The following is a 113000-nucleotide window of genomic DNA, read 5'->3' on the forward strand; positions in this document are numbered from 1 at the left end:
CGTCGCCGTCACCGGGGTCGCGGTCTCGTTCACACCGATGCTGGCCTACCTCGGCGGCGCGGTGAACCCCAACACCTTCGAGATCGCCGCCGCCTACGCGCTCGTCGCCTGCTCGATCGCCTTCTACAGCCACGCCGCCGACGGGTCGGGCGAGAAGTGGCTGCGCCGAGCGATGGTCGCCGCGATGATCCTGGGCTCGACCCGGATCCTCGGTCCGGCATGGCTGGCCGTGTGGGCCGTGGCCCTGCTGATCATCTACGGCAGGCGCGCCGTCACCGACGTCTGGAAGGCTCGCTCCCGGCTCTGGCTGGCCCTGCCGGTCCTCGGCGTGCTCGCGAACATGGCGTGGTTGAGCCGGTCCGGAGCGAACAACATCCGCGAGCAGCCGCTGTTCGACCTCTCGTTCGCCGAACGGCTCGACCTCTCGGCCACGCAGATCAACCAGTCGTTGACCCAGATGATCGGTGCCTTCGGCTGGCTCGACACCGCTCTTCCGGCCAACCTCCTGATCTCCTACATGGCACTGCTCGTCGTCATCCTCGCACTCGGGTGGGCAGGCCTCCGTCCGCGCCAGATCGCGGCCGGAGGCGCCGTACTGCTGCTCTCCTGGCTGCTTCCGGTCCTCCTCCAGGCGTGGAAGTGGAATCTCCAGGGCCCCGTGTGGCAGGGCCGCTACATGCTGCCGACGATCGGCATGGCCCCGATCCTCCTGCTCTGCCTGGCGGCCCAGTCGCCGCTGTCCGATGCGCAGTGGAACACCCGCACGATCCACTGGACCCGCATCGGCGCACTGGCAGGTCTGGGCGTGCTCCACCTGTGGGCGTTCGCGACCTTGATGCAGCGCAACGTCCACGGAGTCGGGGCGCCGGGCGGCGAGCACCCGACGTTGCCTGCCTGGCAGCCCCCGCTGGGGCAGACGACGCTGACGTTGGCGCTCGTCGCCACGATGGCGGTCATCATCACCCTCATAGCCCGGCTGTCGTCGCAGGTGCCGAGTCCCGTGGCGGATCCACCGTCACTCCCCTCTCCGCAGTCGCCGTCCGACTGACGCCCGCGACCGCCGCAGGCGGTCCGTTGGTAGGGTTCGCGACCATGACCTCCGCCGAGGCCGCAGGGGCATCCCTGCCGCCCAACCGCTACAACGAGCACGCGTGGATCGTCGGTGATCCGGACATCGGCGAGGGCACCTGGATCGGGGCCTTCACCGTCATCGACGGGTCCGGCGGACTGGTGATCGGCCGCGGGTGCGACATCTCGTCCGGCGTCCACATCTACACCCACTCGTCCGCCAAGCGCTGCGTCAGCGGCCGCCGGTTCCCCGAGGTCGAGCGTCAGCCCGTGCGCATCGGCGACCGTGTGTTCATCGGAGCCGGCGCCATCATCAACATGGGTGTCGAGATCGGCGACGAGGCGGTCGTCGGTGCCGGCGCCGTCGTCACCTCCGACGTACCGGCGCGTGCCGTCGTCGCGGGCGTCCCGGCACGGGTCGTCGCGACCGTCGACCTCGGCGATCCGACCCAGCCGGCGTTCCCCCCGGCGTAGGTCAGGCGCAGGTCAGGCGGAGCGCAGCGCGAGCACCTGGTCGACCACCCGGTGCGCGGGAAGGATCGACGCCCGCTCCTCGTCCACGTCCACCTTGCCCGCCACGAGGTCGACGAAGTGGTTGAGCTGGCCGAGCAGGGGCTCGACCCCCGCGATGTCGGGGATCTCGATCTCGGTGAACTGGCGGAACCCGCTCTGCCCCTCGGCCTCGGAGACCGTCGCGTGACGGTAGCTGGTGAGGCCGCGACGCAACAGGTCGACCTCGATCATCCGGTCGAGCTCCTGGATCACCATGGTGCGCACCTTGGTCTGACCCATGCGGCTGGCGGACACCGAGGCGATCCCGCCCGAGGTGAAGCGGAGCGAGGCCTCGACGATGTCCTCGGCGCCCGGCACGGACTCCGGGTGGAACTGGCCGACCTCGACGTCGAACTTGTCCGGGTGGTCCCCACCGAAGACCTGCACGACGAGGTCGATGTCGTGGACGAGCAGGTCCCACGCGACACCGGTCTTGATCCGGGGCGCGTACGGCGAGTGCCGGGTCGCCCGCACGTAGAGCGGGTTCTCCACCATGCTCAGCGCGACCGTCACCGCAGGATTGAACCGCTCGAGCAGGCCGCACATGAGCGGCGTGCCGGCGGCGATCGAAGCATCGACGAGCTCCTGGGTCTGCGCCAGCGACGGACACAGCGGCTTCTCCACGAGCAGCGGGAGACCACGCGCGATGACCTCGCGCGCGAGGTCGAAGTGGTACTCGGTCGGCGCCGCGATCACAGCCGCGTCGACGTCGCCGATGCCGTCGAGCGAGGGCACCCAGGTCGAGCCGTGCTTCTCGGCGACAGCCCGCCCGGTCTCCTCGTGCGGGTCGACCACCACGGCGAGGTCGGTGCGCTCGCTGCTGGCGATGACGCGGGCGTGGTTGCGCCCCATCGAGCCGGAACCGATGAGGGCGACACGGAGCTGTGCGGACATGCGCGGGACCTAGCACTGGACGTCGGGACGCGGGAACTGTACCGGAGACACGGGGCAGCTCCGGGATCCACGGTTTGGGTCCCCCGTGAGGCAGGATGAGATGTCCGTCCGCCCGAACTGGAGAGTCCGATGTCCTCGCCCGACGCCACGTCGACCACCACGTCGACCACGTCGGCGACCACGTCGACAACCTCGACCACGGCGCCACCGCCCGCAGCCGCGCACACCCTGGCCGGCCGACTCTTCCACTGGGGCCGGATCGCCCTGGTCCTTGCCGTCGTGCTCGCCGCGTTCTGGACCGTCCAGTCCCACTGGTCCGAGGTCAGCGACACCATCAGCACGATGTCGTGGACGACCCTGCTCCCGGCATTCCTCTGCCTGCCCCTCGCGATCGCGTGCTCGACCCTGAGCTGGCAGTTCCTCGTCGACGAGATCGGTGAGCCGATCGGGGCCGCCCGCGGAGCGCAGATCTTCCTGGTCGGACAGCTCGGCAAGTACCTCCCCGGATCGGTGTGGGCCTACGTGCTCCAGATGGAGCTCGGCCGCCGGGCCGGACTCGCCCGCGCCCGCATCTTCACCGCGACCGTGTTCTCGCTCGCCGTCGCCGTCGTCGCCGCGCTGCTGACCGGCGCCCTGGTCATCCCGTCGCTCATCGACAACGACGACTCGCTGGCGCCCCTGCAGTGGCTGTACCTGCTCCTGCCCATCGGACTGGTCTGCCTGCACCCGAGAGTGCTCGACCGGCTCGTCGGGTTCGGGTTCAAGCTGCTGCGCCGCCCACAGCGCGACCACCCGGTCCGCGGACGCGCCATCGTCTTGTCGCTCGCGGCCGCGGTGGCGTCGTACTTCTTCTTCGGGCTCCACCTGTGGCTCCTGACCGACGGGGCAGGAGACGGCGCCGGCCTGCTCCTCACCTGCGTCGGAACGATGGCCGTCGCGATGATCTCCGGGCTGTTCTTCTTCATCCTGCCGTCCGGCGCAGGCGTGCGGGAGCTGGTGATCGTGACCGCGCTGGCGCCGTACGTCGGCACCGGCACCGCGATCGCACTGGCCGCCGTCTCCCGCGTCATGCTCACCGCGGCGGACATCGTGACCGCCGCGGGCGCGGCCGCGGTCGGGATCTACGAGCGGCGTCGGCACGGGCCGATCCACCACGATCCCGGCATCGAGGACGACGAGCGCTGAGGCGTCAGGCTCCCTGCGCCTGCGCGACCCGCTGGACGATCTCGTCGGCGATGGGCAGCGCCGACGTGGCGGCTGGCGACGGCGCGTTGACGACGTGGAGGCCCCGCGCGGTCTGGCGCAGCAGGAAGTCGTGGACGAAGGAGCCGTCCCGCATCACGGCCTGTGCCCGGATGCCGGCCTCGCGAGGCGTGAGGTCCTCGAGGCGCAGGTCGGGGCAGTACTTCTGGCACAGCTTGAGATAGCCACGCTTCGACACCGAGTTCCACATCTCCCGCGCGCCCGTGCGGACGTTGTTGCGCGCCACGTGCCAGATGCCCGGGAACCTCACGATGTCGGCGGCGTCGCGACGGTCGAACGAGAACTTGGGGTAGCCCTCGCGGGCGAGCCCGAGCACCGCGTTCGGCCCGACGTTGAGCCCGCCGTCGACGGTCGGGGTCAGGTGGACGCCGAGGAACGGCAGGTCCGGGTCGGGGATGGGGTAGATCAGGGTGCGCGCGAGGTCCGCACGTTCGGGCCGGACGTCGTAGTACTCGCCCCGGAAGGGAATCATCGCGAAGTCGACGTCGATGCCCGCCATGGCGGCGACCCGGTCGGCCTGGATGCCGGCGCAGTAGACGACGTAGTCGGCCACCACCTCACCGGCGGTCGTGGAGAGCACGACCTCCCTGCCCGTCTCGCGCACGCCCGTGAGCGCCGTCCGCGTCATCAGGGTGCCGCCGGCCTTCTCGACCAGGCCGGCGAGCGCCGTGTTGATCTGGCGGTAGTCGGTGATGCCGGTCGTGGTCAGGTGCAGGGCGCCCAGGCCCACGATGTGGGGCTCGCGCTCGCGCAGCTCGGCGGCGCTGAGGACCGCTGCGGAGATCTGGTTGACCTCGGCCCGCTCCGCGAGCGCCTGCATGCCGGCGAGCTCGGCCGGAGTCGTGGCGACCAGCAGCTTGCCGATCCGGTCCCACGGGACGCCGTGCTCCTCGGCGAAGCGCTCGGTCGCGGCGGCGCCGGCTCGGCACAGCTCGGCCTTGAGGCTTCCCGGCGCGTAGTAGATGCCGGAGTGGATGACGCCGGAGTTGTGGCCGGTCTGGTGGCGGCCGAAGCCGTCCTCCTTGTCCAGCAGCAGGACGCTGCGCCCCGGGAAGCGCTCGGTGAGCGCCCGTGCGGTCGCGGCGCCCACGATGCCGCCACCGACGACGACGTAGTCGAAGCGGTTCATGCCCGCCGGTCCCCGGCCCGCGACCCGCCGGTACGACGGGCCGCCGCGCGCCGCGCGCGCAGCGTCCGGGCCCAGGCCTTCTCCTCGCGCTCGTGGGCACGTCGGCGGGCATCGGCGGGAGTGAGTGGCTGCTCGGGGTAGTCGGGCGAGTAGGGATCGCGGTCCGGCCCGCCCCACCTGGACACGATGAAGTCACGTTCGTACTTGTGCACGCGTCGCTCGCGGGTGCGGGACTCGAAGTGGAAGAGCTCGCACTGGGCCATGTAGAGGATGCGGTAGCCGCGGGCGGTGATCTTGTAGCAGAAGTCGACGTCGTTGAAGTTCAGCGGAAGCTGCTCCGTCAGGCCGCCGACCTCGAAGTAGGTGTCTCGCCGGATGCCGGTACAGGCGCCGGTGACTCCGCTGACCTCGCGGTTGACGACGTTCATCCGCCCCCGTCCCGCCGTGTCGCCGGGGAACAGCCGGTAGGGGTGGTCCCAGTTCCGGTTGACCCAGGCCAGACCGGCGTGCTGGATGCTGGTGTCCTCGAAGTACAGCTTGGCGCCGGTCGCACCGACCCCGGGCTCCTCCAGCGGCGCCAGCAGCTCGCGTACCCAGCCGGGGTTGCGGACCTCGACGTCGTCGTTGAGCAGGATCAGGCGCTCGCCGGTGGAGGCGAGGACGCCGCGGTTCATCTTGCGGCTGTAGTTGAAGGGCTCGTCGAAGCGCACCAGGACGAGGTGGTCTCCCGCGACCTGCCGGAGCTCCTCGAGCACGCTCGCCGGGGTGCCGACGTCGTAGACGACGACGATCTCCATCCGGGGGTGGTAGGCGAACTCCAGGACGGAGCGGACCGCGTCGACGACCAGGACCCGACGCCGGCCCCAGACCTGTGCGGACGAACCGCGCGTCGGGATCACCACGCTCACCGTGCGCTCGGCGGGGAAGTCGCGGACGATGCGGACGTGGTTGGCCCCCACCGCGTGGGCGACACCCCGGATGCCGACACGGTCGAGGTGCTCCTGCACGACGCGGGCCCCGGTTGCGAGCGCCTCCGGCGATGTGTCGGGCCGCGGCCTCGCGATCCGCGACCGGTGCAGGATCTTGGGCAGGTGGACGATGCGCCGAGCCTGCTCGGTGACTCGGAGCACCAGGTCGTGGTCGCAGGAACTGCCGAGGTCGGTCCGCAGCCGACCGACCGAGCGCACCAGGTCGGTCCGCAGGACGGCGAGCTGGCCGCAGTAGTTCTGCGCCCGCAGCCGCTCGGGCGACCACACCGGCTTGATGATGTCGTCGTCGCCGTCCAGGGTGCGCCGGGTCTCGTCGGAGTAGAGGAAGTCGACGTCGTGGGCATTCCCGATCGCCCTGGCGTTGGCCGCCAGCGCGTTGGGCGTCAGCAGGCCGCCGGGGGCGAGGAAGGCGATGAACTCCCCTTGCGCCGCATCGAGGCCGTCGTTCGAGGCCTCGGCCACGTTGCCGCGCTCGGCCCGCGCCAGGACGCGGATGCGGCTGTCACGGCCGGCCTGCCGGCGCAGGGCGCTGCTGACCTCGGCACTCGTCGAGCCGTTGTCGACCAGGATCAGCTCCCAGTCCCCGAAGGTCTGCGCCAGCACCGCGTCGACCGTCTCGACGAGCGGGTCGATCAGCGGCTCGGTGAGCGGAACGACCAGGGTGAAGAGCGGAGCGTCAGCCGTCATCGACGAAGGCCGCCGAGGCCGGTGACGAAGCGACCGACCCGCCAGGTCCTCGACGAGCGCACGGCCGTGACCTCGGCGCGCGACTTCGCCGTCGCCGTACGAGCGTCGTCGAGCTTCTCGCGCGTGGCCTTGAGGCGACGACGCAGGTTCTTCAGCTCCCGCTCCTGGCGGGCGACGGTCGCCTCCAGTCCGAGCACGTGGTCGATGGCAGTGAGGTCGGCGTGGAGCGCGAGCACCTCGGCATCGTCGACGACGCGCCGCACACCGACCGAGTCCTCGACCTCGGCGAGCCGCCGACTCGTCGCGAGCAGCGCGCTCGTCTTCTCCGAGATCTCGATCAGGGCCGGGACCAGTCGCGACTCGTAGCGCTCGACGATGCTCCGCTTGCTGAGGTCGGCACGCTCGAACAGGACCGCCCACGGCGCCAGGAAGGTGACGTCCGCGTCGAGGCGCCGGTAGAAGCCACGCTCCGCGAACCAGGCCACCCACTCCTGGGTCGGGTGCACGTTGATGTGCGTCGCCTCGTAGAAGTCGGAGGGGCTCGAGCTGAACAGGATCGTGTCGGTCGCCGCGCAGATGTTGTCGATCGCCTTCTGGGCGTCGCCGGGCGACATGTGCTCGACGACCTCGACGCAGGTGATCAGGTCGTAGGGTCCGCCGAGCGGCTCGGTCGCCGACTGCACGGACAGCCGGTTCCGCACGTCCGGGTGCGAGGTCTCGACGGCGTGGTCCGAGATGTCGACGCCCCTGGCGTCGACGCCCTCCTGCGCCAGCGCCTGGACCAGGAGTCCCCGGGCACACCCGACGTCGAGGCTGGTCCGAGGCTCGACGAGGCCGACGATGCGCTGCGCAGCCCCGGTGAAGAACGCCCGCCACTCGTCGTCCTCCCACCGGTAGTCGTCGTTGCCACCGAGGTGCGCCCGGTAGTAACTGCTGCCGTAGTCAGACGAGCCGGTCGAGGGACTGGTGGCCTGATCGCTGTCGGAAGTCATGGGTGTCGATCCGTCTTCGTTCGGGTTGCGGGAACGCCTGGAACCCTACTTGATCGAGCCCCTGAACCCGGCGACCGCGGCAGCCCTACCTCCGCTGCCGCAGGGTGCCCCAATCGGCCTCGCGCACGTCGGTGTAGGCGTCGCGCGTGGGGCTTCCCCACCTCGCCCGCAGCGGGCCGCGAGCGACCTGGCCGACGGCATGGTCCTCGCCGAGCGGCGGGTTGTGGAGGCCCTCGGCCGCAGGGACGTAGAGGACCTCGTGCCCGGCGGCACGCACCTTCAGGCAGAGGTCGACGTCGTACAGGTGATCGTGCAGCGTCTCCGTCGCGCCACCGACGGCGAGGTAGGTCTCTCGGCGCACGGCCAGGCAGGCGCCGGCGACGGCGCTCACCTCGCGCGAGACCCACAGGTCGCCGAAACGACCCGGCGCATCGCCGGGGCGGAATCGATACACGCCCCCGAAGTGCCCATGTGCTCCTGCGACGCCGGCATGCGCGACGGTGCCGTCGCTGTGGAGCAGCTTGGCGCCGGTGATCCCGACCGTCGTGTCGTCCAGCGGAGCCACGAGGGTCTCCAGCCACGCGTCGCTGGTGAGCTCCACACGCTCGTCGAGCAGGACGATCCGGTCGCCCGTCGACGCCAGGACGCCGAAGTTGGTCCAACGGCTCCGATGCAGCGGCTCGCCGACCGGAACCAGGACCAGGCGGTCCCCCGCGACCTCGCCGAGCTGCGACGCGACGGACTCGCGCATCGCGGCGGCGTGCACGACGACGACCTCGACCTTCTCGTGCGCGGTGCGAGCCAGCGCGCTGCGCACGGCCTCGACCACGTGCACCCGGCGACGTCCACGGACCAGGCCGTCCGCACCCTCGGTCGTGATCACGATGCTGACCGACACGTCCTCCGAGAGCGGTCGCTCCACGCGGTACATGCCGGGCCAGATGGCCTCGACCGTCGCGGGGATGCCGAGCCGCTCCATCTGGTCGGCCACTGCTCGCCGGCCCGCCTCGACGGCGTACGGCTTCGCCTCCAACTCCCCCGCGGCGGAACCGGGGATGACCCGCCAGTGGTAGAGGATGTCGGGGATGTGGTGGATCGCTCGGGCCCGTTCGGTGACCCGGAGGATCAGGTCGTGGTCCTGCGACCCGTCGTAGCCCTGCCGGAATCCGCCGACCTCACGGACCAGGCTGGTGCGCAGGACGGAGAAGTGGCAACAGTAGTTCTGCGACCGCAGGCGCTCCGGCGACCAGTCGGGCTTCAGGAACTCGTCGTAGAACGTGACCCCGTCGGCCGTCTTGTCCTCGTCGGAGTAGACGTAGTCGATCGCGGAGTCCTCCCGCAGCACGTCGGCGTTGGCCTGCAATGCGTCAGGGACCAGGAGGTCGTCGTGGTCGAGGAGGGCGATGAACTCCCCTCGTGCCGCGGCGATCCCGTCGTTCGACGCCGCGACGATGTGACCGTTCGTCTCGCGCTCGATGACCCGGATCCGCGGGTCCATCGCGGCGTAGCGACGCAGCAGCGTGCGCACGCCCTCGTCGGGAGACAGATCGTCGACGAGGATGAACTCCCAGTCCTCGAAGGTCTGTGCGAGCACGGACCTGATCGTGTCCTCCAGCACGTCGAGCGGCGGCGCGTAGACCGGCGTGACGATGGAGAAGAGAGGTCGGCGGTCCACGTCAGAGTGCCACTGCTCGACAGGCGGACCAGCGATCGGTCGTCCGTGGCGAGATCCTGCGAGTGCGGCCGTTCGGCATGGGCCGACCATACTCGACCGCTCGTCGATCACCGGCCTCGACGTGCCTCGCGCTTCAGCGGGAGGTCGCGGTCCTCGGGACGTGGCAGATTGGGGTAGACCGGGGTGTAGCGATCGCGCCACGGGATGCCCCAGCGCCCGCGCAGGAACCGGGTGTCATCGGGGTCCGGGATCGCCTCACGGGTCTGGGACTCGAAGTGGAACAGCTCGCAATGGGCCAGGACGAGGATCCGGTAGCCGGCCGCGGAGAGCTTGTAGCCGAAGTCGACGTCGTTGAAGTCCTCGCGGAGCTGCTCGGTGTGCCCACCGACCTCGAAGTAGACCTCGCGGCGGATGCCGACGCAGGCGCCGGTCACCCCGCTGACCTCGCGGTCGACCACCGCCGTCTTGCCCCAGCCGCCCTGCACGTCCCCGGGCGACCTGCGATAGGCGTGGCGGTACCGGCCGTACGAGTAGGCCAGGCCGACATGCTGGATCGCGGTGCTCGAGTAGAGCAGGCGGGCACCGGTCATCCCGACGTCGGGCTGCTCGAGGGGGGCGAGGAGCTCCTCGAGCCACTGCTCGCTGCGGACCTCGACGTCGTCGTTGAGGATGAGCAGGCGATCACCGGTCGAGGCCAGCACGCCCAGGTTGACCTTCTTGCTGTAGTTGAACGGCTCGTCGAAGGGGACGAGGACGAGGCGCTCCCCCACGATGTCGTAGAGCTCGCCGAGGACCGCCTCAGGGGTGTCGGTGTCGTAGACGACGACGACCTCGAGGTTGGCGTGCTCGGTGGCGGCGAGCGCCGATCGCACCGCACGCGTGACCAGCGTCGTACGCCGCCCCCACAGCAGCGTGGCCGAGCCGCGGGTGGGGATGACGATGCTGACCCGGCGCTCCGGCGGCAGCACGCGCCGCGTGTGGTAGCGACCGGGGCCGACGAGCTCGACGGTGCCGTCGATCCCGACCCGCGACAGGTGGTCCTGGATCGCACGTCGTCCCGCGTCCAGTGCGTACGGCTTCGCCCCGCCGTCGCCGGCTGCCGAGCCGGCCAGCATGCGCCAGTGGTAGAGGACCTCCGGGATGTGGACGATGCGACGAGCCCGCTCGGTGACCCGGAGGACCAGGTCGTGGTCCTGGGCGCCCTCGAAGCCCTCCCGCAGGCCGCCCAGCTCGCGGACGAGGGAGGCTCGGAACACGGAGAGGTGGTTGCAGTAGTTCTGGCTGCGCAGCCGCTCCGGCGACCAGTCGGGCTTGTGGAAGGTGTCGGCGAACCGGCCGTCCTCGCGGATCCGGTCCTCGTCGGAGTAGAGGTAGTCGACGTCGTCGTGCTCGGCGACCTGGCGTGCGTTGGCAGCCAGGGCGTCGGGAGCGAGCAGGTCGTCGTGGTCGAGGAAGGCGATGAACGTGCCCGTGGCAGCGGCGATCCCGTCGTTCGACGCAGCGACGATGTGTCCGTTGGTGGCACGCTCGACCAGCTTGATCCGCGGGTCGCGGGCCGCCTGGGCACGCAGCGTCCGGCGTACCTCGGGGTCGGTGGACGCGTCGTCGACCAGGACCAGCTCCCAGTCGGCGTACGTCTGGGCGAGGACCGACTCGACGGCGGCGACGAGGACGTCGGGAGGCGGGTCGTGGACCGGGGTGACGACGGAGAAGAGGGGTGCCGCCGTCATCCCCGCAGCCTCGAGAGCGGGCCCACGAACGCGCGCCCGACCCGCCAGGTGCGCGAGGCGTGGAGCGCCGCGATCTCCTCGTCGCGTGCGCGGACGAGGGCCTGCAGCTCCTTGGTGCGCGCCCGCGCCTTCTTGAGGTCGTGCTCGAGGCGCGCCACGGCGGCCTCGAGACCGATCACGTTGTCGATCGCGACCAGCTCCGCGTAGCGGGAGAGCAGCTCCTCGTCGGCCGCGAACACGCGATCGCGCCAGGCTTCCGGCGACTGCTGGTCGGTCATCCTCGTCCTCACCAAAGGGTCGGCTGGGTGCGCGCAGAACAGTACCTCAGCCGCATTCGGCCACCTCGGTCACGAACGGCCACTAGGGTGTCGCCGGTGAGCGACCCCTACGGCCAGAACCCGCCGCCGAACCCGTACGGCCAGGGCCCCCAGGGCCAGAACCCCTACGGCCAGCCGACACCGCCCCCGCCGTACGCCGGCGCGTCGGGCGCCGGTGGCGGGTACGGCGCCCCGGGCGCCTTCCCCGGCGGGTCCGACCCGCTGCCGCCGAAGACGGACGGGATCTCGATCGCCGCGCTGGTGACCAGCCTGCTGTGCTGCCTCGCCCCGCTCGGGGTCATCCTCGGCTTCGTCGGCCTGTCCCGCACCAAGGGCGGGCAGCGCAAGGGCCGCGGGCTCGCCGTGGCGGGCATCGTGATCGGCCTGCTCATGTCGATCGGATCCGCGGTCGCGGGAGCCGCCCTGTTCATCTTCGCCGACTCGCTCGTCTCCCTGGACGACGCAACCGCCGGCCAGTGCGTCGACCTGACCAAGGACGACGGAACCGTCCTCATGCGCGAGAAGAAGTGCACCGAGAAGCACGACGCGGAGATCGTGGCCACGACGACGGTCACCGAGGACAACCTCGAGGCCATCAAGAGCAGCATGGGCACGTTCTGCGCGACCCTGGTGAGCAGCGAGGACGCCGAGAAGCTCAGCGGTGTCGAGGGGCTCGAGTACAACGCGATCATCGAGGACCCGAAGGACATCGAGGTGGGCCACCACATGGTCTGCTACGTCGAGAGCGACCACAAGCTGACCGAGCCGATCCTCTGACCTGATCGGCCTGCTCGGATGACGAATCCGTACGGCGGCGGCTATCCCGCCTACGAGCCGGGCTCGAACCCGTACGACAGCCCGTCGTACGGGACCCGGCCGTCGTACGACGGGCTGTCGATCGCCGCCTTCGTCTGCTCGCTCACCTGCTGCGCGGCGCCGATCGGGATCGGGCTCGGCATCGCGGGCATCGTGCGGACCCGCGAGGGCCGGCGCTCGGGACGGTGGGCGGCGGTGAGCGGGCTGGTCCTCGGCGTCCTCGTCGTGGTGCTCGGGATCGGGTTCGTCGTCTTCGCCGCCGTCATGGGCAGCCGCACGGTCTGGGAGGACGAGGCGCGCGTCGGCCAGTGCATCGACCTCGACTTCCTCGACGACCCGATCAAGGCGTCCTGCAGCGAGCCGCACGCGGGTGAGGTGATCTGGGCGGGTCGGTTCGACGCCGACCAGGCCGGCGCCTTCACAACGGTGTCGCGTGCTGCGTTCTGCCTGGCCCTCCCCCTCGACCCGGCTTACCGCTCGGCGATCGAGAGTGGCGAGTACGACGTGCGCGTCGAGACAGACGCGTTCGACGAGGACGATCCTGACAGTGGGGACGCCTTCTTCTGCTACATCGATCGCGGCGACGGCGAGAAGATCACCGGTCGGATCCGCGACGCGGGCGAGCAGGTCGGCGCGTGACGATCAGCGGGCGAGCGCCTCGCGCTCGACCGCACCCAGCCAGCGGAGCAGCACGCCGGCCCCGTCCGGGCCGGGTCGGCGGCGAGCTCCCACACGACGGGTCGAGGCGCGGCGATCCACCGCTCCTCGGTCACGACGACCGGGCTCGCCGTCACACCACGCTGAGCGGCAGCAGCTTCTGCCCCGTGGGGCCGACCTGGATCTCGGTGCCCATCTCCGGGCACACACCACAGTCGTAGCAGGGGGTCCAGCGGCAGTCCTCGACCTCGACGTCGGACTCGCCGGCACCGACCGCGAGGGCGTCCTCCCAGTCAGCCCACAGCCAGTCCTTGTCGAGACCGGAGTCGAGGTGGTCCCAGGGCAGGACCTCGTCGTACTCGCGCTCGCGGGTGGTGAACCAGTCGAGGTCGACGCCGGTGCCCGCGAGCGCGCGCTCGGCGGCGGCGGCCCAGCGCTCGAAGGAGAAGTGCTCGGACCAGCCGTCGAAGCGGCCGCCGTCGCGCCACACCTGCTCGATGATCCGGCCGACGCGGCGGTCGCCGCGGGACAGCAGGCCCTCGATGATGCCGGGCTGGCCGTCGTGGTAGCGGAAGCCGATCGCCTTGCCATAGCGCCGGTCCGCGCGCACGGTGTCGCGCAGCACCTGCAGGCGCCGGTCGGTGGTCTCGACGTCGAGCTGGGCGGCCCACTGGAACGGCGTGTGGGGCTTGGGCACGAAGCCGCCGATGGAGACGGTGCAGCGGATGTCGTTGCGGCCGGAGACCTCGCGGCCGGTCGCGATCACGCGCTTGGCGAGCTCGGCGATCTGCAGGACGTCCTCGTCGGTCTCGGTGGGCAGGCCGCACATGAAGTAGAGCTTCACCTGTCGCCAGCCGTGGGAGTACGCCGTCGCGACGGTGCGGATCAGGTCGTCCTCGGTGACCATCTTGTTGATCACCTTGCGCATTCGCTCACTGCCGCCCTCGGGCGCGAAGGTCAGGCCGGAGCGGCGGCCGTTGCGCGAGAACTCGTTGGCCAGCGTGATGTTGAACGCGTCGACGCGGGTCGAGGGCAGCGAGAGCGAGACGTTGGAGCCCTCGTAGCGGTCGGCGAGACCGGTGGCGACGTCGCCGATCTCGGTGTGGTCGGCCGAGCTCAGGGACAGGAGCCCGACCTCCTCGAAGCCGGTCTTCTTGATGCCGTTGTCGACCATCGCGCCGATGGTCTCGATCGAGCGCTCCCGAACCGGCCGGGTGATCATGCCGGCCTGGCAGAACCGGCAGCCGCGGGTGCAGCCGCGGAAGATCTCGACGGAGAACCGCTCGTGGACGGTCTCGGCGAGCGGCACCAGCGGGTTGCGCGGGTAGGGCCACTGGTCGAGGTCCATCAGGGTGTGCTTGCGGACCCGGTCGGGAGCCTCCGGGTGGTTGGGTACGACGGCCGCGATCGCCCCGCTGTCGTCGTACGACACGTCGTAGAACCGGGGCACGTAGACCGTGCCGGACACGGCGAGGCGGCGCAGCAGCTCCTGGCGGCCACCGGGGCGGCCCTCGCCCTTCCACTCGCGCACGACCTCGGAGATCTTGAGCACGACCTCCTCACCGTCGCCGAGGACGGCGGCGTCGACGAAGTCGGCGATCGGCTCGGGGTTGAACGCGGCGTGGCCACCGGCGACGACGACCGGGTGCGACTCGTCGCGGTCGGCGGCGTGCAGCGGGATGCCGGCAAGGTCGAGCGCGGTGAGCAGGTTGGTGTAGCCGAGCTCGGTGGAGAAGCTCACGCCGAACAGGTCGAACGCGCCGACGGGGCGGTGGTTGTCGACCGTGAACTGCGGGATCTGCTGCTCGCGCAGCACCTTCTCCATGTCGGGCCACACGGCGTAGGTGCGCTCGGCGAGGATCCACTCCCGCTCGTTGAGCACTTCGTAGAGGATCTGGACGCCCTGGTTGGGCAGGCCGACCTCGTAGGCGTCGGGGTACATGAGCACCCAGCGCACCTCGGCGGCGTCCCAGTCCTTCGAGACCATGTTGAGCTCGCCGCCGACGTACTGGATCGGCTTGGAGACCGAGAGCAGGTGGGGCTCCAGCCGGGGGAAGACGGACTCGACGGACATGCCCCCGATTCTACGAGGGCTCGGGAGTGCGCGCGGCATCGTCGCGGGCGGCAACACCGGCCCCCGTAGGATCGAGCACCATGAGCGCCTCCACCTCCGGACGACTCGGGTGGACGGTGTTCACGCCGCCTCTCGCGGCGATCGTGCTCGCCGTGAGCTGGGGCACGCACCCCGGCCCGCTCGCGGCCAGCCTGATCGGCGTCGCCCTCATCGGGGCGGTTCTCGCCGCGGTCCACCACGCCGAGGTCGTGGCACACAAGGTGGGTGAGCCGTTCGGCTCGCTGCTCCTGGCCGTCGCCGTGACGGTGATCGAGGTCGGCCTGATCGTGATGCTGATGGTCTCCGGCAGCGGCGACACCTCCACGCTGGCCCGCGACACGGTCTTCGCGGCGGTGATGATCACGGTCAACGGCATCGTCGGACTGGCGCTGGTGGTGGGCGCGGTCCGCCACCATCTCGCCGTCTTCAACCCGGAAGGCACCGGATCGGCTCTGGCGACGGTGATCACGCTCGCCGGCCTGACCCTGGTCGTGCCGACCTTCACCGTCAGCGAGTCCGGTCCGGTCCTCACCGGCACCCAGCTGACCTTCGCAGCGCTCGCCTCGCTCGTGCTCTACGGATCGTTCGTGTTCACCCAGACCGTCCGCCACCGCGACTTCTTCCTGCCCGGCACCACCTCCACCCCCGGCGGCTGGACGGCGCAGAACGACGCCGACGGCGACGACCACGCGGACCCTCCGACCGGTCGGGAGACGAAGGTCGCCCTGGTGCTGCTGATCGTCTCGCTGGTGACGGTCGTCGGCCTGGCGAAGGTCGAGTCCTACTCGATCGAGGATGCCGTCGACTGGTTGGGCTTCCCGCACGCCGTGGTCGGCGTGGTGATCGCGATGCTGGTGCTGCTGCCCGAGACGATCGCCGCGGTGCGCGCCGCCCGTCAGCAGCGCGTCCAGATCAGCCTGAACCTCGCCTACGGCTCGGCGATGGCCTCGATCGGCCTCACCATTCCAGCGATCGCGGTGGCATCGATCTGGCTCGACGGCGACCTCGCGCTCGGGCTCGACCCGCTCCAGCTCGTGCTGCTCGCACTGTCCTCGGTAGTCGGGATCCTGACCGTGGTGCCCGGGCGTGCCAAGCCGCTCAACGGCATCGTGCACCTGCTCCTCCTCGCGGCCTTCCTGCTGCTGACGGTGGCGCCGTGAGCCGCCGCCTGCCAGGGCGTGTCCTCGCCACCGCCACCGCGACCATGCTCGCGCTCGGCCTGGCCGCCTGCTCCGCCGACGAGCCGGCCGCCGACCCCGACCGGATCGTGCTCACCCCCGCCAAGGACGGGGGGTCCGGCGCCCAGCCGGTCGGCAACCCGGTCGGCGACGGCACCGCCGCCGAGGTCGAGGGCTACCGGATGACCGACGTCACGCTGCCCGGCGCCGACGGCACGGGCGACGTGTCCTTCCGGATCCTCGACCCGTCCGGCGCGCCGCTGACGGCCTACACCGAGGAGCAGACCAAGCTGCTCCACCTCTACGTCGTGCGCGACGACCTCGACCAGTTCCGCCACCTCCACCCCACCCTCGCCGACGACGGCACCTGGACCGCCCGCGTCGACCTCGGTACGCCGGGCAGGTGGCGTGTGGTCGCCGAGTTCATCCCGCAGGGCGCGGCGAACCCGATCGTCCTCGGTACGACGCTGCGCGTGGCTGGCGACTGGACGCCGGTCGACGTACCGCGGGGCAAGCCGGCCGAGACCGGCGACGACGGCGTCGTGCGGGCCCGGCTGCGGGCCGAGGGCGAGGTCGGGCCCAACGGACGGCTGCGGCTGCGGCTGACCGACGCCGACGGCGAGCCGGTGGCGCTGGGCAGCTACCTCGGCACCAGCGCGCACCTGACCGGCTTCGCGGTCGACTCGCGCGGGTTCGTCCACGTCCACCCCTACGGCGCCCCCGAGGTCACCGACGACGGGACCGTCCTCACCTTCCACACCGTCTTCACCCAGCCCGGCGACTACCGGCTGTTCCTGCAGGTGCGCGTCGACGGGCTGCTCCACCAGCTCGCGGTGACGGCACCGGTCAACGCCTTGAAGGAGAACTCGTGAACCCGCGCATCGCCGGCCCCGTCGCCGTACTGCTCGCCTCGTCGGTGCTCCTCGCCGGCTGCGGTGGCGACGACAAGCCCCAGAGGTCCGGCTCCACACCGAGCACGACCTCGTCCGCATCGTCGTCCTCGACGCCCACGCCCTCCGCGCAGGAGGGGACCGCCGAGGACGCGCGTCCCGTGGTCGAGGCGGTCGCCACGGCGCTGCGCACCGCCGGCAGCGTCCGGGTCGACGCCTCGCTCGCCGGCGGCCCGGCCCGCGAGCTGACCGTCGACACCACGCCGATCGCCGACGCGCTCGGGAAGGTCGCCCTCCCCCAGCAGCTGGTCCACGTCGGTGCCGAGCAGGTCGACGGCGTCGCGACCGAGCACTACCGGATCACCCTCGACCCACGGGCCGCGCTCGCCGGCATCACGCTGCCGGCGCAGGTCCAGGCCATGCTCCCCGACACCCTCGACGCCGACGTCTGGCTCGACGCCCAGGACCGGCCGGTCAAGGTCACCGCCGAGCCCGGGGTCGAGCTGAGGTTCAGCGACTGGGGCGTCAGCGCACCCTGAGGTCCAGGGTCGTCACCGGGCTGGTGAACGTGTCGACCCGGATGCTGACCTGCAGCTTCCAGGTACCGGTGTGCGGGAAGACGACGTCGGCGGAGTAGGTGCCGGCGCCGCTCGGCACGACCGGGATCGTGCCGAGGTCGACGCTCTCGGAGCGCAGCGCCACGGCCGGGGCGCCGGCCAGGTCGAGCGGGTCGCCGGCGAGGTTCTGCACCTGGACGATCAGCCTGCGCTGCAGGCCCGGGCCGGGGTCCAACACAGCGAGCACCTTGAGGTCGTCGCCGGCGACCCCGGTCACGACACCGGTGTCGGCGGTCCGCGCCTCGGCAGGCGCCTCACCGCCCGGCGGCTTCTGGGTGAGGAAACCGGTGACGCCGAGGACCGCGACCAGCAGGGCGGCCTCGGCCACGACGGTACGCCGGACCAGGCCGGTCGCGAGCCGGCGCTGGTCGTGCCCGCCGTCGCCCGCGACGCGCGGCACCAACCGGAACCGGTTGTAGGCCGCGATCGCCACGACCACCAGCACGAGGGCGACCTTCACCAGCAGCAGCCGGCCCCAGGTCTCCTCGACGAGCGGCGCCCAGGCACCGACGATGCGCCAGGCCATCAGCACGCCGGTGACGGCGAGCGCGGTCAGCAGCGCGGCCGCGACCGTCGAGAACCGGGTGATCAGGAGCGCCGCGTCCTTGGGCCGCCCGGCGATCGCGGGCAGGGCGAGCGCGAGGCCGACGAGCCCGCCGAGCCAGACCGCACCGGCGCTGAGGTGCAGCGCGTCGGTGACCACGAGCAGCATGCTGGGCTCGTAGGCGCGGGTGTGGCCGACGAGCGCGGGTGACCACACGGCCAGCGCGGTGACGAGGTCGACGACCAGCGACGAGCGCGCCTGCCCGGCCGCCCAGGCCGCGACGCCGAGGCCGGCGGCCTGGAGGGCGAGCACCTGCAGGTCGTCCTGCACCAGGCCGGGGTCGAACGAGCCCGGGTCGAGGACGCCGCCGAGGCCGGAGCCGAGCTGGTACGCCCCCGCCAGCGGTACGGCGAGCGCCGCCGCGAGCACCGCCACCAGTGCGCTGCCGCGGAGCACGCGCACCAGGCGTCGTCGTACGTCATCGGGCAGGCGGACACCGCGTGCGGTCCAGGCCAGGAAGAGCGCCAGCCCGCCGGCCAGGAGCAGTGCGGCGTAGTCGAGGCCGTGCACGATGCCCTGCACGGTCGGCACCGCGCCCGGGTCGGCCGGGCCGGTCTGGGGCGGGACGACCTTCGGGCTGGGTGCTCCGACGTGGAAGGTGAGCGAGCCGGCGATCGGGTGGCCGTCGGCGGAGACCACGCGCCAGGTGACGACGTAGGTCCCGTTGTCGAGCTCGCCCGGCAGCCGCCCGGTCACCTCGACGCCCTTGGCGGACGCCTCGACGTCGACCCGCTTGCCCGCGGCGTCGAAGGCGAGCAGGCCGTCGGGAACGAGCTGGACCGGCTCGTCGAAGGTGAAGCTCACCTCGCTCGGCGCCTCGGGCAGGACCGTCCCCTCGGCGGGGTCGGTGGAGACGAGGGTGGCGTGTGCCGACGCCGGCCCCGCGGTCCCGACCACCGTCAGGACGGCGACCAGGACCGCGAGCAGGTACGCCGGCACACGCCGCATCATCGGGCCCTCAGGCCTTCTTGCCGGAGCGGGCCAGGGCGAGGCCGCCGAGCGCGAGGCCGCCGATGCCGGCGACCAGGCCGCCGATGGCGAGGCCGTTGCCGTCGCCCTCGTCGTCCGCGGCGTCGGCCTTCGCGGTGGCGGTGTCGTCGGCCTTCTCGTCGGACTCCGCCGCGCCGCCGTGGTGGCCCTCGGCGCTGGCCTCGGTGACGGTCAGGGCAGGCGCCGGGTTCTCCAGCTCCTCCTCGTCCTGGCCCTCGGCCGGGGTCTCGTTCCAGGCGGTCTCGCCCTTCTCGCAGGTCTGCAGCACCGGGAAGGTGAGGGTCTCGCCCACCTTCTCGGGCAGCTGCAGGGACAGCGCGAGGGTGTCGCGGTAGCCGTCGGCCAGCGGGGTCTTCGCGGTGTAGACCACCTGGCTGACCCGCTCGGTGATCTCGTTGCCGTGGGCGTCCTTCAGCGGTTCGGCGAGCTTCTCGCTGACCTTCTCGACGGTCCAGTTCGGGTTGACGGTCGGCGTGACCTGCGGGACGTCCTCAGGCATCTGGATGGCCACCTTGGTCGTCGGCGACCCCTCACAGCCGTGGGGCATGCTGAAGGTGAGGACGGCGTACGAGCCGGCTGCGGTGGTGTCGGGCGACACGCTGACGTGGGCGCTCGCGGCGCCGGCGGTCAGGGCGACGATGCCGAGCGCCGCGGTGGCGCCGAGGGTGGGCAGGGTGAAGCGTCGGATCTGCATGGATGTCTCTCTCGGTTGACTCGGGTGTTCGGGGGCGCGGCGAACGGCCTGCCTCCCACTGAGTCAGGGAGTCAGGCGATCGCGAGAGAGCCCGCCGGCGGACCACGGGTCGGGGCGAGGGCACGGTGCTCGCGCGCGGTGCGGGTGCGTCGCGGTGCCGGTGGGCCGGTGCGGCGCATCGCAGGAGGAGGTACGACGCCCTGCTCGGTCCAGCCCAGCAGCACCTCCACGGCCCGGCGGCGCAGCACCCACATGACGCCGGTGACCACGGCCGCCAGCAGGTGGGCGCCCAGCATCACCGGGGTGAGCCCGAGGAAGGCCGACGCCGCGTGCTCGTGGCCGGGGTGCTGGGCGGGGACCAGGGCGACCAGCCACGCGTGGCCGAGCACCTGGGCCGCCAGGAGGCCCGGCAGGACCACCCGGACGCTGGCGCGCTCGCGCAGCACGACTGTGCTTGCGCCGTACACGAGGACGGCGAAGGCGGCCAGCCAGCCGACCGACGGGACCTCTCCCCCGGCCGCCAGGTGGGCCAGGACCAGCGCGGTCACGCTCTCGAGGCTGCCGAGCGTCGCCGAGAGACGCACGCGGGAGCGCGGCGCACGGCGGACGGTCAGCACGGCCCCATCCTGCCGGATGCGTGGTCGGGTACGTACGTCGCAACTACCGGATATGTCGTGAGATGGGCCGCACCACGACGAATTCGGTAGTTGCGACGTACTCCATCAGCCCCGGACGAGCACCCGCTGCTGGGCCGCGAGTCGCGACGCGGGCGCGGAGAGGGTGCGCAGGTGGATGTTCTGGAGCAGCCCGACGGCGAGCATCCCGGCGAACATGGACGAGCCGCCGTACGACACGAACGGCAGCGGGACGCCGGTGACGGGCATGATGCCGAGGCACATGCCGATGTTCTGGAAGGCCTGGAAGCCGAACCAGCAGGCGATGCCGGCCGCGGCGATGCGGCCGAAGACGTCGTCGGTGCGGGTGGCGATGCGCAGCGCGCGCCACAGCACGACGCCGAGCAGGGCCACGACCAGCGCGGCGCCGACCAGGCCGAGCTCCTCGCCGGCGACGGTGAACACGAAGTCGGTGTGCTGCTCGGGGACGAAGCCGGACTGGGTCTGCGAGCCGTGGAACAGCCCCTGCCCGAACAGGCCACCGTTGCCGACCGCGATCCGGGCCTGCTCGACGTTGTAGCCGGCCCCCTTCGGGTCGAGCGCGGGGTTGGTGAAGGCGAGGAACCGGTCGACCTGGTACTCCTTCAGCATCCCGCTCGACACCGCCGCGACCGCCGCCAGCACGCCGCCACCGGCGAGCAGCAGCAGCCAGCGCCGGTGGGCACCGGAGGCCGCGATCACGCCGAAGACGGTGGCGGTGAGCACGAGCATGGTGCCGAGGTCGGGCTGTGTCAGGATCAGCACGGCGGGTACGCCGGCGACCAGCAGCATGAGCAGCACGTCGGAGGTGCCGACGCGGTCGCGCCAGCGGCCCTCGCTGCGCTCGGCGACGACCAGCGCCATGCCGACCACGACGGCGAGCTTGGCCAGCTCGGAGGGCTGGAAGGACATCCCGCCGAGGATCAGCCACGAGCGGGAGCCGTTGATCGTCGAGCCCATCACGAGCACGAGCACCAGCCCGCCGATCGCGACGAGGTAGCCGATCGGCGCGAGGATCCGCACCCAGCGGTGGTCGGTGACCACCACCAACAGCATCAGACCGACCCCGATCACGACGTTGACGACCTGCTTGACCAGGAAGGCCCGGGTGTCGCCACCGGTGAGGTCGTCGCGCTCGAGGGTGGCCGACCAGATCAGCAGGCAGCCGAGCAGCGACAGGACGAGGACGGCGCCGAGCATGACCAGGTCGAGGTCGGCCCACTGCAGGCGCCCGACGCGCCGGGAGGCCGTCGTACGGCGGGTGCTGGCCTGGCCGCGGCCGGGGATCCGGTTGCTCACTGGTCGCCACCCTTCGCCCGCGCCGGCGGGAGGATCGAGCCGTCGTCGCCGAACGTCGGCAGCTGGGCCGGCGGCGTGACGCCGGGGATCGTGGCCTTGCCGGGGTCGACCTGGTCGCCGTCGACGCCGTACAGCGCCTCCCAGATCGCCCGGACGCCCGCACCGGTCGAGCCGGAGCCCGTGCCGCCCTGGCTCATCATCATCACGACCACGTAGTCCTTGGTGTAGGACGCGACCCAGCCCGTCGACTGCTTGCCGTAGACCTCCGCCGAGCCGGTCTTGGCGCGGATCCGGACCTTGTCGAGCGGGAAGCCCTGCAGCTTCCAGTTCATCGTGCCGCGCAGGGCGACGCCCTGCAGCGCCTCGTCGAGGTAGCTGAGCACTGAGGCCGGGATCTTGAGCTTGCGCTCCTTCTTCGGCTCGATCTCGCGGATCACCTTGCCCTCGGGCGAGACGATCGCCTTGCCGACCCGGGGCTCCCACAGCGTGCCGCCGTTGGAGATGGCGGCGTACCCGCGCGCCAGCTGCAGCGGCGTCACGATGGTGTCGCCCTGGCCGATCGCGAAGTTGGCGGCGTCGCTGATCTTGTACTTCCAGCCCTCGACGCAGAACTCGCGGGCGAACTTGTAGACGAAGTCGGAGGTCCCCTTCGGCCCAGTGTCCTGCGGCTTGTGGGCGATGCCGCAGTAGTAGCCCTTCATCGACTCGTAGTACTTGCGCTTCCACTTGCGGTCCGCGACCCGGCCCGAGGCCTCGCCCGGCAGGTCGACGCCGGTGCGCTCGCCGAAGCCGAACCTCTCGGCCTGCTCGACCAGCGGGTCCTTGGCCTTCGCGTCGTCGGGGTCGGAGCCGAGGGTCTGCCAGAAGTGCATGCCGACCTGGAAGAAGAAGGTGTTGCAGGAGACCTCGAGCGCGCGGGCGAAGGTGATCGGGCCGTACGCCGCCGACTCGTGGTTGTGGAAGGCGCGGTTGCCGATCTGCACGGCCGACGAGCACGGCAGCACCGTGGAGGGCGAGTAGCCGTGGGTCAGCGCACCGACGGTCATGAACGGCTTCCAGGTCGAGCCCGGCGCGAACTGTCCCTGGAAGGAGCGGGCGAGCAGCGGCGTGCCGGCCGCCTCGGAGTAGAGCCGCGCCAGCTGCTTGTCGGTGATCCCGCCGACCCACACCGAGGGGTCGTACGTCGGCTGGCTGGCCATCGCCACGATCCGGCCGGTCTTCGCCTCCATCACCACGGCGGCGCCGGAGTCGGCCTCGAAGTTGCGCTTGGTGACCGGGTCGCGGGTCTGGCGCTGGGTCGCGATCATGTTCGCGAGCTGCTCCTCGACCACGCTCTGCACCTTCGCGTCGATCGAGGTGACCAGGGTGTCGCCGGGCTGCGCCTCGAGGCCGGAGACGTCCTCGCGGACCCGGCCCTTGGAGTCGACGGCGACCTGGTCGTAGCCGGGCTGTCCGCGCAGCCACTCGTCGTACTCCTTCTCGACGCCGGCGCGCCCGACGACGGAGGCGCCGTTGACCGAGCTGTCACCGGAGTCCTCGGCGGACTCGAGCTCGTCCTTGGTGATCGGGCTGAGGTAGCCGAGCAGGTGGGCCGCGTTGATGCCGTACGGCGAGGGGTACTGCCGCACGCTCTGGCGGTCGACCACCACGCCCGGGAAGTCCTCGGGCTGCTCGAGGATCCGCAGCGCGGCGCCCTCCTTGACGTCCTGCGCGACCGGGACGGGCTGGTAGGGCGAGCCGTTCCAGCACTGGCCGGCGACCGCGCCGGTGTCGCCGCACAGCAGCAGCTTGGCGGCGATCTTCTCGACGGGGACCTCGATCGCGTCGGAGGTGCGGGCCAGCAGCTCGGTGCGGTCGGCCGCCGACATCTTGCCGATCAGGGTGCGGTCGATCGAGACCACCCAGATCAGCCGGTTGGTCACCAGCGGGCGGCCCATCGCGTCGACGATCAGGCCGCGCTGCGGCTGCACCACGATCTCGCGTACCGACTGCGAGGCGGCCTTGCCCTGGTAGCGCTCACCCGAGACGACCTGGAGGTAGTAGAGCCGCGCGCCGAGGGTGGCCAGCAGCGAGAAGACCAGTGTCTGGATGACGATCAGGCGCAGCCGGCTGCGGTGGGATGCGGCTGCGCTCACGTTCGCACCCGGATCCGCTGGGAGGGACGCGGCAGGCCGTCGCTCGTGGTGCGCTCGAGCAGCCACAACGTCGCGGGCACGACGACCAGCGCCGCCACCACGTCGAGCACCAGCGCGATCAGCGCCACGGGCAGCAGGTCGCCGATCGCCGCGCTGGAGTCGCGCAGCAGCAGTCCGGTGAGCGCGAAGACCGAGGTGCCGACGAACGACCCGCCCGCGGCGGCGGCCAGGGCGAGCGGCAGCGGCGGTCGTCGTACGCCCTCGCGGGCGAAGCGGCTGCCGGCACCGACATCGCCGGCGTTGTCGTGGACGAGCCGGCCCACGACGTACCCCACGACCATGAGAGCGAGCGCCCAACGGCCGGCGAGGTGGTCGGCGGGCGGCGCGATGTCGAGCAGGAGGCCGGCCCAGAAGCCGGTCAGGGTGGCGAAGCGGGTGTCGGTGGCGACGGCGGTCGCGACCACGACGAGCAGCACGACGTCGGGGACCACGCCGAGCCCGCCCACGTCCCAGGCGAAGTTGGGCAGCACCGTCACCTGCAGCAGCAGCGCGGCGAAGACGGCGACGAGGGTGGCGACCAGCCGGCCGCGGCGGTTCACTGCGTGCCTCCCTCGATCACGCGGCCCTTGGTGCCGTAGGGCACCACGACGCCGACCAGGTCGAGCGCGGTGAAGTCGACCGCCGGCGTGATGACGGCGCGGTACGACGTCTCCCGCAGCGACTCGTAGACCTTGCCGACCGTGCCGATCGGAACCCCGGCGACGTACGGCGAGCCGCCCTCGCTGCCCCAGGTCACGATCTGCTGGCCGACCTTCGGGACCACGTTGCGGTCGGCGAGCTCGAGCTCGAGCCGGTCGTCGGTGCCGAGCGTGCCGTGGCCGCGCACGAAGCCGAGCTCCTGGTTGTCGCCGATCCGGCCGCCGACCGACGACGTGTCGTCGACGATGAGCAGCACGGTGGCGGTGTGCGCGGTGACCGAGGTGATCCGGCCGACCAGGCCCGCTGCTGCGACCACGGTCATGTCGGGGCGCAGGCCCGCGTCGGACCCGGCGTCGAGGGTGATCGTGCTGGAGAACGACTGCGCGGCGCCGATCGCGATCACCCGGGCGGGCACGAGGGCGTATCCGATGTCACCGGACAGGGCGCGCAGCCCCTCGAGGTCGGCGAGGCGCTGGTCGTCGTACCCGGCCTTGCCGAGCTGGTTGCGCAGGTCGGCGTTCTCGGCCTCGAGCCGGCTGACGTCGTCGCGCAGCGAGCCGTTGGACCGGAGCGCGCCGGGCAGGTCGACGAGCGGGCGGACGACGGTGGACACGCCGGCCTGGACGGGGCCGACGACCTCGCCCACCACGCGGCGTACCGGGTCGACCGGCGAGCCGTCGCCCCCGGCCTTGTCGACCACCATCAGCGCCGCCGACGCGAGCACGAGCGCGACGACCAGGGACCGGGCCGGGCGGCCGGAGTCGCGCTCGGGGTCGCGGGAGGTGCCGGTGCGGCGTACCTGGCTCGGCGGTCGGGTGTCGATGGCCATCAGTGGTCACCTCCAGGCAGTCGGTGGGGGCGCCCCGTGCTCCGGGTGCGTGCATCGCAAGGCGGCGGAGCGAAGCCATACCGGGTTGTCTCGCGAGCGACGCCAACGCTGCGAGGCGCGTGCTCGGGGCGCGGGGCGCACGGCGAATGCCTGGAGGTGACCACTAAAACCGTCGCTGGTTGGTCACGAGCACCTGCTGGAGGGCCTCGAACTCCTCGACACAGCGGCCCGCACCCATCGCGACGGACACCAGCGGGTCCTCGGCGACGTGGACGGGCATGCCCGTCTCGTGGCGGATGCGCTCGTCGAGGCCGCGCAGCAGCGCTCCCCCGCCGGTGAGCACGATGCCGCGGTCCATGATGTCGCCGGCCAGCTCGGGCGGCGTCTGGTCGAGGGTGACCCGGACGGCGTCGACGATGGCGTGCAGCGGCTCCTCGAGCGCGTGCCGGATGTCGGCGCTGGTGACCTCGACGGTGCGCGGGAGGCCGGTGACCATGTCGCGGCCGCGGACCTCGCCCTGCGGCTCGCCGGGGCGCGGGAAGGCCGAGCCCAGGGTGATCTTGACGTCCTCGGCGGTGCGCTCGCCGAGCATCACGCCGTGCTCCTTCTTCATCCACGCGATGATCGCGGCGTCGAGGTCGTCGCCGGCGGTGCGGATGGACAGGGACGTGACGATGCCGCCGAGCGAGATGACGGCGACCTCCGTCGTACCGCCGCCGACGTCGACGATCATGTTGCCGGTCGCCTCGTGCACCGGCAGCCCCGCGCCGATCGCGGCGGCCATCGGCTCCTCGACGACGTATACGCGGCGGGCGCCGGCCTGGTAGCCGGCCTCCTTGACCGCGCGCTGCTCGACCGGGGTGATCGAGCTGGGGACGCAGATGACCATGCGGGGCTTGGCGAAGTAGCGCCGGCGGTGCACGCGCGCGATGAAGTGGCGCAGCATCTGCTCGGTCGCCTCGAAGTCGGCGATCACGCCGTCGCGCAGCGGGCGCAGCGCGGTGATGTTGTCCGGCGTACGGCCCAGCATCTGCTTGGCCTGGTGCCCGACGGCGATCACCTCGCCGGTGCCGTCGTTGAGTGCCACCACGCTCGGCTCGTCGAGCAGCACGCCCCGGCGGCGGACGTAGACGAGCGTGTTGGCGGTACCGAGGTCCACGGCCATGTCGCGGCCGATGATGGAGTTCGCCCTCACGCTTCCTCGCAAGACGTCACCGGACCGGTCGAGCGACAGGTCCGTCCGCGCGCGTCGGGGAAGCCGGCCCGCTCCCCTCGTGGTGCGAGGAGTGCGCCGGGGAGGCCGACGAGCGCACGATCCGCCGGTCTCCGCTTGCGAGCGTAAGGAACGCACGGGGTCTGGCCGCGCAGGCACGCCGGTACGGCGCGGCGAGTCTCAGGAGTCACACCCGTCACAGCGGGCAGGCAGTTCCTGCGCTGGGCAGGCGTTGCAACCCCTGACAAGCGCATGGATCCCCGGCCGACCGGGGATTCATGCAGCGGCGCGGGTCAGAGCTCGGGGAACCAGAGCGCGATCTCGCGCGCGGCCGACTCCGGCGAGTCGGACCCGTGGACCAGGTTCTCGCGGTTCGACAGCGACAGGTCGCCCCGGATGGTGCCGGGGGCGGCCTTGCGGCCGTCGGTCGCGCCGTTGAGCGCGCGGACCACCTCGATCGCCTCGTCACCCTCGAGCACCAGCGCCACCAGCGGACCGCTCGTCACGAACGTGCGCAGCGGCGGGTAGAAGTCGCGCTCGACGTGCTCGGCGTAGTGGGCGTCGGCCATCGCCGCGTCGATGTGGCGGTGCTCCATGGCGACGATGCCCAGGCCCTTGGCCTCGAACCGGGCCAGCACGTTGCCGACCAGGCCACGGCGTACCGCGTCGGGCTTGAGCAGGACGAGAGTGCGTTGGGTCACGGGCGCGACCTTAGTACGTTGAACCGGTGGCCCGAGCGTGGGACCCGGACGCACCGGGCGTGGTGACCCTGCCGTCGGGCCGCCTGGTCCGTGCTCGCGGCCTGCGCCGGCCGGTGCCCGAGGGCCCGCTGCCCGAGTTCGGCACCTACCTGCTCGGCCGGGCGCCCGCCCCGCTCGCCTGGAGCACGCGCTGGGTGCGGTGGCCCGACTTCCGGCTCCCCGCCGATCCCGCCGACCTGCGCGCGGCGCTCGAGGACGCCCTCGCCCGCGCCGCCACCGAGCGGGTCGAGATCGCCTGTGCGGGTGGGCGCGGACGCACCGGGACGGCGCTGTCCTGCCTCGCGGTGCTCGACGGCGTACCGTCCACCGCCGCGGTGGCCTGGGTGCGTCAGCGGTACGACGCCCGCGCGGTCGAGACGCCCTTCCAGGCCCGGTTCGTCCGCCGGTTCAGCCCCCGAGCGGGTTGAGTCGCCCCGAACTCACCGTCGAGTTGCCCGAGGCGGCAACTCAACCGCGAGGATGCGGCAACTCAACGGTGAGGATGCGGCAACTCAACGATCAGCCCGGTCCAGCGACCGCGCGATGACCTTGTTGGCCGAGCGCTGGAAGCCGCGCACGATCGCGTCGAGCGTGAGCCGGCGCAGGGTGCTGATGGTGGCCTCGAGCTGCTCGGCGTCCTCGCGGGAGGGGTGGGCGCTGGCGTGGCGCCAGGGCTCGACCACCTCGTCGTGGAGCACGCGCGTGAGCTCCTCGGCGAGCGCCGACATGTGCTTCTCGATGGCGTCGCCGGCGGCGCGCATGCCGGCGACGGGGATGTCGACCTCGAGCAGCTGCACGGCGACGTCGAACCCGTGGACGGGGGTGTAGCGCACCGCGCCCCGCTCGTCGGTCGCGACCCGGAGCAGGCCGAACTCCTCGATCAGGGTCACCTCGTCGTCGGTGAGGCGGCGCCCGGCGTGCTGGTCGAGCTGGCGGCGGGTGAGCTCCTGGGGCTCCCCCACGGTCCACGACGTCAGCATCGCCCGCTGCACGGCGAGGTCCTCGACGCCGGCGTCGGCGGGCAGTGAGGCGAGGTACTTCTCGATCGCCTGCAGCGTGAAGCCGTGGCCCTGCAGCGCGCGGATCATCTCCAGGCGCGCGAGGTGGGTGTCGTCGTACCACGCCATCCGGCCGCGCCGGGCGGGCGGCGGGAGCAGGCCGAGGCTGGCGTAGTAGCGGGTGGTGCGCACGGTCAGGCCGGCGGCCGCGGCCAGCTCGTCGACGGTGCGCAGGGGGCCGCCGTCGTCGGCCTGGGGTGCCGAGTCCACCCCCGCAACAGAACTCATGACTGTCACAGTACGACTGTCATTTGCCGTGTGCAACGCGGGATATCGGAAAGGGTTGACGTGCGTCACATCCACGTGGACAGTACGTGTGTGACAGTTCTACTGTCATCGTGCCCCCTCCGAGCCTGACCGCAGCAGTACGACGACAGGAGCGCCATGCCCGCCCACAGCGCCCCGCGGGTCCTCCCGGCGCTCGGCAAGCCGCTGGCGGAGGTCATCGCGCTGCTCGGGTTCACCCGCCGGGTGCTCACCGCCGCGCTCGACACCATCGTCGGACGCCGGTTCCCGCTGGCGGAGACGGTCGTGCAGACCTGGTACGCGATCCGGGTCTGCACGCTGCCCGCGCTGGCGGTCTCGGTCCCGTTCGGCATCATCCTCGCGCTGCAGGTCGGCGTGCTGGCCCAGGAAGTCGGCGCCGTCGCGTTCACCGGCGCCGGCAACACCCTGGCCGTCGTACGCCAGGCCTCTCCCCTGATCACCGCGCTGATGCTGTCGGGCGTCGCGGGCTCCGCGATCTGCGCCGACCTCGGCTCGCGCCGGATCCGCGAGGAGATCGACGCGATGGAGGTCATGGGCCTCTCGGTGGTCGAGCGGCTCGTGGTGCCGCGCATGTTCGCCATCATCGCCGTCGCGGTGCTCCTCAACGGCGTGGTCATGTTCTTCACGATCATCACCACGCTGAGCGTCAGCGTGGTGCTGCAGGACCTGCCGCCGGGCAGCTACCTCGCCTCGGTCACCACCCTGGCCCAGGTCTCCGACCTGTGGCTCTCGCTGGCCAAGGCGGCGATCTTCGCGGTGATCTGCGCCCTCGTGGCGTCGTACAAGGGCCTGCGGGCCGAGCGCGGCCCGACCGGCGTCGGCGAGGCGGTGACCAGCGCCGTGGTGACCAACTTCGTGCTGCTCTTCGCGGCCAACTTCGTGATCTCGCAGGTCTACAGCACCTTCGCCGGCGGGCCGATCGGATGACCCACGCCGTGACCGCGATCGAGGAGACCGTCGACAAGGCCGTCGTCGGCCCGCTGGCCGGCATCGGCCTGCAGCTCGTGCTGGCCTGGCGCGCGGTCGTGGCACTGCCGGTCGCGCTCACCCGCTATCGCGGCGAGATCCAGCGGGTGCTGGCCGAGGTCACCCTCGGCTCCGGCATCTTCCTCGTCGGCGGCGGGGTCGTGGGCGTCGTCCTGCTCCTGTCCACCCTGACCGGCACCGAGGTCGGCCTCGAGGGCTACCAGGGCCTCGACGTGATCGGCCTGGCGCCGCTGACCGGGTTCATCTCCGGGTACGCCAACACCCGCGAGCTCGCGCCGATGGTCGCCGCGCTCGGCTTCGCCGCCCGGATCGGCTGCGGCTTCACCTCACGGCTGGGCGCGATGCGGATCAGCGAGGAGATCGACGCGCTGGAGTCGATGGCGATCCGCCCGATCCCCTACCTGGTCAGCACCCGCCTGGTCGCCGCGTGGATCGTCGTGCTGCCGCTCTACCTGATCGGCCTGGTCGGCACGTACGTCGCCACCGACCTCATGGTCACCACCTTCTACGGCCAGTCCGCCGGCACCTACGACCACTACTTCCGCACCTTCGTCGCGCCGGTCGACGTCATCTACTCCGCGATCAAGGTGGTCGTGCTGACGACCGTGGTGACGCTCATCCACTGCTACCACGGCTTCACCGCCACCGGCGGCCCCGAGGGCGTGGGCCGGGCGACCGGCCGCGCGATCCGGGCCAGCATCATCTCGCTCACCGTCGTCGACATCCTGCTGACGCTGCTCCTGTGGGGTGCGGACCAGCAGGTCCAGATCTCGGGGTGACGCGATGAGCGAGTTCCTGTTCGCCCACTCGAAGGCGGACCCGCGCGTGCTGCGGCTGCGCCTGGCCGCGGTCGGCATCACCGGCTTCCTGCTGCTCGGCGCACTGACCGGCGTGCTCGGCCTGCAGACCCTGGGCGTCGTCAGCGACGACGTGCGGGTGACCGTCCAGCTGCCCACCATCGGCGACACCCTCGGGACCAACTCCGACGTGAAGTACGACGGCCTGCGGGTCGGCCGCGTCGTCCAGGTCGACCCCGCCGGCCCCAGCGCCGAGGTGCTCGTCGCGCCCGAGCACGCCGCCCTCATCCCGGCCACCGTGGCCGCGCGGGTCCTGCCCGGCACCCTGTTCGGCAACGAGTACGTCGACCTGGTCGCCGCCGCCCACGCCGAGCCCGCCACCACCGCGAGCGCACACCACCTGGCCGAGGGCGCCGTCGTACCGGCGGACACCTCGACCGCGACGCTGCGACTGATGGACACCTTCTCCGCCACCCAGCGGCTGCTGGCGGCGGTCGACCCGGCCCAGTGGGACGTCGCGCTGTCCCAGCTCGCCGACGCGCTCGACGGGCGGGGCGCGCGGATCGCGGAGCTGGTGCGCGACGGCAACGGCTTCCTCGGCCGCTGGGCCGACCTGCACCCGCAGGTGCGTGAGGACCTCGACCTGCTCGCCCGCGACACCGACCTGGCCGCCGACGTCGAGCCGCAGCTGGTGAAGGCGCTGCGCGACACGCGGCCGCTGGCCCGGACCTTCGTGCAGCAGCAGGCGGAGATCTCCGACCTGCTGGCCGACGTACCCGCGCTTCTCGACGGCGAGACCGGCGTGACCACCTTCTTGCGCGAGAACGGCGCCGCCACGGCCCGCCTGCTCAACGCGAGTGCCGCGACCCTGGAGGTGTTCGCCGAGCGCTATCCCGCCTTCGCCGAGCTGCTCCGCAAGGTGCCGGTCCTGCTGCGCAACGGCGCGAACGCGGTCAAGAACGGCCGGATCCAGATGGAGGGCGTGCTCGCGCCCCAGCTGCTCGACCCCTACGACGCGACCGACCCGAAGGACTGCCCCACCTACCGCGGACTCGCCGGACCGTGCGGAGCACACCGATGAGCCGCCAGCTCAGCGAGCTGCGCCGCCATCGCGGAGCCGTGCTCGGCGTCGCGGTGTTCGCGCTGGTCGCCGTGGTGCTGACCAGCATGGTCGCCGGCACCCTGTCCCGCGCCCAGCACGGCGACGCGATCACCGTCACCGCGGTGTTCCGCGACGCGACCGGCCTGCGCACCGGCGACGACGTACGCATCGCGGGGGTGCGGGTCGGCCGGGTCACCGGCACCCGCCTCGGCACTGGCGAGGAGCGCGGCCTCGCCGTCGTGACGATGAGCGTGAACGCCGACCAGCGGCTGCACGACGACGTGACCGCGTCGGTCGACTACCTCAACCTGATGGGCCAGCGGTACGTCGCCCTGGCCCGTCCCGACCGCACCGCGGCGGCCGGGCGGCTCACCGACGGCGACCGGATCCCGCTCGCCCGCACCCGGCCCGCGCTCGACCTGACCGCGATGTTCAACGCCTTCCAGCCGATCTTCGACCTGTTGCAGCCCGCCGACATCAACCAGCTCGCCACCAACATCGTCGAGGTGCTGCAGGGCCAGGGTCCGACCATGGCGCACCTGCTGGACCAGACGGCGAGGCTCACCTCCGGCATCACCGACCGCGACGCGACGCTGGCGAAGGTCGTCGACAACGTCACGCTCGTCCTCGACACGACCGACGAGCACCGCGCCGAGATCACCCGCCTGGTCGACGGGCTCGCCTCCCTCACCGGCGGCCTCGCCGCGGACCGCGACCGGATCGCCACCAGCCTCGACTCGATCGCCCGGCTGGCGAGGACGACCGCCGACCTGGTCGGCGAGGTCCGCCAGCCGGTCATCGACGTCGCGGACCTGAGTGCCCGGTGGTTCCGCTACCTCGCGCAGCGCCGCGACCTGCTCGTGCAGACCGGCGCCGCGGTCCCCCAGCAGCTGGACACCTACCTGCGCACCCTCGGCTACGGCAGCTACCTCAACGTCTACGTCTGCACCCTCGCCGCGGGCGGCGCCGGCGTGCCCTACAAGCTCGACCTCGGGGTCACCGGCAACAGGCACTCGAAGAGGTGCCGCTGATGAGCGCCGCCCTCGGACGGCTCGCCTGGCCGCTGCGCGTGGTCGCGGCGCTGGTCGTGCTCGGCCTGCTGCTGCTCGGGCTGCGCGCGCTCGCCGGCGACCCGGCGTACCACGCCCGGCTGCGGCACGCCGCCGGGCTGGAGCCCGGCGACGACGTACGGATGGCGGGGCTCAGGATCGGCGAGGTGACCGCGGTGCGCGCCGACCGCGACCAGGTCGACGTCCGGTTCAGCCTCACCGGCTCCCCCGAGGACCTCGGCGTCACCGAGGACAGCACGGTGCAGGTCAAGCTGCTCTCCATCCTCGGTGAGCGCTTCCTCTCTCTGGCCCCGGGCAAGGGCGCCGCGCTCGGCGACGACAGCACGATCGCCGTCGAGCACGCGGTCGACAGCTACACGATCGAGCGGTTCTGGCTCGAGTCCACGCCCCAGGTCGAGGCGCTCGACCTGGACCGGGTGCAGCAGGCGGTCGACGTGCTCGCCACCGACCTCGCCGTCGAGCCCGACGCCCTGCGCGACGCGCTCGACGGGATCGCCGGCGTCTCGGCGATCGCCAACGACCGCGAGCAGCAGCTCGACGCCCTGCTCGCCTCGATCCGCAAGGTCACCGACCTGGTCCTCGACCAGACCGACCAGCTCGACCAGGTCCTCACCCACGGCACGACGGTGATGCTGATGGTCCAGCAGCGCAAGGAGACCCTGCGGGCACTCCTGTCCGACGCCCACCGCTTCGTCACCGGCCTCACCGCACTGGTCCGGGCCACCGCGCCCCAGCTGAAGCCTGCGCTGCACGACCTGCGCACGGTGCTGCGCGTCCTCGACGAGCACCGCGCAAAGCTCGACAGGACGCTCGAGCTCGCCGGCCCCACCATGCGTGTCTTCACCAACGCGACCGGCGACGGGCCGTGGCTCGGGGTCAACGCGCCCTGGGCGATCGTCCCCGACGACCTGGTCTGCTCGATCACGCCGGAGGACTGCAAGTGATCGCCCGACAGAGGCTCCTCACCATCGCCGGCGCGGTCGTCGCCCTCGCCGTGCTGCTGTCCGGCGCCCGGCTGCTCGGCTGGCTCGGCGGCGACGACCCCGACGACCTCGTCGTGACCGCCGACTTCGCCGACACGACGGGGGTCTATGTCGGCAACGACGTCACCTACCTCGGCGTGAAGGTCGGCGAGATCGTCGGGATCGAGCCGCAGGGCGCGACCATGCGCGTGGTCATGCACCTCGCCCCCGACACCCGGGTGCCGCGCGACGCCGGTGCCGAGATCCTGCAGGGCTCCCTCGTCACGGACCGGTACATCGAGCTCGGCCCGGCCTGGACCGACGGCCCGACCTTGGCGACCGGCGCGCACATCGCCGCCGACCACACCCGGGCGCCCGCCACCGTCGACGAGATCGCCAAGGCGATCGACGACCTGGTGCTCGCCCTCGACGGCGGTCCCGACGGCCCCGGCAGCCCCGGCAGCAAGGACGGCAAGGGCCTCGGCGACGTCCTCGCGGCGACCGCGAGGACGCTCGACGGCAACGGGCCGCACCTGCGCGCCGCGCTCGCCGAGAGCCGCGACGCGCTGGCGATGATCAACGCCAAGGACGGCGACCTCACCGCGGTCACCGACAACCTGGTCCCCCTGGTCCACACGCTCGCCGAGCGGGACGCGTCGATCCGCGACTTCACGAGGGCGTCCGCGGACACCGGCGCGGTGCTCGCCGACCAGCGTCAGGAGCTGGTCGCGACCCTCGACAGCCTCGACGAGCTCACCCGGCTGGCCAACCGCTTCCTGGAGCAGAACGGCGGCGTCCTCGGCGACGACCTGAAGGGCCTCGCCGACGTGGTCGCCCTGGTCCGCTCGCGCCAGGACTCCCTCGAGGAGGCCTTCGACACGATGCCGACGATGGCGGAGAACTTCGCCCGCGCCTACGACTGGGACCTCGGCCGGTTGCGCGTGCAGTTCGCCTTCAGCGCCGGCCCGTTCGCCGCCGCCTTCCGCGACCACAGCTGCAAGGTCTTCGCCGAGGCGCTCGCCGGCGACACCGGGACCCGGATCTGCGGGTTGCTGTTCAGCGGCCAGGGCACCGGCCTGCTGGACCCGCTCCTCGACGGCATCTACAACGGCCTGCCGGGGGCGATCCCGTGACCGGCGCCAGGCGGCTGCTCGCCACACTGACGCTGCTGGTCGGCGGGCTGACGGCCGGCTGCGGGCTGACCCTGGAGGACGTGCCGCTCCCGAGCCTGGTCGACGGGCCGACGTACGCCGTGACGATCGAGTTCGCCGACGCGCTCAACCTCCCGGTCGACGCACCGGTGAAGCTCGACGGCGCCACGGTCGGCCAGGTGACGGCGGTGGAGGCGGGCGACTACGTCGCCGAGGTCGAGCTCGCGCTGTCGACGTCGGTCCGGCTGCGCGACTCCTCCCGGGCCGAGATCCGGCTGACCTCCCCCATGGGTACGGCGTTCGTGCAGCTGCTCCCCGGCGAGACCGGCACCGTCCTGGCCGACGGTGCGACCCTGCCGGTCGCCGCGACCGGCAGCGCGCCCGACGTCACCGACCTGCTCAGCGCCCTGTCCACCGTCGTCACCGGCGGCAGCTTCGCCGACATCTCCACGATCATCGACCAGCTCAACGTCGCGCTGACCGGCAACGCCGACGACGTACGACGCCTCCTTCGTCGCCTCGACACCGCGGTCACCGACCTGAACGCCGACTTCCCGCAGGTCGACCGGCTGACCGCGTCGCTGGACCGGTTGACCACCCGGCTGGCGGGCGACCTGCCCGAGATCACCCGTTCCCTCACCACGCTCACCGGGCTGGTCGCCACCTTCGACCAGCAGCGCGCGCAGCTCGTGACGGCGATGGAGTCGCTGAGCAGGTTCGACGCGGTCGCCACCCCGCTCACCGAGGCCGTGCGCGCCGACCTCGTCGCCCAGCTCGAGGACATGGAGCCGGTGGTCCGGACCCTGCTCGCCGGCCGGGACGACATCGACGGCGTGATGACCGGGCTGGTCGCCTTCGCCGAGGGCAGCGACCAGGCCGCACCGGGCGACTTCGCCAACTTCGACCTGACCTTCCTGCTCGACCTGAAGGCGCTGACGGCGACGGGAGGTGCGCAGTGAGCCGGCGCGCCACCCCGGCCGAGCAGGTCGCCGCCACCTCCCGGATGTGGCGGCGCCGGATCCGGGTCGCCCAGTCGCTGATCCTGGTCATCCTCGTCGGCGGTGTCGTCTACGTCGCCGACACGGTGGTCGGCGGCTCCTTGTTCCACCACCCGTACGCCGTCACGGTCGAGCTCCCCCAGGCCGCCGGCCTGCACGAGGGCTCGGTCGTGACCTACCGCGGCCAGCGCATCGGCGAGGTGAGCGACGTACGGCTCAGCGCGAAGCCCGGCGTGGGCGTGGTCGCGCGGATCGAGATCGAGTCCGGCGTCGAGGTGCCACGGGACAGCGCGATGGAGGTCCGCAACCTGTCCGCGGTCGGCGAGCAGTACCTCGACGTCCGGCCCACGTCGGGCAAGGGCCCCTACCTGGCCGACGGCGCGACCGTCCCCGTCTCGGCGACCAGCGTCCCGCTCGGCGTACCCGACGTCCTGGCGCACGCGCAGCGGCTGATGTCGCACCTCGACGTCGCCGACGTGCGGACCATCGCCACCGAGACCGCGGCGATCTTCGGCGACAACGACCAGGACGTCGACCTGCGCTCGCTGGCGATCGAGCTGGAGAGCGCGTTCGCGATGCTGCGCCGGCTCGAGCCCGACCTCACGACACTGGCGCAGCAGGCCGAGACGCCGCTGACCACGCTCGCCGAGCTCTCCCCCGAGATCCGCCGGCTCTCCGCCGATCTCGAGGCCGTCGCCCAGTCGCTCGCGAAGGCCACGCCCGCCGTGCGCAGCACGGTCACCACCGCGATCGACCTCGTGCCGCGGCTCGAGCGCTGGTGGCGGGCGGCCTCGCCCCAGCTGCGCCGGATGCTGCGCGCCGGCGTACCCCTCACCGAGATGGCCGCCGAGCACCTGCGCGGGCTTCAGCACTGGCTGGACTGGGCGCCGATCCAGGCCGACGTGATGGCCGGCAGCACCCGCGACGGCAGCGGCCGGGTCGTGCTCGTCCCGCGGATCCTCAAGAACTGCGTCTACGACCGCAGCGTCCAGCGCGACATCCAGGACACCAGCCGCCGCGAGCCGCGCACCGACGTGCGCTGCACCGACCCGCCGAAGGGCACCCAGGGCCGCGGCTCGGCCGAAGTGCCCCAGCAGTAGTCCCATCCCGTCCCGTTTCCGGACAACCGAGAGGAACCACGATGAGCACCGACACCCTGACGATCCGCGCCGAGGTCGAGCAGGAGATCGCCGGCCTCACCCTGCCCGTCGCCCTTGCCCGCACCGTGGAGGCCGAGGGCGACCGGGCGGCGTACTCCGACAAGGTCGGGATCGACCTGTCCGCCGGGTACGCGCCCGGCTGGCGCACGGTCACCTGGACCGCGCTGCGCGAACAGGCGCTCGATGCGGCGGGCGCGCTGATGGCAGCCGGCGTCGCCACAGGCGACCGGGTGGCGCTCATGGCGAGCAACCGGATCGAGCACGTCGTCGCCGACCTCGGCGTCGTCCACGCCGCGGGCGTGTCGATGTCGGTCTACAACACGCTCTCCCCCGACCAGGTCGCCTACGTCGCCGGCCATGCCGAGCCGAGTGTCGTCGTACTCGAGAGCGCCGACCACCTGGCCCGCTGGGAGCGGGCGCTGGCCGAGTCCACCTCGATCCGCACCGTCGTCGTGATCGACGCGGACGCACCCGCGGGTGACGACAGGTTCGTCACCTGGGACGCCTTCCTCGCCTCCGGTGCCGCCTGGCGCGCGGACCACGCGGCCGACCTGTCCGAGCGCACTGCCGGCATCTCCCCGGACGACCCGCTGACGATCCTCTACACCTCGGGCACGACCGGGAACCCGAAGGGCGTCGTGCTCACCCACCACGCCGTGCTCTACGAGTGCGTCTGCTCACTGCGCGTCGCCTCGCCGACCCAGCACAACGAGTTCATCTCCTACCTGCCGTTCGCCCACATCGCCGAGCGCACGCTGGGCATGTACATCCCGCAGGTCATGGGCGCCCACATCCACCTGATCGCCGACCCCGCGCTGCTGCTCGGCGCGCTCGGCGAGGTGCACCCGACGCGCTTCTTCGGGGTCCCGCGGGTGTGGGAGAAGATCAGGACCGGCATCTCCGCCAAGCTCGCCGCCGAGACCGACCCGGAGAAGAGGGCCCAGGTCGAGGGGGCGCTCGCGACCGGCCTGGAGTACGTCGAGGCGCTCCAGTCGGGCAGCACGGTCTCCCCCGAGCTCGAGGCCCGGTTCCGGGCCGCCGACGCCGGGCTGCTCTCCTTCCTGCGCGCGCTGCTCGGCCTCGACCGCTGCGAGTGGGCGGCGTCCGCCGCCGCCCCGATGCCGCTGGAGGTGGCGAGGTTCTTCGCCGGCCTCGGCATGCGGATCTACGACGTCTACGGCATGACCGAGACCTGTGCCGCCGTCACCTCCTGCGGCCCGGACCAGTTCCGCCTCGGCACCGTCGGCCGCGCCCTGCCCGGCATCGAGATCACGCTGGCCGAGGACGGCGAGATCCTGGCCCGGGGCCCGGTCGCCTCGAAGGGCTACTACAAGCAGCCCGAGGCGACCGCAGCCCTCATCGACGCCGACGGCTGGGTGCACACCGGCGACATCGGCGAGATCGACGAGGACGGCTTCCTCAAGGTCGTCGACCGCAAGAAGGAGATGATCATCACCTCCTCCGGCAAGAACATCGCGCCCTCCAACATCGAGAACTACCTCAAGGAGAGCCCGATCGTCGGCCACGCGCTGGTCTTCGGCGAGGGCAGGCCGTACGTCGTCGCGGTGCTCACCCTCGACGCCGAGATCGCGCCGCTGGTCGGCGCCCAGCTCGGCATCCCCGCCGGCACCTCGCTCGCCGAGCTGGCCCAGCACCCCGCCATGCTCGCGGTCGCCCAGCAGGCCGTCGACGCCGCCAACGAGCGCCTGTCGCGGCCCGAGCAGGTCAAGGCCTGGGAGCTGCTCCCGGTCGAGTGGACCGCCGAGTCCGAGGAGCTCACCCCGACGCTCAAGCTCAAGCGCCGCGTCGTCCACGCCAAGTACGCCGACGTCCTGGAAAGGCTCTACTCGTGACCACGACCGTTGTTGCTCCTGCCGCCGCCCGGCCCGACTGGGTCATCGACGAGCGGATCGCCGGGTGGAGCCGCTGGGTGTTCCGCGACCCGGCCTCGACCGCGACGAGCACGGCGGTCGCGCCGTACGACGGGCAGCCGACGGCCGCCGTACCCGTCTCCAGCGCCGGCGACGTCACCGACGCCATCGCGTCCGCGCGTGAGGCCCAGCACCGGTGGGCGCTGCTGCCGTGGAGCACTCGGGCGGGCATCGTGCTGCGATTCCACGACCTGCTCGTCGAGCGGCAGGACGAGGTGATCGACCTGATCCAGTGGGAGATGGGCAAGTCCCGGTTCAGCGCCTGGCAGGAGATCCTGCAGGTCGCGACCATCGCGCGGCACTACGCGCGGCACGGGCGGCGCTACCTCGTGGACCACAAGGTGCGCGGCGCGATGCCGGGGCTGACCAAGGTGCGCGAGGTGCGGGTGCCGAAGGGCGTCGTCGGGATGATCTCGCCCTGGAACTACCCGCTCTACCTCGCCGTCGGCGACGTGCTGCCCGCGCTGCTCGCCGGCAACGGAGTGGTCAGCAAGGCCGACTCGCAGACCCCGCTCACCCTGCTGTGGACCCGGGCACTGCTCGCCGAGGCCGGTCTCCCCCGCGACATCTGGCACGTCGTCGTCGGCCCTGGCTCCGTCGTCGGCGACGCGCTGATCGGCTCCGTGGGAGCGCCCGGGGTCGACCACATCTGCTTCACCGGCTCGACCGCGACCGGCCGTTCGGTCGGACGTCGCGCGGGCGAGATGCTGATCGCGGCCTCGCTCGAGCTCGGCGGCAAGAACCCGCTCGTCGTGCTCGCCGACGCCGACGTCGAGAAGGCCGCGGCCGGCTGCGTCGCGGCGGCCTTCGCGAACACCGGCCAGATGTGCATCCACATCGAGCGGGTGATCGTCCACGCGGACGTCTACGACGCGTTCCGGGACGCTTTGGTCGCCGCCACCGAGGCCCTCACGCTGGGCCAGACCTTCGACTACACCGTCGACGTAGGCTCGCTGGCCTCCCCGGCGCAGCTGGAGGCGGTCACCTCCCACGTCGCCTCCGCCGTCGCGGCGGGCGCGACCGTGCTGGCCGGTGGCCGGGCGCGGCCCGACCTCGGCCCGCTCATGCACGAGCCGACCGTGCTGGAGGGCGTCACCGCCGACATGCCGGTCTGCCTCGAGGAGACCTTCGGCCCGGTGATCTCGCTCTACAAGGCGGCCACCGATCTCGACGCGATCGAGAAGGCCAACGAGGGCCGCTACGGCCTGTCCGCGAGCATCTGGTCGCGGGACACGGGCACCGCCGAGGCGCTGGCCCAGCGCATCCGGGCCGGCTCGGTCAACGTCAACGACGGTGCCGCCGCGGCGGCCGGCTCGATCGAGGCCGGGATGGGCGGCATGGGCGACAGCGGCCTGGGCCGCCGCCACGGCGCCGAGGGCATGCGCAAGTACACCGAGTCGCAGACCGTCGCCACCCAGCGCCTGGTCCCCCTCGGCCCGCCCGCCGGCATGGCGATCGAGAGGTTCGTGGGCCTCGGCAACGCCCAGCTCATGCTGCTGAGGAGGCTCCGGGTCCGCTGAGGGTCACCTTCTTCTCCGCATATCTGACGAATGGGCTGTGAAATGGCCGAGTTCACGACCCGTTCGTCAGATACGCGGAGAAGACCCGACCCCTAGAAGGTGAGGGCGACCTTGCCGGCCCCGCTCATCGGGTCGCCGGCGAGGGCGAAGGCGTCCGCGATCTGCTCCAGCCCGAACCGGTGGGTGATCATCGTCGGCGCGTCCGCCGGAGCCGCCGCGACCAGGTCGACCGCGTCGACGAAGGACGAGAGACCCTCCTCCGACTGGGCGTTCCAGGTCATGTCGATGGTCGCCCGCTTGCGGAACACCGTGTGCAGCGGCCAGGTGGCCGGGCCGTCGTCCTCGTAGAGGCCGAACAGCCCGATCCGGCCCTCGTCACGCACCATCCGCATGACCTGGTGCCGGGTGGCGTCGGTGCCGGCGGCCTCGATGGCCAGCTCCACGCCGATCCCCCCGGTGATCTCGTCGACCACGTCGACGATGTCCTCGCCGGGGGCGTGCACGACCCGGGTGGCGCCGTACGACGTCGCGGTGGCCAGCCGCGCCGGGGACAGGTCGCTCACGATCACCTGCGCGAAGCCCGCACGGCGCAGCAGCTGGACGAACGCCAGGCCGGCGGGCCCGGTGCCGACCACGGCGGCCGCGCGCGGCTCGGCGGTGGCAGGCAGCCGCACCGACGGCCAGAACCGCTTCATCGCGAAGACCGCGGTGCCGAGCTGCTGGGCGAGCACCAGCCGCTCGGGCGCGCCCTCCGGCACGGGTACGACGGCCGAGGGTGGCAGCACCTGGAGGTCGGCGAAGCAGGCAGCGGCCGCGGCGGGTGGGGCGCACAGGACCCGCGTCCCCACGGCCACGACCGGCGAGCGGCTCTCGACCACGACGCCGACCGCCTCGTGGCCGGGGCCGCCCGGGAGTCCGTTGCCGCCCTCGGACACGACGTGGAGGTCGGAGCCGCAGATCGCGGCGACCTCCGTGCGGATCAGCAGCTCTCCCGGCGCGGGGGCCGGGTCGGGGGCGTCGACGACCTCGAGCCGGCCCGGCGCCGTGACCGACGCGGCCCGCATCAGGCGCCCGCGATCTGGGCCGACAGCGCCCGTCGCTGCACCTGCCCGGTCGCGGCGGTGCGGGGGATGGCCGGCACGCCGACGACCATCCGCGGATGCTTGTGCCGGGCCAGCCGGCCGTCGAGCAGCCGGCGCACGGCCTCGACGTCGGGCACCGGGCCGCCGGCGGACGACACGGCCAGGCAGACCACCTCGCCCCACCGATCGTCCGGTACGCCGACCACCGCGTAGTCCGCGCAGCCGGGCAGTCCGCGCAGCGCCGCCTCGACCTCGGTCGGCCACACGCTCTCCCCGCCGCTGCGGATCATCTCGCTGACCCGGCCGGTGATGAAGAGGTAGCCGTCCTCGTCGATGTGCCCGACGTCGCCCGAGTAGTAGACCCCGTCGCCGAGGACCTGCGCGGTGTCCTCCGGCCGGTCGAGGTAGCCGTTCATCAGGGTCGGCGACGCGACCCGGATCTCGCCGTCCTCGGCGGTCCACAACACGCCCGGCGGAGTCGCCAGGCCGACGCTGCCGGGACGGGTGTCCAGGTGGGCGTGCGCGTCGTGGAGCCGGGCCATCGAGCCGGCCTCGGTGGTGCCGTACAGCACCGTCGTGGTCGCCTGCGGCACCCGGGTCCTGATCCGCTCCAGCAGCGTCGGCGAGACCCGCGACGTACCGGTGTCGGCGTGGAACAGCGAGGACAGGTCGGCCTGGACGTCGGTCGCGTCGAGCACGCGCTCCCACACCGCGGGGATCGCGTAGAACGCCGACGCCCGCCAGCGCTCGACCGCGGTCAGCAGCTCGACCGGGTCGGCGCGGTGCACGAGGTGGATCGCACGGCCGTTCTGCCACGCCTCCATCACGTAGTGCCAGCCGCCGTAGTGGAACAGCGGGAAGCCGGTCACCAGGCCGGCCCTGCCGCGCATCGCCTGCCCGAAGGTCCCGCCGCCGGCGGCCGAGCGCAGCCAGCTCGCGCGGTGGCTGACCAGCGCGCCCTTCGGCCGCCCCGTGCTGCCACTGGTCAGGTAGAGGATGTGCGGCGCCGTGTCGTCGATCGCGACCCCGAGCGGCTCGGGCGAGAGCCGGGCGCAGAGCGCGTCCAGGTCCGCGCCCGGCACCATGCCGTCCGCGTCGAACACCGCCAGCGGGATCTCCCGCTCACGCGCCAGCTGCTCGGCCTCGTCGAGATGCTCGAGGTCGGTGACCAGCAGCCGCGGGGCGACGTAGTCCAGCACCCCGGCCAGCTCGGCCGCGGGCAGCGACGGGTTGAGCGGCGCGAAGACCGCCCCGACCCGCCCGGCGCCGAGGAACCCGTCGAGGGCGCGCAACGACGGCGCTGCCCACCAGGCGATCGTGTCCCCTGCCCCCAGGCCGAGCGTCGCGAACGAGCGGGCCGCTCGGTTGCCTGCGTCGTCGAGCTCGGCGAAGCTGACGACCCGCAGGCCGAGGGTGGCCGCCGGCGCGGTCGGCCGGACCCGGGCGAAGCGGGCGACGGTGGTGGGGATGTCCAGGGTCACGACAGCTCCATCTGCGCGGGGTTGATCGCGTCGTACGTGCTCTTGTGCTGGGTGATGTCCATCGCCTCGTGGATGGCGTCCAGCCCCTGCACGGTATGCGTGATGAGGGCCTCGGGGTCGACCAGGTTCCGCTGGACGAGCCCGAAGCAGTGCTCGAAGACGGTCGCGGCACAGGCGTGGTCACCGGCGCCGGAGCGCGGGTGGATCAGGGTCACGGACTTGCTGCGCAGCAGTCCGGTCGGCAGCGGCGCGTGCGCGTCGAGGACCGACACCATCGCGATCCGGCCGCCGCGGCGCACGGCCTGCGCGGCCAGCTCGACGGTGCTCAGCCCGGCCAGGCCGAGGTCCGCGCTGCCGCCGGCCGTCTCGACGACGACGTCGAACCCGATCCCGCCGGTCAGCTCCTCGACCGCCGCAAGGACGTCGGAGCCGGCGTCGATCAGCGCGTCCGCGCCGAACCGCCCGCCCAGCTCGAGCTTGCGCGGGCTGTGGGTCGACAGGGCGACCAGGCCCGCATTGCCGTGCCGCGCGACCGCGACGCCGAGCAGGCCCATCACGCCGCCGCCCAGCACGAGGACCGACTCCCCCGGTCGTACGTCGAGCGCGGCGTGGGCGTGCACCGCGCCGGCCAGCGGCTGGATGGCCGCGGCCGCCGCGAGGGAGACCCCGTCCGGCACCGCCACCACCGCCGAGGCCGGTACGACGAGCCGCTCGGCCAGCGCGCCCGGCCGGGTGAACCCGATGATCGCCGGGGCGACGCAGGCGCTCGCCCAGGACCGCCGGCAGGCCGCGCAGGTGCCGCAGGGCAGCGTCTCGACGGCAGTCACCCGCTGCCCGACCTCGAGCCCGCGCACGTCGGCGCCGACCTCCGCGATCACGCCGGCGAACTCGTGTCCGCCGAACTGCACCGGCCCGTCCTCGAGCCGCCGGGCGAGCTGGTCGCTCAGCGCGACGTCCGCGCCGGCCATCAGCATGCACTCGGTGACGCTGAGCTGGACCCGGCGCACCTCGATCACCACCTCACCGGGCCCGCACACCGGTTCCGCGACCTCGGCGACGTCCACGACGAAGCCCGGCTTCACCACCACTGCCTGCACCAGCAACACCTCTCGATCTCCGCACGATCAGGACCAAGCAAGGGCTTGTGTAACCCACGTCACGGTGATTCAATCACGCTCATTGAATTTTGAATACAAAGTTCATTATTCAGAATCCAGCAGGTCTCGGACAGGAACAACCGAAAGGTCCAGCACAGTGATGCGAGCCAGAGTGACGATCGCCGGCCTCCTGACCCTCACCCTCGGTGCGGCGCTCACCGGCTGCGGAGGCTCCTCCGCGGGCGACGACGGCGCGGACACGGTCGTGATCGGCCTCGTCTGCGACACCACCGGCCCCGGCGCCGGCTACGCCACCCCCGCCTGCAACGCCACCAAGGCGACCATCGACGAGGTCAATGCCGACGGCGGCGTCGACGGCAAGAAGATCAAGGTCGTCCAGGGCAACGACGAGAGCGACCCGACCAAGACGCCGACCGTGATCCAGAAGATGGTCAGCCAGGGCGCCGACGCGCTCATCATGCTGACCAGCAGCGCGGGCGTGCTGCAGGCCAAGTCGCTCATCGAGCGGACCCGGATCCCGGTCTTCATGTCGGTCGCCGCCAACCCGCTGGTGACCGAGCCGCCGAGCAACACCTACCTCTACCAGCTCGGTACGCCGACCTCGGACTGGGCGAGGGTCTACTGCGAGGCGTTCGACTCCCTCGGTGCGAAGAAGGTCGCCTTCCTGCAGGACAGCTCGCCCTCCCAGGTGCAGTTCAACCAGGGCCTGATCGACGGCCTCGACTGCGTCGACCTCGAGGTCGTCAACGGCGCCATCGACGCCACCGACCTGAGCCCGGAGGTGGCCAAGATCGAGAAGTCCGGTGCCGACGCCGTGCTCGTCGCGACCCAGAACGCCAACTTCGACGTCCTCGCCCAGAACACCCTGCACCAGCAGCTTCCCGGCGTGCCCCGGTTCACCGAGCTGCTGCTGAGCTCGCTGCCGTCGGCCTGGAAGCAGGCGCAGCCCGGCGCCCTCGAGGGCCTGGTCGGCCTGGCCGGCACCACCGACACCAACCCGAAGACCGTCGAGGTCGCGAAGCTCTTCGCCGAGACGGAGGGCGCCGACTTCCAGGTCAACAACTTCTGGACCCAGTCGTACGACGCCGTCCAGCTGCTCAAGCAGGCCATCGAGTCGGCCGGCAGCACCGACGGCACGAAGGTGAACGACGCGCTGCAGCAGATCACCGACTACGAGGCAGCGTCCGGCTACCCGGGGTTCACGCTCTCCTTCGGCAAGGACAAGCACCTCGGCGCGGACGGCATCTGCGGGCTGGTGCTGGTCACCTGGGGCGCGGACAACACCGTGACCGGCCCCTGGGCGGACTACACGCCGGACTGCGCGGCATGACGAATCCGCAGCTGTGGATCGCCGTGGTCGAGAACGGGTGCTTCTTCGCCCTTCTCGGCCTGGCGTTCTACTTCAACCTGACCGGCGCGGGGTTCTTCAACTTCGCGATCGGCGCGATCGCCATGGCGTCCGCGTTCGTCGGGAGCTGGCTGGTGACCGAGCACGGCCTGAGCCGGCCCGTCGCGGGCCTGGTCGGGGTGCTCGGCGCCGTCGCGATCGGGGTGGTGATGGAGCTCGCCGTCGTCCGGCCGGTCCAGGCCCGCGGCGAGGGCGAGCTGTCCGCCCTCGTCGCGGTCGGGGCCAGCCTGTTCGCGATCATCCAGCTGTGCGGGCTGTTCCTCGGCCACGAGGCGCGCCCCGGCCAGCCGGTGTGGACGACCTCCCCGTTCTCGCTGGGCTCGGCGCGGATCAGCTCGACCGTCGTCCCTCTCGTCGTGATCACCGCCGTCCTGTTCACCGCGGCGTACGTCGCGCTGCGCCACACCCGGCTGGGCCGGCTCACCCGGGCGATCGGCAACGACACCGAGGCCGCGCGGGTGCTCGGCCTGCCCATCAACACCGCCCGGCTGCTGTCCTTCGCCGCGGCCGGGCTGATCGCCGCCCTCGCCGGGATCACCTTCGCCGGCCGCAGCGGTGTCAGCCCCGACAACGCGCTGCACTGGACCATCACCGGCTTCCTGGCGCTCGTCATCGGCGGCACCGGCACGGTGTGGGCGCCCCTGCTCGGCGGCGCGCTGCTGGCGCTGGCCAACGTGTTCATCCCCTTCTACTTCGGAGGTGATGTGCTCGCCTACGGCCTCGTCGTCGTCGCCATGCTGTTCTTCGCCTTCCGCCCCGAAGGCGTCTTCGCACCGCGGGTGCGCGTGTGAGCGCCCGGATCCAGAGCGCCGCCGGCATCCTCGGTCTCGCGCTCCTGGTGCTGTGGGCCGGCGAGGACCTCTACCGCAGCAGCCTGCTGATCACCATGCTGACCTATGCGCTGATCGCGCTCGGCATGTACGTCCCGTTCGTGCTGGCAGGCTCGCTCTCCCTGTCCTACAGCGCCTACGCCGCCACCGGTGGGTACGCCGTCGCGATCGGCTCCGCCCACGCCGGATGGCCGCTGTGGCTGGGCATGCTGGTCGCCCCGCCGGTCGCGGCCGTGATCGCGGTCGTGCTCGGTGCCGCGACGATGCGGCTGTCCGGCTTCTACCTCGGCGCGGTGACCCTGCTCTTCGCGGAGGCGTTCATCCAGCTGCTCGGCAACCTCGACATCACCGGCGGACCGAGCGGAATCATCGGGCTGCCCCTGCTGTCCTTCGGCGGCTGGGAGCCGTCGCCCTTCCAGGTCGTGCTGATGGCGACGGTGCTCACCGGCCTGCTCGCCTTCGCGCTCGACCGGCTGCGTCGCAGCCCGTGGGGCGTGGTGGTCCGGGCCTCGCGCGAGGTGCCGATCGCGGTCGACACCGCCGGAGTGTCCGTGTCGCTGCTCAACCTGGTCGCCCTCGGCGTCGGCGCCGCGATCGCCTCGCTGGGCGGTGCGCTCTTCACGGCGTACGTCGGCGCGGTGAACCCGGAGACGTTCAGCGTGAACGTGATCTTCCTGGCCGTCTTCATGCCGCTCATCGGCGGCATCGGCAGCCCGTGGGGCGCGGTTCTCGGCGCGGTGATCGTGGTCGACCTGACCCTCAACGTCGACGCACTGTCCTCCAGCGGGACCCTGCTGGTCTCGCTGAGCGTGCTCGTGATCCTGGTGCTGTTCCCGCGCGGCGTGCTCGGCTTCGCCGGCACTCTCGCCCGCTCGGGTACGGCCCTCCTCCCGAAGCGAGGTGTCCGCACATGACGACCGACGACCTGCTGCTGAGCGGCACCGGACTGCGCAAGAGCTACGGCGGCGTGCACGCCGTGAGCGACATGTCGCTGAGCCTGTACGCCGGCGAGGTGCTCGGCCTGATCGGCCCCAACGGCGCGGGGAAGACCACGCTGGTCGACCTCATCACCGGCGCCCAGGACGCCAACGGCGGCGAGCTGCTGCTGCGGGGGCAGCCCTTGCGCGGCGGCGCCGCCTCCCGGGCGGCGCACGGCCTGGCCCGTACCTTCCAGCACCCCCAGCTCGCCCACGACCTGACTGTCGCCGACAACCTGCTGCTCGGCGCCTTCGCGGCCCGGCACCGCGGCCTGGTGCCGCTGCTCACCGGGCTGGTCCGCGGCATCGTCCAGCCGCGATCGGCCGCCGACCGGGCCCTGGCCCAGCGGCTCGCGGACGAGGTCGGCCTGGCCGGCCTGGACCGCACCGCCGGCGACCTCACCCTCGGCGAGCAGCGACTGGTCGAGGTGGGCCGCGCCCTCGGCGCCGATCCCTGCGTCCTGCTCCTCGACGAGCCGTTCGCGGGCGCCGACGCCCACGGCGTCGCCGGCATCACCCGGGTGATCGAGCTGCTCCGCGGCCGCGGCCACGGCGTGATCCTGGTCGACCACAACGTCGACCTGGTCACCGGGCTCGCCGACCGGGTGCTGCTCATGGAGCGCGGCCGGCTGGCCTTCGAGGGCAGCCCGCGGGAGTGCCTCGCCAGCCCGGAGATGCAGCGCGTCTACTTCGGCACCACACCGGAAGGGGTCCCCTCATGACCCGGCTCGACATCGACGGCCTCACCGTGCGCTACGGCGGCGCGCTCGCCGTCGACGACCTCTCCCTCGCCGTCCCGGCCGGGCAGGTGACCGCCCTGGTCGGGCCGAACGGCGCCGGCAAGAGCAGCGCCGTGCTCGGCGCCTGCGGCACGGTCCGCGCGAGTGGGCGGGTGTCGCTGGGCGGCGAGCGGATCGACGGCTGGTCCCCCGGGCGTCGTACCCGGGGCGGACTGGCACTGGTCCCCCAGGGCCGCCAGCTGTTCTCCCGGCTCACCGTGCGCGAGAACCTGCTGATCGGCGCCGACCAGCTGCGGCTGCCGGCCCGCTCGGTCGCGGCGGCCGAGGAACGCTTCCCGATCCTCGGCGAGCGCCGCGGCAGCCTGGCCGGCGTGCTGAGCGGCGGCGAGCAGCAGATGCTCGCCGTGGCCCGGGCGCTGATGGGCTCGCCCCAGGTGCTGCTGCTCGACGAGCTGGTCACCGGCCTGGCGCCGCTGATCGTGCAGCAGCTCGCCGCCACCGTGCGCGAGCTCGCCGACGCCGGTCTCGCCGTCCTGGTGGCGGCGCCCGACCTGGTCGGGCTGCGCGAGGTCGTCGACCGCGGCTACGTGGTCGTGCGCGGGCGGGTCGTCGCCGACGTCGACGGCGGTCACCGGGCGCTGCAGGCGGCGTACGAGCGCGCGCTCGGCCTGGTCACCCAGGACTGAGACGCGGCTCACATGGCCCGGCATTGCCGTTCACCCATTTGCATAATAAATTCAAAATACAGGAGGTGAAGATGACGACCCCCACCCCGGAGCACGCGCTCATGGTCACCGGCATCGGTGGCCAGGGCGTCCAACTACTCGCCAAGACCCTCGCCCAGGCACTCACCGTCCGGGGTCGCTACGCGATGCTCGGTGCCGAGTACGGCGGCGAGATGCGCGGCGGGCCTACCCAGGCGACCGTCGTCGTCGGCGACGCGCCACTGCGCGCCCTGCCGATCGTGCCGCGCGCCCAGTCCGCGATCCTGATGCACGACCGCTACAGCGAGAACACGCTGGCCCGACTCGTCCCCGGCGGACTGTGCCTGGTGAACTCGTCGGTCGCTCCCGAGGGCTTCGCCGCCGATCGCGACCCGGTCCTGGTGCCGGCCACCGCCCTGGCCCGCGACGCCGGGGTCGCCCAGGCCGGCAGCTTCGTGATGCTCGGCGCGTACGCCGCGCTCACCGGCGCGGCGACCCGGGACGAGCTGGTCGCCGCGATGACCGGCCTGCTGCCGCCGTACCGGCGCCAGCACGCGGACGGGAACGCCCGCGCCCTCGACCTCGGCATCGACCACGTCGCCCCCATCCCGACAGGAGCCCCCTCGTGACCCTCGAGCTGCTGCAGGGCAGTGTCGCCATCACCCGCGCGGCCATCGCCGCCGACTGCAGGTTCTTCGCGGGCTACCCGATGTCGCCGTTCACGCCGCTGCTGGAGGCGATGTCGCGCGAGCTGGCAGACACCGGCGGCGTGTGCATCAACGCCGAGAGCGAGATCGAGGGCGCCAACATGGCTCTCGGTGCCTCGGCCGCCGGCTTCCGCGCCGCGACCGGGTCCTGCGGCCAGGGCATCGCGCTCATGCAGGAGACGATCGCCGAGGCCGCGCTCAACGAGACACCGCTCGTCGTGTTCAACATGGCGCGCAACCAGCAGGACTACTACCAGTGCACCCGTGGCGGCGGCTGGGGCGACTACCGCACGATCACGCTGGCACCCAAGGACATCACCGAGGCTGTCGAGCACACCCAGCTGCTCTTCCACCTGGCCGACAGGTACCGCGCGCCCGTGATCCTGTACGGCGACGACCTGCTCTCGAAGACCCAGGTCGGCGTGGACGTGCAACCGCTCGACCTGCCCGACCTGCCGGAGAAGGACTGGGCGCTCGACGGGTCCGCCAGCGGGACAGGCAGGTCGCGCCAGGTCTGGACCTTCGCCATGGGCAAGAAGAACGACCCCGGTCCCGGTCCGGACGGCCAGTGGAAGCGGGTCGCCCAGAAGTTCGCCGACCTCGAGCAGGTCGAGGCACGCCACGAGACCGTCCACGCCGAGGACGCCGAGACGCTCGTCGTCGCCTTCGGCTCGGCCGCCAAGTTCGTCGAGCACGTCGTCGAGGAGCTGCGCGAGCAGGGGCACAAGGTCGGCCTGTTCCGGCCGATCACGCTGTGGCCCTTCCCCGGCGCGGCGCTCGCGCAGGTGACCCGCGGCGTGCGGCGGGTGCTCGTGTTCGAGATCAACGCCGGCCAGATGATCGACGACGTGCGCCAGTGGACGCACGACCGGGACGCGATCGAGTTCATCGGCGGGGTGAGCATCGACGAGCACGGCCTCGCCTTCGGGCCGCTGCTCGACGCGCCCGTGATCGCCGAGCGGATCCTGGCCGCCCACTCCCCTGCCGACGTACTGACCGCGAGGAGCTGACCATGGCCACCACGGACATCACCATCGACACCCGGACGGCACCCCCGCCGCCGTCGACCAAGGCCGCCTCGGCGGCGCCCTCACTCATCCTCGGCGAGCACTCGCTGTGCCCCGGGTGTGGCGAGCCGGTGGCACTGCGGCTGCTGCTGGAGACGCTGCAGGAGCTGGACGTCGTCGACCGCTCCATCGGCGTCGTGGGCCACGGCTGCTACGGCAGCTTCGTGCGGATCATGGACATCGACGTCCTCCAGTGCCTCCACGGCCGCGCCCCCTCGTGCGCCACCGGGATCAAGCGGATGCGCCCCGAGTCCGTCGTGTTCACGCTGCAGGGCGACGGCGACATGGTCAACGAGGGGCTGCAGGAGGTCCTCCACTCCGCGGCCCGCGGCGAGAACATCACCTGCATCCTGCTCAACAACGGGGTGTTCGGCGACACCGGCGGGCAGCAGACCGCGACCACCGTGCTCGGCCAGCGCACCAAGACCAGCCTCGAGGGCCGCAACGCGGCAGACCACGGCTACCCCATCCCGATCGCGGACCTGGTGGCCTCCCTCCAGGGCAGCGGGTACGTCGCCCGCGGCGCGGTGTCGACGCCGGCCGCGGTGGCGAGGACGAAGCGGATGATCAAGCGGGCGGTGCAGTCCCAGCTCGACGGCAACGGGCTCTCGCTGGTCGAGATCCTCACCATGTGCCCGACCGGCTGGTTCGTCCCGGCGGCGGACGGCGCGGACTACCAGGGTTCGTCCATGGAACCGGTCTACCCTGTCGGCGAGCTGAAGAGCCAGGAGGCAGAACGTGCTTGAGCGGGCCAACACCAGTCAGGCCGTGGCGGACGTCGTGATCCAGCGGATCGTCAGCGGCGAGCTCGCCGCCGGGGACCGGGTCGATCTCGACGCGCTCGGCAAGAGCCTCGGCGTGAGCCGCTCCCCGATCCGGGAGGCGCTGATCCAGCTGGAGCGCGACGGCCTGGTGGAGATGCCCTACCACCGTGGCGCGTTCATCGCCGAGGTCGGCGTCGCCGACGTGCGTGAGGGCTTCACGCTCTACGCCCTCCTCTCCGCCCTGCCCGTGCGCGGCGTCGTCTCGCGGCGCGACCCCGAGGTCTGGGCCGAGCTCACCGAGTCGGTCGAGGCCGCGCTCGCCGCCGGGTCCGTCGACGAGTTCGAGAAGCAGGCACAGCGCTTCCGCCGCTCCATCGCCCGCGCGGGCGGCGGTCCGCACCTGCGCTCGCTGCTGCGCACGTTCAACGGCCTGGTCCGGGTCGCCTCCCGACTCGCCATGGAGGACGACCTCGAGCAGGAGCGCACCCTGCTCCGTGCCGAGTACGACGCCATCCGCGACGACACCCCCGCGGCCGCCGTCGCCGCCACCGTCCGCCACGTCGTGAGCACCGGGGAGCACGCCGTGCGCGTGCTCCGCGACCGCGGCGTGCTCCCCGACAGCGAGGGCGACGCCCTCGACGTCACCGTCGAGGACCTGCTCACCGTGGGCAACCTGGTCCGCCCCGAAGGAGAGGCCTGATGGCCGCCACCGACCCCACCGACCACACCGACACCGCTGCCGGCCGCGTCTCCCGCGGCACCCTCGTCATCGACACCGAGCGCTGCAAGGGCTGCGAGCTGTGCATCGCCGCGTGCCCGCCGTCGGTGCTGGAGATGTCGGCGGAGGTCAACGAGATGGGCTACCGCTTCCCCGTGCTGCATGTCGGCTGCACCGGCTGCACCGCCTGCCAGATGGTCTGCCCCGACTACGTCTTCGACGTCTACCGGTTCAAGAAGGAGCGCCCGGCCGGGGAGGCGTCCGCATGACCTACGTGATCTCCCAGACCTGCGTCGACGTCAAGGACCGCGCCTGCGTCGACGAGTGCCCGGTCGACTGCATCTACGAAGGCGCTCGGATGCTCTACGTCCACCCCGACGAGTGCGTCGACTGCGGGGCCTGCGAGCCGGTCTGCCCCGTCGAGGCGATCTACTACGAGGACGACCTGCCCGCGTCCGACCGGGAGTTCCTGGCGATCAACGCCGAGTTCTTCGACGAGCTCGGCTCCCCCGGCGGCGCCGGGCGGCTGGGTGTCGTGGACCGGGACCACCCGAGCGTCGCGGCCAGGGCGGTCGCCTCCTCGGCCTGAATCCACCGATGGGTGGCGCATACCCAGAGGTGGATCGGACTACGCGGCAGGCCTGTCGAGCTCGGCGGCGAGCGCCGGCGCGAGGTCGCCCTTCGGGGCCACCTCGACCTCGCCCAGCCCGAGCCACCCGGCCAGCCGGTCCAGCTCGGCGGCCAGCTCGCCCGCGGTCTCGGCGGGGGCGTGCGGCTCGGACCACGCCGACTGGACGAGCAGCCGCCCGGTGGCCCGGTCGGCCTTGAGGTCGACCCGGCCGACGATCCGGTCGCCGAGCAGGAACGGCAGCACGTAGTAGCCGTGCACCCGCTGCTCGGCCGGCGTGTAGATCTCGATGCGGTAGAAGAAGTCGAACAGCGCCTCGGCCCGGTCACGCTCCCACACCACCGGGTCGAACGGGCTGAGCAGCGAGCGCGCGCCGATCCGGCGCGGCAGCCGGGCCTCGCGGTGGAGGTACGCCGGGCGCTTCCAGCCCTGCACCGTCACCGGCTCCAGCTCACCTGCCGCGACGAGCTCGTCGATCGCGAGCCGGGCCTCACCGACCCGGATCCGGTAGTAGTCGGCCAGGCAGTTGGCCGAGCCCACGCCGTGGGACCGGGCCGCTCGTCGTACGAGCTCGACGTGGGCCTCGGCCCGCGTCATCGCCGGGGCGTCCAGCACACTCGCCGGCAGCACCCGGTCGGGCACGTCGTAGCGGATCTCGAACTGGCTGTTGCGGCCCGCGATGGCCAGCTCGCCGGTCATGTAGAGGTAGTCGAGCATCCGGCGGGTGCGCGACCAGTTCCAGCCCCAGTGGTCCTTCGTGCGGGGCAGGCCGTCGTCGAGCTCGCGGGCGGTGCTGGCGCCACGTTCGGTGATCTCGGCGAGCAGCGCCGCCTCGAGCCCGTCGCCCTCCTCGACGGTGAACCACTTGCCGCGCTTGGCGCGGTAGTCGTCCATGCGGTGTCGCATCGCGGGCCACAGGTCGACGGGCATGAAGGCCTGCACGTGGGCCCAGTACTCGACCACCCGCCGGTTGCGCCCGCTCGCCGCGCGCCGCAGCAGGTCGACGTCGTAGCCGCCCATCCGCGAGTAGAGCGGCATGAAGTGGGCGCGCTGCAGCACGTTGACGCTGTCGACCTGGAGGACTCCGGTGCGGGTCAGGGTGCGGTCGAAGGTGCGCAGCGTCGGGGCCGCGTGGGCAGGATCGAGGAAGCCCTGCGCGGCCAGCGCGATCCGGCGGGCCTGGGCGAGCGACAGCGACTGCGTGGTGGGCACGGGCCCACCCTAGGAGTCGCCGCCGACAACGCCGGAGGTCGAGGAGGTTGCGCAGCAACCGTCACGAGACCACCGGCCGTGCTCACGCCAACCGTCCCCGGCCAGTGCCGGCAGGCAGCACCTCACCCGGTCTCGTGACGCGCCACGACCTCGCTTGCTCCGCGGCGCGAGCTCGTCGGCACTCCTCGACCTTCGCCCGCTGACCGCGGGTTCGCAAGCTCACCCGCGGGCGTGCTCACTCCAGCTCGACCAGCTTGGCGCGCACGGCGTACATGACCGCTTCCATGCGCGAGTGCAGCTGGAGCTTCTCGAGGATGTTGCGGACGTGGTTCTTGACGGTGTTCTCGCTGATCGCGAGCAGCGAGGCGACGTCGCGGTTGCTCAGGCCGCGCGCGACGGCCCGGAGCACCTCGAGCTCACGCTCGGTGAGCTTGAGGGCCGGGCCGGCGGTGCGGTCGGGCTTCGACATCGTCTTGAACTCGTCGATCAGCTTGGCCGCCATCGACGGGCTGATCAGCGACTGGCCGTCGGCGACGACTCGGATGCCCTGGGCCACCTCCTCGATGGACGAGTCCTTGAGGAGGTAGCCCGAGGCACCGCTCTTGACCGCCTCGTAGAGGTCGGCCTCCTCGTCGGAGACGGTCAGCATGATGATCTTCGTCATCGGGACCGCCTCCTTGATCGCGACACACGCCTCGATCCCGGACTGCTTGGGCATCCGGACGTCCAGCAGCACCACGTCGGGCACGCTGCTGACCACGAGGCTGACGCCGTCGAGGCCGTTGCTGGCCTCGCCGACGACCTCGATGCCGTCCTCGATGCCCAACAGCATGGTCAGCCCACGCCGGAACAGCTCCTGGTCGTCGACCACCACAACACGTACCGGCTCGCTCACGGGCTGTCCCGGTGCTGCGGCTGCCGGCGAAGTACCTTCCGCCACGGCGGCATCATGACACGACCTCCCGAGTGAGTGCCGGTCCCGTCCGGTTTCGAGGGCTGCACGGTGGTTCTCGGGCTCAGCCCTCGTCGCTCCCCACGTCGAGCGAGATCACCCCGTAGTCGTAACCGCGACGGCGGTAGACGACCGCCGGACGCTCGCTCTCCTTGTCGACGTACAGGTAGAAGTCGTGGCCCACCAGCTCCATCTCGTAGAGCGCCTGGTCGAGCGTCATCGGGCTCGCCGGGTGGGTCTTCTCACGGACCACGAGCGGGCCGTCGCCGGTGACCGTGATCGGGCCGACCTGCCGCTCGATCGCGACCTCGTCGTCCTCCTCGACCACGGTGGTCGGTACGTCGGACAGCGCCTTGCCGACCGAGACCGGCGTACGACGGCCGCGGTGCACCCGCCGCCGGTCGGCGGCCTTGCGCATCTGCGCGGCCATCTTGTCGAGCGCGAGGTCGAGCGCACCCATCTTGTCGTCGGCGGCGGCCTCGGCCCGGATCACCGGCCCCTTGGAGAAGGCCGTCAGCTCGACGTGCACCGCCTGGTCGTGCTGGCGCGGGTTGGGTTCGCAGTCCACCTCCACATGCACCCGGATGATCCGGTGATCGTGCTTCTCCAGCTTGGTGAGCTTCTCCGCGGCATGCTCTCGAAACCTGTCCGAGATCTCGCAGTGCCGTCCGGTGACCACAACATCCATCAGTTACCTCCAAGGGGATTTCGGCGTGATGGGTTCTCCTGCCGACCAGGCAGGAAGCCGGTGTGCTGGCGCATTCTCGGCCAGCACGAACTCAAGGGGAGCTCGCCGCGCGAGCGCAGCGAGCGTCGGCCCGTCGGGCGCGCCGCGTTGCCTGGACGCAGCGCAGCGAGCGAGGAACGAGCGAGCGGAGCGGAGGAAGGCAACGCGCGGAAGCGCGCCCGACATGCGCGAGCGAAGCGAGCGCCAAACAAGCACAGATGGAGTCCGCCCGGCCGACCTGGTCTTCTTCCCCACACCCGCCTGCTGGGGCTTCCGCAGCTTGTTGCCACTACCGGCCCTCTCCCGGGGCCGGACGTATCTGACGTCCGGTCCGAGGCAGGTCTTACGACTAAGCCGCACCGTGATCACCGGCCCGGAGACCGGCTTACGTGGACCGTTTCGCCTGCGACTGGCATCGGCTTGCCGCCCCCGGCTGGGCTCGCGCCCGGCCTGGGCGACGCAACCACGGACCCGGGCGGACTCCATGACCAGACGTTAGTCCGTCGGTGGTGACGACGAAAGGCTTCATCCGAAGTTCAGGCCATTGTTCCTGCCGCGTTCCTGCGCCGGGTCGCGGCGACGACCGCGGCGGCGTGGACGGGCACCCCGGCGGCCTCCAGCGCGCGCTGTGCCTCGCGCAGCGTGGCGCCGGTGGTGAGCACGTCGTCGCAGACCAGGACGTGGGCACGGGGGCAGCGCCGCACGAGGTGGCGTACGGCGTCCGCGGGCACCGTCATCGAGCCGGCGAGGTTGGCCGCGCGGGCGGCGGCGTCGAGCCCGGCCTGGTCGACGACACCCGGTCGCAGGCGCAGCAGCCGGGCCACCCGCACCTGGTCACCGAGCGCCGCGGCAGCGGCGCGGGTCATGCTCAGCGTGGGGTCGTGGCCACGCTGGCGCACGGTCGTGGTGCGCGACGGCACGGGGACGAGAACCACCGGTCCGAGCGGCGTCGCCGCCTCGACGGAGCCGGCGAGCAGCTCGCCGAGCGGCCGGGCGAGGGCGAGCACCCGGCGCTCCTTGTGGGCGAGCACGAGGTCGCGCAGCAGGCCGTCGTACTCCCCCACCGCGTACGGCGGCACCAGCCCCCGCGGACAGGGAGTGGGCCAGCGCGGCCCGGCTTCGGCGGCCCGCAGGCGGCAGGTGTCGCGGCAGGCCGGGCAGCACGGGCGGCCCGGCCGGTCGCAGCCCACGCAGCGCGAGCCGAGCACCAGGTCGACGAAGCCGTCGAGGAGGTGCGCGGTGCCCATCGGCCCAGCCCAGCAGCCGCCCCGGCCGGCGGCAAGCGCGAGCCCGGAGGCTGTGGAGAGACCGCTGACCGCGCAGGTCAGCCGGCGTAGTCGAGCTGGGACAGCCCGCCCGGTCCGGCCTCGCGGTCCACCTGGCGGATCAGGTCGACGTACTGCTCCGCGTAGACGGCGTACATCGCGGCGTCCTCGACGGGCGAGGCGGCGAGCCCGAGGACCTCTCCGGTGACGATGGTGGACAGGACGTCGACGCCGACCGTGGCGCCGTCCGCGGCGACCACGTCGACCTCGTAGAGGTTGCCGGGAACGGTCGCGGTGAGCAGCGCGACCCGGACCGGACTGGCCCAGGCCAGGTCGATGATGGCGCTGCCCTCCGGGGCACGTACGACGAACGGCCGGCCGGTGCGGGCGACCTGGCCGCGGCCGTTGAGGAACACCCGGGCTCCGACGACCTGGTCGCCCTGCCCGGGCACCCGCACGACGGCGACCAGCCGGGTGCCGTCGCGGCTGACGACGAGGCTGCGGGCCCGGGTTCCGGTGACGCCCGGGACCCGCACAGTGCGCAGCTCGGCGCCGTCGTAGAGCCACACGACGGCGCCGCTCGCGCGGCGCTCGAGCACCCACAACCGCCCGGCGTGGTCCCAGGTGGGGCGTGCGTAGGTGCCGCCGTCGAGCAGCACCTGGGCGGCGGGCTCGGACGTGGACTGCTGGACGTGCGCCAGCCGGACGCGATGCCCGCCGGTGTCGATCCCGGCGGCCTCCTCGTTGTCGGGGCTGACCGCGACCGCGGTGAGCCCGGCTCCCTCGTCGCCGAAGACGCCGGTGACCGGGTCGAGGTCGGTGTCCTTGCCGCCGGAGACCAGGCGTCCCTGGCTGATGCCGTAGAGCGTCTTGCCCCCGCCGGGCCCGGCCGGGCCGTAGGCGGCGGCCGCGTCGACGGAGTACTGGGCGACACCGCCCGGCAACGGCAGCGGCGTACCGTCGACGCTGACGCGCAGGGCGGTGACCGACGGGTCCTGGCGCAGCGTCCAGGCCAGCTGGGCGAGCATCAGCTCGGCCTGCTCGGAGGTCACCGACTGGGCCTCCCCGACGAGCGAGATGTCGGCGACGCCGGCGTCGCTGACCGGCACGGACAGCCCGACGCTCAGCCCGGCCGGCAGGAACGAGCGCACCACGCCCTGCGCCAGCGGCGGCGGGCCGGCCAGCAGCCCGGACACGAGGCTGGTGGCGAGCTGGTCGCCCTCGGGCACGAAGACCGGCTCGGGGACGAGGATCTTCGCGACCGGGTCGAAGTAGTAGAGGGAGACCTGGTGGTAGCGCTGCCGGAACCACGAGGCGGGTACGACGAGCGCGTCCGGCGGGTCGGTGATCCGGTACTCGCCGTCCTGCACGGTCAGCTTGAAGTCGAGGTCGAGCTCGTCGGCACCCATGGCGCCGCGCCAGGCCCCGACCGCGTCGAGCCGGTCGGCGGCGGTCAACGACACCGACACGAACCCGCCGCTCTCGCGCACGGGCAGCGAGTCGCTGTAGATGACCGTCTCCTGCTCGGGGTTCCAGCCGGCCGCTGCCTCCTTGGTGAGGTACTGCTTCGCCACGCTGGTCTGCACCGGCCACGCGGTCATCGCGTCGAGGAAGCCGGCGACCACCTCGGTCCGGGAGGCGCCGTCGACCGGCGGCCGGGCGTCGATGTCGCTGGCGCGGCGGGTGTCACCGCGGTCGGTGCCGCTGCTCTGGACCACCGGTCCCGACGTCGGCAGCGAGGTGCATCCGGACAGCACCGTCAGCGCCGCCAGCAGCACCGTCACCAGGGTCGGGAGGAGCCGGTTGCGGGTCATGACTCCTCCTCCGTCTCGGGTACGACGCCCGCGGGCCCGACCACGACGGCGGCATCGCTCGACATCGCGTCCTCGGGGACCAGCGGCAGCGGGCTGTGCCGCAGGGTGCCGCCGGCGTGCCGGGGCACGGTCAACCGGAACTGCGCCCCCTGCCCGGTCTTGCCCCACGCCTGCAGCCAGCCGCCGTGCAGGTGGGCGTCCTCCTGCGCGATCGCGAGACCGAGGCCGGTGCCGCCGCTGGTGCGGGTGCGGGCCGGGTCGGAGCGCCAGAACCGGTTGAACACCATCGAGGCCTCCCCCGGCGCCAGCCCGACGCCGTGGTCGCGCACCGTGATCGCGGCCGACTCCTCGTCGGACTCCAGCCGCACGATGACCGCCTCGGTGGGGTCGTCGGCCAGGGCGTGGTCGATCGCGTTGGTGACCAGGTTGCGCACGATCCGCTCGATGCGGCGCACGTCGACGTCGGCGCGGACCGGGTGGTCCGGCTCCCGGACCTGCACCCGGACCCCCCGCTGGTCGGCCAGTGGCTGCGCGGCGTCGACCACTCGTCGTACGAGATCGCCGAGGTTGACGTTCTCGGTGGCGAGCACCGCGGCGCCGGCGTCGAATCGGCTGATCTCCAGCAGGTCGACCAGCAGGTTCTCGAACCGGTCGAGCTCGGCCTGCATCAGCTCCGCCGAGCGCGCGGTCGCTGGGTCGAAGCCCTCGCGGGCGTCGTGCAGGACCTCGGAGGCCATCCGCACCGTGGTCAGCGGTGTGCGCAGCTCGTGGGAGACGTCGGAGACGAAGCGGCGCTGGACCCAGCTGAGCTCCTCGAGCTGGCGGATCTGGCGCTGGAGGCTGGTGGCCATCTGGTTGAAGGAGTACGCCAGCCGGGCGATGTCGTCCTCGCCGGTGACCTGCAGCCGCTCTTGCAACCGGCCGGCGGCGAGCCGCTCGGCGACCCGGCGGGCCAGCCTGATCGGGGTGACCACCTGCCGGGTCACCAGCCAGGTCAGGCCGGCGACCAGCGCGAGCAGCAGCCCGGCCGCGGTCAGCAGGGCCCGGGTGACCAGGTTGAGCGTGTCCTGCTCCTCGGCGAGGGGGAACAGGAAGTAGAGCGTGTAGGTCTTGCCGTCCGACGGCAGCTGGACCTGCGAGCCGACCACGATCCCCGGCTCCCGCGTGGTCGTGGCGTCGGAGGCGGCGCCGGTCGTGCGCACGATCTCGGTGTAGGTCCACGCGGTCACGCGCTGCGGGCCGTCGAAGTGCTCCTCGAGCGAGGTCGGGATGCTGACCAGGTCGAGCCCGCTGGTGTACTCGCCGCCCCCGGTCCGCAGCGCCGGGTCCTCCCCCTCGGGACCGGCCAGCACCACGGCGTACCCCCGGCTCGCTCCGCGCTCGATGATCGGGTCGACCAGGTCGCGCTGCTGCTGGCTCGCGTTGACCTCACGGCCCGATGCCGCCTCCAGGCGGTCCTGCGCGTCGGCGACCTCCGCGTCCACCTCGCCCAGCACGACCTCGGCCCGATGCCGCAGCAGGCCGTCGCGGGTCTGCTGCAGCAGGATCCAGCCGACGCCGCTCACCACGACCGCGGACAGCACGAGCGTGCTCGCCACGACCCGCGCCTGGATGGAGCGCCGCCAGAAGGTCAGTGCGCGGCGCAGCCGGGGAGCGAGCCACCCCCAGCAGCGGCGGAGCGCGTCAAGCACCTGTGACCACTAGGCCGAGCCGGCCTTGTAGCCGACACCGCGCACCGTCAACACGATCTCTGGGTGCTCGGGATCGTGCTCGACCTTGGAGCGCAGGCGCTGCACGTGGACGTTGACCAGCCGGGTGTCCGCGGCGTGCTGGTAGCCCCAGACCTCCTCGAGGAGTGCCTGGCGGGTGAAGACCTGACCGGGCTTCCGGGCCAGGCACAGCAACAGGTCGAACTCCAGCGGCGTCAGCGAGATCTCCTCGCCGCCACGCGTCACCGCGTGGCCGGCCACGTCGATCTCGACGTCGCGGATGGTGAGCGCCTCGTGCGGGACCGCCTCGGTACGGCGGACGCGGGCCCGGATCCGGGCGACCAGCTCCTTGGGCTTGAACGGCTTGACGACGTAGTCGTCGGCTCCCGACTCCAGCCCCACCACCACGTCGACGGTGTCGCCCTTGGCGGTGAGCATGACGATCGGCACGCCGGACTCGGCGCGGATCTCCTTGCACACGTCGATGCCGTCCTTGCCGGGCAGCATCAGGTCGAGCAGCACCAGGTCGGGGCGGTACTCGCGGAACGCCGCCAGCGCCAGGTCGCCGCGCGGGCAGACCCGGCTCTCGAAGCCCTCCTGCCCCAGCACGATGCCGAGCATCTCCGCCAGCGGGGCGTCGTCGTCGACGACGAGGACGCGCCCCTTCGTGGGGTACGGCGCGCTGCTCGGCGGGGTCACGCCCGCAATATTAGGCGGGAGCACGACGAAGGCCCGGCACCACCATGGTGCCGGGCCTCGTCGACGTACTGGTCGGTAGCCGATCAGTAGCGGTAGTGCTCCGACTTGTAGGGGCCCTCGATCGGGACGCCGAGGTAGTCGGCCTGCGCCTGGTTGAGCTCGGTCAGCTCGACACCGATGGCGTCGAGGTGCAGGCGGGCGACCTCCTCGTCGAGGTGCTTGGGCAGCACGTAGACGCCGATCGGGTACTCCTCGAGCTTGGTGAAGATCTCGATCTGGGCGAGCACCTGGTTGGTGAAGGAGTTCGACATGACGAACGACGGGTGGCCGGTCGCGTTGCCGAGGTTCAGCAGACGACCCTCGGAGAGGACGATGACCTTCTTGCCGTCGGGGAAGATCCACTGGTGGACCTGCGGCTTGATCTCGTCCTTGACGATGCCGGGGATCTTCGCGAGGCCGGCCATGTCGATCTCGTTGTCGAAGTGGCCGATGTTGCCGACGATGGCCTGGTTCTTCATCTTCTCGAAGTGCTCGACCCGGATGATGTCGAAGTTGCCCGTCGTGGTGATGAAGATGTCGGCGAAGTCGACGACCGACTCGAGGCGCTTGACCTCGTAGCCGTCCATCGCCGCCTGCAGCGCGCAGATCGGGTCGATCTCGGTGATGATCACGCGGGCGCCCTGGCCACGCAGCGACTCGGCCGAGCCCTTGCCGACGTCGCCGTAGCCGCAGACGACGGCGGTCTTGCCGGCGATCATCACGTCGGTGCCGCGGTTGATGCCGTCGATGAGCGAGTGGCGGCAGCCGTACTTGTTGTCGAACTTGGACTTGGTGACCGAGTCGTTGACGTTGATCGCCGGGAAGAGGAGCGAGCCCTCCTTGAAGCGGTCGTAGAGGCGCAGGACACCGGTGGTGGTCTCCTCGGTGACGCCCTTGATGCCGTTGGCGATGTTGGTCCAGCGCTGCGGGTCGTTGTCGAGCGAGCGCGCGAGGACCCGGAGGACCTCCTTGAACTCCTCGTTGTCCGTCGAGTCCTGGCCCGGCACGGAGCCGGCCTTCTCGAACTCCACGCCCTTGTGGACGAGCAGCGTGATGTCGCCACCGTCGTCGAGGAGCATGTTGGGGCCGATCTTGTTGCCGTCGGCGTCGGTGAAGTCGAAGACCTTCTCGGCCTCGTCCCAGTACTCGGCGAGGGTCTCGCCCTTCCAGGCGAAGACCGGGGTGCCCTGCGGGTCCTCCGGCGTGCCGCTGCCGACGACGACGGCCGCGGCGGCGTGGTCCTGGGTGGAGAAGATGTTGCAGGTGGCCCAGCGGACGTCGGCACCGAGCGCGGTCAGCGTCTCGATGAGGACACCGGTCTGGATCGTCATGTGCAGCGAGCCGGCGATGCGGGCGCCCTTGAGCGGCTGCGAGTCCGCGTAGCGCCGGCGCATCTCCATGAGGCCGGGCATCTCGTGCTCGGCGAGAGTGAGCTCCTTGCGGCCGAACTCGGCCAGGCTCAGGTCAGCAACCTTGTAGTCCATGAGTGATCCTCGAGGTTCGAGTGTCGTGTGACAGCTGGTCCTGCGGCGCATCTGCGCATCGTCGGGATCTCCCGCGCATGACGTAGGACACCCTACAAGCGCGCTCCGAGGGCCGCGGAATCATCAGGAATGTCCCTCGACTCTCCACAGCCGCCGACGACTGGCCCCCTTCTCCACAGGCCCCGCCGCCGTGGCCGCCTTCCGTCGGCAGCCCTTGGTGGGGTGAGTGCCATGACCACACTCCTCTCTGCCGCTCCCCTCTTCGACCAGCACGACCAGCATGACCTGCTGACCACCATCCGCTCGGGCGTGCGCACCCGCGAGTGCCTCGTCGTCGCCGAGTGGGCGGCCGTCGTCCGCTGGGCCGAGGCCCACGTGGTCACGAGCCCCGAGCACGCCGCCACCGTCCGCGACGGCGTCATCGACACCGGCGTGCCGATCGCCGGCGACGGCGCGCCGCTGATCAGCGACCACCACCTCAGCGAGCTCGTGGCCGCGCTCGGGCGCTCCCCCAACGCCGGGCGCGCGTTCGTCGGCCGGGTCGTGGAGTGCGCCTGGCGGCTGCCGAAGGTGTACGCCGCGGTCGCCGCCGGGCGCCTCGCGCCCTGGCGGGCCGAGCGGATCTCCGACCTGACCCGACCGCTCAACGCCGAGGCGACGGCCTTCGTCGACGGCGCCCTGCACGACGTGACCTCGTGCACCTGGGCGCAGGTCGAGCGGCTGGTCGAGGAGGCGGTGGCCCGGCACGACCCGGTCGCCGCCGAGGCGCGCCGGCAGAGGGCGGCCGACCGCCGGCGCCTCGACGTCGATCCACCCGACGCGGCAGGGACGGTCCGGGTGCATGGCCTCCTCGACCCCGGCGACGGGCACGACCTCGAGGAGGCCGTACGTCGCCGCGCCGCCCTGCTCGGCCGGCTCGGCAACGACGCGCCGCTCGACGTCCGCCGCTCGATCGCGGTCGGCGAGATCGCCCGCCAGGACCTCACCCTCGACCTCGAGGCCCGCGATGACGACGGCCGGACGGTCCGCGTCCCGGGCCGCGAGGTCGTCCTCAACGTGCACCTCACCGGCGACCCCGACAACCCGGTCGCCCGCTGGGAGGAGGGCGCCTGCCCGATCAGCGCCGACCAGGTCCACGAGTGGCTGCGACTCACCGGAGCCTCCGTCGTGGTGCGTCCGGTGGTCGACCTCGCCGAGCACGTCCCCGTCGACTCCTACGAGATCCCCGAGCGGCTGCGGACCCGGGTCGAGCTGCGCGACCACAGCTGCCGGTTCCCGCACTGCACCACCCGGACCGACCGCTGCGACCTCGACCACGCCACCCCCCACCGCGACGGCGGCCCGACCTGTCCCTGCAACCTCGCAAGTTCCAAATACACCCTCGCCTCATGTCTGGTTTACCGCGCGCCTAGTTCGCGGGCCGATTACCCTCCGCTGAGTGACAAGCGAAACGATGGCTGGGCACTCCCACGTAGACACGTCGTGCGCGGACACAGGCTGCATACATTGCAGCCTTGATTTTCCATTCGAATTGCCCGAGGGAATGTCCGAGTCCGCTTTGCGGCGCGACGTGGTCATCTTCGCGGGCGCTGGAATCAGCACCGAAGTGTCCACGGTGTTCCCAGATACGGTGCTGGAACTCGCAGCGGACCGCTTGGGCATGCCCATGGAAAGCGTCGAAAGTTTTCCTCAAACCCTTGAGGAATATCAAAACAGGTTCGGGCGAACCGAACTGGTTCGGATGATTCGACGGAAGTTCGATTTCATCGACTCATTCAGGTCGCCTCATTATCACGCCACCCGATTCCACGCGGAGCTGGCAACGATGCCTTACCTCCGAGACATCGTCACGACGAACTGGGACACTTACTTTGAGGATGAGTGCGCCGCCACACCGTTCGTTTCCGGCGCAGACATTGCTCTATGGGAAATGCCGGGACGACGTGTCCTAAAGATTCATGGTTCGATCACTAATCTAGCCAGCCTTGTCGCGACGGAGTCCGACTACGCGAAGCGACTCGAAAGTCTCGCGAGCGACGTCATGGGTGGACTATTGCGGCAGTTGTTGGCCACAAAGACTGTGGTCTTCATCGGATATTCGCTAAGGGACTGGAACTTCCGACGCCTGTATGAAGCTCTACTTGCAGACATGAAGGACTTCGCGCCGACTGCTTACGTAGTTTCCCCGCACGCGGTCGAAGCCGAGAACGATCTCGGAATGAAAGTTATCAAGACCAGCGGAATCAACTTTCTGCGGGAACTGAAGAAGAGTCTCGTCGGCCACTGCGTGATAGACGATGAGGTCTATGGCCACGTGGCGGACCTATATGACATGGCCGTCTCGGCTGACCCTCGCGAGTGGGAAGAACCGATACGACACGCTGAATATCCTGCGGTCATTTACACCTGGTTCTACAACGACGGCCTTAGAGACATTTGCGATCGGATTCTTCGGAAGCGTGCGAGCGGCGAGTACTCCGACCGTCATCACGTTACAAACATGCTGAAATTCTACGATGAGGCCTACGAGCGCGCGTACGAAAGCGGGAGGTACGGCGACGCCGCGTACATTGACGGCTACTCAAACGGCCTGATCTTGATGCTCGGCGACGCGTGGGGAACAGCGCAACTTGACGACGAAGACGGGACGTCAAAGTCGCTCCTTGAATCCTGCCCACTCTATTTTGTCTACGGTGCTGACAGCGACATGCGGACAAGGGAAGAGTTCTTGGAGGCGCTAGAGCACAGCAAGCGGCGCTCACCCAAGACGCGCGCGTTGGCACGCAAAATTGTTGAGGGACTGGCCGACGACATGATCCTGACCCACGCCCCCTTCATCGGCGACGGGCACCTGGCCAACGCTTGACTTGAAAGAAGCAACGAAACTCGTCGGGCCACCGGGGTAGCCGGAGGGCTCTCCGGCCTGGCTCTCGGCGGGATGTCAGGGTGGGGCGGCGGCCGGACCGCAAGCGGCGGAGCCGCGAGGACCGCCCGCCGCCGCGCGCTGGGCGTCTGGTGGGGGCGGTCGGGGGAAATCCTCGGCACGCCGGTTGGTTGCCGGGTTCTGTCGGTCGGTGGGTGTAGCTTCGCGGACAAGATCCCTTGCGGCTCCTTGGGCCCGGCAATGCAGAGGCAACCCATAAGACCGCTGGTGACGTGAGGGCTCCCCTGTAGGTGTGGATTGAGTAGGTCGCGGGTGCGATTCCCGGACGGACCGGCTTTGAGCGCTCAATCGGGGCAGGGCTTCCTAGCCCTGCTCTCTGAGAGGTCCGTTCTCCGATGCTTGCATCCGAGGACCGGCCCGCCTCGCACGTCCTTCGTCGTCCCGATGCGGGCTGGTTTCTGTCGTTGTATCCGTCCGCCGGTGAGGCTGGCGGGTCGTTCGTTTCGTCCCTTCGTCGTGGCGGTACCGGGATCCGTGGTGCCGCTGTTGATCCTGACCGTTCCCGTGCGGAGGCCGCTCGCCGTGCGGGGGTGAAGGTCCGCCGCTACTGCGCCGCGAATGGCCTTGATCGGATGGGCACCCTGACCTACGCCGGTGGGGGTTGCCATGATCCGCGCCAGGTCCGTGCTGATGTGGCGGACTTCTTCCGGCGCCTGCGTACGGGCCTGGGCGGTGATCCGTTCCCGTATCTGTGGGTGCCGGAGTGGCATCCTGGCGGTCACGGTCTGCATCTGCACTACGCGATGGGCCAGTTCGTCGCGCGGTCAACGCTGGTTGACGCGTGGGGTCGTGGGTTCGTCCACATCAAGCGGTTCACGAACCTCCCGTCCCGGTCGGGCCCGTTGACGCGGAGCCGTGCTGCGGCGCGGTACCTGTCGAAGTACGTGTCGAAGTCCTTCGACACTGCTCCCGGGCGAGAGCGTCCTGCCGGGCTGCATAGGTACGAGGTCGCGGAAGGGTTCCAGCCGCGCGGGATCCGGCTGTCGGGACGCTCGCCTGACGAGGTGCTGGCGAAGGCGTCGTCGGTGATGGGCGCCCAGCCGTCGTCGTTGTGGTGGTCGGGCGATTCGCCGTCGTGGGAGGGTCCGCCGGCGTACTGGTTCGCCTGGGACCGGCCCGCGGGAGGTGTCTCGTGAGCCCGGCAGAGCTCGCGGCGTGGGTGGCTCGCTCGCGGGCTGCTCAGGGGTTGCCGGAGAAGGTGACAGACCCGGCGGCGCTTCGCCAGGTCGCGGTGTTGGTGAGCGGGCGATCCCGAACGGAACCAGCAGCACCGTCGCGAGACGGCGAGCGGGCTGCTGGCGGGGAGGCGTGCGCGTCGTGAGTGGGAGGGCCGCAGGCGGGTGGGTGGGGGCCTCTCGGGTCGCCGCTCAGGGGCCCCGCGCCGCATGGGTTTCGCGGCGTGGGGAGCGGCGCGGCCCCCACCCGCCTGCGGCCCTCCCAGCCCCTGACGGAATGACCGGGCTACCGCTTGCCTGCGGGGCTCAGAGCCGCCAGGTGACGGTGATCCGGTCGGGGTCGAAAGCGCGGGCGCCAGGTGTGCCGGGGCCGATGGTGATGTGGTCGATGAGGGCGCGGATGATCGCGTGCTGCCGCGACAGGCTGAGGGTGGGCCATTGCTCGGCGAGCGCGGTCGCGTTGCCGATCAGCCCGTGCAGGGTGTCGGTGCGGGTCCGGGTCGCGAGTCGGCGTCGGGCTGCGTCGAGGCGCTCGTTGATCGTGCCTCCAGCTCGTCGCCACTCGGTCATGGTGATGAGGTCGGCGGCGTAGGCATCAGCCAGCTCGCGCTGTTTGGCCTCGAGGTGCTCGATCTCGTCGGCAAGGGCCTTGGCTTGTTCGTCGGGGCTGTCCTTGCCGGACAGTGCTGCCACAAGTTCGGGGGTGTCGAGGGTGAACAGGACTGCGTTGGTCACCAGTTCCTCGACGGGTTCGGCGACCGCGGTCAGTCGTCCGCAGCCGCCGTGGTCGGGGCCGGACATGCAGACGTAGCGGCGCCGGGTGGTGCGGACCGGGTTCCGGTTGCTGCCGTTGCTGGTGCCTTCGTGGCGGGCGCTGGAGTAGAGCCGGTTGCCGCACTTGCTGCAGCGCAGGAGTCCGGTGAGCAGGTAGGTCTGCGGGGTGCGGCGTCCCGTGGCCTTCTTGGCGGCGATGGTGACCAGGATGCGGCGGTGGGTGTCCTCGTCGATGATCGCTTCCCACTTTCCGGGGCCGACGACCTGCCCGCGGTGGGACATGAGTCCGGCGTAGCGGGGGTTGATGAGGATGCCGCGCACGGTGGTGGTGATCCATCCGGTGCCGCCGGACACGCGTTCGATGCCGGTGGTGTTGAGCCACTCGGCCAGAGACCGCAGCGATTCGCCTGCCAGGAACCGAGCGGCGAGGTCCCGGACCACGCGTGCTTCGTCGGGGCGGATGGTGGTGAAGTCGGCTTCGTAGCCGAACGGGCGCGTCGATCCCTTGTGCGGGATGCCGTGGGCGGCGCGTTGCTCGTGCTTGCGGGCCACGCGTCGGGACTTGTCCGCGGATTCCTTCGCGGCAACGGCTCCGATCAGTCGGGCGGTGAAGATCCCGTCTCCCGTGCCGAAGTCGCTGTTGCCGGTCACGGTCTTGACGTTGCCCGCGATCCCGGCGGCGTCGATCACGGTGAAGAAGTGCTCCAGCTCGACCGGTCGGCGGTGGAGTCGGTCCTGATGCCACACGACCAGGCCGTCGACCAGGCCGTCGGTGATGTCGGCCAGCAGACGTTGATACTCGGGGCGGGTCTTGCCCGAGTAGGCGGACACGTCGTTGTCGACGTACTCGGATGCCACCGTCCAGCCAAGATCGGCGGCGAGGCGGCGGCAGTCCTCCAACTGTCGCTCGACCCCTTGTCGGGTCTCGCCCGGGTCCGATGAGATGCGTGCGTAGATCGCCGCCGCGATCGGCTCAGCCATGAGGGCAGAATACGTATGAGCCTGCAACCTGGTCCCGCTGTGCCGCCAGCACCACCGCGCCACGACCTTCACCGCCTGGCGCTATCTCGCCCTCTCCCCCGGCAGCTACCTGTGGCGCTCGCCCCACGACCTGCTGTTCGTCGTCGACCACCACGGCACCCGCCCCGCCGACACCGGCCGCCCGATCCCGCCCGGGTCGTGGGCGTGCGCGGTCGGGTCGGAGGCGAGGCGGTCCGATGCGGCCTGACCCGTCGTACGCCGCCTACGCGCCCGGGCGATCTGGGCCCGCCTACTCATGCCGCCACGGCCCCCGCCCGGGACCCTGCGAACATGACCGATCGCCGCCCGGCCGGGCCCCTCGAGATCGTCGCCGCGCTCGCCGCCCTCGGCCTGACCCTGGCCACCTTCTGGCACGGTCTGACCGTCTACTTCTGCTGGGGCGGCTGCGACGGACCGACCGCAACCGAGGTCCTCGTCCACCGCCTCCTCACCGGCGGCCTCGCGCTCGCCGTGCTGACCACCCTGGTGACCGCGGCGCTGCGGCGCGGGCGCTGGGTCTTCCTCTGGCACCTCGCGGTGGCCGCGGTGGCTCTCGTGGTCGCCCTGCTCACCGCCATGCCGCAGATCGACTGGGACGGGTCGCCGCCCCCACCGCCCGGCCCGGGTCCCGACTACGTGCCCTGCTACTCGGGCTCGAACGACTGCGTCGGCGGCTGAGCCGCGGGCGGGCGGTACCCTGCTGCCGTACGTTCTCAGGGCGGGGTGGAACTCCCCACCGGCGGTGAGGGCGTCCCGGCCGATCCGGGGCGGCCGAGCCCGCGAGCGCCGGCCCGGTCTCCGACCGGGGCGGGTCAGCAGATCCGGTGCGACTCCGGAGCCGACGGTCACAGTCCGGACGGAAGAGAACGCGACGGGCCTCGCGCGCGTCGTCACGCCCTGGGTGACACGCGAACAGGAGAACCCATGTCACCCACCGCTCCCGCCGGCAACACCGTCGCCATCGTCGCGGCCCGCTGGCACTCCGACATCGTCGACGTCGCCGTCGAGACCTTCCGCACCGAGCTCGAGCTGCGCGGCTACACCGTGGAGGTGGTGCACGTGCCGGGCGCCTTCGAGATCCCGCTGCAGGTCCGCCGGCTGGCCCGGACCGGCCGCTACGCCGGGGTGGCGACGGCGGCCCTGGTCGTCGACGGCGGGATCTACCGCCACGACTTCGTGGCCTCGTCCGTGGTCGACGCGCTGATGCGGATCCAGCTCGAGACCGACGTGCCGGTGTTCTCCGCGGTGCTCACGCCGCACCACTTCCACGAGCACGACGAGCACACGAGCTACTTCCGCCGCCACTTCGAGACGAAGGGCCGCGAGCTCGCGGCCGCCCTGGACGCGACGGTCCAGCTGTCGGCGGTCTGACCCGCGGGGCCCGACCGGACCGGTGGGCCTGCCGTGACCGGGCTGAGCCCTCAATGCCCTCAGTGCGCGGCAGGCTCGCCGTCGTCGTACCGCTCGATCGGGTCCTTGTCGCCGCTGAACGGCAGCACCCGCACGATCGCGACCACGAGGGAGCCGACCACCAGTCCGATCACCGCGGAGATGCCGGTGTTGGCGAGCCAGGCCAGCGCGCTGCCGAGGAAGCCGTGCACGGCGTGCTCGATGTCGTGCTCGATGCCATGGACCCACTCGTACGGCGCGTCCCACCAGCCGACCTCGTGCACGTTGACGAGCAGGATGTGGCCGCCGACCCAGAGCATGGCGACGGTGCCGACGATCGAGATGATCGACAGCAGCCGCGGCATGAACGCGACCAGGCCACGCCCGACCTTCTGGGCCAGGGTCGAGGAGCGCTGCGCGAGGCTGAGGCCGGCGTCGTCCATCTTCACGATGAGGGCCACGACGCCGTAGACGGCGATCGTGATCGCGATCGCCACGACCACGAGGATCGCAAGCCGTGCCCAGAAGCTCTCGTCGGCCACCTCGTCGAGGGCGATCACCATGATCTCCGCCGACAGGATCAGGTCGGTCCGGATCGCGCCGGCGACCATCTGCTTCTCGGCCTCCGGACTGATCACGGTGGCCGGGACGTCGTGGTCGTCGTGCCTGGCGAGCAGGTGCCAGACCTTGTGCGCGCCCTCGTAGGCGAGGAAGGTGCCGCCGAGCATCAGGATGATCGGGAGCAGGTCCGGCAGGAACTCACTGAGCAGCAGCGCTGCCGGGAGGATGATCAGCAGCTTGTTGCGGATCGAGCCGATCGCGATCTGCTTGACGATCGGGAGCTCGCGCTCGGCCGCGACGCCGTGCACGTATTGGGGCGTGACCGCCGTGTCGTCGACCACCACGCCCGCGGCCTTGGTCGTCGCACGACCTGCCGCGGCACCGACATCGTCGATCGACGCGGCGGCCATCTTGGCGATGGCGGCGACGTCGTCGAGCAGACCGAACAGGCCGGCGCTCACGAGGCGCGGTCCGTGCTGAGAGGCATGCCCGAAGGCTACCGGCCGGCGACTACCGGCCGGCGCCCACCAACCCCGCGTCCGCGGTCTCCCGCTCCTGCTCGTGCACGACACCGGTCAGCTGCACCGCCTCGCGGACCCGGCGGTGGGCGACGTCGAACGGGTCCACGACCCGCTCGAGGACGCGCCGGACGGGCGGCGCGGCCAGGGCCAGGGCCACACCGACACCGACGCCGACCGCGGCCAGCAGACCGAGCCAGGGCCGGTCGTGGGCCCACTCGACGAAGCCGAGGTACTCCAGCTCCTTCACGACGAACCCGTGGAACAGGTAGATGACCAGGGTCGCCGAGCCCATCCGGGTGAACCAACCACCGATGCGAGGTACGACGCTGAGCCAGGCCAGCGCGCCCGCGACGCCGGCGAGCAGCACCAGGAGCCGGGTCAGGACTGCGGTCGAGGTCGGGTCGTCGAGCAGCTCGGAGGGCCGCTGGTAGAGGTAGTCGCGGCTGGCCCACTCGTCCAGGGAGCCGGCGGCGACCCACAGCGCCGCGAAGGTCGCGATGCCGAGCAGAGCGGCGAACCGGCCGCGCAGCCACTCCAGCGCTTCGGGCGTGGTCTTCAGGCCGAGCACGAAGAACGGCAGGAAGCCCACGATCCGCGGGGCGTCCAGCCAGCGGGTCCATTCCCCGGCGAGCAGGAGGCCTCCGGCGATGCTGATCCCGACCGCGACCAGGACGCCGCCCCGCAGCGGCCGCAGGATCGGGGTCGCGAGCCGCCAGGCCACCATCGCGAGCAGGTACCACAGCGGGAAGTGCGGGTCGGTCCACAGGTCGTAGAGGTGCTCGTGGCCGACGTTGATCCGGAACCAGGCCAGTGCGCCCTCGAAGATGACGTACGGCACGAGCAGGGTGGTGACCAGCTGCCACAGCCGCGACGGGGTGTAGCGGAAGCCCCGCGACAGGTAGCCGGAGAGGAACACGAACGCCGGCATGTGCCACAGGTAGACGAAGTCGTACACCCGCCCGCCCGGGCCGTCGGCAGGAAGCAACGCGAGCAGGTGCCCGACCACGACGAGCGTGACCAGGCCCATCTTCGCGTTGTCGAGCCAGGGATCCCGAGTCCGAGGTGCTGAGGCCATCACTCCTTGGTACCCGAACCGCCTGTGCGAAGACCAAGTGTCAGACAACCTGACACCGTGAGCCGGATCGGGTACGGCGGAGCGCCCGATGGGAGACTGGCGGGGTGGACGCCACCTACAAGCCCACGGATGCCTCCCGCGTGCGGATGGTCCTCGGCCTGGGCGCTCTCGGGGTCGTCTGCGGGCTGCTCGCGGCGGTGTCGTTCGCGTCGGGCTCGGTGCCCGGCATCGTCGTGCTCCCGGCGCTGTGCGTGCTCTCGGTCGCCGGGATCAGGGGCGAGCTGCGCCGGGCCGTCGTCCTCACCGCGGATCGGCTGGTCGTGCGGGGCCGTGTCGGCACGGTGCGGGTGCCGCTGACCGAGGTCACCGCGGTCAGCTGGGAGCGCGACGAGGCGCGTCCCGATGTCGCGCGACACACCGTGTGGATCGCAGCGTCGGGCCGGCGCCCCTTCCGCGTCCACTTCCTCGCCGCACAGGGGGACTTCGTCGGCGACCTGCGGCGGCGTGCGGCCGTCGCCGGTGGCGCGATCGACACGGGAGCCGCGCTCGTCGCACCCGCTCCCCACGACACCCGCCGCCTGTTCACGAGCCTGTGAGGCTCGACGGCCCGGTCAGTCCTCGACGAGCCCCAGGCGCAGGTACTCCGCCGCGTACGTGCCGCTGAGCAGCAGCGACGCGTAGCGGGCGACCTCGCCGGCCGCCTCGGTGGAGACGTGCTCGATCCGGACGTCCTGGTTGCGGGCGGCGTCCTCGAGGCGCTGCCGCTGGTCGCGGACGACCGGGTCGTCGACGCCGTCGTCGAGCATCACCAGCACCGGGCGGCGATCGCCGGTGCCGTCGGCGACCGGGTCGGCGAAGACGTTGCGCGGGCGGGCCGCCTCGACGACGGGCAGCAGGTGCTCGGCGTCGCCGGCGAGCGCCGTGCGGCCGGAGGTGCGGCGGATCGACTCTGCGATCCGGCGCGCGGCCCGGGCCGCGAGGACCGAGCCACCCCAGACCAGCGGGGCGGCGTCAGCCAGTGAGATGGCCAGCATCTTGGCGGGGTTGATCGAGATGTCGCGGTTCGGCGAGCAGGCGATGGCGACCGCGTCGAGTGCCTCGGACACGGCCTCCGGCTCGGCACTCGGGCCGAGGTTGACCTGGTCGAGGAAGGAGAGCATCGCGACCGCGGTCGCGAGCTGGTCGCCGGTGCTGGTGGGCAGCAGCGTCGTCCAGCGACCGGTCGCGTGCTCGGCCACCAGCGATCCGCGCGGCGCGGCCACCACGAGCTGGCAGCCGCGGCGCGCTGCCTCGGCGACGGCCAGCGCCGTTCCGGCGTCGCCGCCGTCGGGGGCGAGCACGACGACCAGGTCGAGGCTGCCTGCCCAGCCGGGCAGCGCCGGGGAGGGCCAGGCCACGAACGGCACGGGACAGAAGGGCTCGAGCACGGCCCGCAGCAGGCGGGAGTCGGGCCCGGCGGCGATCACCGCACGCGGGCGGGTCTCGATCGATCGGGCCACCGCCTCGGCGATGGCCTCGGCGGAGTCGCCGACCTCGCGGCGTACCCGGGCGCCGGACTCGGCCAGCGTGCGCAGCCGCAGGTCGGCGGTGGCGAGCGCTGCGTGGTCGTCCAGCCGGGACTCGTCGAACCAGATCATGTCAGGCCGGCTTGCGGGCCTCGTCGACCAGCAGGACCGGGATGCCGTCGCGCACCGGGTACGCGAACCCGCAGCCCTGGCACACCAGCTCCACCGACTCCCCTGCGGGCGTCACCGCGAGGTCGCCCTTGCAGGAGGGACACACGATGATCGCCAGCAGCTCGGGCGAGATCCCGCCCTGCACGGCGCTCACCTTCCGCTCCGGATGATGGCGAGGACCTCGTCCCGGACTCGGGTCATGGTGGCTTCGTCCTTTCCTTCGACGTTGAGCCGCAGCAGCGGCTCGGTGTTCGAGGCGCGCACGTTGAACGCCCAGTCCGCGTGCCCCACGCTGAGGCCGTCGAGCTTGTCGGTGCTGACGCCGTCCTGGCCGCCGTACGCCGCCTCCAGCGCGGCGAGCACCGCGGCCTGGTCGGCGACGGTGCTGTTGATCTCGCCGCTGAGCGGGTAGCGGGCGTAGCCGGCGAGCAGGTCGGAGAGCGGACGGTCGGACTCGGCCAGCGCCGCCATCGCGTGCAGCGCGGCGAGCATGCCGGAGTCCGCGCGCCAGAAGTCGCGGAAGTAGAAGTGGCCGCTGTGCTCGCCGCCGAAGATCGCCTCGGTCTCGGCCATCGTGGCCTTGATGAAGGAGTGCCCGACGCGGGTGCGGACCGGAGTACCGCCCAGCTCGGTGACGATCTCGGGCACGGCGCGCGAGGTGATCAGGTTGTGGATCACCGTGGCGCCCGGCTCCTTGGCGAGCTCGCGGGCGGCGATGAGGGCGGTCAGCGTGGACGGCGAGACGAGGTCGCCGCGCTCGTCGACGAGGAAGCAGCGGTCGGCGTCGCCGTCGAAGGCCAGGCCGATGTCGGCCTGCTCGGCGACGACCGCCTTCTGCAGGTCGACCAGGTTGTCGGGCTCGATCGGGTTGGCCTCGTGGTTGGGGAAGGTGCCGTCGAGCTCGAAGTAGAGCGGCACCATCTCGACCTGGTCGGAGAGGCGGCCGAAGACGGCGGGCGCGGTGTGGCCGGCCATGCCGTTGCCGGCGTCGACGACGACCTTCAACCGGCGGCCCGTGACCGGGGCGAGCGTGAGCAGGTGCGCGGCGTACGCCTGGAGGACGTCGTGGGAGTCGATGGACCCGGTGCGGCGGCCGGCGGCCGGCGCACCGCCCGCGGCGACCCGGTCGCGGATCTCGGCGAGGCCGCTCTCCATGCCGACCGGCTGCGCCAGCGCGCGGCACAGCTTGATGCCGTTGTAGGCCGCCGGGTTGTGGCTCGCGGTGAACATCGCGCCCGGCAGGTTCAGGTGGCCGGAGGCGAAGTAGAGCTGGTCGGTCGACGCGAGGCCGATCATCGTCACGTCGGCGCCGGCGGCCGTCGCGCCGTCGGCGAACGCGCCGGCCAGCGACGGCGAGCTCGGGCGCATGTCGTAGCCGATCACCATCGCGTCGACGCCGAGCACCTCGACGTACGCCGCGCCGGTCGCTCGCGCCAGCTCCTCGTCGAGCTGCTCGCCGACGAGACCGCGGACGTCGTAGGCCTTGAAGACCTTGCCGAGGTTGTCAGGACTGGTCGTGGCCATGTCCAGACCCTAGGGCATCTACCGTGCCGCGTGGTCAGTCGGTGGTGAGCATCCTGAGGTGCCCCTTGCGGGCCACCTCGCGACCGGGCTCGCGCGGTGCCTCGACCGGCTCGCGCCGGACCGGGCGGGCGGCCTCGCGGACCGCGTCGGCGAGCGCGAGCAGGTCGTCGTTGCTCGGGCCGGGCTGCTGGGTGCCGAGCGAGAGCCGGACCACCTCCCAGCCGCGCGGGGCCGAGAGGCGCTCGCTGTGGACGTCGCACAGGTCGTAGGCGTGCGGCTCGGCGTAGGTCGCCAGCGGGCCGAGGACGGCGGTCGAGTCGGCGTACACGTAGGTCAGCGTGGCGACCGCGCGCCGGCCGCAGGCCGTGCGCGAGCAGGTTCGCAGGCTCTGCGGTCCCGCGTTCGCCGTCACACTCACGGCGCTGACGCTACCTCCCCGCACCGCGCGCGGTGGATAGGCTCGCTGATCATGGAGCACGACGAGCTGGTCCCCCGCCGACGCCGCGACCGGCGCGGACGCGGGATGCGCGGCCCGGCGGTGCAGCCGCTGACCGCGACCGGACACCGGCCGCCGCTGCCGCGCAGCCGCCGCGAGGTCTTCGACAAGATCATGCTCGACGTCGTCACCGACATCGACGCGCGCTGGTCGGAGCACCTCGGCCTGGTGGAGTACGCCGTCGAGGACGCCCCCCAGCTCCCCGACGACTGGGACTCGGGCCGGGTGCCGCTGTCCTCGCTCGTGCGCGGGTCCGGTACGACGCCGACCCGGCTGGTGGTGTTCCGCCGGCCGCTCGAGCACCGTGCCGCCGACCGGGCCGACCTCGAGGCGATCGTGCTGGCGCTCGTGGTCGAGCAGGTCGCCGAGCTGCTCGGCATCGAGCCGCACGACGTGGACCCGCGCTACCCGTCCGACCTCGACGACGACTGACCGTCTCCGACCCCGAGAGGTCAGTCCGGCGAGACGACCGGGATCCGGGCGTGGGTCTCGGCCGGCCGCAGCCGCAGCGTCGCGAGCCCCGGCTGCGCACCGCCCGTCGGCAACGAGACGACCCCGGCGATCCGGGTGTTGCGCGGCTCGACGGCGACGAGCACAGCCTCGGGCGGCAGCGCGAGGGAGGCCGCCCGGTCGGGCGCGACCTCGACCTGGTCCTCGCGCAGGACCGCCCCGTCGGCGCCATACGACGTCACGTGGACGACGCCGGTGCGCAGGGCGTGCCCGAGCAGCAGGGTCTTCTCCCCCGTCGGCACGACCGCGGCGGTCGGCTCGCGCACCTCGATCGCGGGCGCGAGCAGGACGAGGTCCTTGCGCGAGACCAGCCGTACGGACGCCGCGACCGGGTCCTCCGACTCGACGACGACGCCGAGCACGCCGGCGCCGTTCTCGCCGGAGAGCAGCGGTCCGAGGTCGACCTCCTGCATGGCGTGGGGGCCGACCGCGACCTCGGGGGCGGCGGTCGGCGTGAAGGTGGCGTCGGCGGTCACCAGCCGGACCCGGGCGCGGACCTCGCTCTCGCCCGGGTTGGCGACGAACAGCGTGGCGCCGCGGGCGCCCTCGGGCACGCCGAGGATCAGGTTCTCGGTGTCGGGTGCGGCCTGGCTCGGCAGGAAGTCGGTGCTGACCCGGCCGCGGCCGAGCTGGTCGCGGGTCGTCCGTGCGGTGAGCGCGACGCGGCCGCGGGTCACGGTGACGTGGGCGGCGGTCAGCTCGCGGCGCGGCGCCGACGCGGCCAGGTCGATGCGGTGGACGCCGTGCGCCGGCACCTGGATGCCGCGCAGGGCGGGCTCCTCGACCGGCCCGTCGGCGTCGGACAGCGCGACGTCGACGACCGCCTCGCCGTCGTCGGGGTTCACCAGCTCGAGCGTGGTGGCGTAGCGGGCGGTGGCGCCCAGGCCGACCAACCACTCGTCGTACGCCGGGGCGCGGCACTCGGGCACGGCCAGCGGGTCGTCGCGGCCGGCGACGACGCCGGGGGCGGCGGCACCGCGGCCGTCGAGGACGACCGGGCCGGAGCTGTCGGGTACGACGGCCGACGTCGCCGCCTCGGCGGTGACCGGTGCGCCGGCGACCGCCTCGGCGCCGTCCGCCGGAGCGGTCAGCACCGCGAGCTCACCGCCCGCGACACCGGGCGTGCGGCCGACCCGGGTCGCGCTCGAGGCACGGGTGCCGCCCGGGCAGACCACGGTGGCGGAGGTGAGCTCGGCGGTGCCCGGCGGCTGCGGCCCGGCGACCGGGGACTCCTCGTCACCGATGGCGCCGATCGCGAGCGCGACGACCGCGGGCAGCACGATCGCCAGGGCCACGAGGAGGTCGAGGCGGCGACGCCGGGCGACGGATGCGCGGCGGCCGCCGGACCGGGACGGGGTCTGCTGGGGCTCACTCATCGCGGTTCCTTCGCAGCGGCGGGAGGGCGAGCACGACCAGCACCGGGATCGCGGCGGCCTGGACCAGCAGCAGGAGCCAGCGCAGCCAGGCGTGGTGGCTCGGCAGCGGCCCCGGCTCCGGGCTGACCTGCCAGGCGCGGGTACCGCGCTCGGAGCTGGCCTGGACGAGTCCGGTGGTGGCGTCGAGGCCGGCGGCGACCGAGCCGTCGGCCGGCGCCGCCTGGACGATGTAGAGGATGCCGAGGTCGGCGAGGCGGGCCACCGCGTCCGGGTCGGGCGAGGTGACCAGCGAGCGGATGGTCGCGGTGACCTTCTCGTCCTCCGGCGTCAGGGCGGCGATCTCGTCCTCCCCGACGGTGAGCCCGTCGCCGCGGTGGACGTCGTAGCGCAGGCCGGTGTCCTTGCTGCCGCGCAGCACCAGGACGCCGTTCTGCTCGGCCTGTTCGGCGCGCTGGGCCATGTAGACGGGGACGTCGGACACGGGTGGGTCGTCGAGCTCCTCGCCGCCCCAGCCGGCGAACCACACCAGGCCGACGAGCGGCGCGACCAGCCCCACGGCGCCGGCCAGGGCCAACACGGCCTGGGCGGGCTTGGCCTGGTCGCCCAGGTGGTGCAGGGACAGTCCGCCCAGCAGGATCGCGGTGATCCACGCCCCCTGGAGCACCAGCAGGACGGCGCCGAGCCCGGGCTGCTGGCCCACCGGACCGGCGATGTCGATGCTCACGACGGCCAGGGGTACGGCGACCACCGCCGTCACGGCAGCGACCAGCCAGCACACCACGACCGGGATCCGGGTCGCCCGCGGCACCAGCGCCAGCAGGGCCAGGACCGGCAGCACGTAGCCGACCGGTACGGGGGCGCCGAGGCCGCCGAGGCGTCCGGCCAGCAGGTCCCAGCCGGAGGTCGCGGCCGTCGGCCAGCGGCCGATGTCGAGCACCGTGCCCGCGATCCCGCCTTCGAGCAGGGCCGGGAGCCACCACGGAAGCAGCACGAGCAGCGGCACCGCTAGAGCCAGCACCGGTGGCCCCCACACCGAGCGGTCGCCGGCCTCGCCGGGCAGCAGCCGCACGGCGATGCCGAGCAGCACCGCGATCAGGACCGCGACCACCAGCCAGGCGGGCGGCGCGACCGCGGTCAGCAGCGCGAGCGCGAGGCCGGTGCGCCAGCCGGCGCGCCAGCGGTGGCCGGCGTCGGGGTCGGCGAAGCCGAGCGCGGCGTGCGCCATCCACGGCAGCACGGCCGCCGCGACGACGATCCCCCAGCGCCCACCGCCCCACGCGCCGGCGACCAGCGGCACCAGCGCCCAGGTCACCGAGCCCCACAGCAGCAGCCACCGCGGGGCGCCGTACGGCGTGACGAGGCGACCCACCACGCGCAGGAAACGCCAGGCGCCCCACAGCCCGAGCGGGGCCGAGAACGCCATGAGCAGGGACATCAGCAGGGACGGGCCGAACGGCAGGCCGAGCACCGCGAGCGGCAGGACGTACGGCGGGGCCGGGACGTCGCTCCCGAAGCCGATCGGGTGGCGGCCCTCGAGGTGCAGCGCCCACCAGTCGCCGACGCCGCCGGGCGCGGGCGACAGCGCACCGCCGGCCACTCCCCCGACGACGTCGCGCACGCCGATGAGCAGCGCGAGGACGGTGATCGCGGTCGCGACGGCGACCGGGTTGGTCAAGAAGCGCACGACGATGCCGGTGTCGGCGAAGTCCTCGTCCTCGTCGCGGTGCCGCGCCGCCGGAGGCGCGGTGGCGGCGTCGCGCTCGGCGGCCGCGATCCGGCGCCGGTCGGCGACGTCGGCGGCCTGGTTGGTCGCGGCGGCGACGAGGTCGCCCGCGAAGTCGAGGCCGTGCCGGTAGGGCACCCACCACGGGGCCAGCAGGCGTCGTACTCGGGCGCGGTCGGTGTCACCCGTCGCCGCCGCGCGCCGTGCCCGGCGGGCCGCGCGGACCTGGCCGGGATGCCGCAGCACGGACACCAGGGCGGCGAGCTCGTCGAGCGCCTCACCGACGGCACGGACGCCGAGCAGGCCGAGCACGCGCAGCAGCGAGCCGAGGGTCAGCCGCAGCACCTGCAGCGGAAGGGTGGCGCCGCGGCCGTTGGCGAGCAGCGTGAAGAGCGCGGCGCGGCGCTCCTGGAAGTGGGTGTGCCGTCCGGTCAGCGGCGTGCGACGGATGCCGCGGTGGGCGGCCTCGGCGTGGAAGACGACGGCGTCGGGGACGACGAGCGTGGTGCGGCCGGCCGCGGCGGCGCGCCAGCCGAGGTCGATGTCGTTGCCGAAGATCGGCAGCGCGGCGTCGAACCCGCCGAGGTCCTCGAGCACCCGGCGGCGCACCAGCATGCCGGCCGAGTTGACCGCGAGCACCTCGCGGATCTCGTCGTGCTGGCCCTGGTCGTACTCGCCGCGCTCCAGCCCGGTCTCGCGGCGGCCGGTCCCGCTGATGGTGACGCCGAGCTCGAGCAGCCGGCGCAGCGAGGGCCACTCGCGCAGCTTGGGGCCGAGGATGTCGGCGTCGGGACGCTGCGCGGCGACGGCGAGCAGCGCGGCGAGCGCGCCCGGCGCGGGGTTCGCGTCGTCGTGGAGGATCCACACCCACTCGGGTGCGGTGCCGGTCTCGCCCAGCACGAGCAGGCCCTCGGCGACGGCGTCGGGGAACCCGGTGCCGCCGGGCAGTGACCGCTGCTCGAGGGGCAGTTGGTCGGCCAACGCGGCCCGGACCAGGTCGGCACTGCCGTCCTTGCTGCCGGTGTCGACGGCCACCACGCGCGCGGGGGGCGCGGTCTGCGCGAGAAGGCCGTCGAGGACCGCCGGCAGCCAGGTGCTGCCGTCGTGGCTGACCAGGAGGACAGCCACCTCGGGTTGTTGCGACACGAGGTCAGACCCTACGACCGACGGCCCGAAGGGGGCGAACCGTCGGCAGGGACCGGCGCCGTGCCGTTGCCGTCGTTAGACGGCTCGCTTCTTCAGCTTGCGGCGCTCACGCTCCGACATCCCACCCCAGATACCGAAGCGCTCGTCGTTGCCCAACGCGGCCTCCAGGCACTCGATGCGCACCTCGCAGGTCTGGCAGACCTTCTTGGCCTCGCGCGTCGATCCTCCCTTCTCAGGGAAGAAGGCCTCGGGGTCGGTCTGCGCGCACAGTGCGCGCTCCTGCCACCCCAGCTCGTCGGTCTCTGCTTCGACCAGGAACAGTTCCCTCACGATTACGCCCCTTACGTCTCGACCCGATGCCCCGAACGACATCTCTGGAATTACATACGTGTCATACCCAAACAGTCAAGGCTGAGTCTGCTATGGGGAGCCCCGTGCTCGCTGCCTTTTCCGGGCACGGCACAGTTGTCCCCCGTGGACTCGACACCTGACGCGGCAGCCAGCGGATCAATCGGCCGACCCCTGCGGAAGCTGACCGTCCTCTCGGGCGGCATGGGCGGAGCCCGTTTCCTGCAAGGCCTGCTGCACGGCATCGCCGCTGGAACCCTACCCGGTGTCGCCCCGGACGCCCACGTGACGGTGGTCGCCAACAACGCCGACGACTGGTGGATCCACGGCCTCAAGGTGTGTCCCGACCTCGACACCGTGATGTACACCCTCGGCGACGGCATCGACCTCGAGCGGGGCTGGGGCCGGCGGGCCGAGACGTGGAGCGCCAAGGAGGAGCTGGCGGCGTACGGCGTCGAGCCCACCTGGTTCGGCCTGGGCGACCGCGACATCGCCACCCACCTGGTGCGCACCCAGATGCTCGACGCCGGGTACCCGCTGTCGCAGGTGACGCAGGCGCTGTGCAAGCGCTGGCTGGAGCCGACGTACGGCGACCGGCTGAGCCTGCTCCCGATGACCGACGACCGCGTCGAGACGCACATCGCGGTCGCCGACGCCGAGAGCGCCAGCGGCAAGAGGGTCGTGCACTTCCAGGAGTACTGGGTCCGGCTGCGCGCCGAGGTCCCCGCCGAGCAGGTCGTGTTCGTCGGCCTCGACCAGTCCTCCCCCGCGCCCGGCGTGCTCGACGCGATCGCGGGTGCCGACCTCGTCGTGCTGCCCCCGTCGAACCCGGTGGTGTCGGTCGGCACCATCCTCGGCGTCCCCGGCCTGCGCGACGCCGTGCGCTCCACCGACGCGAAGGTCGTGGGCCTGTCCCCCATCGTCGGCGACAGCCACGTGCGTGGCATGGCCGAGCAGATGCTGACCTCGATCGGCGTCGAGGTCAGCGCGGCCGGCGTCGGGCTCAACTACGGCGCCCGTGAGGCCGGCGGGGTGCTCGACGGCTGGCTGGTCGACGAGCGCGACGCCGCCCAGGTGCCCCGGCTCGAGGCCGCCGGGATCCGCGCGGCCGCCGTACCGCTGATGATGACCGACCACGACGCCACCGCCGCGATGGCCGCGGCCGCGATCGAGCTGGTGCGCTGATGCTGAGCGTGACGGCACCGGACGGCGTCCCCGAGATCCGGCCGGGCGACGACCTCGCCACCGCCCTGCTCGCCGCGCTCGGTCCCGACGACCTGCGTGACGGCGACGTGCTCGTCGTCACCAGCAAGGTGGTCAGCAAGGCCGAGGGCCGGATCGAGGACGGCGACCGCGAGGCCTGGATCGACGCCGAGACCGAGCGCCTGGTGGCCCGCCGCGGCCCGACCCGGATCGTGCGCAACCGCCTCGGCCTGACCATGGCCGCCGCCGGCGTCGACGCCTCGAACGTCACCGCCGGCTCGATCGTCCTGCTCCCCCTCGACCCCGACGCGTCCGCCCGCGCCCTGCGGTCCGCGGTCGCCGAGCGGCGCGGCGTCAACGTCGGCGTCATCGTCACCGACACCGCCGGACGGGCCTGGCGCGAGGGCCAGACCGACATCGCCATCGGCGCCGCCGGGCTGGCCGTGCTGGAGTCCTTCGCCGGCCGGGTCGACGCCCACGGCAACGAGCTCGCCGTCACCGCCCCCGCCGTCGCCGACGAGATCGCCTCCGCCGTCGAGCTCGCCCAGGGCAAGCTCGGCGCCCGCCCGTGCGCGGTGCTGCGCGGTCGGGCCGACCTCGTGCTCGCCCCCGGTGAGGACGGTCCCGGCGCCCGCGCCCTCATCCGCGCCGACGGCGCCGACCTGTTCGGGTACGGCGCCCGCGAGGCCGTCATCCAGGCCGTCGCCGCGCACCCGGCCGCACGCACCCCGTTCGGCAGCCCCGTCGACGCCGTCGAGTTCGTCGCCGCGCTCGGCCGCGCGGGGGTCACCGCCCGCGCGACGGCCGCGGACGTCGTACACACGGACAGGGAGCGGCGGGCCGCTGCCGACATCGTGGCGTTCGCCCACGGCTGGCAGAGCACCGAGACCGGCGATGTCGACACCGACCTGCGGTTTCGACCGGTGACTCCGTAGACTCACCGCGTTCGCCGCACGGGCGTGCTCCCGGCATGCCCTTCACGACCAAGACGAGGTACCCCGCACGTGGCCAAGTCCAGCAAGTCCGAGAAGTCGGAGCGCCGCCAAGTCATCGACGACATCCGGCGCAAGCAGAAGCGTGCCGACAAGCGCCAGGGCATGGCCATCGTCGGCGTCTGCGTCGCGGTCGCGCTCGTCATCGTCGGCGCTGCGCTCTACCCGAAGGTCCGCGACATGGTCAACGACCAGAAGTGGAAGGGCAAGAGCGTCGCCCAGATCGGCGCCTCGGCCAGCGTGTGCGGCGACATCACCGAGAAGGAGGCCACGGGCAGCGGCGAGCACGTCCCCGAGGGCCAGCAGGTCGACTACAAGGACGCCCCGCCCGCCTTCGGCGCGCACTGGAACGTCGCCGGCGTCGCACCCACCCCGATCGGTGACCGCTTCTACACCGAGGACTCCCGCCCCGAGCTCGAGCAGCTGATCCACAACAGCGAGCACGGCTACACGATCCTCTGGTACGACACCACCGCGAACGACGACGCCGCCGAAGTCGCGGCCATGCGCGCCATCGCCAAGATCATGGACGCCAACGACACCAACCAGCGGCTGAAGTTCAAGGTCGCCCCGTGGACCAAGGCGGACGAGAAGGAGATCGGCAAGTCCTTCCCGAAGGGCCAGCACATCGCCTTCACCCACTGGCGCGTCGACCCCGACACGCAGAAGCAGTACGGCGCCTGGCAGTACTGCTCCGAGGTCAGCGGCGCGGCGCTGAAGAAGTTCATGGACAAGTACCCGTTCACCGACGCCCCGGAGCCCTACGCGTACTAGTTTGGCGCTCGCTTCGCTCGCGCATGTCGCGCCGCCTTTTGGCGCCGTTTCTTCCTCCCCCGCTCGCTCGTTCCTCGCTCGCTCCTCCGTCCAGAAACGGCGGGCGGCGCGACGAGGCTCAGCCGCAGGTGATGCCTGAGCGCATCACGTGCAGCTGAGTGTCTTTTCGTCGGGCGCGCCGCGTTGCCTGGACGGAGCGAAGCGAGCGCCAGCGAGCGGAGCGGAGGAAGGCAACGCGTCAAAGCGCGCGCGACATGCGCGAGCGAAGCGAGCGCCAAACAAACACCGTGAGTCGGTTGTGAGACGCACCAGCCCCGCAGCCAGCTCCCCGCGGCCAGCTCCCCCCGCGGCCAGCTCCCCCGCACCCAGCCCCGGCCCTCACACCAGGTCGGTGCGGCCCTGCTCCTTCAACGCAGCCACGACGTTCTTGACCTCCTGGGCCCGCGCCCGCGTGGTGACGAGCAGCGCGTCGGGGGTGTCGACGACGACGACGTCGTCGAGTCCGATGACCGCGACGGTCCGCCCCGATCGCGGGACGACGATGCCGCTGGCGCCGATCAGGTGGGTGAGCGCGGGGTCGCCGAGGACGGTGCAGGCGTCATCGTCGCCGAGCAGGGTCGCGAGGGAGTCGAAGTCGCCGATGTCGTCCCAGGCGAAGCCGCCGGGGATGGTGGCGACCTTGCCGGCGGCGGCCGCCGGCTCGGCCACCGCGTGGTCGATGGCGATCTTCGGGAGCGTCTCCCAGAGCTCGGGAAGGCGCTCGGGCTCGGCGGCGATGGTGCGCAGGGTGGCGGCGAAGCCGGGGTCCTGCTCGGCGAGCAGGTCGAGCAGCACCGTCGGACGTACGACGAACATGCCGGCGTTCCAGCGGTACTGCCCGGTCGCGAGGTACTCCTCGGCCACCGACACCGACGGCTTCTCCACGAACTCGACGACCCGGCGCGCGACCGCGTGGCCCGGGAGCGGCTCGCCCTGGCGGATGTAGCCGAACGCGGAGGACGCGAAGGTCGGCTCGATGCCGATGGTGACCAGCCAGCCGTCGCGGGCGGCGGCGACGGCCTCGGCGACGGACGCGGCGAAGCGCTCCGGCTCGGCGATGACGTGGTCGGCGGCGAAGGAGCCCATCACCTCGGCGCCGCGGCGCTCGAGGAGGGCGGCAGCCAGACCGACCGCCGCCATCGAGTCGCGAGCGGACGGCTCGGCCACGACGGCGTCCTCGGGCAGGGTCGGGAGCTGGCCGCGGACGGCCGTACGGTGCGCCGCGCCGGTGACGACCAGGACCCGGTCGCCCACCAGCGGGGCGAGCCGGTCGTACGTCTGCTCGAGCAGGGTGCGCCCGGAGCCGGTGAGGTCGTGGAGGAACTTGGGAGCGTGCGAGCGCGACAGCGGCCACAGCCGCGTCCCGGCACCGCCGGCGGGGACCACGGCCCAGAAGCCGGGGATCTCGTCGAGGAGCATGGCCGCACCCTACGGCGTCACGTCCGCCCACCCGCACCTAGGCTCGGGACCGTGACGACGCCGACCACCTTCCCCGCGGTCCTGGCCGCCCGCCTGCGCACCGACCCCGGACAGCCGCTGGTGACCTTCTACGACCACGCGAGTGGTGAGCGGGTCGAGCTGTCGGTCACCACCTGGGCCAACTGGGTCGCGAAGGCCAGCTCGCTGCTCGTCGACGAGCTGGGCCTGGAGCGCGGCGACCGGATCGCGATCGACCTGCCGCCGCACTGGCTCGGGACCGTCTTCCTCGGCGCCGCGTGGAACTGCGGCCTGGTGGCAACGACCGCCGAGGCCGCCGACCTCGCCGCGGTCGTCTGCGGGCCCGACACCCTGGCCGAGTGGGCCGGGAGGTCCGGCGAGCTCGCCGTCCTGGCGTGCGCCCTGCTGCCGTTGGGCGTCCGGTTCAAGGAACCGGTCCCGGCCGGGGTGACCGACGTCGGGATCGACGTGTGGTCCCAGCCCGACGCCTTCCAGGCCTGGGACCCGCCGCAGGCCGACGATCCCGCCCTCGAGGTGGGTGGCCGGGCGCTGAGCCAGGCCGAGCTGTGGAGCGAGGCGGCCGCCACCGGTCTGGTCGGCGACGGCCGCCTGCTCGCGGTCGCCGACCCCGTCTCGGAGCCGGCGATCCTCTGCGAGCCGCTCCTCGCGGGCGGCTCGCTCGTCCTGGTCGTCCGGGCCGAGCCGGAGCGGCTCGAGGCGACGTACGTCGCCGAGCACGCCACGGCCCGCTTCCCCGCCTGAACGACCAGGACGGATCGGTTCGCAGGCCTAGCCCGCGAGGTCGAACTTCGTGCGCTTCTTCAAGAAGAGCGGCGCGCCGAGCTTCTTGGCCTTGACCTTCTCGACGGCGTACACCGAGCCGGTCGCCTTGTTGCGGACCACGACGACCTTGCCGCCGCTGGCCATCGGGCCGAGGCCGATCACCCAGTCGTAGCCGCTGAGGCCGGTCTTCATCGTCTTCGCCGGTGCCCACCCGCCTGGGAGGATGCCGGCGTAGAGCGAGAGCACGCTTCCGGCACGGACCAGCGCGTCCGGTGAGCCGTCCTTGTTCCAACGCCCCATCGGCACGAACCGCTTGCCCGGGACCTGGCCGGCGGCGGGGACCACGGAGAGGAAGCCGTTGACGCCGTTGCCCGGGTAGACCTGCATCTGGCCGCCCTTCGGCTGGCCCATCAGGTCCGGCAGCTTGTCGCCGGTGACGTCCCCGACCGCAGCGAGCATCTTGACGGTGGCGAAGGTCCCGGGCAGCACCTGCGCGGGCTGGAACATCCCGCCACCGGCGCCGCGGAAGAGGACCGGGGCCTTGTCGGACTTGCGGATCGCCATCAGGTCGTTGAGCCCGTCGCCGTCCCAGTCGCCGACGCGCAGCACCTGCTTGGCCCACGGCGCCCAGACGTTGGTCTTCACGGCGGCACCGAGGACCCAGCTCCCACTGGACCTGTCGAGGTCGTGCAGCATCAGCCGGCCCGTCGACGCCTTGCGTACGACGATGTCCGGGTTGGCCGAGCCGACGTAGTTCCCGTTGAGCTGGCCGAGCAGTGCGCCCTGCTGCACCTGGGCCGCGATCGCCCGGATCGTCGGGATCTGCGCGTACAGGTACTTGCCCGGGCAGGCGGTCTTCCCGGCGTCACGGTGACCGCTGATCGCGGCGAAGGTGCCCTTGCCGACCTTCTGGCTCATCGACGCGGCGTCGACTCCCGACAGGGACAGCTTCCAGGCGAACAGCGCGCCGTACGCGTTGATCATCTCGGGCGTGGGCTGGGCGGTCTCGTAGTTCCCGATCGCGGACATCGCGAAGGAGTAGTCGTTGTAGCCGAGGGTGTGGGCGCCGACGACCGGCTTGTCGATGCCACCGGCGCGCCCCTCCCAGATCCGGCCGAACCGGTCGACGAGGAAGTTGTAGCCGATGTCGGACCAGCCGCGGGTCTTGACGTGGTACTTCCAGATGCCGCGCAGGATCGCCGGCACTTCCTCGGGCGTGTAGTCGTTGGCGTTCACCGTGTGGTGCACGAAGCCGGCGCTGATGGTGCCGTACTTCGGCTTGTAGCTCGCGTCCTCCGGGGCACCCCACTGGGCCCGCGAGTAGATCTGCGGCTGCGGCGCGGCGGTCGAGGCCGCCTGCATCGCGATCGCGCCGTCGGTCCCGGGCCGCGCGCTCTCCTCGCCCGAGGTCGCGGCGGACGCGCCGGAGGTGAGGGCGGGGCCCTGCTTGGCGGTGGCGGCCGGCGTACCGGGGTCGATCACGGCGACCTGGAGGTCGGCCGGCGCGGCGTCGGTCGTCTCGACCTTGACCTGGACCTGGTCGACGTCTCCGACCAGGACCGCCTCGGTGCCGGGGCGCGAGCGCTGTCCCTCCTCGCTGTCGGGGTCGGGCCCGTGCTCGTCGTGGTAGTCGGCGGCCGTCCAGTCGCTCCAGGTGTCGCCGGTGCGGGTGCGCACGTCGACGGTGATCCCGTCCTCGGGGACCGCGACGCCGTGCGCCCAGGTCACACCGACCGTGCCGTAGCCCTGGACGGGCAGTGCGTCGCTGGTGACCTTGTCACCGCCGTCGGCCAGCTCCTTCACGCTGCCGTGCAGCGTGACCCGGCCGCTGACGCCGTTCGGCGTCGGGGTCAGCGCGTACGACGTGACGGTCGGGTCGACGGTCGCGGTCGGCACCGTCAGCGGCGTGGTCGCGGCCTGCAGGCTGACCGCGCCGGGCACGGGCGTGCCGCCCGGCTCGGCGGGGCGGACCTCCATGGTCACGGTGCGTGCGGCGGGCGTGAGGACGGCGACGACGACAGCCAGGGCCAGCGCCTGCTGGCACAGCGTCACGAACCGGCTCCGCCGGGTGTGCTCGGGGATCTCCGTGGGGTACGGCGACATGGTTCTGCTCCAGACGTGTGTGCGGGGAAGGTGTCACACGAGTAGCAACTTTCACATGCGTCACACGCGTTGGGAAGAGATCGTGAGTAACTACAATCATGTAATTTCCACTCGACACGCCGGTCGCATGCAAATTTGTAGATCGGCCCCGGGCAGGGGTATCTGAGCCCGCAACGACGAACGCCCGTGGTCCCCTTGCGGGTGACCACGGGCGTTCAACGGGCGGCGCGCCCGCCGCTCAGATGTCGTTGGCGAGCGACTCGTCGTCGATGTCGTCGTCCTCGTCGTAGCGCAGGTAGTGGACGGCCTCGACAGGGTCGCCGTCGAAGCCGAGGCGGCCCTTCTCCAGGACGAGCACGCGCTCGCACATCTTGATGACCGACTCCGGCGAGTGGCTGACGTAGAAGAGGGTGCGGTCGCCGCTGTTGCGGATCTCGCGCATCTTCCTCATGCACTTCACCCGGAAGGGCTTGTCGCCGACGGCCAGCACCTCGTCGGCGAGGAAGATGTCGGAGTCGACGTGGATCGCGATCGCGAAGCCCAGGCGCGCCTTCTGGCCCGACGAGTAGTGCCCCACCGGTCCGTCGAGGGTGGCACCGAGGTCGGCGAACTCGACGATGTCGTCGAACTTGCGGCTGATCTCGGGACCGGTCATGCCGAGGATGGCGGCGTTGAGGTAGAGGTTCTCGCGGCCGGTGAGCTGGTTGTGGAAGCCGGCGCCCGTCGCGATCAGGCCGGCGATGCGTCCCCGGGTGAGGATGGTGCCCTCGTCGGGTCGCATGACGCCGTTGATCATCTTGAGCAGCGTGCTCTTCCCGGAGCCGTTGAGGCCCATGATGCCGACGGACTCCCCGCGCTCGACCGTGAACGAGACGTCGTCGACGGCACGGAAGGTCTCCGTGGTCTGGCGTCCCTTGGCCTTGGCGACCGCGACCTCCTTGAAGGTGCGGTGGTAGCGCAACGTGAAGTACTTGGTGGCGTTCTCCACCACGATCGACTTGGCCATGTCAGAGGCGCTCCGGGATCTTGTTCTCGAGCCGGCTGAAGACGTACTGGGCGAGGCAGAGGATCAGCGCCGCGACGGCCACGATCAGCACACCGTTCAGCAGCAGGTTGTCGGGCATCGCGGCGACAGCCTTGTGCTTCTGGTCGTCGACCGTGCCGACCCAGAAGGCCCGCTGGAAGAGGAGTACGGCGTCGGCCAGCGGGTTGTAGAGGTAGTACTGGGCGAAGCGACCGAAGCGGTCGTCGACCATCGCGTAGGAGTACATCATCGGCACGCCCCAGCGGACGAAGTTGTTGAAGACGCTGACGATGTTGCCGAAGTCGTTGAAGAAGACGTTGGCCGCACTGAAGAAGAGTGCTCCGGACAGGCCGAGCAGTCCGCAGATCAACAGGCCGAGCAGGAGCGCGACCAGGTCGACCGGCTCGGGCGTCCAGCCCGACAGGAGCGACGCGACGATCAGGATCACGATCTGCGGCAGGACGTGGTAGAGCGAGACCAGCATCGTGGCGACGGGGAACATCTCGCGCGGCATGGCCATCTTCACCACCAGGGCACGGTTGCGCACGATGGACCGGGTGCCCGCGCCGAAGGTCTCGGTGAAGAAGTGCACCACGGTCAGGCCGGCGAACAGGTGGATCGCGAAGTTCGGGATGTCCGCGTGCAGGTTGAAGATGAACCCGACGACGAAGTAGTAGATGCAGAACTGCGTGAGCGGATTGATGTAGGACCACAGCAGCCCCAGGAACGAGCCCTGGTAGCGGGCACTGATCTCGCGTCGCACCAGCAGGGTCAACAGGTAGCGCCGGCGCATGACGCCGATCAGGCCGTTGTCCGAGGACGGCGGCCGCAGCGGCGGCAGACCCGCCTCGTCGTCGGAGATCGCGGTCATCGGTCCTCCCCCTCGGTCCACGGAGCGAATGTCTTCTCCCAGGTGTCGGGCGAGGTGATGTCGCCGAGCGCCGAGCGGTACTGCTCGGCGATCTCGTCCCAGTCGCGCCGGAACCGGTTGTGGAGCTGGACGGTACGACGCACGAGCGCCTTGTAGCGCTCGCGGTCGCGCTGGTAGAGCGCGGCCGAGGTGCCGTCGTTCATGGAGACCACCGCAGAGTCGAAGCCCGCGATCCGGTACCACTTCGCGTCCATCGCGCGGATCTCGACCTCGGGGAACTCGCGGGACAGCTCGCGCGGCTTCTTCAGCTGGCGGATCGGCGCGAGTCCGGCGGTGATCACCTTGGAGAGGCGGCCGGGGACGTCGCTGAGGTCCTTGCCCTTGCGCGGCGGCTTCTCGCGCCGTACGGGCGGGAAGTCGTCGGGGTCGGCGTGCAGCTGGGCGTCGGAGAACTGCAAGCGGGCGGCGTTGACCTCGCCGAGGCGGGTGCCGAGCATGCCGTGCAGGCCCTGCGGGCCGGCGAGGACGTCCTCGAGCGCCTGGATCCGCAGCTCCACCGTGGAGTACTGCATGGACACCAGGTGGGCCAGGTCGAACGCGAAGCTCTCCTGGAGCAGCCGGCCACCGCGCGGGTAGCCGGAGTGCAGCAGCGCCGCGACGAACCGGTTGCGCTGGTGGAAGTAGGCCTGCCAGTCGAGGGCGTCGTTCTTGTCGGTCCACGGCACGTGCCAGACCGCGGCGCCCGGGAAGGTGACGGTGGGTACGCCGGCCGCCTTGGCGCGCAGGCCGTACTCGGAGTCGTCCCACTTGATGAACAGGGGCAGCGAGAGGCCGATGTCCTCGAGCACCTGGCGCGGGATCATGCACATGAACCAGCCGTTGAAGTCGACGTCCTGGCGCTTGTGCAGCCACCGGGCGGAGCGCAGGTTGCGGGCGCCGAAGTCCCAGTCCTGGAAGCCGTCCCTGGGCGACATCCACCAGAACCGGTAGGGCTGGACGATCTCGCCGAAGCTGTGCAGCCGGCTCTTCGCATAGAGGCTGAACATGTGGCCGCCGACGATCGTCGGGCGCTTGGCGAGGTCGCCGAAGGTGACCGCGCGGATGATGCCCTCGGGCTCGCAGACGACGTCGTCGTCCATCATCATCGCGTACGTCGCGGTGCCCTTGCGGACCGACTCGAGCTGCCCGCGGGCGTAGCCGCCCGAACCGCCCAGGTTGCCCTGCTGGATCACCTTCAGCCGGCCCTCGAGGCCGGCCTCGGCGGCGGGGAAGAACTCGCTGTCGCGGACCAGCTGGGTGCCCTGCTCCATCACGAAGACGGTGTCGAGGTACGGCAGCAGCTCGGCGGTGCCGAGCTGGCCGAGCAGCTTGGCGCAGAAGTCGGGGCGGTTCATGGTGGTGATCGCCAGGTCGACGGTGCCGTGCCCTTGATGACGCAGTCGGTCGGCCGGGACGGCGGCATGCCACTCAGCGGACTCGACGGTCACGTCGCCGTGGCCGGCCACGACGTCGTACCAGTACCAGCCGCCGTCGATGAACGGGCCGAGCGGCAGCTCGAAGGTCAGCGTGGTCGGGCCCTCGGCCTCGGTGACCCCGCTGTCGACCTTCTGCTGGCGGCCGTTGGCCATCGACTTGTTGACGATCACGGTCGCGCCGGAGCCGCGGACCGTGACCGTCAGCGTCACCGCGTCGACGATGCTCCAGCGCCGCCAGTAGCTGGCGGGGAAGGCGTTGAAGTAGGTGCCGAAGGAGACCTTCTCCCCCGACGGCACGAGCACGGCCGTGCGGGTGAGCACCTGGTCGGGGCGGACCGTGCGGCCGGTCGCGGTCTTCTGCCGGATCGAGGCGTTGTTGAGCTCCTTGGCCGCCCGCGAGCCGCCGACGACGTACTTGTCCTCGTCGAGGTTCGGCTCCTCGCAGTCGAGGTAGAGCGGCAGGACGTCCGGGTCGGTGTCCAGCGGCAGGATCTGGCGCTGCAACAGCCGCTGCACCGTCCCCGAGCTGGTTGAGCCGGTTGAGCCTGTCGAGACCGTGCTCATGCGTCCACCCCACCGCTCTTGAGCTCGGCGCCCTCGGCGAAGTGCGGCCGGAGCGTGTTGTCGTACATGGACAGCGCGGAGGCGATGGCCATGTGCATGTCGAGGTACTTGTAGGTGCCGAGCCGGCCGCCGAAGAGCACCATCGGCTCCCGCTCGGCGAGGTCGCGGTACTTGAGCAGCTTCTCGCGGTCCTCGGCGGTGTTGACCGGGTAGTAGGGCTCGTCGGTCTCCTCGGCGAACCGGCTGTACTCCCGCACGATCACGGTCTTGCCCGCGGGGTAGTCCCGCTCGGGGTGGAAGTGCTTGAACTCGTGGATCCGGGTGAAGTCGACGTCGGGGTCGGGGTAGTTCATCACCGAGCAGCCCTGGAAGTCGTCGACGTCGAGCACCTCGGGCACCAGGTCGACGGTGCGCCACGAGAGGCGACCCTCGCTGTTGTGGAAGTACTCGTCGACCGGACCGGTGTAGACGATCGGGACCTTGCCCTTGTAGCGCTCGGCGACCCCGTCGGCCAGGAAGTCGGTGTCGAGCACGACCTCGATGTTCGGGTGGTCGGCCATCTTCGCCAGCCAGGCGGCGTACCCGTCGGTGGGCAGGCCCTCGTACTTGTCGTTGAAGTAGCGGTTGTCGTAGTTGTAGCGGACCGGGAGCCGGCTGATGATGTCGGCCGAGAGCTCCTCGGGCGAGGTCTGCCACTGCTTGGCGGTGTAGTGGGCGATGAACGCCTCGTAGAGCGGGCGGCCGATGAGGGAGATGCCCTTCTCGACGAAGTTCTCCGGCTCCTTGTCGCCCAGCTCGCCGGCCTGCTCCTTGATCAGGGCCCGCGCCTGGTCGGGCGTGTACGCCGCGTCGAAGAACTGGTTGATGGTGCCCAGGTTGATCGGCAGCGGGTAGACCTGCTGGTCGTGCGTCGAGTAGACGCGGTGCTGGTAGCCGGTGAAGGTCGTGAACCGGTTGACGTACTCCCACACCCGCTCGTTGCTGGTGTGGAACAGGTGGGCGCCGTACTTGTGCACCTCGATGCCGGTCTGCGGCTCCGGCTCGCTGTAGGCGTTGCCGCCCAGGTGGGAGCGGCGCTCGATGACCAGGACCTTCAGTCCGAGGTCGTTGGCGCAGCGCTCGGCAACGGTCAGGCCGAAGAATCCGGAGCCGACGACGACCAGATCGGGGAGGTCGGGGTTCGACGAGGTGAGAGACACGATCGGTGAGTTTACGGACCCGCCGCCCGGTTCCCCATTCGGACGCGCGGCCATGCCCTGTTCACCCATTGGGGGAGGTGACGAATATCCTGTTCTGGTGTACACCCACCACTCGACCGGACGCGGCGCGCCATCCTTTGCCCTTGCCTGGCTCGCCGGCCTCGGTCTGGCCGTCGCCACGGTGGCGTTCTCCAGGTTCGAGAACATCCCGATCGAGGACCCCGACAGCCTGATCCCGGGCTACATCCGGTTCCCCGCGATCGTCCTGGGAGCCATCGCGCTCGACGTGGTCCCCCACACCTTCATGGCCGCCGGCCGCCCGGGCACCGGCTGGCTGCGCCGCATCCGCACCGCGTTCCGCACGGTGATGCGGGAGCGCTGGCCGCTGACGCACTGGAAGTTCGCGCTCAACGGCGTGATCGCCTGGTACCTGTGCTACGCGGCGTTCCGCAACGTGAAGAGCATGGCGCCGTTCGTGCACGAGAAGATCTATGACGACCCACTGGCGGCGATCGACAGGTTCCTGTTCGCCGGACACGACCCGGCCGCCGTCCTGCACGCCTGGTTCGGCACCGGCATCGCCGCCCACTTCTTCTCGTCGGTCTACATCGTGTGGATCGCCCTGGTCCCGGTGTCGATCGCGATCGCCCTCGTCTGGACCCGGCAGACGCGCGCCGGTGAGTGGTACGTCACGGCGGTCGCGGTCGACTGGGCGCTGGGCGCCCTGCTCTACGTGCTGGTCCCGACCGTCGGCCCGATCTACTCCGACAGCAGCACCTTCGCGGACCTGCCCGAGACGTATGTGAGCAAGCTCGCGGACTCGATGTGGGACGACCGGGTCAACACGCTGGCCACCCACGGCGAGTCCGGCCTGCAGACGATCGCCGCGTTCGCGTCGCTGCACGTCGGCATCATGATGACGATCTGCCTCATCGTGCAGGCGGTCAAGCTGGCCCGCTGGGTGCGGATCAGCGCGTGGACCTTCTTCGGCCTGACCGTGCTCGCGACCGTCTACCTGGGCTGGCACTTCTTCGTCGACGTGATCGCCGGTGCCGCGCTGGGCGCGTTCGCCGTGTGGATCGCCGGCATCGCCACCGGCAACCGGGTCGGCCTGCGGGTGCGGCTGGTGCCCGAGGTCAGCGAGCCGGAAGAGAGCGCATCCGCCACCCATCCCGGAGCGCTCGCGTCACGTTCGATGCCTCTGCCCGACCACCCCGCAGCGGACTGAGCAGGACCACGACCAGCGCGATCAGCGCCGGCTTGAGCCGCACGAGCAGGTTCTCGCCGTACCGGAAGTGCACCACGAACAGGTTGCGGTACATGTAGTACCCCTTCCAGCCGGCGAGGTCGTGCTGCTGGTCGAAGTCGAGCTGGCGCACGAGGACGGCGTCACGCACCGCACGGATCGCGAACCCGGCCCGGCGCGCGCGGATCGCGAAGTCCACGTCGTCGTAGAAGATGAAGAAGGACGCGTCGGGCAGCCCGATCCGGTCGATCACCTCGCGCCGGACCAAGAAGCCCTCGAAGGCGACGTTCTCGACCTCGACCGTCGCCGGCATCGCCGCGCGACTGGGGTACGTCGAGTCGATGCTGGCCGTCTTCGGGCGGATCGCCAGCGGGTTGCGCAGGTCGAAGCGCAGTGCCGCCTTCTCCACGAGGGCGCCCGCACGGTCCTCGCGGACCGCGATCAGGCAGGAGCCGTCGGCCTCGAGGAGCCGGGTCAGGCAGTCGGGGGCCGGGACGACGTCGTCGTCCATCAGCCACATCACGTCGTAGCCGCGGTCGTAGGCGGCTTGCAGGCCCAGCCGGAAGCCGCCCGCTCCGCCGAGGTTGTCGCTCGCGTGGATCGGCACCAGGCCGGCGAGGGTGCTGCGCTCGAGCACCTCGCGGGTGTGGTCGGTGCTGGCGTTGTCGACGACGAACACCGCGTCCGGCGCGCGGTCGAGCGCGTCAAGGCCGGCGAGCATCTGCTCGAGCAGGTCGGCACGGTTGTAGGTCACGACGACGACGGCGACCTGTTCCTCGGCGGTTGAGGTGCGAGCGGAGCGAGCCTCGAAACTCACCTGAGGTACCTCCGGTGGCCGGTGAAGTCGCCGCGCAGGCCGGCGGCCGCGGCGCGGGCGCTCAGCGGGATCCGGGCCGGCTGCGGTCTCGTGAAGAGGTAGAACCACACCGTCTTCAGCCAGAACAGCAGCACGTGCACCCAGCCGCGGTAGGTGCGCAGGTTCAGGGTGTTGTTGCGCGCCATGCAGTAGTGCTTGAGGTCGCTCGGCGTGTGGTTGTAGGTCGTGCGCCCGAACATCATCGGCGTCCCGAGGTCGTCGGTGGCCGGGTGCAGGAAGTGGGCCTCGACCACGGTCGCGATCCGGGCGCCCGCCCGCTGGGCGCGCCACAGGTACTCGACGTCGTCACCCCAGATGAAGAAGTCCTCGCGCGGCAGGCCGATCCGCTCGACCAGGTCGCGGGTGACCAGCACGCCGTTGAACGGGATCACCACGTCGTCGATCAGTCCGTCCCGCGCGGCCGCCTCGACGGCGGCCATCTCGTGCACCACCCGGGTCCCACCGGGGAGACGGATCGGGAAGCACAGCCGCGACGGGTCCTGCTCGGCCAGCACCGCCGGACCACAGAAGTCGAGGCCGTCGCGCTGTTGCCGCTGCAGGAGGAGGTCGAGACAGTCGAGCGCCGGCAGGCCGTCGTCGTCCATCAGCCACACCAGGTCGGCACCCTCGCGCACCGCCCGGCCCAGTCCGTGGTGGAAGCCGCCCGCACCGCCGGTGTTGGTCGCCAGGGTCTCGTGGACGACGCGCGGGTCGGCCAGCCCGGCCAGCCACTCCCCCGTGCCGTCGGTCGAGGCGTTGTCGACCACGAGGATCTGCTCCAGGCCTGCGATCTCCTGCAGCCGCGGGACGAGTCGCTGCAGCATCGCCAACCTGTTGAAGGTCACCACGACGGCCTGGACTCGCACGGCGGTCACCCTACTGGCCCACCGCGCCAGTCACTGGATCGTCCCCCGAGGGACGATCCACTGCGCGCTCAGATCGGGACGAACCTGCTGCGCGTGATCGAAGTCGGCGTCGTAGTGAACGATCGTGACCACCTGGTCCTCATGGGAGTGGCGCAGTGCTGTCGCGGCGATCTGCAGATCGCTCACACCGACTGCCCTGCCCATGCCAGCCCCGAAGAGCAGGCCCTGCAGCTCGACGGCGATCCGGGCGACCTCCTCGTCAGGCGGCAGGTAGACCTTCGCCCTGCGGTCCGCGTCGAGGATGGTGCGGTGGTCCGCAGCGCTACGCGCGGAGTAGCACTCCTCCAGGATCTGCGGAAGACAGCTGGCGAGCTCGCCCGTCGCCAGCAGACCTACCACGGCCTGCGCCACCGTCGGCGCCCGGTGGACGCGCTGCGTCACCGAGTTGTCGAGCAGATAGAGCTGCCTCATCGCTGCGCTTGGGCAACGACCTCGGCATCGTCCAGCTCACTCGCGATCCCCGACCGCAGGTGCTCCAGGTACTCCAGAGCGCGGGCCTTGCGAACCACCTGCTCCAGCGCCTCCGTCACCGTCCCACGCTTGGTCGGCTGTCCCGTAGCTGCCATCGCCTCGGCCATGAGGCCCTCGTCCACGTCGATCAGTGTCTTCGTCATCAACACTCCCGGAGATATCCGATATCGACCTTCAGGATATCACCGGTGCAGAGCCGTCAGTCGTCCTCAGGTCGCAGCAGCGCGTCGGGATCGAGCCGGGGCGGGATCGCGGCGAGCGCTGCCTGGACCAGCGCGGTGCGCGCCTTGACCTCGACGGCCCGGCGCAGCCGCCCCTTGCCACCGCCCGCCAGGCCCTGCACGACCTCGGCGACCTGCCGGTCGTCGTACGTCGGACGGGTGCCGGGGGCGACGTCGACGTCGGGCAGCGCGACCAGCACGGGCAGCACCTGGTCGCCGAGGGCGTCGAGCACCTTGAAGCGCTGGTAGCGGTCCATCTGCTCCCAGGCCGTGTCGATGTCGACGCCCCGCTTGCGGAAGCGGCGGTCGGCGGCCAGCACGACCTTGGCCGCGCCGGCGAGTGCTGCGGTCAGCTCATGCTCGGTGAAGCGCATGGCCCTACCCAACCTCACGGGGCGGGGCGGTGTCCCGTTGGAGGGTGCTCCATCTGGTGGTGTCGTCGCGAGCGTCGCGAGACGCGTGCGCTGGCAAGGCGGCGGAGCGAAGACGTGCTCGGCCGCCCATCGAGCGACGCCAACGCAGCCAGCGCGCGTGTATCGCGGCGCGCAGCCGGCAGCACCAGATGGAGCACCCTCTAAGGTGGCGTCGTGGACACCGCCGCCGTGCTGACCCTGCTCCAGGACGTCGCCGCGGAGGTGATCGACCCCCGGTTCCGCGCGCTCTCCGACGAGCAGGTCTCGGAGAAGAACCCCGGCGACCTGGTCACCGTCGCCGACCACGAGTCCGAGGCGCTGATCACCGCGGCCCTGCAGGCGGCGTACCCCGACGCGCTGGTGCTCGGCGAGGAGGCGATGGCGGCCGACGCCACGCTGCTCGACCGGTTCGCGAGGGCCGAGCACGCGTTCACCGTCGACCCGGTCGACGGCACCAAGAACTTCGTCAACGGCTCCCCCGACCACGCCGTGATGGTCGGCGAGGTCCGGGGTGGCGCGGTGACCCGCGGCTGGATCTGGCAGCCGCAGCACAAGACGTCGTACGTCGCCGAGCTCGGCGCCGGCGCCTGGCGCAACGGCGAGCGCCTCACGGTGACCGCCGCCGGTGACGGCGTACCCTTCCGGACCGCGCGACGCGCCTGGGTCGGCCAGGAGCTCGGCGGGCTCGGCACCCTCGAGCTGACCTGGGCCTGCTGCGGCGTCGACTACCCGCACCTGATCGCCGGCGACGCCCGGGCGCTCGTCTACAGCCGCTCGATGCCGTGGGACCACCTCCCCGGCTCGCTCGTCCTCACCGAGGCGGGCGGCGTGATCGGACAGCACGACGGCTCCCCGATGCGGCCGCAGCAGCTGGCCGGCGGGCTGGTCGCCGCACCCGACCGGGCGACGTACGACGCCGTGGTGGGGGCGCTGCCCGTCTGATCGGGGTTCGGGCCCGGCAGCGTCAGCAGGCCGCCGCGACGTCGTCGGTCTCGTTGGCCTGGTAGCCCTGGTTGCGGGACCCGAGCGAGCCGCCGGTGACGGTGTCCGGCTGCTGGGCGGGCTGCTCGGCCTTGTCGTCGCCGCTGCCGCCGCTGCCGCCGGTGCCGCCCTTCGGCTGCTCCCCCTGCGCCGGCGTCTTGCCCTTCTTCGCCGCCTTCGGGTCGCCCTCGGCGCGGTCGATGGCGCTGCGGATCATCTGCTGCACCAGGTCGATGTCGGGGTCGGCCGTGTTGATCCGCGGCGGGACGAGGGAGACCGAGGAGATCTTCTGGGTCCGGGCGCGCAGGGCGAGCTGGACGAAGTCGCTGAGCGCGCCGCCGGGGATGTCTGTCTGGATCATCGCGCTGGACGCCTTGGCGATCTCCTGGAAGTTCGTCAGCGCCTTGGCCGGGCTGACCTGGGAGACGAGGGCGGAGAACACGCACTTCTGGCGGGCCATGCGCGAATAGTCGTCGGAGCCCTCGCGGGCCCGGGCGTACCAGAGGGCGTCGTGGCCGTTGAGCTTGCGCCGGCCCGGCTCGATGTAGCCGGTGACGTCCTTGCCGAGGCCACCGACGGGGATCCGGGAGCGGACGTTGAGGGTGACCCCGCCGAACGCGTTGACCAGGCGCTCGAAGCCGCGCATGTTGACCATCACCCAGTAGTTGATGTCCAGGTCGGTGATGCCCTCGATCGCGGACACGGTCGCGTCGATGCCGGGGTTCTCGGAGCCCTTGAACAGGTCGGTGTGGTCGCCGACCCAGGTGCTGACGCCGTTGAGGTAGCAGCCGTCGCAGTTGAAGCCCTTGGGGAACTGCTTCGCCATCACGCTGCCCTCGCGGAACGGGAAGTTCTGCATGTTGCGGGGCAGGCCGATCATCACGGTACGGCCGGTGGTGGCGTCGACGGAGGCGATGGTCATCGAGTCGGTGCGCAGGCCCCAGCGGTCGTTGCCGGAGTCGCCTCCGATGAGCAGGATGTTGTAGCGGCCGTTGTGGGCCGAGCCGAGGTCGCCGTCGGCGAACATGGTCAGCCAGTCGCGCTGGGCGGCGGCGAGGTGGGCGCCGAAGAGCATGGTGCCGGCGACCGAGAAGCACAGGACGCCGTTGACGCCGACGACGGCACGGCGGTGCGGGAGGCGCAGGCTGAGCGGCTGGCCGATCCGCCAGGCATCGACGAAGAGCGCGGCCCAGCCGAGGGCGCCGACGATCAGGTACAGCCGGATCACGAGCATCACGGTCGGGCTGAACGCCAGGGTCAGCGCGAGACCCTTGTCGAACCAGCTCCACACGGCCACGGCCAGCAGGGTGCCGAGTGAGAACAGCCAGATCCGCAGCGCCAGCTTGCCGATCGCACGGTTGCCCGCGAGCAGCTGGGCCGAGCCGGGCACCACGAGGGTGAACGCCATCAGGGTCAGCGCCCGGCGGAACCGCACCCGGGCGGCGCGTTCGTCGACGGGCATCTGCTGAGGCACCCGCCCAGTATCACCAGTCCCACGCGCCACTCCGGTGACGACGCGCCGCGAGTCAGGGGTGTGTCAGGCGGCGGCGACCGAGCCCGCGAGCCGGGCGATCTCCTCGGCGGAGGCGTTGGCGCCGGTGCAGACCACCGCGACGACCCCGTCCGAGCCGGTCGCGATCGCGCCGGCCAACGACGCGGCGCCGGCGCCCTCGGCCAGGGTGTGCGCGCAGGTCGCGAGCAGCCGCGCGGCCGCGTCGATCGCGTCGTCGTCGACCAGCACGAAGTCGTCGAGGCGCGCGCGCAGGATCTCCTGCGTGCGCGGGTACCCGGTCGTCGTGGCCAGGCCGGCGGCCCGGGTCGTCGCCGGGGCGGCCTCGATCAGGCCGGTGCGCCACGAGTGCCAGCCCGCGGGCGCGGCCGAGGACTGTACGCCGACCACCCGGCACCCCGGAGCCAGCACGTCGCGGACCAGACAGGCGCCGGCGGCCCCGGTACCGCTGCCGATCGGGACGAAGAGCGTGTCGAGGCCGGCCGCCTGCCCGAACAGCTCGAGGTACGCCGTCGCGTGGCCCAGCACGATCCGCGGGTCGGTCGGGCACACGAACGACGCGCCGGTCTCAGCCGCCAGCGCACGGGCGTGCTCGCCCGCCTCGCCGAGGCTGGCACCGACCAGGACGACCTCGGCGCCGAGAGCCGCGACCGCGTCGCGCTTGGCCGCGGGGGCGCTGGCCGGCATCACGATCGTGGCGCGTACGCCGGCCAGCCGGGCGCCGTACGCCACCGACTGGGCGTGGTTGCCGGTCGAGCAGGTGACCAGGCCGTGCGCGCGCTCGGCGTCGGTGAGGGTCGCGGACAGGTGCACGCCGCCGCGGACCTTGAAGGCGCCGGTGGGCTGCACGTTCTCGTGCTTGACCAGGACCGGGCGGCCGAGCGCCTGGTCGAGGAGCGGGTGCGCCTGCAGCGGAGTGGGTGGCAGGTGGGCGCCGACGACCTCGGCGGCGGCGAGGACTCCGTCGAAGGTCAGCTCGGTGCTCATGGGTCCATCGTCGGCGACCGGGCACCCATCGGTCCAATAGTTCCTTTCAACGGGACCAATCGACACCATCGATCGATAGGCTGTCGCCATGATCGACCTTCGCCGCCTCGAGGCCCTCGTCGCGGTCCACCGCACCGGGTCGGTGTCGGCCGCCGCGGCTCAGCTGCACTACGGACAGCCGACCATCTCCCACCACCTGCGCCGGCTCGAGGCCGAGACTGGCGCGGTGCTGCTCCAGCGGGTCGGACGCGGCGTCCGGCTCACGCCCGAGGGCGAACGCCTGGCCCGCCGTGGCGAGGAGATCCTGGGCCTGCTGGCCCGTGCCGAGGCCGAGCTCGCCGCCGCGACCAGCCTCCAGTCGGGACGGGTCCGGCTCGCCGCCTTCCCCTCCGGCGCGGCCACCCTGGTCCCCGACGCCCTGGCGCTGCTCGCGACCCGGCACCCCGGCATCCAGCTCGACCTGGTCGAGGCCGAGCCGCCCGAGGCCTACGAGCTGCTCCGCGCCGGCGAGGTCGACCTCGCTCTCACCTTCGCCTACCCGGACCAGCCCGAGCCCGACCAGATCACCTCCGTCCCCGTCGTCGACGACCCGCTGCACCTGGTCACGTCGGCCTCGGCCGCGCCCTCCGAGGGCGCCGTCGACCTCGGCGCCTACGCACAGACCGGCTGGATCGCCGGCTGCGAGCGATGCCGGCGCGAGCTGCTCAGCCTGTGCGCGGACGCCGGCTTCACGCCCGCGATCGCCTTCGCCAGCGACGACTACGTCGCCGTGCAGTCCCTCGTCGCGAGCGGACTCGGCGTCACCGTGCTGCCCGGGCTCGCGCTGCGCGCGCACCAGCACCGCGACGTCGTACGCCGCCCGCTCGCCGCGCACCGGCGGGTCCAGCTCTCGACGTACGGCGCTCCCCCGCGACCGGCCGCGGTGGACGCTGTGGCGGCGGCGCTGACCGAGGTCGCGGGTCGCCCGACCTGATCAGGAGCGGGCGCGGATCGCGTCGATCTCCTGGCGGCGCGCGAGCCGGTGGGCACGGCGTACCTCCGCCTCGTGCATCCGCCGGCGGTCCTCGTCGGTCTCCGGCTCGAGCGCGGGCACCGGGCGACCGTGACCCGCGCCGTCGACCGCGACGAACACGAAGTACGCCGAGCCGACGTGCAGCACCTCGCCGGCCGCGTCCCACGGCTCGGTCTCGATCCGCACGCCGATCTCCATCGACGAGGTGCCGACCCAGTTGACCTGGCCGAAGGTGCGGATGATGTCTCCGACCCGCACCGGCTCGAGGAACGCCATCTCGTCGAGCGCCGCCGTCACGGCCGGGCCGCCGCTGTGCCGCTGTGCCACGACCCCCGCGGTCGAGTCGGCCAGCTTGACCACCTCGCCACCGTGGATGTTGCCCAGCAGGTTGGCCTGCGCGCGCGAGGTCAGCGTGGCCAGCTCGATGCGGGAGTACGACGGCGTGCGTGCCGCGACGATCTCTGTCACGCCCTGACGGTAGCGTCATCGGCATGGCAGGGCGTGGCAACGACACCGGGGACACCGGGGACACCGGAGGCACCGGGGACACCGGCGGCGAGGACTTCGACTGGGTCTACGGGTCCGGGTCGCAGGACGCTCGTCGCGGCTCCGCCGACCCCGAGCCCACCCGCCGGATCCCGGTCCAGCGACGACCCGGCGCCCAGGCGCCGGCCCCTCCGCCACCGCCCGTCCGGCTGCCGCCGGCCCAGCAGTACGGCCGCACGTCCGAGCCCGGCGGCCGAGGCCCGGCGCCGCGGCTGCCGAAGCGCAGCCGGTGGACGCGCCCGCGCACCTACGTCCGGCTGGTGCTGCTGGCCCTGGTCCTGTGGCTGGCGTACACCCTGGCGGTCCCGTTCGTCGCCTGGAACAAGGTCGACAAGGTCGACTTCGAGCCCAGCGCCGAGCGGCCGGCCGAGCAGCCCGGCACGACGTACCTGCTCGTCGGCAGCGACTCGCGCGCCGGCCTGTCCCCCGAGGAGCGCAAGAAGCTCCACACCGGCGACGCCGCGTCCGAGCTGACCGACACCATCTTGCTGCTGCACACCGGCGACGGCCCGACGACGCTGGTGTCCATCCCCCGCGACTCCCCGCTCGAGATCCCCGGCTTCGGCACCAGCAAGGTCAACTCGGCGTACGCCAAGGGTGGGACGCCGCTGCTCGTGCAGACCCTGGAGAAGGCGACCGGGCTGCGGATCGACCAGTACGTCGAGATCGGCTTCGGCGGCCTCGTCGGGGTGGTCGACGCGGTCGGCGGCATCGAGATCTGCCCCAAGCAGCGGATCAGGGACAAGGACTCCGGCCTGAACGTGAAGAAGGGCTGCCAGGAGGTCGACGGCGCCACCGCGCTGGCCTACTCACGAGCCCGCAAGTACAGCCCGATCTCCGACCTGGCCCGGGTCCAGCAGCAGCGCGAGGTGATCGCGTCGGTCGGCGACAAGGTCCTCTCGCCGTGGTCGGTGCTCAACCCGGTGCGCTGGTGGCAGCTCAACGGCGCCGTCCCCGACTTCTTCCGCTTCGGCGACACCACCGGTCCGGTCGCCGCCGGGAAGTGGGCGCTGGCGATGACGAAGGTGAAGAAGTCGTGCACCGTGCCGCTCGCGCGGGCCGACACCACGTGGGACACCAAGCGCGCCGGGCAGCTGTTCGGCAAGATCGCTGCGGACAAGACCGACGAGATCACCCCCGATCTCTGCACGGCCACGGGCCTGGCCCGCTGACCGCAACCCACGGAGGATCCCGCGTGTACGAGACCCTGACCTGGCACGTCGACGACGACGGCATCGCGACGCTGACCCTGCACCGGCCCGACGCCCTCAACGCGTTCGACCTGACCATGGCCCGCGAGCTGCTCCAGGTGTTCACCACCGACGCCCGCGACGACGCGGTGCGCGCGGTCGTCGTGACCGGCTCCGGCCGCGCGTTCTGCGCCGGCATGGACCTCTCGGCCGAGGGCAATGTGTTCGGGCTCGACGAGTCGCTCTCCCCCACACCCGAGGAGTTCCGGGCGGCGTACGACGAGGCGCCGTACGCCGACGGCGTGCGCGACACCGGCGGCAAGATCACCCTCGCCATCCACGCCCTGCCCAAGCCGGTCATCGCCGCGATCAACGGTCCGGCGGTCGGCATCGGCGCCACCATGACCCTGGCCATGGACCTGCGCCTGGCCTCGACGAAGGCCCGGATCGGCTTCGTCTTCGGCCGCCTCGGGATCGTGCCGGAGGCCTGCTCGACCTGGTTCCTGCCACGCATCGTCGGCATCCAGCAGGCCCTCGAGTGGGTCTACTCGGCCGACATCCTCACCGCCGAGCAGGCCCTCGCCGGCCGGCTGCTGCGCAGTGTCCACGAGCCCCACGAGCTGCTGCCGGCGGCGTACGACCTGGCCCGGGCGTTCGTCAAGGACCGCTCGCCGGTCGCGCTCGGCCTGGCCAAGCAGATGCTCTACCGCAACAGCGCGGCCGCCGACCCGCTCGAGGCCCACCTCACCGACTCGCTCGCCATGTTCTGGACGTCGATCGGCGACGGCAAGGAGGGCGTGGCGGCGTTCCTCGAGAAGCGCACGCCGGGCTTCACCGGCAAGGCCTCGGAGCTGCCCAGGATCGTGTGAGCCGACGGCTCACATCGCCATGAAGAGGATCTCCTCGCGGCTGTACTCCCGACCCGGGTGCTCGGCCGCGAGGTGCTCCTGCACCTTCTCGACGAGCTCGTCGTCGGTGTCGGCACGCAGGGTGGTGTCGCAGGGGCAGCGCAGCGAGGGCATCGGGACCTCCGGGGACGGCGAACAGGAACGCGTTCCAGTCTAGGGCTCCGGCGACTTCGGGACGAGGTGCCCGTCGGGTTAGCCTCGACGGCGATGCGCCAGCCTGGAGCCCCCGTCCGACGTACCCTCGCGACCCTCGTCGCCGTCCTCGCGACCGTGGCCCTCGCCGGCTGCAACGAGCAGGAGCCCGGCCCCGCGGAGCCGGCGGCCGCCGTACCGACGACGGCGCCGCCGACCACGGCCACTCCCACGCCGACGCCGGGTCCGCCCGCGGCCGAGCAGTCGAAGACCGCGCTTCCTCACGTCCAGCGCACGCAGCGCCCGTACTTCAAGGACAAGGAGGTCTGGCAGAAGGCCCAGCCGGCCCACCTGCAGAACCTCAAGAACCCGCTCGCCGAGCGGCGCTGGGGCGTCTACAAGGGCGATCTCGAGCAGACCTGGAGTGCCTACGAGTCCGCGGGCGGCGACACCAAGCGGCTGCTGGGCAAGATCGCGCTGCGGCCGAAGTCGCTGTGGCTCGGCGACTGGAGCGGATCGCCCGAGCAGATCGGCTCGGTCGTGCGGGACTACGTCCAGAACGCCTCCGGCGGCGACCCGAAGGTGCTCGTCCAGCTCGCCATCTTCCGGATGGATCCGTGGGAGCACGCCGTGTGCGGCGGCCGCGCCCCCTCCGGCGGCGCCCAGGACACCTACCGGCGCTGGATCGCCAACGCTGCCCGCGCCCTCGGCCGCCAGCACACGGCGATCATCCTGCAACCCGACCTGCCGTTCTGGTGGTGCTCGAACCGCTCGGTGACCAGCTCGCTGATCACCTATGCCGTGAAGACCTTCTCGGCGCAGCCGAACACCAGCGTCTACCTCGACGCCGGCGCGGCCGACTGGAGCAGCACCCCGCAGGTCGGCGCCCCGCGCGCCTCCCAGGCCGCCGACCTGCTGATGGCCAACGGCATCGCCCACGCCCGCGGCTTCGCCCTCAACGCGACCCACTACGTCGGCACCGAGGAGTCCGTCGCGTACGGCGCGGAGCTGGTCCGGATCCTGCGCGAGCGCGGCGTCAAGGGCGTCCACTTCGTCGTCGACACCGCACAGAACGGCAATGGCATGACCTGGCCCGAGGTCGAGGCCCAGGGCAGCCGGGTCAACGACAATGCCCGCGTCTGCGGCTCCACCTCCGACCGCCGCGGCTGCGTCACCCTCGGCATCCCGCCGACCTCACGCGTCGGCGACGAGCGCTGGGGACTGTCGAAGGAGACGGGCCGCGAGGCGAAGAAGTACGTCGACGGGTTCCTCTGGTTCGCCCGCCCCTGGCTGTTCATGCAGGCCAACTGGCGCGGCGCCGACCGGGCGATCGGGATGGCCCGCAGCACGGGCTGGTTCGCGCCCTGACCCACCCGGCTCGAACTGGTCCGCATTCCCCGCCGACCCGGCGCGAAGTGCGCTGAATCCCGCGCTGACCCGGCAGAAAGTGTCTTGCCGAGCGAGACACTTTCTGCCGGGTCGGCGTGATTTCGGGACCACTTCGTGCCGGGTCAGCGAAAAGCAGACCGGCCGCCCCCGAGGGGACGGCCGGTCTGGTGATTCGTGGTGCGTCAGGCGGCAGCAGCGGCGCGGCGGCGGCCGTAGCTGACACCGCCCGCACCCGCGGCGACGAGGCCGGCGCCGAGGACCAGCCAGGCCAGGTCCGGGCCGCCGGTGTTGGGCAGCGCGCCGTTCTTGTCACCGCCGTCGGCGGAGCCGATGCGGAAGTGGGTGGTGTCCGAGGACGGGAGGAACTTCGCCGCGTCGTCGGGCGACAGGGCCGCGTGGGCGAGGTAGCCACCCTTGGGCAGGCGCGGGCCCGTGACCCGGACCGGCTTGTCGGTGAAGTGCACGGTCGTGCGGAAGACCGGCTTGGCGGCCGCGGCCATGGAGCCGCGCGCGGCGCTACCGCCCGCGGAGACGGTGATCGCGATGTTCCCCGCCGGCGGCGTCGGCGAGGCCGCGCTCGCGCTCACCTGCAGCACGATCGGCTCGCCGGGCTCGGCGGTGACCACCTGGATGTGGGTGGTGGTCGGGAGCTTGGATGTGTATCCCTCGTCGGCACCCGCGGGCGCCGGCGGCGCGACGGCGAGTGCGAGACCAAGCGTGGCGAGCGCAGCCAGCTTCTTCAGCACGTGTCCTCCTTGAACTTCCCCATGCAACGACCCGGCGTGTTCAAGGTGACGGGCTGTGCGCGCTCAGACTAGTGCACCCGCAGTGCGCGAGGTCACCCGGCTGCCGAGTCCGCGGTGGGCTCGGACTTCACCAGGTGGCCGAAGACGACGGAACGGTTGTCGGTGTGGAAGATCTCCGAGCAGGTGAGCAGCGTGATCAGGTGGTCGCCCGCCTCGGCCGGCGGCTGCGTGCCGCCCTTGGGGTTCACCGGCTTCGGGTCGAGCACCCAGGTCTGGGTGAAGGGGATGACCAGGTCCTCGCCCCCGGTGTCGAGGACATAGGTGTACGTCGCCGCGCGGGTCTCGACGACGACCTCGTCGCCGGGCTCCAGCGACGGGAGCTCGGCGAACGGCTCGCCGTGGGTGACCCGGTGGCCGGCGAGCACGTAGTTGCCGGTCGCGCCCGCGTCGGCGGTGTCGGCCATGTGACCCACGCCCGCGGCGAGCACCTCCTGGCTCGAGCCCTCGAGGACCGGGACCGCGTAGTCCTTGCCGAACCTCGGGATGTGCAGGATCGCGGTCGCGTTGCCGAAGTCGGTGCGGACGACGTCCTGGCCGTCACCCCACCCGGACTCGAGCGCGCGGCGTACGTCGTCCTGGCGCTGGTGCGACTGCCAGTTGGTGCCCCAGAACTGCCACGCCACCCAGCCCAGCACGGCGAGTCCGGCCAGGATCAGGCCGCAACCGGCCCAGAACGAGATCCGGCGGCCGGTGGAGACCGCCGCCTTGCCGGACGGATCGCCCGCGGGCCGCGAGCGGCGCCGGCGTCGTACCCGATCGGGCGCGACGTCGGTGTCGTCGGGCCGGTCGGTCTGCGTCATGGGGTTCCCTCCTCGCGGGGCGCCGCGTCGGACGGCCCCACCCCATCCAACGCGGTGCGGACCCGCGTGTCACGCTCGGCGGCGACCCCGCTCGACGAGTCCACCACCGGTCGCCACGAGGCCGAGCCCGGCGAGGAGGAACCCCAGGTGCGGACCGCCGGTGTTGGGCAACCCACCCTTGCCCGCACCCTTCTGGGCGGCCCCCACGTCGAACTTCGAGCTGTCGCGGCAGCCGGCCAGGTTCTTGAGGTCATCGGGGACGAAGGTGGCGGTCGCCTTGTGCTGGCCCTTGGCGACCCGTGGCCCCTGGACCTTCACCGCGACGCCGTTGTAGCGCAGCTTCTTGGAGAAGTCGTCGTCGACGGTCACGGTCAGGCCGCCGATCGGCTTCGCGTTGCCGGTCGCGCTCACCCGCACGCGCAGCACCACGCGGTCGCCCACGACCGTCGCCGGCACGCTCAGGCTGCAGGTCGTCGGCACCGCCGGCGGGTACGGGTCCGCGGACGCGGGGCTCCCCACGCCCAGGAGGGCGAGCAGGAACGCGAGGGGTGCCGCGACAGCACTCCCCAGGACCAGGTAACGACGCATCAAGACCCCATCTCCCGAAAAGATGAAACTGGAACGCTTCGCCCATCGCCCCGGTGGACGGGCGAACTTGATGGTCAAACTCGGTCCTGTGAGGTTCGTTACGGCCCACCCGCAAGTTTTTTACCTTCTTACCGCGACAACCGGTAACACCATTTGGTAACTGCGGATTGGCGAGGGGTCTCGAGAGCGCAGAAACGCCCCGCAGCCCGATCGGGCTGCGGGGCGTTCCCCGGTCTGACCTGGGTCAGCGAGCGGTCTTGACCGCGACCTTCAGCAGGGTCTGCGCCGGCGCGACGGCCGGAGCGGTGGCGTCACCGGAGACGGCCGTCACGCTGACGACCTTCTCGCCCTTGCGGGCCAGCAGGGTCTGCCCGCCGAGGGTGATGGTCGTGCTACCTGCGGTCATGGACTGCTGGGTGGTCAGGCCGACGCGCTGGTCGGTGCCCTTGAGCTTGAACTTGAAGGGAGTGGCGGTGGCCGTGAGGCCCAGCGCCTGCGACTCGCACACGAGGCGCGCAGCGGCCTTCTTCAGGAACGCCTTCGCCTTCGTGGCCGACTTGAACCGGATGGCCGAGACGGTGACGTTCGGCGCGGCGGCGGTCGGCGCGGAGACCATGTAGGCGGCGCCCGTCGTCTTCGCGCCCTTGACGTCCTTCGCCGGGGTGCAGGCGGTCGCCTGGGCGGCGCCGGAGGCCACGACCGGCGTGACGCCGGCGAGGTGCGGGTAGACGGCCGCGACCTTGGCGGGCGAGGGGACCTTCGGGGCCTTCGCGGCCGCGTCGGCGGGCCCGACCGTCAGGCCCACCAGGGCGGCGGGGACGATGACGGCAGCCAGGGCGTGGCGGAGCCGGCGCATCTGCATGGATTCTTCTCCTCGAGTGAAGCGAACGGTACGGCGCGGACAGTGCGTCGCGCCGCGCCGATCCTTCCATCAGCCGCAGCGGTCAGCCGCATCGCCGAACGGCATCGGCGATGCGGCATCGGACGGCCGGAGCCGTCAGAGCTCGCTCTGCACTCCGGCGAGGAGCTGGCGGGCCATCACGATCCGCTGCACCTGGTTGGTGCCCTCGTAGATCTGGGTGATCTTGGCGTCGCGCATCATCCGCTCGACCGGGTAGTCGCGGGTGTAGCCGTAGCCGCCGAGGACCTGCACCGCGTTGGTGGTGACCTCCATGGCGACGTCGGAGGCGAAGCACTTGGCGGCCGCGCCGAAGAAGGTGAGATCGGCGTCGCCGCGCTCGGAGCGGCCGGCGGCGGCGTACGTCAGCTGGCGGGCGGCCTCGACCTTCATGCCCATGTCGGCGAGCAGGAACTGCAGGCCCTGGAAGTCCGCGATCGCCTTGCCGAACTGCTGGCGCTCCTTGGCGTAGCCGAGGGCGTAGTCGAGAGCGCCCTGGGCGACGCCGACGGCCTGGGCGGCGATGGTGATCCGGGTGTGGTCGAGGGTCTTCATGGCGTACTCGAAGCCCTTGCCCTCCTCGCCGATGATCCGGTCGCCGGGGATCCGGACGTTGTCGAAGTAGACCTCGCGGGTCGGGGAGCCCTTGATGCCGAGCTTCTTCTCGGGGGCGCCGAAGGACACGCCCTCGTCGGACTTCTCGACGACGAAGGCGGAGATGCCCTTGGTGCGGGCGTCGGGGTCGGTCGTCGCGAGCACGGTGTAGAACTCCGACTCGCCCGCGTTGGAGATCCAGCGCTTGGTGCCGTTGAGGATCCAGTCGTCGCCGTCGCGGACCGCGCGGGTCTTCTGGTTCGCGGCGTCGGAGCCGGCGTCGGGCTCGGAGAGGCAGTAGGAGAAGCCGCCCTCGCCGGCGGCGAGCTTGGTGAGGTACTTGGCCTTGATCTCCGCACCCCCGCCGATCATGACCGGCAGCGAACCGAGCTTGTTGACCGCCGGGATGAGCGAGGCGGAGACGTCGGCACGGGCGACCTCCTCGATCACGATGACGGTGGCCAGGGCGTCGGCGCCGGCGCCGCCGTACTGCTCGGGGACGTGGGGTGCGTGGAAGTCGGCCGCCTGCAGTGCGTCGTGCGCCTCCCGCGGGTAGCGGGCCTCCTCGTCGACGGCGGCGGCGAACGGCGCGACCTTGGCGTCGCAGATCGCGCGCACGGCCTCGCGGATGGCCTGGTGCTCCTCGGACAGGGCGTACATCGGGTAGTCGCTCACGACGGTCTCCTGAACTCGTTGGTACTCAGTATCGTACTAGCGAGACTGGGTCCCGTCGAGTTACTGTCAGGACGTGCCCGCCACCGCCCGCGACCGCCTCGTCGCCGCCGCCTTCGAGCTCTTCGCCGGGCAGGGGTACGACGCCACCACGGTCGAGGAGATCACCACCCGTGCCGGGACCGGCCGGAGCACCTTCTTCCGCCACTTCCCCACCAAGGACGACGTCGTGCTGCCCGACCACGAGGCGCTGCTGCGCCGGGTCGACGAGCGCCTGGCGACCGCGTCGGCCGCCGGGCACGAGGTCGCGCTGCGCGAGGCGGCCGGGATGGTGCTGGAGCACTACCTCGCCGAGGGCGAGACCGCCCGAACCCGCTACCGGCTGGCCAGCTCGGTTCCGGCGATCCGCGACCGCGAGATCGCGAGCGTGCAGCGCTACGTGCGGCTGTTCGGCAAGCACGTCCATCGCTGGCTCGACGCCGAGGCCGACGGTCCGCTGCGGGCCGAGCTGGTCGCCTCCGCCGTCGTGATCGCCCACAACCACGTCCTGCGGCAGTGGCTGCGTGGCGCCGTCGACGACGCCGCCACCACCCGGGCGCTCGTCGACCGCTCCCTGGACCACGCCCTCGCACTGCTGCGCGGACCGGCGGCGGCCGGCTCGCCCACGATCGTGATCACCAGCGGCGGGCGTGACGTCGAGCAGGTCGTGCGCGACGTGCGCGACGCCCTCGGCGGGTCCTGACCGGGAAGATCCGGGGCCCCGCGGGCCTTGGGTCGATATGAACTCCCCCGACCGGCTCGACCACCTCGACCACCTCGACCCCGAGACCATCGACTGGATGCTGGACGACGCCACGACGTGGGCGGTCGTCGGCCTGTCCGGCAACCCGGACCGGACGGCGTACCGGATCGCCGAGCTGCTGCAGTCGCGCGGCAAGAAGATCGTCCCGATCCACCCGTCCGCGCCGGTCGTGCTCGGCGAGCAGGGCTACGCGACGCTCGCCGACGTGCCGTTCCCGATCGACGTGGTCGACGTGTTCCGCCGCTCCGAGGACGCCGGGCGGTTCGCCGACGAGGCGGTCGCGGTCGGCGCGGGTGGCGTGTGGTTCCAGCTCGGCGTCGTCGACCGGGCCGCCTTCGAGCGGACCCGGGCGGCCGGCGTACCGATGGTCATGGACACCTGTCCGGCGATCGAGTGGCGCAAGCGCGCCCGCTGAGCGCTACTGGTCGCGGACGACGGCGCCCTTCGCCTCGGCGGCGAGCTTCAGCTCGGCCTGGAAGTCGCTCATCTGCCGCTGCAGCGCCGGGTCGGTCGCCGCGAGGATGCGTACGGCGAGCAGGCCGGCATTGCGCGCGCCGCCGATCGCGACCGTCGCCACCGGCACGCCCGCCGGCATCTGGACGATGGAGAGCAGCGAGTCCATGCCGTCGAGGTACTTCAGCGGCACCGGCACGCCGATCACCGGCAGCGGCGTCACCGCAGCGAGCATGCCCGGCAGGTGAGCCGCACCACCGGCCCCGGCGATGATCACCGACAGGCCGCGCTCAGCGGCGTCCTGGCCGTAGGCCAGCATCTCGGCGGGCATCCGGTGCGCCGAGACGACGTCGGCCTCGTAGGAGATCCCGAACTCCCGCAACGCCTCGGCCGCGGCCTTCATCACCGGCCAGTCGGAGTCGGAGCCCATCACGATGCCCACGCGCGCAGTCATGGGGAGAGGTTATCGGCGCGCCCACTGGGGAGGATCGGCGCCATGTCACGCAGTGCTCCGGTCGCCGGCCTCGCGGCGGCGCTCCTCGTCCTCACGTCCTGCTCCGGCACGCCGGAGGCCAGCCTCGAGCCCGAGGTGTTGACGCGGGTCCTGTGCGGCCTGCACCAGCAGCAGCGCGGCGTCAGCGGCATGGAGCTCGCGAGCGACGACGACCAGAACGCGCTGTGGCAGGCACAGGTCGCCCTCAGCACGCACCTCTCGCCCGCGATCGCCGACGGGATCGACCGCGCCGACTTCTCGGTCCGCGACCTGCTGGTGGGCAACGAGCCGGACGAGGAGAACGTCGAGGAGGGCAGGTCCCAGGTCGACGACGCGTGCGCCGACGTCGACGAGGTGGCTCCGGATGCCGAGCTGTACGCCGGCATCGGCTGCCTGTTCGTGGCGGAGGGCGGCGCGGTGTGGGGCGACGGCCAGGACCTGGCCATCGCGACCGGCGTCCTCGACGACACCTACGACGACCTCGCGAAGGCTGCCGGTCAGGACGACAGCGGCCCGCTGGCCGACGCCTGCGCCGACCTCTGAGCGCTACTCGCTCTCGTTGCCGAGGTCGCCGCGGAACCACGCGGCGGCGTGCCGCCCCCGCTCGAGGCAGTCGTCGAGGTCGTCGCCGTACACGTTGACGTGGCCGACCTTGCGGCCCGGCCGCAGGTCCTTGCCGTAGAGGTGGACCCGCAGCTGCGGGTCGCGAGCCAGGGCGTGCGGATAGCCGTCGTAGAGGCGGCCGACGTCGGGGTTGTCGCCGCCGAGGATGTTGACCATGACCGTCCACCGCGCACGCGGCGCGGGTGAGCCGAGGGGCAGGTCGAGGGCGG

General features: G+C 71.8%; 111 protein-coding genes and 1 riboswitch (2 of these 112 only partly in view). Of the genes, 50 read left to right on the forward strand and 61 right to left on the reverse strand.

Annotated elements, in window-relative coordinates:
• Both FBY23_RS20080 and FBY23_RS26865 read left to right on the forward strand, forming a co-directional pair.
• A protein-coding gene (locus FBY23_RS20080) for a DUF2142 domain-containing protein (RefSeq protein WP_141799760.1) crosses the window boundary here: on the forward strand, positions 1-1048 show its 3' portion. The gene continues 539 nt to the left of window position 1, outside the view; 1048 of the gene's 1587 nt are visible here — the last part of the coding sequence; its start codon lies off the left edge, out of view; its stop codon occupies positions 1046-1048.
• Between the two features lie 44 nt (positions 1049-1092).
• The gene (locus tag FBY23_RS26865; RefSeq protein ID WP_141799761.1) at positions 1093-1542 is read left to right on the forward strand and encodes a DapH/DapD/GlmU-related protein; all 450 of its coding nucleotides are present in this window, start codon (positions 1093-1095) and stop codon (positions 1540-1542) included.
• A 12-nt stretch (positions 1543-1554) separates the two neighbouring features.
• Here the strand turns inward: FBY23_RS26865 and FBY23_RS20090 are convergent, their stop codons facing one another.
• Positions 1555-2514, reverse strand: coding sequence for a Gfo/Idh/MocA family protein (locus FBY23_RS20090; protein ID WP_141799762.1), 960 nt, complete (start codon positions 2512-2514; stop codon positions 1555-1557).
• 129 nt (positions 2515-2643) lie between these two features.
• Here FBY23_RS20090 and FBY23_RS20095 point away from each other — a divergent pair, with 129 nt between their 5' ends.
• Positions 2644-3699 carry a lysylphosphatidylglycerol synthase domain-containing protein gene (locus FBY23_RS20095; RefSeq protein WP_141799763.1) on the forward strand — a complete coding sequence of 352 codons (1056 nt, stop codon included), beginning with the start codon at positions 2644-2646 and terminating at the stop codon, positions 3697-3699.
• Positions 3700-3703: 4 nt separating this feature from the next.
• Here FBY23_RS20095 and lhgO read toward each other — a convergent pair whose 3' ends face one another.
• From lhgO to FBY23_RS26055, 6 genes are all read right to left on the reverse strand, one after another.
• Positions 3704-4906 carry an L-2-hydroxyglutarate oxidase gene (lhgO, locus tag FBY23_RS20100; RefSeq protein ID WP_141799764.1) on the reverse strand — a complete coding sequence of 401 codons (1203 nt, stop codon included), beginning with the start codon at positions 4904-4906 and terminating at the stop codon, positions 3704-3706.
• Positions 4903-6582 (reverse strand): glycosyltransferase, encoded by a 1680-nt coding sequence (locus FBY23_RS20105; RefSeq protein ID WP_141799765.1) that lies wholly within the window; start codon positions 6580-6582, stop codon positions 4903-4905. Before FBY23_RS20105 ends, lhgO begins: the two co-directional genes overlap by 4 nt.
• Entirely contained in the window at positions 6579-7574 is a 996-nt protein-coding gene (locus FBY23_RS20110) for a class I SAM-dependent methyltransferase (RefSeq protein WP_141799766.1), read from the reverse strand. Before FBY23_RS20110 ends, FBY23_RS20105 begins: the two co-directional genes overlap by 4 nt.
• 85 nt (positions 7575-7659) lie before the next feature.
• Positions 7660-9249, reverse strand: coding sequence for a glycosyltransferase (locus FBY23_RS20115; RefSeq protein WP_160158304.1), 1590 nt, complete (start codon positions 9247-9249; stop codon positions 7660-7662).
• Positions 9250-9356: 107 nt separating this feature from the next.
• On the reverse strand, positions 9357-10979 hold the full coding sequence (locus FBY23_RS20120) for a glycosyltransferase (protein WP_141799768.1): 1623 nt from the start codon (positions 10977-10979) through the stop codon (positions 9357-9359).
• Positions 10976-11257 carry a hypothetical protein gene (locus FBY23_RS26055; protein WP_160158305.1) on the reverse strand — a complete coding sequence of 94 codons (282 nt, stop codon included), beginning with the start codon at positions 11255-11257 and terminating at the stop codon, positions 10976-10978. Before FBY23_RS26055 ends, FBY23_RS20120 begins: the two co-directional genes overlap by 4 nt.
• A 96-nt stretch (positions 11258-11353) precedes the next feature.
• Here FBY23_RS26055 and FBY23_RS20125 point away from each other — a divergent pair, with 96 nt between their 5' ends.
• Complete coding sequence (locus FBY23_RS20125) at positions 11354-12073, forward strand: DUF4190 domain-containing protein (protein ID WP_160158306.1); 720 nt, start codon at positions 11354-11356, stop codon at positions 12071-12073.
• 18 nt (positions 12074-12091) lie between these two features.
• Positions 12092-12751: a hypothetical protein gene (locus tag FBY23_RS20130; protein ID WP_141799770.1), complete on the forward strand. Its 660-nt coding sequence runs from the start codon at positions 12092-12094 to the stop codon at positions 12749-12751.
• Positions 12752-12902: 151 nt separating this feature from the next.
• Here the strand turns inward: FBY23_RS20130 and FBY23_RS20135 are convergent, their stop codons facing one another.
• On the reverse strand, positions 12903-14843 hold the full coding sequence (locus FBY23_RS20135) for a TIGR03960 family B12-binding radical SAM protein (protein ID WP_141799771.1): 1941 nt from the start codon (positions 14841-14843) through the stop codon (positions 12903-12905).
• A gap of 80 nt (positions 14844-14923) precedes the next feature.
• Here FBY23_RS20135 and FBY23_RS20140 point away from each other — a divergent pair, with 80 nt between their 5' ends.
• From FBY23_RS20140 to FBY23_RS20150, 3 genes are read left to right on the forward strand one after another with little or no spacing between them, the layout of a single operon-like run.
• The gene (locus tag FBY23_RS20140; protein ID WP_141799772.1) at positions 14924-16042 is read left to right on the forward strand and encodes a calcium:proton antiporter; all 1119 of its coding nucleotides are present in this window, start codon (positions 14924-14926) and stop codon (positions 16040-16042) included.
• Entirely contained in the window at positions 16039-16932 is an 894-nt protein-coding gene (locus FBY23_RS20145; RefSeq protein ID WP_141799773.1) for a hypothetical protein, read from the forward strand. Before FBY23_RS20140 ends, FBY23_RS20145 begins: the two co-directional genes overlap by 4 nt.
• On the forward strand, positions 16929-17489 hold the full coding sequence (locus FBY23_RS20150) for a hypothetical protein (RefSeq protein WP_141799774.1): 561 nt from the start codon (positions 16929-16931) through the stop codon (positions 17487-17489). The genes FBY23_RS20145 and FBY23_RS20150 overlap by 4 nt, the downstream gene beginning before the upstream one ends.
• Here FBY23_RS20150 and FBY23_RS20155 read toward each other — a convergent pair.
• The 9 genes from FBY23_RS20155 to ndk all read right to left on the reverse strand — a co-directional run bounded on the left by FBY23_RS20155 (position 17476) and on the right by ndk (position 27384).
• The gene (locus FBY23_RS20155; protein WP_141799775.1) at positions 17476-19122 is read right to left on the reverse strand and encodes a copper resistance CopC/CopD family protein; all 1647 of its coding nucleotides are present in this window, start codon (positions 19120-19122) and stop codon (positions 17476-17478) included. The two genes, FBY23_RS20150 and FBY23_RS20155, sit on opposite strands and share 14 nt — an antisense overlap.
• A 7-nt stretch (positions 19123-19129) precedes the next feature.
• Complete coding sequence (locus FBY23_RS20160) at positions 19130-19855, reverse strand: YcnI family protein (protein WP_141799776.1); 726 nt, start codon at positions 19853-19855, stop codon at positions 19130-19132.
• A 71-nt stretch (positions 19856-19926) separates the two neighbouring features.
• Positions 19927-20472 (reverse strand): hypothetical protein, encoded by a 546-nt coding sequence (locus FBY23_RS20165; RefSeq protein ID WP_141799777.1) that lies wholly within the window; start codon positions 20470-20472, stop codon positions 19927-19929.
• A 105-nt stretch (positions 20473-20577) separates the two neighbouring features.
• Positions 20578-21807, reverse strand: a complete 1230-nt coding sequence (rodA, locus tag FBY23_RS20170; protein ID WP_260806100.1) for a rod shape-determining protein RodA — start codon at positions 21805-21807, stop codon at positions 20578-20580.
• Entirely contained in the window at positions 21804-23942 is a 2139-nt protein-coding gene (gene mrdA / locus FBY23_RS20175) for a penicillin-binding protein 2 (RefSeq protein WP_141799778.1), read from the reverse strand. Before mrdA ends, rodA begins: the two co-directional genes overlap by 4 nt.
• Entirely contained in the window at positions 23939-24541 is a 603-nt protein-coding gene (mreD, locus tag FBY23_RS20180) for a rod shape-determining protein MreD (RefSeq protein WP_260806101.1), read from the reverse strand. Before mreD ends, mrdA begins: the two co-directional genes overlap by 4 nt.
• On the reverse strand, positions 24538-25470 hold the full coding sequence (gene mreC, locus FBY23_RS20185; protein WP_141799779.1) for a rod shape-determining protein MreC: 933 nt from the start codon (positions 25468-25470) through the stop codon (positions 24538-24540). Before mreC ends, mreD begins: the two co-directional genes overlap by 4 nt.
• Before the next feature lie 163 nt (positions 25471-25633).
• Complete coding sequence (locus FBY23_RS20190; RefSeq protein ID WP_282428528.1) at positions 25634-26665, reverse strand: rod shape-determining protein; 1032 nt, start codon at positions 26663-26665, stop codon at positions 25634-25636.
• Between the two features lie 311 nt (positions 26666-26976).
• Positions 26977-27384: a nucleoside-diphosphate kinase gene (gene ndk / locus FBY23_RS20195; RefSeq protein ID WP_141799780.1), complete on the reverse strand. Its 408-nt coding sequence runs from the start codon at positions 27382-27384 to the stop codon at positions 26977-26979.
• A 26-nt stretch (positions 27385-27410) separates the two neighbouring features.
• Here ndk and FBY23_RS20200 point away from each other — a divergent pair, with 26 nt between their 5' ends.
• Entirely contained in the window at positions 27411-27851 is a 441-nt protein-coding gene (locus FBY23_RS20200; RefSeq protein ID WP_141799781.1) for a protein phosphatase, read from the forward strand.
• An 84-nt stretch (positions 27852-27935) separates the two neighbouring features.
• Here the strand turns inward: FBY23_RS20200 and FBY23_RS26485 are convergent, their stop codons facing one another.
• Positions 27936-28709, reverse strand: a complete 774-nt coding sequence (locus FBY23_RS26485; RefSeq protein WP_222117889.1) for a MerR family transcriptional regulator — start codon at positions 28707-28709, stop codon at positions 27936-27938.
• Positions 28710-28865: 156 nt separating this feature from the next.
• Between FBY23_RS26485 and FBY23_RS20210 the strand changes: the two genes are divergently transcribed.
• The 10 genes from FBY23_RS20210 to FBY23_RS20255 are packed head-to-tail and all read left to right on the forward strand — an operon-like array spanning position 28866 to position 40426.
• Positions 28866-29675, forward strand: a complete 810-nt coding sequence (locus FBY23_RS20210; protein ID WP_141799782.1) for an ABC transporter permease — start codon at positions 28866-28868, stop codon at positions 29673-29675.
• Between the two features lie 8 nt (positions 29676-29683).
• Positions 29684-30514 carry an ABC transporter permease gene (locus FBY23_RS20215; protein ID WP_260806102.1) on the forward strand — a complete coding sequence of 277 codons (831 nt, stop codon included), beginning with the start codon at positions 29684-29686 and terminating at the stop codon, positions 30512-30514.
• A gap of 4 nt (positions 30515-30518) precedes the next feature.
• Positions 30519-31613 (forward strand): MCE family protein, encoded by a 1095-nt coding sequence (locus FBY23_RS20220; RefSeq protein WP_141799784.1) that lies wholly within the window; start codon positions 30519-30521, stop codon positions 31611-31613.
• A complete protein-coding gene (locus tag FBY23_RS20225; protein ID WP_141799785.1) occupies positions 31610-32665 on the forward strand; it encodes an MCE family protein in 1056 nt (351 codons plus the stop codon). The genes FBY23_RS20220 and FBY23_RS20225 overlap by 4 nt, the downstream gene beginning before the upstream one ends.
• Positions 32665-33648, forward strand: coding sequence for an MCE family protein (locus FBY23_RS20230; protein ID WP_141799786.1), 984 nt, complete (start codon positions 32665-32667; stop codon positions 33646-33648). The genes FBY23_RS20225 and FBY23_RS20230 overlap by 1 nt, the downstream gene beginning before the upstream one ends.
• Positions 33645-34799 (forward strand): MCE family protein, encoded by a 1155-nt coding sequence (locus FBY23_RS20235; protein WP_160158307.1) that lies wholly within the window; start codon positions 33645-33647, stop codon positions 34797-34799. Before FBY23_RS20230 ends, FBY23_RS20235 begins: the two co-directional genes overlap by 4 nt.
• Positions 34796-35776 (forward strand): MCE family protein, encoded by a 981-nt coding sequence (locus tag FBY23_RS20240; RefSeq protein WP_160158308.1) that lies wholly within the window; start codon positions 34796-34798, stop codon positions 35774-35776. The genes FBY23_RS20235 and FBY23_RS20240 overlap by 4 nt, the downstream gene beginning before the upstream one ends.
• A complete protein-coding gene (locus FBY23_RS20245; RefSeq protein ID WP_141799788.1) occupies positions 35773-36915 on the forward strand; it encodes an MlaD family protein in 1143 nt (380 codons plus the stop codon). Before FBY23_RS20240 ends, FBY23_RS20245 begins: the two co-directional genes overlap by 4 nt.
• A 41-nt stretch (positions 36916-36956) precedes the next feature.
• Entirely contained in the window at positions 36957-38828 is a 1872-nt protein-coding gene (locus tag FBY23_RS20250) for a long-chain fatty acid--CoA ligase (RefSeq protein ID WP_141799789.1), read from the forward strand.
• On the forward strand, positions 38825-40426 hold the full coding sequence (locus FBY23_RS20255; protein WP_141799790.1) for a succinic semialdehyde dehydrogenase: 1602 nt from the start codon (positions 38825-38827) through the stop codon (positions 40424-40426). Before FBY23_RS20250 ends, FBY23_RS20255 begins: the two co-directional genes overlap by 4 nt.
• 92 nt (positions 40427-40518) lie before the next feature.
• Here the strand turns inward: FBY23_RS20255 and FBY23_RS20260 are convergent, their stop codons facing one another.
• From FBY23_RS20260 to FBY23_RS20270, 3 genes are read right to left on the reverse strand one after another with little or no spacing between them, the layout of a single operon-like run.
• Positions 40519-41490: a zinc-binding dehydrogenase gene (locus FBY23_RS20260; protein ID WP_141799791.1), complete on the reverse strand. Its 972-nt coding sequence runs from the start codon at positions 41488-41490 to the stop codon at positions 40519-40521.
• Positions 41490-42989, reverse strand: a complete 1500-nt coding sequence (locus FBY23_RS20265) for a class I adenylate-forming enzyme family protein (protein ID WP_141799792.1) — start codon at positions 42987-42989, stop codon at positions 41490-41492. Before FBY23_RS20265 ends, FBY23_RS20260 begins: the two co-directional genes overlap by 1 nt.
• A complete protein-coding gene (locus FBY23_RS20270; RefSeq protein ID WP_160158309.1) occupies positions 42986-44086 on the reverse strand; it encodes a zinc-binding dehydrogenase in 1101 nt (366 codons plus the stop codon). The genes FBY23_RS20265 and FBY23_RS20270 overlap by 4 nt, the downstream gene beginning before the upstream one ends.
• Positions 44087-44258: 172 nt before the next feature.
• Between FBY23_RS20270 and FBY23_RS20275 the strand changes: the two genes are divergently transcribed.
• From FBY23_RS20275 to fdxA, 11 genes are all read left to right on the forward strand, one after another.
• Positions 44259-45437 carry an ABC transporter substrate-binding protein gene (locus FBY23_RS20275; protein WP_160158310.1) on the forward strand — a complete coding sequence of 393 codons (1179 nt, stop codon included), beginning with the start codon at positions 44259-44261 and terminating at the stop codon, positions 45435-45437.
• A complete protein-coding gene (locus FBY23_RS20280; RefSeq protein WP_141799795.1) occupies positions 45434-46306 on the forward strand; it encodes a branched-chain amino acid ABC transporter permease in 873 nt (290 codons plus the stop codon). The genes FBY23_RS20275 and FBY23_RS20280 overlap by 4 nt, the downstream gene beginning before the upstream one ends.
• The gene (locus FBY23_RS20285) at positions 46303-47259 is read left to right on the forward strand and encodes a branched-chain amino acid ABC transporter permease (RefSeq protein ID WP_222117890.1); all 957 of its coding nucleotides are present in this window, start codon (positions 46303-46305) and stop codon (positions 47257-47259) included. The genes FBY23_RS20280 and FBY23_RS20285 overlap by 4 nt, the downstream gene beginning before the upstream one ends.
• On the forward strand, positions 47256-48044 hold the full coding sequence (locus tag FBY23_RS20290; RefSeq protein WP_141799796.1) for an ABC transporter ATP-binding protein: 789 nt from the start codon (positions 47256-47258) through the stop codon (positions 48042-48044). Before FBY23_RS20285 ends, FBY23_RS20290 begins: the two co-directional genes overlap by 4 nt.
• Entirely contained in the window at positions 48041-48748 is a 708-nt protein-coding gene (locus FBY23_RS20295; RefSeq protein ID WP_141799797.1) for an ABC transporter ATP-binding protein, read from the forward strand. The genes FBY23_RS20290 and FBY23_RS20295 overlap by 4 nt, the downstream gene beginning before the upstream one ends.
• Positions 48749-48819: 71 nt before the next feature.
• Positions 48820-49395, forward strand: coding sequence for a 2-oxoacid:acceptor oxidoreductase family protein (locus FBY23_RS20300; protein ID WP_141799798.1), 576 nt, complete (start codon positions 48820-48822; stop codon positions 49393-49395).
• A complete protein-coding gene (locus tag FBY23_RS20305) occupies positions 49392-50483 on the forward strand; it encodes a hypothetical protein (RefSeq protein ID WP_141799799.1) in 1092 nt (363 codons plus the stop codon). Before FBY23_RS20300 ends, FBY23_RS20305 begins: the two co-directional genes overlap by 4 nt.
• A 2-nt stretch (positions 50484-50485) precedes the next feature.
• Positions 50486-51286, forward strand: a complete 801-nt coding sequence (locus tag FBY23_RS20310; RefSeq protein WP_141799800.1) for a thiamine pyrophosphate-dependent enzyme — start codon at positions 50486-50488, stop codon at positions 51284-51286.
• Positions 51279-52004: a GntR family transcriptional regulator gene (locus FBY23_RS20315; RefSeq protein WP_141799801.1), complete on the forward strand. Its 726-nt coding sequence runs from the start codon at positions 51279-51281 to the stop codon at positions 52002-52004. Before FBY23_RS20310 ends, FBY23_RS20315 begins: the two co-directional genes overlap by 8 nt.
• On the forward strand, positions 52004-52291 hold the full coding sequence (locus FBY23_RS20320; RefSeq protein WP_141799802.1) for a 4Fe-4S dicluster domain-containing protein: 288 nt from the start codon (positions 52004-52006) through the stop codon (positions 52289-52291). Before FBY23_RS20315 ends, FBY23_RS20320 begins: the two co-directional genes overlap by 1 nt.
• Positions 52288-52611, forward strand: coding sequence for a ferredoxin (gene fdxA / locus FBY23_RS20325; RefSeq protein WP_141799803.1), 324 nt, complete (start codon positions 52288-52290; stop codon positions 52609-52611). The genes FBY23_RS20320 and fdxA overlap by 4 nt, the downstream gene beginning before the upstream one ends.
• A gap of 39 nt (positions 52612-52650) precedes the next feature.
• Here fdxA and FBY23_RS20330 read toward each other — a convergent pair whose 3' ends face one another.
• From FBY23_RS20330 to ahcY, 8 genes are all read right to left on the reverse strand, one after another.
• Positions 52651-53862, reverse strand: a complete 1212-nt coding sequence (locus tag FBY23_RS20330; protein ID WP_141799804.1) for a winged helix-turn-helix domain-containing protein — start codon at positions 53860-53862, stop codon at positions 52651-52653.
• Positions 53863-54097: 235 nt separating this feature from the next.
• Positions 54098-54757 (reverse strand): response regulator transcription factor, encoded by a 660-nt coding sequence (locus FBY23_RS20335; RefSeq protein ID WP_260806103.1) that lies wholly within the window; start codon positions 54755-54757, stop codon positions 54098-54100.
• A 121-nt stretch (positions 54758-54878) separates the two neighbouring features.
• Positions 54879-55502: a ribosome hibernation-promoting factor, HPF/YfiA family gene (hpf, locus tag FBY23_RS20340; protein WP_141799805.1), complete on the reverse strand. Its 624-nt coding sequence runs from the start codon at positions 55500-55502 to the stop codon at positions 54879-54881.
• 575 nt (positions 55503-56077) lie between these two features.
• Entirely contained in the window at positions 56078-56788 is a 711-nt protein-coding gene (locus FBY23_RS20345; protein ID WP_141799806.1) for a ComF family protein, read from the reverse strand.
• Positions 56789-56865: 77 nt separating this feature from the next.
• On the reverse strand, positions 56866-58620 hold the full coding sequence (locus FBY23_RS20350; protein WP_141799807.1) for an LpqB family beta-propeller domain-containing protein: 1755 nt from the start codon (positions 58618-58620) through the stop codon (positions 56866-56868).
• On the reverse strand, positions 58617-60311 hold the full coding sequence (mtrB, locus tag FBY23_RS20355; protein ID WP_141799808.1) for an MtrAB system histidine kinase MtrB: 1695 nt from the start codon (positions 60309-60311) through the stop codon (positions 58617-58619). Before mtrB ends, FBY23_RS20350 begins: the two co-directional genes overlap by 4 nt.
• 9 nt (positions 60312-60320) lie before the next feature.
• Complete coding sequence (gene mtrA, locus FBY23_RS20360; protein ID WP_260806104.1) at positions 60321-61028, reverse strand: MtrAB system response regulator MtrA; 708 nt, start codon at positions 61026-61028, stop codon at positions 60321-60323.
• Positions 61029-61111: 83 nt separating this feature from the next.
• On the reverse strand, positions 61112-62551 hold the full coding sequence (ahcY, locus tag FBY23_RS20365) for an adenosylhomocysteinase (RefSeq protein WP_141799809.1): 1440 nt from the start codon (positions 62549-62551) through the stop codon (positions 61112-61114).
• A 231-nt stretch (positions 62552-62782) separates the two neighbouring features.
• Between ahcY and FBY23_RS20370 the strand changes: the two genes are divergently transcribed.
• The 3 genes from FBY23_RS20370 to FBY23_RS20380 all read left to right on the forward strand — a co-directional run bounded on the left by FBY23_RS20370 (position 62783) and on the right by FBY23_RS20380 (position 66631).
• A complete protein-coding gene (locus FBY23_RS20370; RefSeq protein ID WP_141799810.1) occupies positions 62783-64069 on the forward strand; it encodes an HNH endonuclease signature motif containing protein in 1287 nt (428 codons plus the stop codon).
• A gap of 52 nt (positions 64070-64121) precedes the next feature.
• Positions 64122-65417: an SIR2 family protein gene (locus tag FBY23_RS20375; protein ID WP_160158311.1), complete on the forward strand. Its 1296-nt coding sequence runs from the start codon at positions 64122-64124 to the stop codon at positions 65415-65417.
• Between the two features lie 650 nt (positions 65418-66067).
• Positions 66068-66631 carry a hypothetical protein gene (locus FBY23_RS20380; protein WP_222117891.1) on the forward strand — a complete coding sequence of 188 codons (564 nt, stop codon included), beginning with the start codon at positions 66068-66070 and terminating at the stop codon, positions 66629-66631.
• Between the two features lie 345 nt (positions 66632-66976).
• Here the strand turns inward: FBY23_RS20380 and FBY23_RS20390 are convergent, their stop codons facing one another.
• Entirely contained in the window at positions 66977-68497 is a 1521-nt protein-coding gene (locus tag FBY23_RS20390; protein ID WP_222117892.1) for a recombinase family protein, read from the reverse strand.
• Positions 68498-68755: 258 nt separating this feature from the next.
• Between FBY23_RS20390 and FBY23_RS20395 the strand changes: the two genes are divergently transcribed.
• Both FBY23_RS20395 and FBY23_RS20400 read left to right on the forward strand, forming a co-directional pair.
• Positions 68756-69142: a DUF6234 family protein gene (locus tag FBY23_RS20395; RefSeq protein WP_141799814.1), complete on the forward strand. Its 387-nt coding sequence runs from the start codon at positions 68756-68758 to the stop codon at positions 69140-69142.
• A gap of 27 nt (positions 69143-69169) precedes the next feature.
• Positions 69170-69336, forward strand: a riboswitch (FMN riboswitch).
• A gap of 52 nt (positions 69337-69388) precedes the next feature.
• The gene (locus tag FBY23_RS20400; protein WP_141799815.1) at positions 69389-69835 is read left to right on the forward strand and encodes a 6,7-dimethyl-8-ribityllumazine synthase; all 447 of its coding nucleotides are present in this window, start codon (positions 69389-69391) and stop codon (positions 69833-69835) included.
• 59 nt (positions 69836-69894) lie between these two features.
• Here the strand turns inward: FBY23_RS20400 and FBY23_RS20405 are convergent, their stop codons facing one another.
• Both FBY23_RS20405 and FBY23_RS20410 read right to left on the reverse strand, forming a co-directional pair.
• Positions 69895-70875, reverse strand: a complete 981-nt coding sequence (locus FBY23_RS20405) for a DUF808 domain-containing protein (protein ID WP_141799816.1) — start codon at positions 70873-70875, stop codon at positions 69895-69897.
• Between the two features lie 49 nt (positions 70876-70924).
• Complete coding sequence (locus FBY23_RS20410) at positions 70925-72010, reverse strand: acyltransferase family protein (RefSeq protein ID WP_141799817.1); 1086 nt, start codon at positions 72008-72010, stop codon at positions 70925-70927.
• A gap of 104 nt (positions 72011-72114) precedes the next feature.
• On the opposite strand from FBY23_RS20410, the gene FBY23_RS20415 reads away from it, so the two are divergent.
• Positions 72115-72606: a hypothetical protein gene (locus FBY23_RS20415; RefSeq protein ID WP_141799818.1), complete on the forward strand. Its 492-nt coding sequence runs from the start codon at positions 72115-72117 to the stop codon at positions 72604-72606.
• Positions 72607-72621: 15 nt separating this feature from the next.
• Here the strand turns inward: FBY23_RS20415 and FBY23_RS20420 are convergent, their stop codons facing one another.
• Genes FBY23_RS20420 through FBY23_RS20435 form a run of 4 tightly spaced genes read right to left on the reverse strand, consistent with a single transcriptional unit; the run spans position 72622 to position 75628 of the window.
• Entirely contained in the window at positions 72622-73647 is a 1026-nt protein-coding gene (locus tag FBY23_RS20420; RefSeq protein WP_141799819.1) for an SIS domain-containing protein, read from the reverse strand.
• Position 73648: 1 nt separating this feature from the next.
• Positions 73649-73819, reverse strand: a complete 171-nt coding sequence (locus FBY23_RS20425) for a Trm112 family protein (RefSeq protein ID WP_222118026.1) — start codon at positions 73817-73819, stop codon at positions 73649-73651.
• 17 nt (positions 73820-73836) lie between these two features.
• Complete coding sequence (locus tag FBY23_RS20430) at positions 73837-75210, reverse strand: phosphomannomutase/phosphoglucomutase (RefSeq protein WP_141799821.1); 1374 nt, start codon at positions 75208-75210, stop codon at positions 73837-73839.
• Between the two features lie 34 nt (positions 75211-75244).
• Entirely contained in the window at positions 75245-75628 is a 384-nt protein-coding gene (locus FBY23_RS20435; protein WP_260806105.1) for a DUF3499 domain-containing protein, read from the reverse strand.
• Positions 75629-75679: 51 nt separating this feature from the next.
• On the opposite strand from FBY23_RS20435, the gene FBY23_RS20440 reads away from it, so the two are divergent.
• The gene (locus FBY23_RS20440) at positions 75680-76138 is read left to right on the forward strand and encodes a metallopeptidase family protein (protein ID WP_260806106.1); all 459 of its coding nucleotides are present in this window, start codon (positions 75680-75682) and stop codon (positions 76136-76138) included.
• A 20-nt stretch (positions 76139-76158) separates the two neighbouring features.
• On the opposite strand, the gene FBY23_RS20445 is transcribed toward FBY23_RS20440, so the two are convergent.
• From FBY23_RS20445 to FBY23_RS20455, 3 genes are all read right to left on the reverse strand, one after another.
• Positions 76159-77592, reverse strand: coding sequence for a DUF5719 family protein (locus FBY23_RS20445; protein WP_141799822.1), 1434 nt, complete (start codon positions 77590-77592; stop codon positions 76159-76161).
• The gene (locus tag FBY23_RS20450) at positions 77585-80443 is read right to left on the reverse strand and encodes a glycosyltransferase family 2 protein (protein ID WP_160158312.1); all 2859 of its coding nucleotides are present in this window, start codon (positions 80441-80443) and stop codon (positions 77585-77587) included. The genes FBY23_RS20445 and FBY23_RS20450 overlap by 8 nt, the downstream gene beginning before the upstream one ends.
• A 93-nt stretch (positions 80444-80536) precedes the next feature.
• The gene (locus tag FBY23_RS20455) at positions 80537-80791 is read right to left on the reverse strand and encodes a WhiB family transcriptional regulator (RefSeq protein ID WP_282428505.1); all 255 of its coding nucleotides are present in this window, start codon (positions 80789-80791) and stop codon (positions 80537-80539) included.
• 192 nt (positions 80792-80983) lie between these two features.
• Here FBY23_RS20455 and cofD point away from each other — a divergent pair, with 192 nt between their 5' ends.
• The 3 genes from cofD to FBY23_RS20470 all read left to right on the forward strand — a co-directional run bounded on the left by cofD (position 80984) and on the right by FBY23_RS20470 (position 83778).
• The gene (cofD, locus tag FBY23_RS20460; RefSeq protein ID WP_141801180.1) at positions 80984-81994 is read left to right on the forward strand and encodes a 2-phospho-L-lactate transferase; all 1011 of its coding nucleotides are present in this window, start codon (positions 80984-80986) and stop codon (positions 81992-81994) included.
• Positions 81994-82947 carry a coenzyme F420-0:L-glutamate ligase gene (cofE, locus tag FBY23_RS20465; RefSeq protein ID WP_141799825.1) on the forward strand — a complete coding sequence of 318 codons (954 nt, stop codon included), beginning with the start codon at positions 81994-81996 and terminating at the stop codon, positions 82945-82947. The genes cofD and cofE overlap by 1 nt, the downstream gene beginning before the upstream one ends.
• Positions 82948-83016: 69 nt before the next feature.
• Positions 83017-83778: a DUF3105 domain-containing protein gene (locus FBY23_RS20470; RefSeq protein WP_260806107.1), complete on the forward strand. Its 762-nt coding sequence runs from the start codon at positions 83017-83019 to the stop codon at positions 83776-83778.
• Positions 83779-84156: 378 nt separating this feature from the next.
• On the opposite strand, the gene FBY23_RS20475 is transcribed toward FBY23_RS20470, so the two are convergent.
• Complete coding sequence (locus FBY23_RS20475; RefSeq protein WP_141799826.1) at positions 84157-85236, reverse strand: mannose-1-phosphate guanylyltransferase; 1080 nt, start codon at positions 85234-85236, stop codon at positions 84157-84159.
• Between the two features lie 51 nt (positions 85237-85287).
• Here FBY23_RS20475 and FBY23_RS20480 point away from each other — a divergent pair, with 51 nt between their 5' ends.
• Entirely contained in the window at positions 85288-86016 is a 729-nt protein-coding gene (locus FBY23_RS20480) for a TIGR03089 family protein (protein WP_141799827.1), read from the forward strand.
• Positions 86017-86043: 27 nt separating this feature from the next.
• Here FBY23_RS20480 and FBY23_RS20485 read toward each other — a convergent pair whose 3' ends face one another.
• From FBY23_RS20485 to glf, 5 genes are all read right to left on the reverse strand, one after another.
• Positions 86044-88140 (reverse strand): N-acetylmuramoyl-L-alanine amidase, encoded by a 2097-nt coding sequence (locus tag FBY23_RS20485; protein ID WP_160158313.1) that lies wholly within the window; start codon positions 88138-88140, stop codon positions 86044-86046.
• A 238-nt stretch (positions 88141-88378) separates the two neighbouring features.
• A complete protein-coding gene (locus FBY23_RS20495; RefSeq protein ID WP_141799830.1) occupies positions 88379-89146 on the reverse strand; it encodes an ABC transporter ATP-binding protein in 768 nt (255 codons plus the stop codon).
• 1 nt (position 89147) lies between these two features.
• Positions 89148-90035: an ABC transporter permease gene (locus FBY23_RS20500; RefSeq protein WP_141799831.1), complete on the reverse strand. Its 888-nt coding sequence runs from the start codon at positions 90033-90035 to the stop codon at positions 89148-89150.
• Positions 90032-92074: a glycosyltransferase gene (locus FBY23_RS20505; protein ID WP_141799832.1), complete on the reverse strand. Its 2043-nt coding sequence runs from the start codon at positions 92072-92074 to the stop codon at positions 90032-90034. Before FBY23_RS20505 ends, FBY23_RS20500 begins: the two co-directional genes overlap by 4 nt.
• Complete coding sequence (glf, locus tag FBY23_RS20510) at positions 92071-93273, reverse strand: UDP-galactopyranose mutase (RefSeq protein ID WP_260806108.1); 1203 nt, start codon at positions 93271-93273, stop codon at positions 92071-92073. The genes FBY23_RS20505 and glf overlap by 4 nt, the downstream gene beginning before the upstream one ends.
• A 97-nt stretch (positions 93274-93370) precedes the next feature.
• Between glf and FBY23_RS20515 the strand changes: the two genes are divergently transcribed.
• Entirely contained in the window at positions 93371-94501 is a 1131-nt protein-coding gene (locus FBY23_RS20515; protein ID WP_160158314.1) for a phosphatase PAP2 family protein, read from the forward strand.
• On the opposite strand, the gene FBY23_RS20520 is transcribed toward FBY23_RS20515, so the two are convergent.
• From FBY23_RS20520 to FBY23_RS20540, 5 genes are read right to left on the reverse strand one after another with little or no spacing between them, the layout of a single operon-like run.
• Positions 94410-95336, reverse strand: a complete 927-nt coding sequence (locus FBY23_RS20520) for a glycosyltransferase family 2 protein (RefSeq protein ID WP_141799835.1) — start codon at positions 95334-95336, stop codon at positions 94410-94412. The two genes, FBY23_RS20515 and FBY23_RS20520, sit on opposite strands and share 92 nt — an antisense overlap.
• Complete coding sequence (locus tag FBY23_RS20525) at positions 95333-96241, reverse strand: glycosyltransferase family 2 protein (RefSeq protein ID WP_260806109.1); 909 nt, start codon at positions 96239-96241, stop codon at positions 95333-95335. The genes FBY23_RS20520 and FBY23_RS20525 overlap by 4 nt, the downstream gene beginning before the upstream one ends.
• 30 nt (positions 96242-96271) lie before the next feature.
• Positions 96272-96712, reverse strand: coding sequence for a PIN domain-containing protein (locus tag FBY23_RS20530; protein ID WP_141799836.1), 441 nt, complete (start codon positions 96710-96712; stop codon positions 96272-96274).
• Complete coding sequence (locus FBY23_RS20535; protein ID WP_141799837.1) at positions 96709-96915, reverse strand: type II toxin-antitoxin system VapB family antitoxin; 207 nt, start codon at positions 96913-96915, stop codon at positions 96709-96711. Before FBY23_RS20535 ends, FBY23_RS20530 begins: the two co-directional genes overlap by 4 nt.
• A gap of 56 nt (positions 96916-96971) precedes the next feature.
• Entirely contained in the window at positions 96972-97367 is a 396-nt protein-coding gene (locus FBY23_RS20540; RefSeq protein ID WP_141799838.1) for a hypothetical protein, read from the reverse strand.
• Positions 97368-97580: 213 nt separating this feature from the next.
• Here FBY23_RS20540 and FBY23_RS20545 point away from each other — a divergent pair, with 213 nt between their 5' ends.
• Positions 97581-98348 carry an inositol monophosphatase gene (locus tag FBY23_RS20545; protein WP_141799839.1) on the forward strand — a complete coding sequence of 256 codons (768 nt, stop codon included), beginning with the start codon at positions 97581-97583 and terminating at the stop codon, positions 98346-98348.
• Positions 98349-98370: 22 nt separating this feature from the next.
• Here the strand turns inward: FBY23_RS20545 and FBY23_RS20550 are convergent, their stop codons facing one another.
• Both FBY23_RS20550 and FBY23_RS20555 read right to left on the reverse strand, forming a co-directional pair.
• The gene (locus FBY23_RS20550; RefSeq protein WP_141801183.1) at positions 98371-99849 is read right to left on the reverse strand and encodes an LCP family protein; all 1479 of its coding nucleotides are present in this window, start codon (positions 99847-99849) and stop codon (positions 98371-98373) included.
• A gap of 75 nt (positions 99850-99924) precedes the next feature.
• Entirely contained in the window at positions 99925-100884 is a 960-nt protein-coding gene (locus FBY23_RS20555; protein ID WP_160158315.1) for a threonine/serine dehydratase, read from the reverse strand.
• 88 nt (positions 100885-100972) lie between these two features.
• Between FBY23_RS20555 and FBY23_RS20560 the strand changes: the two genes are divergently transcribed.
• Entirely contained in the window at positions 100973-101857 is an 885-nt protein-coding gene (locus FBY23_RS20560; RefSeq protein WP_141799841.1) for a LysR family transcriptional regulator, read from the forward strand.
• Here the strand turns inward: FBY23_RS20560 and FBY23_RS20565 are convergent, their stop codons facing one another.
• Positions 101858-102364, reverse strand: a complete 507-nt coding sequence (locus FBY23_RS20565) for an acyl-CoA thioesterase (RefSeq protein ID WP_141799842.1) — start codon at positions 102362-102364, stop codon at positions 101858-101860.
• Between the two features lie 23 nt (positions 102365-102387).
• Between FBY23_RS20565 and FBY23_RS20570 the strand changes: the two genes are divergently transcribed.
• The gene (locus tag FBY23_RS20570; RefSeq protein WP_141799843.1) at positions 102388-103614 is read left to right on the forward strand and encodes an LCP family protein; all 1227 of its coding nucleotides are present in this window, start codon (positions 102388-102390) and stop codon (positions 103612-103614) included.
• Between the two features lie 23 nt (positions 103615-103637).
• On the forward strand, positions 103638-104501 hold the full coding sequence (locus FBY23_RS20575; RefSeq protein WP_141799844.1) for a crotonase/enoyl-CoA hydratase family protein: 864 nt from the start codon (positions 103638-103640) through the stop codon (positions 104499-104501).
• Positions 104502-104510: 9 nt separating this feature from the next.
• On the opposite strand, the gene FBY23_RS20580 is transcribed toward FBY23_RS20575, so the two are convergent.
• Positions 104511-104654, reverse strand: coding sequence for a DUF1059 domain-containing protein (locus FBY23_RS20580; RefSeq protein WP_139622113.1), 144 nt, complete (start codon positions 104652-104654; stop codon positions 104511-104513).
• A gap of 93 nt (positions 104655-104747) precedes the next feature.
• Here FBY23_RS20580 and FBY23_RS20585 point away from each other — a divergent pair, with 93 nt between their 5' ends.
• Positions 104748-106040, forward strand: coding sequence for a glycoside hydrolase family 6 protein (locus FBY23_RS20585; RefSeq protein ID WP_141799845.1), 1293 nt, complete (start codon positions 104748-104750; stop codon positions 106038-106040).
• Positions 106041-106243: 203 nt separating this feature from the next.
• Here FBY23_RS20585 and FBY23_RS20590 read toward each other — a convergent pair whose 3' ends face one another.
• The 5 genes from FBY23_RS20590 to FBY23_RS20610 all read right to left on the reverse strand — a co-directional run bounded on the left by FBY23_RS20590 (position 106244) and on the right by FBY23_RS20610 (position 110407).
• The gene (locus FBY23_RS20590) at positions 106244-106807 is read right to left on the reverse strand and encodes an LPXTG cell wall anchor domain-containing protein (RefSeq protein ID WP_141799846.1); all 564 of its coding nucleotides are present in this window, start codon (positions 106805-106807) and stop codon (positions 106244-106246) included.
• A 92-nt stretch (positions 106808-106899) separates the two neighbouring features.
• Positions 106900-107667: a class E sortase gene (locus tag FBY23_RS20595; protein ID WP_141799847.1), complete on the reverse strand. Its 768-nt coding sequence runs from the start codon at positions 107665-107667 to the stop codon at positions 106900-106902.
• Positions 107668-107736: 69 nt separating this feature from the next.
• Positions 107737-108255, reverse strand: coding sequence for a hypothetical protein (locus FBY23_RS20600; protein WP_141799848.1), 519 nt, complete (start codon positions 108253-108255; stop codon positions 107737-107739).
• Positions 108256-108499: 244 nt separating this feature from the next.
• Positions 108500-109117: a hypothetical protein gene (locus FBY23_RS20605; RefSeq protein WP_141799849.1), complete on the reverse strand. Its 618-nt coding sequence runs from the start codon at positions 109115-109117 to the stop codon at positions 108500-108502.
• Positions 109118-109252: 135 nt separating this feature from the next.
• Positions 109253-110407, reverse strand: coding sequence for an acyl-CoA dehydrogenase family protein (locus FBY23_RS20610; protein ID WP_141801184.1), 1155 nt, complete (start codon positions 110405-110407; stop codon positions 109253-109255).
• Positions 110408-110495: 88 nt separating this feature from the next.
• Between FBY23_RS20610 and FBY23_RS20615 the strand changes: the two genes are divergently transcribed.
• Together FBY23_RS20615 and FBY23_RS20620 are read left to right on the forward strand one after the other, a co-directional pair.
• Positions 110496-111161, forward strand: a complete 666-nt coding sequence (locus FBY23_RS20615) for a TetR/AcrR family transcriptional regulator (RefSeq protein ID WP_141799850.1) — start codon at positions 110496-110498, stop codon at positions 111159-111161.
• 37 nt (positions 111162-111198) lie between these two features.
• Positions 111199-111636, forward strand: a complete 438-nt coding sequence (locus FBY23_RS20620; RefSeq protein WP_141799851.1) for a CoA-binding protein — start codon at positions 111199-111201, stop codon at positions 111634-111636.
• A gap of 3 nt (positions 111637-111639) precedes the next feature.
• On the opposite strand, the gene purE is transcribed toward FBY23_RS20620, so the two are convergent.
• A complete protein-coding gene (gene purE, locus FBY23_RS20625) occupies positions 111640-112128 on the reverse strand; it encodes a 5-(carboxyamino)imidazole ribonucleotide mutase (protein ID WP_141799852.1) in 489 nt (162 codons plus the stop codon).
• A 42-nt stretch (positions 112129-112170) separates the two neighbouring features.
• Here purE and FBY23_RS20630 point away from each other — a divergent pair, with 42 nt between their 5' ends.
• Complete coding sequence (locus FBY23_RS20630) at positions 112171-112710, forward strand: hypothetical protein (protein WP_141799853.1); 540 nt, start codon at positions 112171-112173, stop codon at positions 112708-112710.
• 3 nt (positions 112711-112713) lie between these two features.
• Here the strand turns inward: FBY23_RS20630 and FBY23_RS20635 are convergent, their stop codons facing one another.
• On the reverse strand, positions 112714-113000 hold the 3' end of the coding sequence (locus tag FBY23_RS20635) for a 5-(carboxyamino)imidazole ribonucleotide synthase (RefSeq protein ID WP_141799854.1). Its footprint extends 892 nt past the window's final position; the window shows 287 of its 1179 coding nt (coding positions 893-1179); its start codon lies off the right edge, out of view; its stop codon occupies positions 112714-112716.

The organism is Nocardioides sp. SLBN-35 (assembly GCF_006715725.1).
GTDB lineage: Bacteria > Actinomycetota > Actinomycetes > Propionibacteriales > Nocardioidaceae > Nocardioides.

Bases quoted from the DNA above. Each gene is read 5' to 3' on its own strand.
- FBY23_RS26865 (WP_141799761.1), top strand. From the start codon at position 1,093: ATGACCTCCGCCGAGGCCGCAGGGGCATCCCTGCCGCCCAACCGCTAC.
- FBY23_RS20090 (WP_141799762.1), bottom strand. From the start codon at position 2,514: ATGTCCGCACAGCTCCGTGTCGCCCTCATCGGTTCCGGCTCGATGGGG.
- FBY23_RS20095 (WP_141799763.1), top strand. From the start codon at position 2,644: ATGTCCTCGCCCGACGCCACGTCGACCACCACGTCGACCACGTCGGCG.
- lhgO (WP_141799764.1), bottom strand. From the start codon at position 4,906: ATGAACCGCTTCGACTACGTCGTCGTCGGTGGCGGCATCGTGGGCGCC.
- FBY23_RS20105 (WP_141799765.1), bottom strand. From the start codon at position 6,582: ATGACGGCTGACGCTCCGCTCTTCACCCTGGTCGTTCCGCTCACCGAG.
- FBY23_RS20110 (WP_141799766.1), bottom strand. From the start codon at position 7,574: ATGACTTCCGACAGCGATCAGGCCACCAGTCCCTCGACCGGCTCGTCT.
- FBY23_RS20120 (WP_141799768.1), bottom strand. From the start codon at position 10,979: ATGACGGCGGCACCCCTCTTCTCCGTCGTCACCCCGGTCCACGACCCG.
- FBY23_RS26055 (WP_160158305.1), bottom strand. From the start codon at position 11,257: ATGACCGACCAGCAGTCGCCGGAAGCCTGGCGCGATCGCGTGTTCGCG.
- FBY23_RS20130 (WP_141799770.1), top strand. From the start codon at position 12,092: ATGACGAATCCGTACGGCGGCGGCTATCCCGCCTACGAGCCGGGCTCG.
- FBY23_RS20135 (WP_141799771.1), bottom strand. From the start codon at position 14,843: ATGTCCGTCGAGTCCGTCTTCCCCCGGCTGGAGCCCCACCTGCTCTCG.
- FBY23_RS20140 (WP_141799772.1), top strand. From the start codon at position 14,924: ATGAGCGCCTCCACCTCCGGACGACTCGGGTGGACGGTGTTCACGCCG.
- FBY23_RS20155 (WP_141799775.1), bottom strand. From the start codon at position 19,122: ATGATGCGGCGTGTGCCGGCGTACCTGCTCGCGGTCCTGGTCGCCGTC.
- FBY23_RS20160 (WP_141799776.1), bottom strand. From the start codon at position 19,855: ATGCAGATCCGACGCTTCACCCTGCCCACCCTCGGCGCCACCGCGGCG.
- mreC (WP_141799779.1), bottom strand. From the start codon at position 25,470: ATGGCCATCGACACCCGACCGCCGAGCCAGGTACGCCGCACCGGCACC.
- FBY23_RS26485 (WP_222117889.1), bottom strand. From the start codon at position 28,709: ATGAGTTCTGTTGCGGGGGTGGACTCGGCACCCCAGGCCGACGACGGC.
- FBY23_RS20210 (WP_141799782.1), top strand. From the start codon at position 28,866: ATGCCCGCCCACAGCGCCCCGCGGGTCCTCCCGGCGCTCGGCAAGCCG.
- FBY23_RS20220 (WP_141799784.1), top strand. From the start codon at position 30,519: ATGAGCGAGTTCCTGTTCGCCCACTCGAAGGCGGACCCGCGCGTGCTG.
- FBY23_RS20225 (WP_141799785.1), top strand. From the start codon at position 31,610: ATGAGCCGCCAGCTCAGCGAGCTGCGCCGCCATCGCGGAGCCGTGCTC.
- FBY23_RS20230 (WP_141799786.1), top strand. From the start codon at position 32,665: ATGAGCGCCGCCCTCGGACGGCTCGCCTGGCCGCTGCGCGTGGTCGCG.
- FBY23_RS20250 (WP_141799789.1), top strand. From the start codon at position 36,957: ATGAGCACCGACACCCTGACGATCCGCGCCGAGGTCGAGCAGGAGATC.
- FBY23_RS20260 (WP_141799791.1), bottom strand. From the start codon at position 41,490: ATGCGGGCCGCGTCGGTCACGGCGCCGGGCCGGCTCGAGGTCGTCGAC.
- FBY23_RS20280 (WP_141799795.1), top strand. From the start codon at position 45,434: ATGACGAATCCGCAGCTGTGGATCGCCGTGGTCGAGAACGGGTGCTTC.
- FBY23_RS20290 (WP_141799796.1), top strand. From the start codon at position 47,256: ATGACGACCGACGACCTGCTGCTGAGCGGCACCGGACTGCGCAAGAGC.
- FBY23_RS20295 (WP_141799797.1), top strand. From the start codon at position 48,041: ATGACCCGGCTCGACATCGACGGCCTCACCGTGCGCTACGGCGGCGCG.
- FBY23_RS20300 (WP_141799798.1), top strand. From the start codon at position 48,820: ATGACGACCCCCACCCCGGAGCACGCGCTCATGGTCACCGGCATCGGT.
- FBY23_RS20310 (WP_141799800.1), top strand. From the start codon at position 50,486: ATGGCCACCACGGACATCACCATCGACACCCGGACGGCACCCCCGCCG.
- FBY23_RS20320 (WP_141799802.1), top strand. From the start codon at position 52,004: ATGGCCGCCACCGACCCCACCGACCACACCGACACCGCTGCCGGCCGC.
- fdxA (WP_141799803.1), top strand. From the start codon at position 52,288: ATGACCTACGTGATCTCCCAGACCTGCGTCGACGTCAAGGACCGCGCC.
- hpf (WP_141799805.1), bottom strand. From the start codon at position 55,502: ATGGATGTTGTGGTCACCGGACGGCACTGCGAGATCTCGGACAGGTTT.
- FBY23_RS20345 (WP_141799806.1), bottom strand. From the start codon at position 56,788: ATGGGCACCGCGCACCTCCTCGACGGCTTCGTCGACCTGGTGCTCGGC.
- FBY23_RS20350 (WP_141799807.1), bottom strand. From the start codon at position 58,620: ATGACCCGCAACCGGCTCCTCCCGACCCTGGTGACGGTGCTGCTGGCG.
- ahcY (WP_141799809.1), bottom strand. From the start codon at position 62,551: ATGGACTACAAGGTTGCTGACCTGAGCCTGGCCGAGTTCGGCCGCAAG.
- FBY23_RS20370 (WP_141799810.1), top strand. From the start codon at position 62,783: ATGACCACACTCCTCTCTGCCGCTCCCCTCTTCGACCAGCACGACCAG.
- FBY23_RS20380 (WP_222117891.1), top strand. From the start codon at position 66,068: ATGGGCACCCTGACCTACGCCGGTGGGGGTTGCCATGATCCGCGCCAG.
- FBY23_RS20395 (WP_141799814.1), top strand. From the start codon at position 68,756: ATGACCGATCGCCGCCCGGCCGGGCCCCTCGAGATCGTCGCCGCGCTC.
- FBY23_RS20400 (WP_141799815.1), top strand. From the start codon at position 69,389: ATGTCACCCACCGCTCCCGCCGGCAACACCGTCGCCATCGTCGCGGCC.
- FBY23_RS20410 (WP_141799817.1), bottom strand. From the start codon at position 72,010: ATGGCCTCAGCACCTCGGACTCGGGATCCCTGGCTCGACAACGCGAAG.
- FBY23_RS20420 (WP_141799819.1), bottom strand. From the start codon at position 73,647: ATGATCTGGTTCGACGAGTCCCGGCTGGACGACCACGCAGCGCTCGCC.
- FBY23_RS20430 (WP_141799821.1), bottom strand. From the start codon at position 75,210: ATGGCCACGACCAGTCCTGACAACCTCGGCAAGGTCTTCAAGGCCTAC.
- FBY23_RS20440 (WP_260806106.1), top strand. From the start codon at position 75,680: ATGGAGCACGACGAGCTGGTCCCCCGCCGACGCCGCGACCGGCGCGGA.
- FBY23_RS20445 (WP_141799822.1), bottom strand. From the start codon at position 77,592: ATGAGTGAGCCCCAGCAGACCCCGTCCCGGTCCGGCGGCCGCCGCGCA.
- cofE (WP_141799825.1), top strand. From the start codon at position 81,994: ATGCTGAGCGTGACGGCACCGGACGGCGTCCCCGAGATCCGGCCGGGC.
- FBY23_RS20475 (WP_141799826.1), bottom strand. From the start codon at position 85,236: ATGCTCCTCGACGAGATCCCCGGCTTCTGGGCCGTGGTCCCCGCCGGC.
- FBY23_RS20485 (WP_160158313.1), bottom strand. From the start codon at position 88,140: ATGTCGCCGTACCCCACGGAGATCCCCGAGCACACCCGGCGGAGCCGG.
- FBY23_RS20495 (WP_141799830.1), bottom strand. From the start codon at position 89,146: ATGGCCAAGTCGATCGTGGTGGAGAACGCCACCAAGTACTTCACGTTG.
- FBY23_RS20500 (WP_141799831.1), bottom strand. From the start codon at position 90,035: ATGACCGCGATCTCCGACGACGAGGCGGGTCTGCCGCCGCTGCGGCCG.
- FBY23_RS20505 (WP_141799832.1), bottom strand. From the start codon at position 92,074: ATGAGCACGGTCTCGACAGGCTCAACCGGCTCAACCAGCTCGGGGACG.
- FBY23_RS20530 (WP_141799836.1), bottom strand. From the start codon at position 96,712: ATGAGGCAGCTCTATCTGCTCGACAACTCGGTGACGCAGCGCGTCCAC.
- FBY23_RS20535 (WP_141799837.1), bottom strand. From the start codon at position 96,915: ATGACGAAGACACTGATCGACGTGGACGAGGGCCTCATGGCCGAGGCG.
- FBY23_RS20540 (WP_141799838.1), bottom strand. From the start codon at position 97,367: ATGCGCTTCACCGAGCATGAGCTGACCGCAGCACTCGCCGGCGCGGCC.
- FBY23_RS20550 (WP_141801183.1), bottom strand. From the start codon at position 99,849: ATGCCCGTCGACGAACGCGCCGCCCGGGTGCGGTTCCGCCGGGCGCTG.
- FBY23_RS20555 (WP_160158315.1), bottom strand. From the start codon at position 100,884: ATGAGCACCGAGCTGACCTTCGACGGAGTCCTCGCCGCCGCCGAGGTC.
- FBY23_RS20560 (WP_141799841.1), top strand. From the start codon at position 100,973: ATGATCGACCTTCGCCGCCTCGAGGCCCTCGTCGCGGTCCACCGCACC.
- FBY23_RS20570 (WP_141799843.1), top strand. From the start codon at position 102,388: ATGGCAGGGCGTGGCAACGACACCGGGGACACCGGGGACACCGGAGGC.
- FBY23_RS20580 (WP_139622113.1), bottom strand. From the start codon at position 104,654: ATGCCCTCGCTGCGCTGCCCCTGCGACACCACCCTGCGTGCCGACACC.
- FBY23_RS20585 (WP_141799845.1), top strand. From the start codon at position 104,748: ATGCGCCAGCCTGGAGCCCCCGTCCGACGTACCCTCGCGACCCTCGTC.
- FBY23_RS20595 (WP_141799847.1), bottom strand. From the start codon at position 107,667: ATGACGCAGACCGACCGGCCCGACGACACCGACGTCGCGCCCGATCGG.
- FBY23_RS20600 (WP_141799848.1), bottom strand. From the start codon at position 108,255: ATGCGTCGTTACCTGGTCCTGGGGAGTGCTGTCGCGGCACCCCTCGCG.
- FBY23_RS20605 (WP_141799849.1), bottom strand. From the start codon at position 109,117: ATGCAGATGCGCCGGCTCCGCCACGCCCTGGCTGCCGTCATCGTCCCC.
- FBY23_RS20610 (WP_141801184.1), bottom strand. From the start codon at position 110,407: ATGTACGCCCTGTCCGAGGAGCACCAGGCCATCCGCGAGGCCGTGCGC.
- FBY23_RS20620 (WP_141799851.1), top strand. From the start codon at position 111,199: ATGAACTCCCCCGACCGGCTCGACCACCTCGACCACCTCGACCCCGAG.
- purE (WP_141799852.1), bottom strand. From the start codon at position 112,128: ATGACTGCGCGCGTGGGCATCGTGATGGGCTCCGACTCCGACTGGCCG.
- FBY23_RS20630 (WP_141799853.1), top strand. From the start codon at position 112,171: ATGTCACGCAGTGCTCCGGTCGCCGGCCTCGCGGCGGCGCTCCTCGTC.